Consider the following 115,343-nt stretch of genomic DNA (forward strand, 5'->3'; position numbering starts at 1 on the left):
ACATTAAAATCTATTTGTATAAATAAATAAAGCTCTCTCCGAATTTGGAGAGAGCTTTGTTCATTACTTCATCATCTGCCTGACCAGTTCTTTATTTCTCTTCTTGAATACTTCGTTATGGGAAGAAACCATGGCGAATTTATTCGCTTCAGGTTGAATGAATTGCTTGGCTCTATTGACTGCGTTGGCCGCGTCCTGGAATGCTCCTGCAATCAAGTTCACCTTTCCATCGTGTTTCAAGATGTCACCCGCTGCGTAAATGCCTTCGATCGATGATTCGCTGGTAGTCGTACCAGCTATGTAATACTGATCGATCATGTCGATATTCAATGAACTATTTTTAAGCAGGGAAGTATCTATTTCATACCCATGATTAATGATTACTTCATCAATGGGTAAATAGGAAACCTCTCCTGTCTGATGATTGGTCAGTTGCACCTTTTCAATGGTTTCGTGATCAGCGGCTGCAATCAGCTTGGTAATAGATGTGTTGAGCAGGCAGGATGCCGAGCTGTTCATGAGCTGGGCACATTGAGCTTCGTGTCCGTTCAATGCTTCCTTTCGATAGGCAACATACACTTTCTTCGCTACTGGTTCTAATTCATTTGCCCAATCGATGGCTGAGTTCCCTCCACCTGAAATGATGACCGTCTTATCTTTAAACCTTTTTAATGACTTGACAGTGTAATTTAAATTAGAAACTTCAAATCGTTCTGCCCCTTCGATATCAAGCTTCTGAGGATTGATGATTCCGCTTCCCACTGCGATGATGACCGTTTTTGAGTAGTGCTTTTCCCCAGAAGAACCTTCTAATATAAAGGTACCTTCTTCATTGCGTGTAATGGATTCAACTTTTTCGTTCAAGACGACAGACGGATCGAAAGTCAATCCTTGTTGAACAAGCTGCTCAATTAATTTCGCCCCGGGAATCGGAGTGAGTCCCCCTACATCCCAAATCATTTTCTCAGGATACACATGTATCTTTCCACCCAATGTTGGCTGAAACTCGATGATCTTTGTTTTCATTTCTCTAAGTCCACTATAGAAAGCTGAGTAAAGTCCCGCTGGACCTCCCCCAATGACTGTCACATCAAATAGTTCGTGATTATCCATTTCCGTCCACTCCTTGAGTAACCAAAATATAATTGATTATCATTCTCAATTACATCCTACATCTTTTTTTATGCTTTGACAATACAAATTTCTATTGACATTAGTAAAAAAGGATTATAGTATTTAAATTGTTCGAGATTGAGAATCATTATCACTTTACTAATCTATAAACGGAGGTCTTAAAATGGTTCGCCTCTATACAAACGAATTAAACATTGGCTACGGTGAACGCCTCATCGTGAAAAACTTAAGCGTGGACATCCCTGATAAAAAAATCACAACAATCATTGGTTCAAATGGTTGTGGAAAATCGACTTTACTGAAAGCGATTACCCGTATCATCCCCCATCATTCCGGCAACGTCCTGTTAGATGGTGAAAACATTTTTAAAGGCAACACAAAGGAATTAGCGAAGAAGATGGCGATTCTTCCGCAAACCCCTGAGAGTGCCAGTGGACTGACGGTAGGGGAATTGGTTTCATATGGCCGTTTCCCTCATCAAAAAGGAATGGGCCGTCTATCGAAGAAAGATTATGACGTCATCAACTGGGCGCTTGAGGTGACAGGGACCCTGGAGTTTAAGTACAGGGAAGTCGATGCCTTATCAGGCGGTCAGCGACAACGCGTCTGGATTGCCATGGCTCTTGCCCAGGAAACAGATATCATCTTTCTAGATGAACCGACTACATATTTAGATTTGGCTCACCAGCTGGAAGTACTGGAACTTCTACAGAAGCTGAATAGAGAACAGGAACGCACCATTGTGATGGTCCTCCATGATCTAAATCAAGCTGCACGATTTGCCGACTATATCGTTGCTTTAAAAGAAGGAGAAATCGTGAAAGCCGGAAATTGTGAGGAAGTCATCACCCATGAGGTCCTGAAAAAAGTATTTCAAATCGATGCTGAGATAGGAAGAGATCCTCGAACAAACAAGCCAATGTGTTACACATATAATCTACTAAAAGGAGAAGATCAACATGAAGAAATGGCTCATCCCGTTTACTCTGCTGTTAGTGCTGCTCGTTAGTGCCTGCGGCAACAGTTCTACGAAAGAAGAAAGCTCGGATTCAAAAGAAAAAGACACGAAGTCTTCTGATACCATCACCTATCAATCAGAAAATGGACCGGTTGAAGTACCGGCTGATCCACAGCGCGTAGTCGTACTATCCTCATTTGCCGGTAACGTCATGGCATTGGATGTGAATGTTGTAGGTGTCGACTCATGGTCAAAAATGAATCCCCGTTGGGATAAGGAATTAAAAGATGTGGAAGAAGTAACCGACGAAAGCCTGGAGAAAATCATTGAGCTTGACCCTGATCTAATCATCGGCCTATCCAATATTAAAAATGTCGATAAGTTAAATGAAATTGCCCCTACTGTTACATACACTTATGGAAAAGTAGACTATTTAACACAGCACATCGAAATTGGCAAACTACTAAATAAAGAAAAAGAAGCGACAGAATGGGTGGATGACTTCAAGAAGCGTGCCCAGACTGCAGGAGAAGACATCAAAGCGAAAATTGGAGAAGATACAACCGTTTCCGTTATTGAAAGCTTCAATAAGCAATTATACGTTTATGGAAACAACTGGGGTCGCGGTACCGAGATCCTTTATCAGGAAATGGACCTGAAGATGCCTGAAAAAGTAAAAGAACAAGCGTTGGAACCTGGATATTTCGCTCTTTCAACAGAGGTTATGCCTGAGTATGCCGGAGATTATCTGATTATAAGCAAAGACCCGAAAGCAGATAACTCATTCATGGATACAGAAACATACAAAAACATTCCTGCAGTAAAGAACAACCAAGTATATGAAGTGAACATGATGGAATTCTACTTTAATGATCCATTAACACTTGATTACCAGTTGGATTTCTTCAAAGAGAAATTTCTAGGCAATTAATTCGTAAAGGGGATTCTTATCACAAGAATTCCCTTTCTTTCTACTCCAATAAAGAAAAGATGATTGATTATGAAAACTCAAAATCAGCGAATTCCATTTTTTTATAAATTAATCGGGGCCACCTTCTTATTTGTTGCTGCATTTCTTATATCTGTGGTGTATGGGGCTGCAGAGACAACGGTGAAGGACTTATGGCTTGCACTGACTCCTGCCGGTGATGGGGATAAGGTAACCATCCTGCGGGAGATCCGCTTCCCCAGGGATGTTGCCGCCATTGTTGTTGGAGCTTCTTTAGCCGTATCGGGAGCCATCATGCAGGGCATGACGCGAAATCCCCTTGCAGACCCGGGGTTACTTGGATTGATAGCAGGAGCAAACGCAGCATTAGCCGTTGCTCTTGCCTTTTCTTCTTCCATCAGCTACTACGGCATTATGATTGCTTGCTTCATCGGCTCTGCTGTAGGGGCATTGTTGGTATTCGGCATCAGCTCAATGAAACGGGGCGGCTTCTCTCCCTTTAGAATTGTATTGGCCGGTGCTGCCGTTTCCGCCTTTTTATTTGCCATTTCTGAAGGAATCGGTCTCTATTTTAAGCTTTCCAAAGATGTGTCAATGTGGACGGCCGGTGGAATGATCGGGACAACGTGGAATCAGCTTCAAGTGATTGTTCCATTTATTTTAATCGGTATCGTGGTTTCAATCTTTTTATCCAGACAACTAACCATACTAAGTTTAAACGAGGAAGTTGCCGTCGGATTGGGTCAACGTACGGCTTTTGTGAAAACGATCCTGTTTATCGTGATAGTTCTACTTGCAGGCGCTGCCGTTGCCCTTGTCGGGAATATGGTATTCATCGGCTTGATGATCCCCCATATTGTACGGGCTGTGGTGGGGACAGATTACCGCTTGATCATCCCTATCTCCACCCTGTTTGGAGCAACATTCATGCTGCTCGCAGATACGCTCGGCCGTACAATCAACGCCCCTTACGAAACACCTGTGGCAGCGATCGTCGCGATGATGGGCTTACCTTTCTTCCTGTTTATCGTGCATAAAGGAGGAAAAGGCTTCTGATGATACATCCGGATTTGATCAAAAAACAACGATTACTTCTTATTGGACTACTGATCCTTATCGCAGCAACAACATTTATTAGTATTGGAATGGGCTATTCTTCTGTTTCATATGATCGTCTACTGCCTACTATTTTAGGTGAAGGGTCATTTAAAGAAGAATTCATCCTATTTTCCATTCGTTTACCCAGAATCATCATTACGCTTTTGGCCGGGATGGCCCTGGCCCTTTCCGGTTGCATCCTACAAAGTATCACACGTAATGACTTAGCGGATCCCGGAATTATCGGTATCAATTCCGGGGCAGGGGTTTCCATTGCCATCTTCTTTTTATTTTTTCCGATAGATGCCGGTTCATTTGCTTATCTCTTGCCTATTGTTGCATTTGCGGGAGCACTGATTACAGCTTGCTTGATCTACTTATTTTCGTATAGTAAGCGTAATGGGATTCAGCCTGTCAGATTAGTCTTAGTAGGGGTCGGATTCTCCATGGCACTGTCGGGGCTCATGATCATTCTCATCTCCAGTGCCGAACGGGCAAAAGTGGATTTCATTGCCATGTGGCTGGCGGGGAATATCTGGGGGTCAGACTGGCCGTTCATATGGGCGCTTCTACCATGGCTCGTGATTCTGATTCCATTTGCACTCTATAAATCTCAGATGTTGAATCTTCTGGGATTAAGTGAACCTGTCTCTGTAGGTGTAGGAGTTTCCATCAATCGTGAACGTTTCATCATGCTGATGGTAGCTGTGGCTTTAGCCGCATCGGCTGTTTCGGTCACAGGAGGAATCGCCTTTATCGGATTAATGGCTCCCCATATCGCCAAAGCTTTGGTCGGACCACGCAATCAAATGTTCATCCCGATTGCCATACTGCTTGGCGGATGGCTATTATTACTTGCTGACACAGTCGGTCGTAATATCCTGGAACCCGATGGCATTCCAGCAGGGATCATGATCGCTTTGATCGGGGCACCTTATTTCATGTATTTGTTATTGAAAAAATAAGAACGAAATAAAGAAAGGTACCGGACTCTCCGGTACCTTTCTCCATTTCATTACCTCACAGTGGGATTAACTTCACCTGTTACAAATTCCTCCTCCTTCCCTTCCTTCACAGGTTTCTTACTCCAAAACGTCGCAAGGATCGGCCCAGAAATATTATGCCACACGGCTGCTATCACACTTGGGAGCGCGGCAAGTGGTCCAAAGTGAGCAGTTGCAAGTGCGACTCCAAGTCCAGAGTTTTGCATCCCGACTTCAATTGAAATCGCTCTCCGCTTACTTTCATCTAATTTCATAAGGACTCCTGTGCCATATCCCAGTCCAAGTCCAAATAGATTATGCAGGATCACAGCTGTGAAAATGATCATTCCCGAGGTTGCGATATTTTCAACATTTGCTGAAACAACGGCCGATACGATGATTATGATTGCCAATACTGAAATCAACGGAATGACATTTAAACTTTTTTCCACTGTGCTCGGGAATAACTTTCGAATGACTAACCCAAGAGTGATGGGTACGATGATCACTTGAACGATGGAAAGAAACATGGCGATTGGATCGACAGGAAGCCATTGACCCGCTAATGCTAACAAAATCAGTGGAGTCGCAATCGGTGCCAATAATGTTGACAGTGATGTCATGGCCACGGATAATGCCAGATTTCCTTTTGCCAGATACACCATCACATTGGATGCCGTCCCACCGGGAACCGATCCCAGTAATACCAATCCGGCAGCTAATTCACTCGGTAGATTCAGCATGTATGCTATCAATAGGGCACCCAATGGCATAATGATGAATTGCGCCAGTACTCCGGTGATGACCGGCAACGGCTTCTTCAGAACAAGCTGAAAGTCGACGGGCTTTAATGTAAGTCCCATACCGAACATCACGACACCTAATAGAATCGTTATAAAGCCGCCCAATGGCAGAAAAGGAGCAGGAACAAAATAGGCTACCGCAGCTACGAGGATGACCCAAAAAGCAAAATATTTACCTGCCAGATTGCTGATCGTTTCGAGTAGTTTCATTTCTGTTCCTCCTTCTTTTTATGTACTAGTTTGTGAGGATTAAAGATTCCATTTGGATCTATGGCCATCTTGATTTTTTCCATGACCTTCAAAGCACCACCGTGTTCCCTCTGTTGATACTTCATCTTTCCGACCCCTACACCATGTTCACCTGTACATGTGCCATTTCGTTCAAGGGCATACTCCACAATTTGTTCGTTATATATTTCCGCTCTCTTCACCTCTTCATAGTCGTTTAAATCAATCATGAGTGATGTATGGTAATTCCCATCTCCCACATGTCCGAGGATTCCCCCTATCAAGTCTAATTCTTCCAGCCTTTTTCGTGCATGCTGCACGGCACCGGACAATTCTGAAATCGGCACACACACGTCTGTCACCATGAGCTTCCTTCCTGGATTTCCATGTACATAAGCATAGGCAAGATTATGTCTCGCTTCCCACAATCTATTCCTACCTGCAGTGTCTTCTTCAAACACAATCTCTTTACAATTATGATCAGACATTATCTCTTTGGTGAATTCTACATCTTGTTGGAGACCTGCTTCATTACCATGAAACTCAAGAAAAAGAGTAGGTATTTCTTTATAATCCGTCTCACTGAATCGATTCACTTGTATCATCGATGGTTCATCCACCAGCTCCACTCTCGCAATTGGAATGCCGGCTTGTAAAATGGACACGACCGCTTCCACAGCATCATTTATATGATTAAACGACGCGCGTGCCGCCACAATATGCTCAGGTATCCCATATACGCGGAGGGTCAGCTCCGTAATACATCCCAACGTGCCCTCTGAACCTACGAATAAACTGTTTAAGTGATAGCCGGACGATGATTTCTGAGCCATGTTTCCTGTGTGAATCACTTCTCCATCCGGAAGCACCACTTCTAAATCCCGGACCTGATCCCGCATGACTCCATATTTTACAGAAGTCGTCCCACTCGCATTCGTGGCAGCCATGCCTCCCAGGGTCGCATCAGCACCGGGATCAACTGAAAAAAAGAGACCATACTTTTTCAATTCTTTATTTAACTGTGAACGTGTGACACCAGGCTGAACCTTTACGAGGAAATCCTTCTCCCTCACCTCGAGTATTTTATTCATCCGGGAAAAATCAATGGTAATTCCTTTATCATATGGAATCACATGACCTTCAAGGCTTGTACCCAGACCAAACGGGATAATGGGTGTGTGATGAGCAGCTACCACCTTCACAATCGCGCTCACCTCCCCAACACTCTCAGGGAATACCACTATATCCGGAGAGCTCGGCCTATGATAGGATTCATCCTTCCCATGCTGCTCTAAAATCGTCTCATTCACCGTCACCCGATGACTATCTACGACTTCCCCCAGTTCATCCACCAAACGACTATCCTTCACACTCATATGCCCTCTCCCCTTCTAAAAAATGTATAATGTATCGAATTATACCTAATAATCAGAATATTTCAATAGTAAAAAAGATATTTCTTTCTCGGGAGAGGGACGGACCTCTGTTTATGTTAGAAGAATGTGATAAGGACAGGATTCTATGTTGAATAAAGGGAAAAAGAGGAGGTCCGTCCCTCAAAAAAAGTGGCACCGGACTCATCCGGTACCACAATACAATCGTTTATTTCTCTATCAACCTTTTCAATTTCTCATCCAACACCACAAATAGTTTACTCAATTCTTGTTTCGAAACGTTCTCGTATTCATCTCCTACGCTTACTTCATACGCACACACATTTTCAGTCACTTCTTTTACATATCCTGTTAAACCAATACCTGTCTCGTCATACACATCCATCAAAATCGTTTCTATTTCTTTTTGTGGATATTGAAAGAAGACATGAAACATATTGGAAACAGGCTGTTCAGGAAGAGTCGATACACCCTTGCAGGCGTTAAAAAGACCGGCAAGTTCTTTTGCTCCTTCATAATACTGTTCCATTTTGTTGATTCGTTGATCAAAGTAATGGTCTGCACTCAGTATGTATGGATAGAGGCTGATGAGATCTCCCCCATGGCGTCTTTTCCATACCTTTGATTCTTTCGTAAACTCCCCGCTCCCTGCCAGGACCGCACCTGCAATTCCACCGATCCCTTTATAGAATGAAATATAGACACTATCGAAAAGAGCACAGACTTCCTCAGCTGTTTTCCCGTAATGGGGCAGAATTTCATAAAGCCTGGCACCGTCTAAATGAAGCTTGATTCCCTTATCCCGGCAGTATTCTGAGATGGCTTCGAGAGTCTCGAAGTCTGGTAGTTGACCACCGATTTCCCTTTGAGGCAGCTCTAACAGTAAGCATGCGATGTCCGTTTCAAGTCCCATCACGTCTTCCAGTCCAATCACACGCTCCTTGTCAGACAAAAGAATCGGTTCAATTCCATGCAATTTCCTCAACCCATCTTCTTCATGAATCTCTAAATGACATAAAGGATGGTACGCCACTCTGTGCAAATCTTTTTGATCACACCAAATGCGCAGGGCGATCTGCTGAGCCATCGTTCCGCTCGGGAAGAAAACGGCACTTTCTTTTCCCAGGAAGTTTGCCATCTTCTTTTGGAAGTCCTCTATTATCCTACCCGATCCGTAAATATCACTATCCTGTTCACCATTGAGTTCTTCTAAAGCTTCTTTAAGAACATCCAGATTTCGTTTCCCATGTCCCTGAAGTTGATTAGCAGTCTGTTTATACGCTTCCAATAATGTCTTTTCTCCCATCGATTTGCCCCCTTTTATCAGTTCATCACTTCCTCAATGAACCCCTTCACTCGTTTCTTGTATTCCTCTTCTTCTACCGTAAAGCCCTCAGTGTGACCGGCACCTGGTACTATCCATAATTCTTTCATGCTATTTGATGCTTCGTAAAGACGATTGGCCATTTCGGTTGGAACGAGCTCGTCCTGATCTCCATGAATGATGAATAGAGGTAATTTGTTTTTCTTCACCTGGTCGAGTGCCGAGGCTTCACTGAACGAATAGCCTGCCCTCACCTTCGTCACCACACTCGTTATCTCCATAATCGGAAATGCCGGCAAACGGTAAAGATAGTTTAATTGGTGAGTCAGTTCTTCTTTCAATGAGGTATATCCACTGTCGGCAATGATTCCTTTCACCTCTTCTGGAAGGTCCTCACCACTTGTCATCAATACGGTTGCTGCCCCCATGGAAAAACCGTGCAAAAAAATGGATTTTTCATCTTTTTCATTGATTAAGAGATTGATCCATTCTTTATAATCCAATCGATCGTCCCAGCCATACCCGATATAATCCCCTTCACTTTTCCCATGCCCTCTCGCATCAGGTTTGAGAATATTGTATCCTTCCTCGTAATAGAATCTAGTGATTTCAGGCATCTGCTCGCTGTTCCCTTTATACCCATGGGCCAGGATAACGACTTTCCCATTCGGTGACTCATTTTCAAGGTATTGAGCTCTAAGGGTCAAACCGTCCTCTGTTTCAACCTCCACCGATTCAAAGTTCCGCTTACGTGTCCAGTTCCTTAATTCTTCTAATCTTTTCTGTTCTTCCTCCAACGCGCTGACGGCTTCAACCGCTTCTTCCGTTCCGCCATATAATTCTATTGCCTCATTACTTCTATTGATTGCAACATCATAAAAATAGTTTCCGGCTACAATTAGACCTACCATCAATAACAACAACAAACTGCTCATGATCCATGCGATACGTTTTTTCATGACACGGCCCCTTCGTACAAGTAGTTAAGTCTATTTTACTTTAAGCCGGTGCGAGTTTCATAGAATAAGGCATATTCATATGTGCTTTTTCGCTGCAGTTTTTTCACATTCACATGCGCCCAGACACCCTTGCGCCTCGTGTGAACTCTAAACCATGACGTCACTACTTTCCTTCCACCTGATCATATAAGCTTTCTCGATAAAATCCTTCCGCCCCCCGTATATCCGGATCACATCGCGGATTTCTTCCGCCATGTATTTTTCATTCCGGTTATGGGCGAGAGATTCATAGCCGGATCCTCTTTGCAAATAATCAGAGGATGCAACGGAATACCACTTCTCATCTTCGAGAGGAACATTCCCAATGTGGATTTCCGATACTCTTTTACCATCATGAGTAATCTCTGCCCCTGAAACATGGAGCCTTCCAACGAATTTCCCCCGGAATCCTGGACCTCTTCCATCAGCTAAACAAACTCCAGCATCCAGAGAATGCTGGATGGCCGTACGAATATGCTTTCCTTGAATGTCAAAAGACGTTGGGTTCAGTGGCGATGGACAGATTTCGATCAATTTTTTATTGCTGATAAAATCAAATGCACCAGCGTTCACTATTCCACTATTGATCAAGCCAAAATCGCATTTCAACATGTCCTGCAGCCCGTCGGCGATTAAATTCGTGATTGGATTCTCTTCAATCACATCATGCCATAGGGACTGGTCGAGTTTATATAATGACCTGCTTAATACGTCAATCGCTTTCTCTTTACTTTCTTTTAATATGGCAACGACCTCTTTATCGATAGGAGAAGACCCGGTTTCAATCGTTTCCCCCCGGAGTAATTTGACACCATCCTTTGTTACATCCACTTCCACAATACCAACGTATTCCCCATAACAACCGGCACTATTCATCACGGTCCCGTTTATTACTTTTGCTTGTGGATAAAGCTTGTGGTCATGAGCAGATAGGATGATGTCTACTCCATCAAGTTCATTCGCCAGCTCATCATCTGCTAGTGTCCCTACATGATTGAAAAGAATGCAAACATCATAGTTTCCACGATTACGCTTTATTTCCTCTACGATTGCATTTTTAAAATCGGTAATATGCACACCCAGACCGTAATTGAAACCTCCTAAGTCCGGAGACGAGCCTGTAATCAAGATACGTAAACCGTTTTTTTTCAGGATGACGCTTGGTTTTACCCCATTGGCCACCGTTTTATCTTTCCTATAAAGATTATTACTAATAAACGGTACGGGAGTATTACTTGCCATATGCTCAAGGGTATCGAATCCATTGAACATTTCATTGTTTCCAATTGTTAACGCATCATAGCCGACAGATTCCAACAGTTCGATAGCCGCCATTCCTCTCGTTCCTTGAAGCTCGACGCTTCTGAAATCAGCAAAGTCCCCCCCATCAAGAATAAGTGTGTTCTCGTCTTTATGCGCCTTTATCAAGGATGCTGCTCTCGAGAACGTTTCAAAATGGCTGTGTAGATCATTGGTATGAATAATTTTTAATTTCATCTTAACCTCCAAAATGTTTTTCAGAAAACTCTCTGTATTAATAGTAAAGGAAATCAAGTTTCTGTAAAGGATTTTTATGGAAATAAAAGAGCTTATCTTCCACGCAATGGGAGATAAGCTCTTCAAATTCCTTTATTCTCTTCGACCAGTTCCGTATACACAACCAATCGTTCTACGTAATTATGGATTTTCCTGTCAAAATAACCCGTGCACGTAATCAGATTAAGCATACGTTTTTCACTGGGACCAAAAATGGTTCTAAGAGGCGCGTCATCTTTTTGATAAGCGACTTTTTCCCTCACCACAAATGTCAGGATAGCTCCATCTTCATCATGTAAATGGATTTCATCCCCAGGCTCAAGTTCATTTAATTCAAAAAAAACAGCAGGTTTTTTCTCATCATCTACATGTCCCGCAAGGACGGCATTCCCTTTTTCCCCCGGTTGAAAACCCGGTTCAAACCACGCAACGTCCTTTCCGTTATCCGGAAGCTCCATATTTCCTTTCTTATCAAGGCCGAATTCCTTTATTGGTGCTTCAAGATCAAGCTTAGGAATTGATAAAGAGGATGGCTTGACACTGATTAATTCCTCATTTGATGCATGATTTACAGGGCTAACTGGTTGAACAGGTTGTTCAATGGTGGATGATTGAAACTCACTTTCCGTAACCGATTGAGGCTCTTCGGCAGCACATGCTGCCAGAAGAGCCATCAAAGGGATTGACAATAGTAGTCTTTTCATTATTTTTGCAGTTTTCTGCGTGTAACAAATAGTAGAGCCGCTCCACCCAATACCGTTGCCGCTAGCACTATAGGAAGAGTAGATGATTGTTCGGCTGCCGCTCCACCCATACCTGTTTCAGGCATGCTGCCAGGCATCAGCGTATAATCTTTCAGTACAAGTACTTCCAATTGTTCTGCTGTATTGATTGCAAACACGCTATATACTGTGTTTTCCTCAAGCATCGTACCTGAAAGATCCAACACTTGATCTCCTTCTGGTGTTCTGATTTCCAGGTCATATGTTCCTGCATCTAATTCCTGATAATCAGTAATCGCTTTGAATTCAGCTCCACTGAATAACGCATCTCCACCTACAAGACCAACATCCACAGTAGGTGCATCCGGGGAAAGATGCCCAACGCGCACCTTAGTCATACCTTCTGTTACTTCCATTGAATCTTGTGCTACGACTAATTCAAGGTTTTCAACTGTATTAGCAGCTGCTACTGTATAAGCCATTCCGGCTTCGACCGTTAAATCTTGAGAAATGACAGGATCTTCACTTCCCATTGTTCCCGCTGCATAAATTTCAACTTTATGATCCCCTGCAGGAAGATTCATATAATCTGTTGCTGCTTTAAATTCTGCACCTTCTACCACTGCATTTCCATCCACATACACATCGACAGCAGGAGCATCGGGAGAAGCATGGACAATACGCACCATCGCATCATTCTCAGCCGCAAACGCACCTCCAGCCAGTGATAACATTAACATGACAGTTGCCAAAATCGAGAAAATCTTTTTCATTTCTTCCACTCCTTTTGTATTTTGTACAAGTTTTGTAGTTTACTTGTATATAAAATGTATAACTAATGGAGAAATATATCAATTAATAAACTGTCCTGTTAGCACATTCAACTCTCTGAAGACATTTTCACACACAAAAGGAAGACTATTTTCAATAATGCACTTAAACTGATTACCATTGACACATTCCATCCGATGCAGATAAAATGTGAAATAATCATTTCAACAAATAATCTTATCCACATACTCGTATAATATTGGAAATATGGTCCAAAAGTTTCTACCAAACTACCGTAAATGGTTTGACTACGAGAGGGAGCAGGGGCAGGAGTCCCTGCTCTTCTCTCTCTATGTCAAACCCTGGGTGACTCCCGGGGTTTTTTATTTAGATAAGGAGAGGATTTCATGGGTACAAATAAAGATATATTGAAAAAAAGGATTGCAGCTGCGAATAAGGAAAGCCTCGCAGACATCGTTATAAAAAATGGAAAAATAATAGATGTGTTTAATCTTGAAATCATGGATGGAGATATCGCAATTATTGATGGAATGTTCGTTGGAATTGGAGAATTTGAAGGGAAACAGGTAATCGACGCCAAAGGGAGATATATTAGTCCATCCTTTATCGATGCCCATGTCCACATTGAATCCTCCATGGTCACACCATCCGAATTTGCAAAAGTCGTCCTTCCTCATGGGGTCACGACCGTTATTACAGACCCTCATGAAATCGGGAATGTAGCCGGAGAAGAAGGAATTGGATTCATGCTCGATGATGCAGGAAACATTCCATTAGATGTGTTTACCATGCTTCCATCCTGCGTGCCGGCAACTCCATTTGAAAATGCAGGAGCAACGCTGACAGCAAAAGAGCTGAAACCTTTCTATAAGCATGAGCGTGTCCTTGGACTCGCAGAGGTAATGGACTACCCTTCCCTCCAAAAAGGCGATGATTCCATTGTTGATAAAATCACTGTCACTTCAGAGTATAGTCACAATATGGACGGACATTTAGCAGGGCTTGATACAAATGCGGTCAATGTTTATAAATCTGCAGGTATTCGAACCGACCATGAATGCACCACAGTCCCTGAAGCATTGGAACGAATACGCCGGGGGATGTACCTTCTCATCCGTGAAGGATCCGTGGCCAAAGATTTAAAATCACTTATTGGGGTTGTTAACGAAAGAAATGCCCGTCGCTGTCTATTCTGTACAGATGATAAGCACTTGGATGACTTAATCGAGGAAGGCAGTATCGATCACAATATCCGCTTAGCAATCAATGAAGGGCTCGACCCTCTATTGGCGATTAGCATCGCCTCTTTGAATGCTGCTGAATGTTATGGGTTACACACTAAAGGAGCAATTGCACCTGGATACGATGCGGATTTTGTCTTACTCGATGATATTAAAACGGTCTCTATATCAGAGGTTTACAAAGAAGGGAAGCAGGTAGCTGTATATGGTCAGTTTGTCGGCGACTCAATCGTAAAACCGGCGCAAAAACCATCTCTTACTTCAACTGTTCATATTCCTGTACTAACTGAAAAACATCTCCAAATTAATATGGGCGTTACAAAAGAAGCACATATTATCGAAATCATCCCTAACCACCTTAGAACCAATAAACAGATTGAAAGGGTCCAAGTAGAAAATGGATTCTTTATCCCTTCTATTCAACAAGATCAACTAAAAATGGCTGTCGTTGAAAGACATAACGGGACAGGAAATATTGGGTTGGGGATTGTAAAAGGCTTCGGATTGAAAAAGGGAGCCATTGCTACCACCATTGCTCATGATTCCCATAATATTGTCGCAACTGGTACAAATGATCGTGATATCCTGCAAGCGATTGAGGCGCTTTACGAAATGAATGGCGGCCTGGTGATGGTGAGAGACGGAAATGTCATAGCCTCTCTTCCATTACCGATTGCAGGGTTGATGTCCGATCAGGGATTTGAAGAAGTGGTATCAGGGCTCCACGAGTTGGAAAATGCGTTTGTAGAGTTAGGATTTTCCGGGGACTTTAATCCATTTCTGACTCTCTCTTTTCTCACTTTGCCTGTGATCCCTGAGTTGAAGCTGACAGATTTAGGGCTGTTTGATGTTAAAAGTTCCCGGCATATTGAGGTTGGGGTAGAGGGTTGAGGGGTATGTTTGACTGTTGAATTTCAGTGTTTTTTTGACTGTTAAATATTGCAGTTTATTTGACTGCTTAATTTCTTCGGATATTTGACTGTTGAACTTTTCAAGAATTTTAACAGGTAAATTCCCCGTTGAGTTCAACTGTTAATAAGATAGACCATTCCGTTTCTGGCACTCCTTTATTGGAATCGATTAGACTACATAAGAAAAGAGATGTCTCCATTATTGAGACATCTCTTTTCTCATTATTTACTTTCTTCTTGTAACTCTTTTTCTTCAGTCGTAACAGCAACTTCCTTGTCTGCTGACTCCGAAATCGCAGGTTGATAAGGTCTCTCCTGGCTTCTGTTTGCATATGACTTCAGTAGTTCACCTACATCGATGCCAGTCATTTCCCGTAACGGTTCCTGCATGTCAAGCATCGTTCTGGTGATGCTTTTCCCAAAGGAAGGAACTCCCTGGCCATTACCGGAATCAATGATCTTAACAGAGTCAATATTGTTAAGAGGCTGGGCAATTTTCTCTGCGAAAACGGGCAGCATTTCGATTAATTTCTCGGTAATGATGACATCGCCATGTTTCTCCATTGCTTCTGCCAGCAGTTTACGGGATTCGGCTTCCGCCTTACCTCGCTCTCTGATAACATCGGCTTCGGCAGAACCTTCTTCTCTTCGGATCTTGGCTTTCGCTTCCCCGTCAATTTCAGCCTTGCGCGCTTCGGCTTCCGCTTTACGGGTGGTTTCGTAGTATTCGGCATCTGCTTTCGTTTTACGAACTTTTGATTCTTCTGCTTCAAGCTTAACGGCACGTTCACGCTCAAGGAATTGAAGGGTTAACTCTTCTTCTTTCACTTCCTTGGTAAGTTTGGCTTTTTCCAACTCATAGGACTGCTCGGACTTTGCTCTTGCCCGCTCTGTCTCTTCTTTGAAGGCGGCGTCTTTGATGTCCTTCTCTTTTTTCGATTGGGCAATGGTAATTTGACGCTTATATTCTTCCTCTTTCGCTTCCTGATCAGTTTGGGCCCGGTGAATACGGGTTTCACGCTCGGTGTTAGCTTCTGCAATTTCAGCTTGCTTGCGAACCTCGGCGATACGTGGACGACCAAGATTTTTTAAGTATCCATTTTCTTCGTCTGCATCTCTTATGTCAGTTAACCCGAGTGACGTAATTTTGAAGCCCATGAGATCCAGCTGCTTCTGGGCAATTTCTGATACGTCTGCGTTAAATTTTTCACGGTTGCTGTTAATGTCTTCAACAGTCATTTTTGAAAGGATCGCACGAAGATTACTTCCCAGTACCTCGATGATTTCATCTTCAATTTCTTTTTGATCCTTACCAAGGAACTGCTCGGCATAGTTCGCAATCCCGTTTAATGTATCGGCCACCTTCACCATCGCCACTGCGTCTGCAACGATCGGTACTCCGCCATTTGTGTATACTCTCGGTGTCGATAGCTTTAATTGGAAGGATGTAAGATTAACAGGTGTGGATGTTTGGAAACGTCTTAATCTGTACCCCCCACCTCTGATGATTTTCATTGAACGCCCTTCCTGGTCGGTGAAAATATTCGTTTCCTTCTCAGGATCCCCCAGTTTAGGTCCGGTAATGATCAGTGCCTGGTTCGATCTCGCTGTACGATAACGAAATCTCATCCAGAAATAATAGGCAATCCCTGCAATCGCTGCAATAACTAGAACAGGAATAAGGAACATGAAAAATCCGATAATACTTAATGATCCTAGCATTCTGACAACCCCTCTCGACATTTTGTTTAACCAGCATGAAATCTGATTTAATTTAAAATAAAAGTGCTAGCTACAATACTATCTACGGAAGAGTGTTAGAAAAGTTTCAATAATTTAGGTGAATCTCCTAATTTTATATAAAAAAAGCTCGAACCTTTAAAAGGTTCGAGCTTACAATCTACAACAACCATCCGTGTATGGCCCCTAACAGGGTAAATATGATGAGATGATCTCCTATCGCGATAAGAAACATCCGTTTTGTCATAAGACCAAATAAAGCATTTTTCAAGTAGACAATGGAAATAAGAATTCCAATTAGTACACCTGTCAAAGCTCCTTCGACTACTCCATTGGAACCGGTGGCTTGAACAAAAATCCCAACAAGAAGTGAGCTGATAAATGCAACAATAACAGCCACTGCATATTTAATCGGTCCAGTACTATCCTGTTCCTTCTTTCCTAGTAAAATAGAATAATAAATTCCGCCGTATACCATATACACCACAGCCCCCGCCAATATCGCGAGCAAATTCACATTTAATTCCATCCCAATTCCTCCATTAATTCGGCTCAATGGCTAAAGCGATCGCTTTAATGCTACATCCAATATCGAGTGTTCCTTTTAAACTGATCATTTCCACGAGTTCAATCGGATTCCCCAGGTATCTGTATCCGCTTTTCGGCAACCAATAGCTGTAAAGTTCAGAATAGCATTCGATTAACTTCCCTCTTTCACGGTAGTCGACAGGTTCATCGAATTCATAAACCACATGCTTACTGCCTCGAAATAGATAGAGTTCCTCACCTTCCGCATCATTTTGATTTTCAACAGCCAAGCGACACTCATACCTGCTTTTTTCAGGTGGGGTAATATAAGGGTTGCTCTTTGGAACTCCGAATATCAAAGGACTCTTCTCTATGAGGTTTCTGGCATTTCCCCATCTGTATAGATCTTGCCATGCTTCTGGAATACCTTCGATATATGACCCGATATGGAATCTATTGACGGTTGAACACTCTGGAAAATGAGCGATCTTCACTTTCGATAAATCCAGCCATTTAAACTCATTATAGGATTCTTCACCCTGGGATGCTTTCGCTTTTGCGCTGAAGAGTTTAGATATCTTGCTATTTAGATATTCTCGCGGAAAACGCTCTAAATAGGCACCTTCCCGCCAGCTTTTGGGGTTAGCTTTAAAGTAAGTATTAAAAGAATAGGTGAAATAGGATAACGATGAAAAACCACATATGAACGCAATTTGTGTGATAGGAAGCTGTGGCTCGTAAATGAGCATATGCGCTGCATTTTCCAAGCGCATCCTTTTCTGCCGGTGTTTCACCGATCAGCCCTTTAAACAACCGCTGAAAGTGATAAGGGGAATAGGTTGATACTTTGGCTAACTGTTCTAAGGATAAATCTTCGCTTAGATGTTGATCGATATACTCTACTACTTTATCGATTTGGTTTCTTTGTATTTTGTCTTGTGGCATTTTTCAGACCTCACTACCTTTTTGAAAAGCACTTGTTTATAAATTTTACCATAATCCTTCTCCTCACTCACTAAGGGTTATGATAAAATAAAAGCGTTCACAATTTAATCATTGCTCATTGGTGAAGATGACCTTTAATTCATTTTCTTAAAAGGGAAGTTGGTGAAAGTCCAACGCGGTCCCGCCACTGTAAGGCTGAGAATTCGTATGGATCCACTGTTTCGGATTGAAATGGGAAGGAATACGAAATCGTTGACGCTGAGCCAGGAGACCTGCCAAATGGGAAGAACACAGAAGTTCCTACGGGAGATAGGAGGGTGTTGCGCTAATGAGACGTCACAAGAGGAATCGTTGTACTCTGAACGTTCGCCTGGAATAGCCGCATCTTCTTTTTCAAAAGGAGATGCTTTTTTGTTTCATAATACAAACAGGGAGATGAGAAAATGGAACAAGCCTATTCAGTCGAACGTTCACGAACCATACAAACAAAATTGGTATTGCCGCCTGACACCAATCATATGCAGACCATCTTTGGAGGAAAGGTTTTATCCTATATTGATGAGATTGCGGCCCTATCCGCCATGAAACATTCCAGTTCAGTCGTCGTCACGGCATCGATTGACTCCGTCGACTTCTTATCATCCGCCACGGTCGGCGATGCTCTAAGCCTTGAGGCATACGTCACTTCCACCGGCAGAACATCAATGGAAGTGTATGTAAAGGTGTACTCTACGAATCTCGTAACGAGTGTCAAAACCTTGACGACGGAATCATTCCTGACAATGGTCGCCGTTGATGAAGATGGAAAACCGAAGCCGGTACCAAAGGTCATTCCTCAAACGGAAGAAGAAACGAGACTATTCAAAACGGCTCCTTTGCGAAAAGAGCATAGAAAGAATCGCGCGCTTATCTTATAAACAATCCCTGATTCACTGACTAACTAATATAACAAAAACACTCAGAGTTTTCTAAGCTCTGAGTGTAACTTTGGAGATTATTATCCCGCGATCCTTTCTTCCATTCCAGGAATCATCTATCCAGTTTATCGTTTTGTCGAAAGGATAGAAGTCCTGAATGAGCTGGATGCAGAAAAGAGAAAATCAGTATAGTAAAGCAGATTCCATTGGATTTGGATGTTTTTGCCTTCAGACCTCCGTCTTGTCCCCCATCTATAGAACAAACAAAGATATTTCCCTATAATGATAAATAAACTGTTCACTCGGGGTGTACTATGATCGAAGGTAAATTAATTAAATTTCATCGTGAAGATTCAGGATTGACTCAGGAACAGCTTGCTCAGGGTATCTGTTCCACCACACATCTTAGTAAAATCGAAAGAGGCATCACAGAGTATTCCAGTGAAATTACTGATTTACTTGCAAGGAAGCTTGGAATCAATATGGATGTTGAACGTTCCCGCTACCATTCCTTACAGGCTAAACTATCAGAATGGAACGATGCGATTATTATGATTCGAACCAATGACATCCATCAACTTAAAGGTGAAATTGAAAAGGAACCTTTAAGGTTTTTATCTGACTTCATCATTCAATACAACCTTTTTCTGGCAAGATATTATTTATTTTTGAACAATCATGGAAAAACCAAGGAAATCCTGGGCATGTTCGAAAATAAAAACTATTCTCTATCCCCTTTTGAACAAAATTTATTGCTTCATGTCAAAGGGATTTACTATCATTCAACAAGACAATTTAACACTTGCATACATGTATTGAAACAGATTGACGATGAATATCCCAACTCCGAATATTATTTCCATTTGGCATTAGCATATCATTCCATTCATTCAAACACCTTTGCCTATTATTATGGGCAAAAAGCTTTGCAATTTTTCCAGAAAACATTGAATATCCTTAGGGTCATCGATTCGGAAACCTTAATTTTAATCCAATTGAATGCCAAGGAACCCTTTGATATGGAAGAAACAAAACAACAGTACGATAAGCTCCTCAGAGTCTGTGAATCAGTCAATTCAAACGATCGGGCGCATAAGATACATAATAACCTTGGATTCGAATATTTTAGGAGAAAACGATATTCTGAATCAAAGGTATCCTATGAAGAAGCATTAAATCTTATCAATGACGAAACGCCGGCATCAAATTATTTAGTTACGCTCAGCGGATATATACTTGCTTGCATGAAAGGGAATCTACTATCTTCACGGGAACTCAATCACTTAGCGACAAAAGGACTGAATATGGCCACTCAGCACCGGGATCCAAGTCATGTATTCTTTGAGATTTACTTACTTACCATAAATGAGGATGAAAAAGAACTATATGAATATATTGAAAGTACAGCTCTCCCCCACTTCAAAAAAACGGGGAGCCAGTTGATGTATCAGCATTATGAAAGACAACTATTTTTATATTATGTGAAAACTGGGCAAACAGAGAAAGGATTCAGACTTGCATCCGATAAGATGTCAAATGAAATCAGTTATTATGAACTAGAGTAATACTGCTACAAATGATAAAAGGAGTTTTCCTTTTGTCATTTTTTTTTTGGCCGATCGATTGTAAAGTCACTCTAGTTGTTTGGTTCCAATTACAACCCCAACCCAACGTCATTTTTTCACAACTTTCCTCCCACCCCACTTCTCAAAATCAGAAGATAAATAATCGTTCAACTCCAATCAGTAGTTAAATAGTCCCTAAATAAACCCCCATACAAACATGAGCAAATTGAATTTACAATGAAAATTGTAATAATCTTTAGAATTATCTTACTAACCACTACAGAAAAGAGGTAGAAATGATGAATGGATCTTCCATAGCAAAGAAATCAGCTGTGATTGCATTATCCACTGGATTACTCTTATCCCCTGCATCGAGCTACTCCTCTCCAACAGCTACCGCTGCGGATTGGAAAGCAGAAACGATCTTATCTTCTTTGACTGAAAAGCAGAGACAAGCCCTGCATCAACTTGAGTTAAATAACACAGAGGGTCTCCAAGGATTTCAACCAAATGAATTGACATCCAGTGAAGAGATTTCGGTTATCGTCCAATTCCAATCTAAACCTGGGCATGTAGCTGTGCTAGAGGCTGCCGTCAAAGGGAAAACAGTAAAGAAAGAAGACGCCAGAGCAAAGGTGGAGAAAGAACATAAGATATTTAAAGAAGATGTTGCGAAACATCTATCTCCTAGTCTTGTAAAAGGGAAAAAGAAAGAGCCTAAAATCACCCAAACCTATAAAGAAGCATATAACGGTGTGGCAATGACGCTTCCTGCCAATCAAGTAGAACACCTGCTTAACTCCAAAGCCGTCAAAGCTGTATTTAAAAACCAGGCATATACTGTCGATCCGGTCAAACAGGATCTTCCTAATGATGTTGACCGTGAAATCACAACATCTGTTGAAAGCATTCCTTATTTAAAAGTGGATGAATTACATAAGGAAGGAATAACAGGTGACGGCATAAAAGTTGGCGTCATTGACACAGGTGTCGACTATAACCACCCTGATTTAAAAGAGGCCTATAAAGGCGGATATGACTTTGTTGATGATGATGCGGATCCAATGGAAGCCACGTATGAAGATTGGGAGAGTACGAGTGAACCAGAGTTCAGTTATACGGGAAATTCCTATTATACTTCTCATGGTACTCATGTATCCGGAACCATCGTAGGACAAAACGAGAATGATAGTGAAGTATCGGTAGAAGGTGTTGCTCCGGATGCAGACCTATATGTATATCGTGTCCTTGGTCCTTACGGGAGTGGTTATACTGAAGACGTCCTTGCAGGAATTGAGAAATCGGTTCAAGATGGTATGGATGTCATCAACCTATCATTGGGAGCAGGTGTCAATGATCCTTATTATCCTACAAGTACCGCCCTTAACTATGCCGTATTAAATGGTGTGACGGCAGTTGTTTCAGCAGGGAATGCAGGACCAAGTGACTTTACCCTCGGCTCTCCGGGTACAGCTGCTTTAGCGTTAACAGTAGGAGCAAGTGATGTTCCTGTCTCGCAAACCACTTTTACCGGTCAAACATCAGATGGATGGTCAGCGGAAATTGTGAGTATGGCAAGAGGTTTCGAACATTCCTTTGCCAGTTTAGAAGATCGATCATTAGAGTTGGTAGATGTCGGCCTTGGTTATGAAGAAGACTATGAGAATAAAAATGTTGAAGGAAAGATTGCCTTTGTTCAGCGAGGAAATTTCGCACTGAATGACAAAGTGAAATTTGCTAAGGAACATGGTGCCAAAGCCGTGATCATGTATAACAATGCTGAAGGGCATGTAGGTTATAATCTTGGTGAATCAGCCCACTATATCCCGGCCTTCTCGATGACAATGGCTGCCGGGGAAGAATTAAAAGCTGCGATCACCAGTGGCACATCAAGCTTCACGTTTACGAATTTAGAAGAAAGCTTTACAGATGGCGACCAGTTAGCCGATTTCAGTTCAAGAGGTCCCGTCAACAAGAGCTTGGATATGAAACCTGAAGTGGTAGCTCCCGGTGTCAGCGTTCTATCGACTTTCCCTTCTTTTATGATAGATCCTGAAAACACCGATGACTATCAGTATGCTTACTCAAGATTATCAGGAACCTCAATGGCTTCTCCTTTCACAGCGGGAGTTGCAGCTTTACTTTTAGGAGAAAATCCGGATCTCGAGCCTGCTGATATTAAAACCATTCTCATGAACTCATCTGATCCTTTGAAGGGTGATTACAGCGTATTTGAGGTTGGTGCAGGAAGAGTGGATCCTTATCAGGCCCTTCACAGTCAGACAAAGATCCAAATAAAAGATGAAACATTGCTACCTAGCGGCGAAGAACTGATTGCAATCGATAATCCAACTGGGGGATTGAGCTTTGGTAATCAGGTAGTGTCTGAAGGCGCTCACCTCCGCGTTCAAAAAAGCTTTGAGCTCACCAACAATAGCGATGAAAAGAAAACCTTTGACATAACATTTGAAGAAAATGTGCAGGAAGGAACCCTTAGCCTCAAAGAAAATGAAGTTAAACTAACTTCTGGCAAGTCCATTAAGGTAAATGGCGGCAGCAAAAAGACTTCAAATCTCTTCCTGACAATGCCTAAAACCGCTGCGAAAGGGATATACGAGGGATACCTAATCGTTACGAACCGTAATGATCATACAGAAAGTTACCGTGTGCCATTTAGTGTGAAGAGATCGGAGGAAGGTTTTAATACCCTTGAATTGTTATCCCCTACCTATTCCACTCCTCACTATACGCATGGTTATGATCCATTCCGCTATCCATGGGCACTTGTTGAATTCAACCTGAGTTCACCAATGGAAAGCATGGATGTAATCCTACAGGATGGCGAAACAGGTGAAGACCTAGGATTAATCGGAACAATTGATTTGCAGGGTGCACTGCTGGATAACAACTACTTATTAAGAGCATTCCAGGGTAGCTACTATGCATTTACCGATGATAAGAAAAATCCGGTTTCAGATGAAATGACAATCGCCGAACCTGGACACTATAAAATCAAGTATGCGATGACAGATCCAAAAGGCAAAGTAAAAACAAAAACAGAGCATTTCTATATCGATATTGAGGGTCCTACATTCAAGAGTTCCCTGGATGGTGAATCCCCGTTCCTTGAATATCAGCCAGGACAGGAAACGTATCCATTTGAAATTGAAATTACTGATCCACTTATTGAAGATATGCAAGCAGCAGGAGTCGACGCAGATCATTCCAAAAACTTTATGATTTATTATTGGAATTCACCGTTCCCTTCTTCCCCGCTTTATATGGATGAGAGCGGTAAGTTTGTCGAAGAAATTGCAATGAACGAGAACGTGGATGCCCTCAACTTTAGAATGAAGGGGTATGATATGGCCGGAAACAACACTCCTGAGAAGAACTATTTCTTTATTAAAGAAGGTACACCGAATGCCTACCTGCAAACCGATGTCGATACCGTTGTAACAGGTGAAACCGTAAAGGCAGCTTTAGTACTTGATAATGTTAAGGATGCTAAGGAAGCCACCTGGACATTTGAAGATTACTACGGAAAAAATCCGGAAGTGATCGATGCCAAACTATCCGGGGAATTTTCAGATAGAGCGTCCTTGACACTTGAAGGAAATCAAATCAAAGTGACGTTCAACGAACCTGTTCAATCATTTGATCATAGTACCATTGTTGATGTTCAAGTAAAGCTTCAAGATGAAGTGTTCACTAAACAAGACGTTCTGGACCCAACAGTAACCATTACTAATTCTAACAACGAAACAATGAACCTATTTCATGCTGGTGCTGGACTCACTGTAAATCCTGACTTTAATTCAATAAAGGGATTCATAAGCCCTGAAGGATTCGATAGCGGAAATGGCTACAATGCCAAGAAGGATTGGACAAAAGCAGGGGCCAACATAGAATTCAAAAACTCAACCGGGGACGTCTTTAATCCATCTTCTATCACGGATAATGGGGAGTACTCCATTGAGAAACTTCCATTAAACAAAGACCCTTATGAGATAACGGTATCACTTCCTGGTCACTTCTTAACTAAGGAGAATAATGAGAAAATCGGATATGAGTACAATGGAGATCTTTATGGCAAATATCATAGAGTGAGCAATATGAAACCCGTTGGAGGAGACGTCAACCAGGATAACGTCATCGACATTCATGATGCCATCGCCATTCAGGATGACTGGAATACAAATGCTCGTGCTGCCGACATCAATTTCGATGAAGTGGTAGATGCGAACGATATGAAGTTTGTTCAAGAGAACTATCTGTTACAGAATGAGCATGTTAAGGATGCCCCTGCTCCAGTTGAATCAGCCGACGGAAAAACGTTGGATTCGATTTTAGAGGAATTAGGACTGAACTAAAGATCATGCCAGAATTTAAAGGAATGAACCCTCATTTCATCAGGGTTCATTCCTTTCTGCTTTGAATAATACTACAAACCACCCATCCTACATACAAATGAATGGATACCTTAAAAAATTCATCTTGAAGGAGAGTGCTTCATGTATAGATATTATCAGCCTTATGATCGTAACCAGGGCATGAATGTAAACACTTCGTATACCACGTTGATTGATCCATTCGTCGTCAGTAGACTGCAATCGGTTATGGGGAAAATGCTCATTGTGGAGACAACGAAAGACACGATTCGAGGTGACTTGATTGAAGTTCAACCAGATCATATTTCCCTAAAAGCTGGTGACTCTATAGTTTACGTAAGGATTCAACAGATCGTCTCCATTATGCATGTGTAAATAGTCCATTTGCCCATTAGGCAACTTCGCGAATCTTGGGTTCAACTTCCCCTTCCCTCCGACATATACTACCCCTGAGAGGAGGTATGACAGAATGGATCGTTTTATTCTTTTGTTAGTAGCGAGTATTTTATCCGGGTTTGCATTGTTGAAAGCTCCTTTAGCAGGGACATTTCTAGCGAGCATTGCCCCGGTAACGGACGTCATTGGCATATTAGCAATTCTCATATTCTCTCTTTTCCTAATATATAAAGGCGTCATGGAAATACTCGGGAAGTAAAAATATTGACTCAGATTTTTTTCTGAGTCTTTTTTTATGGTTATTACTTAAACCAGATGTTAAGAATTTTTTTATAGCCCTCATGATCGATTTCCTCTTTTGTCAGCTCTCCATCCTTCCAATGTGTAAAGGACGTATCGGTTAACGTTACATTTCCGTCATCAGTCCTTCTTGTCAGCAATGGATGCTTGTTAAAAGGGGAATCTGAATGGTTGGCAATAATTGTTTGAATGTCATTCAATTGAGTCACATTCTTTATGGGATCACCCGAATCAAAAGCATATCCGGTTCTCCATTCCGAATGCTTATACTTTAATTTCATTTCAAAGATATAATCTCCATGTGGGCTGTCGAGCTCTTTAACTCTAAACTCCCCATTTGAAGAGACGACCGCTTCTCCCGATAATGGTACTGGTTTTAACGGGAGATTCCCCCCAAAACCTGTATCGATCACATATGTTGTATCTTTATGAGAGACTAAAATGACCACATGGGTTCTTCCTATCGTCTCGTACTGCTCTTTATCATGATTGTAAACAACTCCACGAACAAGAACCGCATCGAATTGATTTTCGATCAAAAATAAATAAAACAATGAATTCAGTTCATAACATAGACCACCTTCGTTCTTTACAAGCATCTTATTCACTAGATTTCTTTTGGTAAGATTTGTGAATGCATTTCCAATAACGCATAGATTTTCGAATGGGATACTTTTAGCTGTCTCTTCTAAAATCGTATCCAGTTGGTGAAATGATATTTTCCCGGTGGTTGGATAATGTATTCTTTTGCGAAATAATGTATTTAGATCGGTGATGGTGAGCCCTCCATTTCTACCTTATGCTATATCTGTATATTATTTACTCTATAAGAAAAAACAACCTGTATGCCAATGTCACAGTTTAATTCTCAACTTACCAGACTGGGCACGGGATACACAAGACAGAATCGAGCGATGGTCATTCCGTTCTTCCTCATTCAGAAAGGAATCAGCATGATCGACTTTTCCCTCTAACACTTTTAATTCACACGTCCCGCACCGGCCGGCCCGGCAGGAATAGGGTGCCTTGATCCCAGACTCGAGCAATGCCTCTAATAAAGTCTCTTTTTCTGAAACATGAACGATTTGACCATTCGTTAATTCCACTTTAAATCTTCTCCGTGTTAATGACTGTGGAGAGGTGAACCGTTCGTAATGAACACTCGATGAAGGATATCCGATTTCCAGGGCGCTTCTGGTAAACTTTTCGATAAATGAAGGGGGACCACAGAAGTAAACGTGGGTTCCCACTCTGTGTTCCCAAAGACTTGCATCCGTTAATCTCTTTTCTTTTGAAAAATAAAAGTGAGTCTGCTCAGGATAAGTTTCCGATAGAAAAGAGTAGAAAGGGCAAGCCTCTCTCGATTTCGCTGCATAATGGAGTTCGAAGGTCCGTCCCTCTTCCTTAAGTTCTGCCATCATGGACATGAAGGGGGTAATGCCGATTCCAGCGGCATAGAATACATGATGTTTTGCTTTGAAACTCAGTGGGAAATGGTTTTGTGGAAATCCCACCCGCAACGTGTCCCCCTCCTTCATCCGTTCATGCCAGTAATAAGACCCTCCCTGTGACGATTCATTTAAACGGATGGCAATTTGATAGGCTGCCGATTGACCAGGTGGATTCGTTAAGGAATACGATCTGGCAATGGTCTGCCCATCCAGCTCAACATATGTAGTGATATGGGATCCCCCGCTAAAATAAGGAAGGGCTTCGTGATGTTCATGGAAAAGCGTAAACCTCTTGATGTGAGGGGTTTCCTGATGAATGGACCTGACTTGGACGGGGATCGTTTTATTAATATTCACTTTCCATCACTCCCCGTTTCAAAGGTAGCATAACCGAGGTATGACCCCCGTAATGGAGAGTAATGGTCGGAAACGGACAGCATTAAGTGACAATGGGAACAGGTCGTCGGGAGTTCACCCAATTTTCCCCTGTCAATCTTTGTTTTCTGATGGCATTTGCAACAGAAAACATCAATCATTCTGACACCGTGACCAATAAACTGCGTTTCCTCTTCAGAAAAACCACATTCCAGAGCCAGATGCTTGAAATCTTCCAGTTTACTCCAATCCATTGCTATGTAAAGTAAAGTGCCCATCTTCTGATCTCGCAACCATAGTGTGATATCTGTTTCTTCCTTTTCACCAAGATACACCACTTCAAAAGAGACATTTTCCTTCATCACTTTTTTAATGATGGGAGTCAGTCGTTCCAATCCCTTATTATCACCACAAAATAAATACTTTCGTTTGCCCGTGACGAACGCTGGCTGCGTCCCGGTCTTCATTTCATCACCCGCTTCTTGTTCAAATACTCTATGACCACATCTTGAAATAAGGAAATCCCTTTGTAATCAGAGATATGTGAAGGAAGCTCCTGCAGGATCTGATAAAACTCTTCAGTCCATTCCGGGTTTCGAGTGAACTTTTCCAGTGAGAGGAGGTGGGTATGAATCGTGAACAGTAATCCATTCGAACCCGGTAAACGGAACAGTTTCTGTACCTCTACCCGCAAATGAACGAATTCACCCGCATTTTCTCCCGTTACCAGACTTCTGTTCTTCCCCCACTGATCAAAGGTTTCAAGTGAAGTATCCAAGCGATTTCCCGCCATTAACGACCAATTCCTCCTGACCCATGGGTCTCCTGCTTCCATACGCATTAAAAACGTCAGAATCCGCTGATCCAAGCCTTCTTCTTTAAAACCTGGAATCGGTTTATGAATCTCCTTAAAACTCATTCCAGTATTAAACGCAAGGGACCAATTAGCAGGAAAACAAAGCTGTCCCGCATCCAAGTATAAATCCCCATCCCGCTGCATCATGAAAATCAGGTCTTCTTGCACATGTCGACCGATAAAATCGAGTGGTTCCATGGATAAAGTGGATTCATCCCCTAATATAAAGGTTGTTTGTTCATTTAGAATGTGATTGTGGAACGTCCATTTCCCCTCATTTTTGTCAAGGGAAAACTGTTGAGGATAGTACGTAGTAAGATGTTGAATGACCAGCTCTGTTATCTCCCATTGAGCTTTCAAGGTATGCCGCTGGGACTGAAAGCACCGCTCGGGATGATGCGAAAGCAGATCCCGTTTAAGTTTGATTTCTTTTTGATAAGACGATGTAATCTCCACACTGCTCGGCTCCTCCAAAGGGACAGAATTATTCGAATACCGATACACCTCCCCCTTAAAGGGATAAGGAAACGAATTCACCTTTACCATACAACCACCCTTTTTTTACAGAAAATTCTTACTTTTATTTTATCGCATGGAGGGACTGACCTCAAGAGGTCCGTCCCTCAGCTATACTTTTCTTTGTACCTGCTCAGAGTGATCAATGGCCATATCCATTGATAGCTATGGTAATGGATATAAAAGTTCCCAGGCAGGCCTACTCCCGTGGGGTACGTTTTGGATGAGTCATCTGCTTCTCCGTTCATGAATTCGAGAAGCGCCATGATGCCCAGGTCAATGGCGGGAGTGGGTTTGTCTTCGATACAGATGAGAGATTCAAGTGCCCATGCGGTTTGTGAGGGTGTACTGAAGGAAAGAGGCACGTATGTCTTTTCCTGATCACTGTAACAGGATTCTCCCCAGCCCCCGTCTTTATGTTGAATGCTTTCCAGCCAAGCTTTTGCTTTTTGGATATGTTTATCAGAAGAAGGTACTCCCGTTGCTTTCATTCCCGTGATGGCCGCCCATGTTCCATAGATATAGCAGACGCCCCAGCGCCCGTACCACGATCCATCGTCCTTTTGCATCAGCTTCAGCCATTGTACCCCTCTTTTGACCTGAGGATGGTCCATGGTCAACCCTGCCCGGTTTCCTAGAAACTCCAGGGCTCTTCCTGTTAGATCAGGGGTTGATGGATCGATTGCCGCTGCCTCTGCCCCGTCCATAGGAAATGAAGTAAGGATACCTTTTGTCTTGTTTTTTTCAAAAGCCGGCCAGCCTCCATCACGGTTCTGCATACCAAGTGTCCATTCGAGCCCACGGTCCCACGATTGCCGCACAAGTGGTTTCTCAGCAGCTGAATAGGTAATGGCCCTGAGTGCAGCCGTCGTATCATCCACATCAGGGTGAATGCTGTTGCTCTTTGAAAAGCCCCAGCCCCCAGGCTTCGCTCTGCTCTCCATCGCCCAATCCCCATACCGGAAATGTTGTTTCTTAAGAAGGTACTCCACCGCTTTCTCTATGGAGTGTTCTCGTGCATCCACTCCTGCCTCCTGAAGGGCATAGCTGATCAAGGCTGTGTCCCACACGGTTGAGGGAGAATTTTGAATATGAATGCCTTTCTTCGTTTCGCTGGCCATCTCTTTTAATCCACTCATTGCCTTTACGATGATAGGGTCACTCTTTTTGTATCCCAAAGCCAGCAGGGAATAAATCATATAAAACGTTGTGCTGAAATAACTAAGATACGTCCCATCGGGTTCTATTCTTTGCAGCATATACTGCTGGGCGAATTGCCGGGCCTGTTGATGAAGATGGGTTGGAATACTTATTAAGGACTGTAAACCCTCATTGATTTTCGAGAATAATTTCAGCTCCCTTGCACTGTATCTTACTTCATGTGGTGTCCGGGACAGATGTTGTATTTGTGGAATGCTGTTTGATTTTAACGAGAACCCCTGATCCTTCAGCAACAGCAGTGGTGCCAAGTGAGCTCGTGCATAGCTGCTGAAATCCCAGAAATTCAAGGGGAATTGCTTCGGAATCATTAAAAACTCGATGGGAACCGGAAGCAAATGCCTCCAATCATATTGTCCATGAATGGCAAGCATGAATTTCGTAATCGAGTGCGCCCCGTGAATGCCACCCTTTTTCTCTATGAAACGCTGGGCTTTCTCCAGTCTCTTGTCCTCCTTCTCCACCAATCCACTAAATAAGAGGGCAAAGTATGCCTCGATCGTTGAAGACAGATTCCCTTCCTTCTCATCATCAAAAAGCTTCCATGTCCCTTCCCTGGATTGTACTTTCCAAAGTCGGTTCACCAGCCGTCCCACAAGCTCTTCCTCATCCACCTCAAGGGAACGCAGAAGAATGATCATATATGCATCGGTCATCACGCTATTTTCAAAGCAGAAGGACCAGCTTCCTTCTGCATTCTGTCTATGCTGAAGATCACTCACCTTTTTATGAATCGTGTTCTCAATCTTCTTTTTCATACATGTATCCTTCCTCCCGATATCTGCTCTGATGTAATGTATATGTGAAGAATGCGGGTACTAGTAGTGAGATACAAAGAAGAGCCTGCTCTCCGGTTGCGGGGCAGGCTCTTTCTATTGTTCTTCTTCTATTTTCTTAAAGTAGTAGCTTACAAGCTCGGGATAATTCTCAAGCTCTTTTTTTCCTTGCTCCGTTATCTGGTAAACTCCCCTTTTTACCCGCTCAAACCAGCGGTAATAATTCTTCTGAAGAATGGATGGAGTTTTCGCACCAGTCCCCAACTTGGCTAAGTTCCTCGGTGACATGGGACCGTGTTTTTCAAGGTAACAGGCAATCTGAATACAGTTTTCCTTGTAAGCCGTCATGATTTTCGTTTTATTGCTGCCGCCTACATTGTAATCTGCACTGCGCCCTTCGATTTCTTTTACAAGAGCTGCCCGTTTCCGCTTACTGTTCTTCATACTCTTATTCCGGTCAAAGGTTTCCGGATGTATGACAAAATCAAGCTTAGGCGTTTTCGTTGTAAACGATACGGTAATCAGACCGAGCTCTAATCTGCGCACCAAGTGACAGACATCGTTCCACCGCTTTGACCGGGGACGCTTTGGTTTCGGGATTGCAATGTATACAAGGTCTGTGAGTCTCTGCCGCTTTGTCGCTTGAATAAGAAGTTCGACATTCAATGAAAGCTTCAATTCTACAATCACAAGTTCATCTTCCTTAAAGGCAGTCACATCACAATCGTTCACTTCACCGTTCACCTGGTAACCCTGTTTGTGAAAATGTTTTTGGATCGGTTGATAAAGATCCGATTCTTTAAGTTTCTTCATGGTAAAAACCTTTCTGGGAAAGAATTCTATAGGTAAAGTATAGACTATTCGAGAGATTTTTGCAGTTTGGAAGAAAAAGAGACCCCAACTCCTGGTTCGGAAGTTGGGGGGAGCTATTGGAAATGGTTTATCTACCGTTTTTGGGATATACCAGCCGTTTGAGAAATATACCTGCCAAAATCAGCTTTTATCTGCCATTCTACAAAAAACGACAGGTCCCCTTTCCTTATCCTATCCTCGAATCCTCTCAATTTCATCAGCCACAAACTGCACCGACGTGCCGACAATCACTTGAATGCTATTTTCCCCAACTACATGAATGCCCGGCACCCCTGTCGCTTTGATCCTAGCTTGATCTACGGCATCCATGTCCTTCACCTCCACTCTCAATCTGGTAATGCAGTTATCTACGGAGGTTACATTTTCATCCCCACCGAGTCCTGCATAGATCTCAGATGCCATCACAGCAAACTTTTCGTCTTGAGTGAGCACCGCTGCACTCTCCCCTGCTGCTTCTTCGCTGTCTTCTTCACGCCCCGGAGTCATAAGATTGAATTTCGCGATCATGAAACGGAACAAGAAATAGTAGAGAAGGGCAAATACGACACCTTGTATGAGCAGCATGTACGGAAGATTCGCTAACGGAAGTCTTGAGCTTAGGACAAAATCGACGAACCCTGCGCTGAAGCCGAACCCTGCCGTCCACTGAAAGAAGGAGGCAATGGCCAGGGATAATCCTGTCAACACCGCATGTGCTACATAAAGGGCAGGTGCAACAAACATGAAGGCAAACTCCAGAGGCTCAGTCACTCCTGTGAAAAAGGAAGCAAAACCTGCTGCCAGCATCAGTGAAGCCACCTGCTTCTTCTTACTTGGCTTTGCAGCATGATAGATGGCGAGCCCCGCTGCAGGAAGACCAAACATCATAACCGGGAAGAACCCAGCCTGATACATACCCGTCACACCTTTTTCACCCTTACCTGACCAGAAGTTTCCGATATCATTGATACCGGCAACGTCGAACCAGAACACAGAATTTAAGGCATGATGCAAACCTGTAGGAATTAATAATCGATTAAAGAATCCATATAAACCTGCACCCGTGAAGCTTAATCCACTGATTTCCTTCCCGAATGAAACAAGAGCAGTGTAGATGACCGGCCAAACAAACAGCATCACACCTGATACAACCAGCATGGCAACAGCCGACATGATCGGAACTAATCGTTTTCCGCTAAAAAATGCAAGGGCATCCGGAAGCTTCACGTGACTGAAGCGATTGTACATAGCTGCAGCAACGATCCCTGACAAAATCCCGACAAACTGATTACCGATTTTCTCAAATGCCGGATTGACGGCTGCGGCATCCACACCTTGAAGCAGTGCAACTGAGTCCGTTGAAAGGAGTGTCGTAATCACGAGATAAGCGACCAAGCCGCTCAGTGCTGCAGAACCATCCTTTGTTTTGGCCATACCCAGTGCTACACCGACTGCAAACAGAATCGACATATTATCAATGATCGATGCGCCAGCTTTGATTAAGAAGGCTGCAATCGGACTATCCGCGCCCCAGCCAGTCGGATCGATCCAATACCCAATCCCCATCAGAATCGCAGCAGCCGGCAATACGGCAACCGGAAGCATCAACGAACGACCAATGCGCTGAAGATATTTCATCATTTTGTTTTCCCCCTATCAGTCCATTTTTCACTTTAAGATGTTTTGTCTAGTAAATAGGACAAAACCTCTCCCATAAAAAATATTCTTGTTCCACCCTGTTTAGAAGTGAATATTCAACCCCTTTTATAGGATTTTTCCAAATGTTTGACCGTCATATTGACCAACAGGATCAATAACGAATAAGCGATTACAGGGAAAAACACGATATACGGCTCCAACAACAATTCACCGTATTGACTTCCGATCAAACCCGCCCATTCATATGTCGCGCTTGAATATGCATTGAACTGATCATGCTCCTGTCCCGAAGTAATAACCGTCCCTCCTATAAATATATGAAAAATAGCTAGATGCAGCAGCAGGTTGAGAACCTGTACGAGCTGCCTGCCTGTCAAAATGATGAGTCTAGGGAAGAGGTGGAGAAAAACATGTCTTTTTGCAAGATGAAAGGATGATCCACCAAGGACACGGGCACTATCCATAAAATCAAGGCAATAAATATGCCGTACAGTTTCTCCGATCATTTTTGCAGTAGTTGGTACACCTGCCATAATGAGAACAATGAGCTGTAAAAGAAGAGATTGAGTCATTGTAAGGGGCGGTGCACTTCTCAACTCATACAGCAAAAAAGGTGACAGCCAGATGATCGCTACCAGTGACTGGGGCACGAAGGTGAATGCTTGCAGCAGTCCTTCCACCCATGATGAAGTGAACCAATTTTTAAGCCAGACACCAAGGAAAGTCGCAAGGATGATTCTACATATGGTGACCAGTAACGCAAATAACATCGTCCACTTCGCCCCGATCACCAACAAATAAAACAGATCACGGCCTTCCCGGTCTGTTCCAAGCCAATACAAGCTTGAAGGCAGATATGGAGTAGTATCCACCACTGTTCCATTTTCGTCATACAGAAATGGCTTGGCGACGGGTTCTTCTTTTACAATTGGCAAGATTACGCTCACAAGAATAATCGTAATGAGTAGATATGCTGGAAGCACGCTTGATGATTTCAACCATTCCCTCCTCCCTTCTTTCCATAAAACCGCTGCCGATAATGGATTGTTCCTTTTACCACAATAAATAGTGGTGTCATGAGGAGTATCAGCATGAATGCCCGTGATGCCGCTGGCTGATCTCCTATGATAAATCTCATGATCCCGCTACTATTAAACAGGAATTCGAGGACAACCAGATTTGTCACCAGGACTAGGATGATGACGGGTAAATGTGTCAGGCACTCCATGACCGTATTTTTAAAAATGTGATGAAACGAAATGGCAGCATTGGAGATCCCTTTTGATTTCGCAAAGAGTACATAATCCTTTTCCATCTCTTCTTTCATGAAAAGAAGGTTCATTTTAAGGAGATAAATGCACGGGACAACACTCAAGGTTAAAAGTGGTAAGAGATAAGCCGGTTTATCATCTGTGGAATAGGCTGCCGCAAGTTCGATTCCTGTTTGTTTATAAAACCACACAACAGATAATTGAATACTAAAGATAAAAAAGACGTCTGGAAGTGATTCAAGAATTCCTACTGTGGCAAGTATTATTTTCTTCAAAAATGGAGGGAAATGTATATACATCATACTCGCTATCATTACAATGAATACTGCTATAATAAAGCTTCCCAGAAGCAAAGTTAAACTATAAAAATAGGAATCTGTTATATAGGGAAACAAGTCTATTGTGACCGCCTGCTGATGGAATTCCTCGGACCTTACTTCGGGCATTCTGGCGTAGGATCGGGTCTCTGAATGTACATAGTATGAAAGTGTGTGCGGCTGCAGAATATTCTTCATGATCGTTAGAATAGTTGATGTAAAGGTATTTAAGCCTCCTATCATTGCAGGAGAAGCCAGTAAGAGAATGATGCCTATGCACGTCAATCCATATTGTCCAATTTCTTTTATGAGTTTCAACATAAACATAACCCCTTAAGTTAAATCCGACTCATAAATAAATTCTTCTAATAAAGGAAGCGAGATGAACTGACTAAGATCCGCCCGTAGTGACTCCATCCTCTCTCTGTTACCCGAATAAAAAATGTAATAGCCTTTCCGTTCACTCGTCACCAGGCCGGACTTTTGAAGAGTTTTAATATGACTGGAAATGGTCGCTTCTGCAAGGTCATGTTTTTCCGCAAGCTGTTTTGTGCTGTACGGATGCATGAAAATATCCCGTAAAATCTTTAATCTTGTTGATTCTCCCAAGGCTTTGAACATGAGAACTAAGTCCGTGGGCGGCTCATCATTTGAAGCTTCCGGCTCAGGCACTGCCACGTGCAATCCGAGGCATAGCCTGCCAGGATATACTCCGAGCATGACATGTGGGGTAATGAAGGTAGAAGGCTGCAATGTGAGATGGGAATATTCTTTTAACGAAAAACGGTACGTCTCACCCTTTTGCACCTTAATGGTTGAGCCTTTTAGCGTAACATCCGGATGAAGCTCATTCAGTGCATCGAAAGAAGACTGATCAAGCTTTTGCTGGAAAGTGGCGGATGCCCTCTTAATCCAAGGGTGTATACGGAATAATTCCCGTTGGAATATCTTTTCGTTGTATTCGTATAGGAGCTGGTGAATGCGGTCCTTCCACTGCTTCGGATGCTTCAGTAAATCTTTTTGATGATGGTTCAGGGGCGACATGCGATTATCTTTCCTCCAGCCTTGAAGCGATTCAACACTGTACTGCTCTCCCAGCATATAAAAAACGAAGGTCTCATCAGGAATTGAACAAATAAACTCGATAGCTTCCTCAGTAGAGGACTCATTAAGCTTGTATTCGTTGCGGATGTTCATGAGATACAACCACTCATAGGTCAACAGTCCAATCATGCGAATATCAGAGACCATCTCTTTTGAAAGTGATGCCTCTACCTCCATCGCCCACTTCCCGCGATAAGGATGATGAACCGGATTACACAGCACATGCAAACTCGCCACCAATTCATTAAATGGTGAAAACACAATTTCAATCCCCATAAGAACCCCACCTTTAACTGATTCGTTATTTACCTAATCAAATTCTACAAATGGATAAATTAAACATAATTTACGGTATGTGGAGATATCTGTCAAGAGTGATTTGAGGGACGGACCTTGGGGGAGAGTTTTTGTGGAAGTGGGTTTGTCGCCATTTCCATAAAATAGAAATATACGCGATTACTATTGAAAATAACGAAATTATTGAAATTATGACGCAATTACCAAGAAAACGACGCAATATACTTATAAATGACGCAATTGCATACCAAAATGAAGCAATTATCTCCAAGAACTCTATATAAAGCTTTGCCTATACCTTCTAATGGACCCATCAGACCCTTTTAATAAGGTTTAAGTGCCTTTTCAGAGCCCTACGAATGAAATTACATCATATTTACTTTACTAAAGGCTACTTCCCTCACTTTTCAACGCCCGTTCAATCCACATCCTCGCAAAAGAAACAACCATCTTCTACCGTAATTCACTACTTAAAGGATATTGAGGGACGGACCTTGGAATTCGATTGAAGAAATGGTGTGGTTATGAGGATTGGAAGTGGTCGATGGGGCTTGAGGAAGGTCCGTCCCTCTTTAAACACGCAAAAAAAAACCCCCGTCAGGTATCAAGCCCGACGGAGGTCCGTCCCTCAATTAAGGTAATTCAGTTGTACCCATGAGGTAGCGGTCGCATTCGCGGGCTGCTTCACGGCCTTCGTTGATTGCCCAGACGATAAGGCTTTGGCCCCGGCGCATGTCTCCTGCAGCGAAGACACCATCGACGTTGGTCAGGTATTTGCCGTACTCTGCTTTCACCGTTGAATTGGTGTTTGTTTCGACATCAAGCTCTTTGATTAGGTCTTGTTCCGGACCACTGAATCCGATTGCCAGAAGGACAAGATCAGCTGGCCATACTTTTTCCGTTCCGGGAATTTCATCACGGATTTTGTTTCCATCTTCGTCATAACGAAGCTTTACATTAATCGTATGAACTTCCTTGATATGACCATGCTCGTCACCGACAAACTTCTTGGTCATGACAGCATACGCGCGTGGATCTTCTCCAAGTACTTCTGCTGCTTCTTTTTGACCGTACTCCACCCGGTGAATGACCGGGTATTGCGGCCAAGGGTTGCCGACTTCATCACGCATGGCGCCCTTTTTATCATAGATATCAAACTGAGTGAGGCTTTTACAGTTATGTCTTACCGAAGTGGCCAAACAGTCTGTTCCTGTGTCCCCGCCACCGATGACGATGACGTTTTTCCCTTCAGCAGAAATATAATTTCCGTCTTCCAGGTTGGAATCCAATAAGCTTTTTGTATTCGCATGAAGGAATTCCATTGCGTAGTGAACGCCTTTCAAATCCCGCCCATCCACTTGTATGTCACGATGAACGGCGGCTCCTCCGCAAAGTATTACCGCATCAAAGTTTTCACGCAGGTTTTCGACTGTGTAGTCTTTCCCGACCTCCGTATTCGTAACGAATTCAATGCCCTCTTCTTCTAGAATATCGACTCGGCGCTTAACGACTGAATAAGGCAATTTCATTTCTGGAATGCCATACGTTAATAATCCGCCTACACGATCATTCTTTTCAAAAACGGTCACAAGATGACCTGCTTTATTCAATTGAGCAGCTGAGGCCAATCCTGCAGGACCTGATCCCACGACCGCCACCCTTTTACCGGTGCGGTATTCGGGTGGTTCCGGAATGACCCAGCCTTCTTCAAACCCCTTTTCGATGATCGAGCGTTCCACGGTTCTAATCGCAACAGGCGGCTCGTTGATTCCGAGTACGCATGCTCCCTCACATGGTGCAGGACAAGCAAAACCGGTGAATTCGGGAAAGTTGTTCATCTGATGCTCGCGCTTAAGGGCTTCTTTCCATTGTCCCTGGTACACAAGATCGTTCCATTCCGGTATTAAGTGATAAACAGGGCAACCCGTTGTTGCTCCGTTGATTTCCATTCCAGACTGACAGGTAGGAACGCCGCAATCCATACAGCGCGCCCCCTGTTTTTTGACTTCTTCTTCCGAAAGAGGAGAGGTGTAGTCGTTCCAATCCTTCGTTCGTTCAGCTGGATTTCTTTCATCCAATGTTTGTCTTTTATATTCCATGAATCCAGTTGGTTTTCCCATAATATCCCCCTCCCTCTTTATTTCGCTGGTTCTAACACTTTTTTCTCTGCTTTTGTACCTTCTTCAAATGCTGCCATTTCGGCATCGAATTTCTCTAATCCACTATTTTCAAGCTCACTGATCCGTTCTCTCATCTTGAGGTACGATTTCGGAATCACGCGTACAAATTTTGACACATAGGAATCCCAGTTCGCTAAAATCTTCTTACCGTTGTTACTGTTTGTATAATGAACGTATTTCTCGATCATGTCGTATACATCTTTCATTTCTTCCGGATCAAATAATGGTTGAACAAGTACCAGTTCCTGATTACATCTTGATCGGAAGTTTTCATCCTCATCCAGTACATAGGCGACTCCACCTGACATACCGGCTGCAAAGTTTCTGCCTGTAAGACCGAGTACAACCACTTTCCCACCTGTCATATATTCACATCCGTGATCGCCAACACTTTCAACGACTACCTGCGCTCCACTGTTTCGGACACAGAAGCGCTCGCCTGCCACTCCGTAAATATATGCTTCTCCACCTGATGCCCCGTAGAAGGAAACGTTACCGATGATCGTGTTTCGTTCAGGAATGAACGTAGCAGTCGGATCAGGATGAACGATGATTTTCCCGCCTGATAAACCTTTTCCTACGAAGTCATTTGAATCACCGACAAGTCTCAGCGTCAGACCTTTTGGAATAAAGGCACCGAAGCTTTGTCCTGCAGATCCTTTAAACGTCAAGCGGATAGTATCTTCTGGTAAGCCTTCTGCGCCGTAACGTTTTGTAATTTCGCTACCAAGCATCGTGCCGGTTACACGGTGAATGTTCCGGATCGCTGTCGTCCATTCAACCGGTTCCCCCTTTTCAATCGCTTGGCGGCAGCGGGGAATCAGCTCTTGATAATCCAGTGTTTTCTCTAGTTCGTGATCCTGTTTTCTTGTCGCATAGCGTCCCACCTTCTCAGGCACATCCGGCTGATGCAGAAGAGCAGAGAGGTCGATTCCTTTCCCTTTCCAATGATCGATTGCTTCGTTTGCTTCAAGGATATCGGTTCTACCGATCATTTCATTGATCGTTCTGAAACCAAGTTGAGCCATAAGCTCTCTTGTTTCCTGGGCAACAAAACGCATGAAATTCGCTACATGCTCAGGGTCACCTGTGTATTTTTTACGTAACTCAGGATCTTGAGTAGCAATACCGACTGGACATGTATTCATATGACAAACCCGCATCATGACACATCCAAGGACAACAAGTGGTGCAGTCGAGAATCCATACTCTTCCGCTCCTAGAAGCGATGCAACAACAACATCCCGGCCCGTCATCATTTTCCCATCAGTCTCGACGACAATCCGGTCACGAAGACGATTCAGTAACAGGGTCTGATGAGCTTCGGCAAGACCGATTTCCCATGGCAATCCTGTATGTTTCAGACTAGTTCTCGGGGCAGCACCTGTTCCTCCGTCATATCCACTGATTAACACAACATCCGCGCGGCCTTTTGCCACACCTGCAGCAATGGTTCCAACCCCCACAGCTGATACCAGCTTCACGCTGATGCGGGCTTGCGGATTTGCATTCTTCAGGTTATAAATCAGCTCGGCAAGGTCTTCAATCGAATAAATATCATGATGAGGCGGTGGTGAAATCAATTCCACTCCAGGGGTAGATCCCCGCACTTCAGCAACCCAAGGATATACTTTTTTGCCTGGGAGATGTCCACCTTCACCAGGTTTTGCTCCTTGTGCAACCTTGATTTGTATTTCGTCCGCATTTACCAGGTAATGGCTTGTTACACCGAAGCGTCCTGACGCTACTTGCTTGATTGAGCTGCGCCTTGAATCCCCATTTTCGTCCGGGGTGAAGCGGCTTGGATGTTCCCCACCTTCTCCTGAGTTGCTCCGTCCGCCTATTTTATTCATGGCAATCGCTAATGCTTCATGGGCTTCCTGACTGATGGAGCCGAATGACATGGCACCGGTCTTAAAACGGCGACAGATTTCTTCCACTGACTCTACCTCTTCAATCGGGATAGGCTTCGTTTCTTTAAACGAAAGAAGTCCGCGCAGAGATTGCAGGTTCTGCTTTTCATCTGTCAGCATGTTGGAATATTTTTTGAACAACTCATAATTATTCGTACGGCATGCATGTTGAAGAGTGTGAATCGTACTAGGATTGTACGCATGATCCTCTCCATTTTTACGATATTGGAATTCGTCTCCGGATTCTAATGTACTTTGATTGTCTTTCCGGTCATTGAATGCTTTTCTATGTCTCAAGAGCACTTCTTTTTCGATGATATCCATTCCGATTCCGCCGAGTCTTGACGCTGTACGGGTAAAATATTTATCAATTACATCTTTATGAATGCCTACCGCTTCAAATATTTGCGCTCCACGGTAGCTTTGAATCGTCGAGATTCCCATTTTAGATAAAACCTTGATGACACCGTCAGTCCCTGATTTCACGAAGCTTTGCACAGCTTTCTCGTAAGTGGTGTCCTGCAGCTCGCCTTTATCGATCAGATCACGCAAGGTTTCATAGGCTAAATACGGATTGATCGCTTCTGCACCATATCCAAGCAGCGTTGCAAAATGGTGAACCTCCCTTGGTTCCCCTGACTCTAAAAGAATGCTGACGGTCGTACGGGTTCCTTGGCGAATTAAGTGATGATGCAGTCCTGAAACGGCAAGGAGAGCTGGAATGGCTGCCTTATCCTTCACAACTCCACGGTCAGATAAAATAAGGAGTGTCGCACCGTCTTCAACAGCCTGGTCAGCTCTTTCATACAGAGCATCCAGGGTGCTTTCAAGCTGATTTCCATCATCGGTTACATCAAATAAAATCGATAAAGTAACAGCTTTGAAGCCCTCTTCGTTTTGATGACGAAGCTTTTCAAGCTCTTCCCCGGTTAGAATCGGTGTCTTTAAATGGATATGCCTGCAGCTTTCAGGACCCGGGTTAACCAGGTTACCTTCTGCTCCAATCGTTGTTCCCACAGATGTAATGATCTGTTCTCGAATCGCATCGATCGGCGGGTTTGTCACTTGAGCAAATAGTTGTTTGAAGTAGTTATAAAGAAGTTGCGGCTTTTTCGATAATACAGCAAGAGGTGAATCATATCCCATGGAACCAACCGGGTCTTTTCCATCTGTAACCATCGGCTTGATGATTTTGTTTAATTCCTCTGTTGTGTAGCCAAATGCCTGTTGCTGCATGAGAACTTCTTCTGAATCCAGTTGAACCACTTCCTGGGTCGTTTCAGGCAAATCTTCAAGCTCAAACTTATTGTTATCCAACCAATGTCTGTATGGTTGTTCGGAAGCAACCCGCAACTTGATCTCTTCGTCCGGAATGATTCTACCTTTTTCAAGGTCCACCAACAACATTTTCCCCGGTTGTAATCGGTCTTTGTACACAATATCATCGGCAAAAATATCAAGGGCCCCAACTTCAGAACCAAGAACGATCATGCCGCCCTTTGTCACGTAGTAGCGGGCAGGTCGAAGTCCATTTCGGTCCAGGCAAGCGCCAATCTGTTTTCCATCTGTAAACACAAGGGCTGCAGGTCCGTCCCATGGCTCCATCAAACAGCTATGATATTCGTAGAAGTCCTTTTTCTTAGGGTGGATCGTGTCATCATTTTCCCATGGCTCCGGTACCATCATCATAGCCGTATGGGCAAGGGATCTACCTGATAAATGAAGGAATTCAAAGCAGTTATCAAACATGGAGGAGTCACTGCCTGTCTCATCAATGACGGGTAGTATCTTTTTCAGGTCCTCTTCTTTGAAAGCACTTGAATGACAAAGCTTCTCACGGGCGCGCATCCAGTTCACATTTCCACGGAGCGTATTGAATTCTCCATTATGAATCGTATAACGGTTTGGGTGAGACCGTTGCCAGCTTGGGAAAGTGTTTGTACTAAAGCGGGAATGTACAAGGGCTAAAGCTGACCGGAACTCAGGATGGTTGAGGTCAATATAAAAAGAATCGAGTTGTTCCGGAATGAGCATCCCTTTGTATACTATGGTCGTGGAAGACAAACTGCAAAGGTAAACATCCTCTTGTCCCTCGACGGTTGCGACTTCCTGTTCAATCCGCTTCCGGATCACATATAGCTTTCGCTCGAAATCCATCCGGGATTGTATGTCTTCCGATACGCCAATGAAGACCTGGCGGATGAACGGTTTTGACTTCGATGCAACTTTCCCTACAAAGGAATCATTGAGTGGAACAGGTCTCCAGCCAAGTGTCTTCTGACCTTCTTCTTCAATGATGCGTTCGAAGATTTCTTTACTCTTCATGCGCTTCTCATAATTTTCAGGAAGGAATACCATCCCGATCCCATATTCTCCTTTTCGGGGAAGGATGATGTCTTCTTTCTCACATTGCTTTTTGAAGAAATGATGAGGGATTTGAGTAAGGATACCTGCACCGTCCCCAGTACTTGTATCTGCAGATTGTCCTCCGCGGTGCTCTAAGTTACATAAAATATTAATGGCATTTTGAACGATGTTGTGACTCTTCGTCCCATCAATATTTGCAATCATTCCAATTCCACATGCTTCATGTTCTTGCGCAGGATCATACATTCCTTGCGCTACAGGAAGATTCGTTTTCATCCAATGTCCTCCTCTACCAAACTTGTATATTTTTTGAATAATTAACCGGTTAATTAAATTTTCTTAATTTTCGTTAGTATATCATGAAATTTAGAAAAAACGAAAAATTAAGTTAATGGAAAAAGAGGTTATTTTCCAAATATATATGTAATATAATGAATAAACGTTGATATATAAATGTTTGTTTTGACTTAATATTCAGAATCTTTAAAAGCTTGATGTAATCACAAAGAAATCGCTTACAAAAAATCACTCACTGGAACATTTTTCACCAAAATCCAACATGAATTTTCATGCAAAATGTTAACTAAAAAAATTTTTTTGCTCCTTGAATTTCAGCTGCTTAAACTCTTCTTCTTTTCCCTTCAATACCAAAATCCAAACCAAAAGAAGAGGGACGGACCTCCGAAAATCCCGGAGGTCCGTCCCTCTTCTTCACTACTTATTCGCTTCTTTTAATGCTTCGCTTTCAACCAGGTTCATGAAATCAATGACGACTTTGTTGTTGTTTTTTTCCCCGCCCAGTTTTAATAAGACTTTTCCCAGGAAGTTCACTCCTCTGTTTTCGCCTTTATAGATGAATCTGGTTTGGCTGTCGTCTATTTTGTGAAGGGTGAATTCGGCTTCGATTTCGAATGCTTTGGCGAGTGTGAAACCGATTTTATTGTGTTTCTTCTCAGGGGTGTTCTCATACTCGAGGTCTTCTACAATATACGTCTCGATTCGTTTCCCCTCTTTGTATTTCTGTTGGTAAGTGGATCCTACTACGCCTTCCTTTTGTTCCAGTATCTTGTTTTCAACGACGTTCGGCATAATTCGTTGAATGTTCTCAATCTCAAACAAATGCCAAATCGTTTCTATATTGACTGGAATGATCCGTTCTTCATGCCATTTAATCATTCTTATCCTCTCCTATTCCCATCTCGAAGAAATCATCCATTTCTTCGATCACTGTTTGTATTCGCTGAATTTCCGCTTCTAAATCCCGTTTCTTCGCACGTATCAATTGTTCCAAATTCTCAAAGGACTCGTCATTTACAACGGTTAACATTTCTTGAATGGAAAAGTTAAATCTCCTTAAGTAGACCAATAATCGTCCCACTAGGTAGGATCCATTATCATAATAGCGATAGTTGTTTGCAGGATCGATATACACAGGTTCCAGCAATTTGATCTCAGCGTAATAACGCAGTGTTTCCTTACTCAGTCCTGTCATCTTGGAAAACTCGCTCACCTTGTACATTCTTTCCACCTCACACCTAAATCATAAACCATGTGGTGCACCACACGGTCAATCCCTTTCTATCAAATGATTTCCCGACCCTATCTTTGTAAACTGAGGTTTTCATGAACTGATATGCTTCCTTTGATAAATTCCTTCACTTCTTCGCATGCCTCTTCAATAGAAGACGCTTTTATCGTCACCTTTTTATCTCCAGGATACTGACTCGCAGTATGGTAGTATCTTGGATCATAATAGTATTCCAATAAAAGCTCTAAAATCCGCTTATAGTTCTTCTCTTTCAGCTCGTCCTCTATTTGATTGGCAATCGGGCTATGTATTCGTCTCTTGATACACCTAAACGCTTCTGCAAATTCATCATGATGCTCATGTAAACGGTATTCATTTAAAATATGATTGACTCTCTCTTCCATTGGCATCTCAATAAAGATATGGAAACCGCTCTCTTTTTTCTTTACTAAAAAGTCAGGGAGAAGCAGCTTTCCGATCCGTTTGCTTTCTGCTTCAAATAATATTATGGGAGATTCCTGAAGCTCCATCAGGTCTTTAAGCAGAAGGGAATCAAAGATTTTCTGATTGCGTGGTGTCAATCCGATTTGTCCAAAAATGGAGCCTCGATGGTTGGCTAACGTTTCAATATCCAAGACCGGGTACCCTTCATTTTGAAGCTGTTTCAGAATGGCTGTTTTGCCAATTCCGGTTCCACCGTTTAACACAAAGGCTTGAGGTTTCACCTCGAAAGTCACCAGTTCATTCAACACCCAGTGACGATACGCCCTGACTCCTCCTTGAATACGGGATGTTTTCACACCCATCAAATCCAGGAAGGTGGCAGCCGCTTTGCTTCGCATACCACCCCGCCAGCAGAAAACCACAATCTCACCACCCAGTTTCTTAAACTCTTGTATAAACTCCGGGAGTTTTCGTGAGAAGATTTCCAGCCCCCGTTCCGTTGCCCTCTCTTTGCTTACTTGCTTATATAGAGTCCCGACTTCTGCTCTCTCTTCATCATTGAAGACCGGTATGTTTATACTGCCTGGAATCGTCATTTCCCTGTATTCAGAAGGAGATCTCACATCTACGAATGTATAGTTATTGACATCACATCGATCTATCGTTATATCCTTGAACATTTCATCCACTCTCCTCTTCACTTCTAACTTCTATTTTACCACCACTCCAACCCGATTGTTCGCAACATTCTGTAATCATTCTTTCCCTTTCTTTTCTTTTTAGAACTATTTATCTAGTCAAATCCTCCCTCTTATCGATAGAATATTCAGTTTTTTACCTCGTTGGTACTATATACCATATTAACGCAACACTTTATAATGAAAATAGAAATATTATTTCACATTTTTTTATAATTTCGTGAAGTATAATTTCAGTAAAATGAAAACGGTTTCTTTTATAAGAAATCAGTTAATGAAAGCGGGGGATTTGTTGATGAAAGCAGTAAAGTACATGATCATGGCCGTCTTGTTGTTCTCGCTTGCTCTTCCTTTTTCTACAGGAAAAGCAAAAGCTTCGGAAACTCAGGCGCCCAAACATGAAATGCGTGCAGCATGGATTGCAACGGTTCAAAACATCGATGTGAAAGCCGGAATGGACAAGCAGGAGTATACGGATTGGGTGGAAGAGACCCTTGATGAACTGAAAGAGTTGAAGTTTAATACGGTCATCTATCAGGTGAAACCTACTGTTGATGCCTTTTATCCTTCTGAACTGGCTCCCTGGTCTCAGTACATTACAGGTGACAAACAAGGAACGGATCCGGGATATGATCCACTTCAGGTTATGATCGATGAATCTCATAAGCGCGGAATCGAGGTTCATGCATGGGTGAACCCTTATCGAATCACGATGCCAAATCAAACGATCGAGTCACTTGCAGATAATAACGTAGCCAAGCTTCATCCTGAATGGGTAGTGAAATATGGCAAACAATATTATTTAGACCCGGGTATACCTGAAGTACAGGAATACTTGATTGATACAGTTGAAGAATTAGTGAGTCATTATAATATCGAAGCCGTTCACATGGACGATTACTTTTATCCTTACCGAATTGCAGGAGAAACCTTCCCAGATCAAGATACATACGAGAAATATGGTAACTCTTTTGACGATATTGAAGATTGGAGACGAAATAACGTTGATGTACTAGTAGCTGACATCAATTCAGCCATTAAAGACATTAAAGAATGGGTACAATTCGGGATTTCCCCATTTGGAGTATGGAGAAACATTGCTGATGACCCGACTGGAAGCGATACACAAGCGGGACAAACGAATTATGACGATCTGTATGCAGACACGCGTCAATGGATCAAGGATGGAAGCATTGACTATATTACCCCTCAAATCTATTGGTCCAGGAATCTGGCTGTTGCCAACTACTCCGTTCTATTAGATTGGTGGAGTCAGGAAGTGAATGAGTATGCGTACAATCATCCTGTTAATCTTTATATAGGGATGGCTGACTATAAAGTAGGGGACAATTTTGACCAGGAATGGTTCAATCCATACGAGCTTCCAGAACAAATAATGGACAACCGTGAAAATGGAACGCCACTTGGGCAAATGCATTTCTCTCTCAAACAAATATTTGAAAACCCGCTTGGTTACGCCGATATTATACGTAACGAGGTTTACACCGAGCATGCTTTAACCCCTGCCACTCCTTGGAACAATGAAACACTTCCAAAGAAACCGAACAAGGTGAAAGCAGATAAACATAAAGAAGGTATCACGATAAAGATAGATGATAAGAAGCATACCGATGCAAGGAAATATGTCATCTATCGCTTTGATGGCGTAAAAGAAGGAGATTACGAGAATCCAGCTAACATTGTGGATGTCGTGTATTCTCAAGAAGGGCTTACAACATATGAAGATACTTCAGCTGAAGAAGCTGGAATGTACACATATGGAGTTACCTCCGTTTCTCCCACAGGTGTGGAAAGTAAGGATGCCAAAACAGTACGGGTAAGAGTACGATAATGATAGAAAGAGAGTTTCTCCGCTATGGAGAAACTCTCTTTTTTACTTCAACTGCATTTCCTTTACCTTTTGCCTGATATGGTCCGGCCACCATGCCCCACATTCTTCCGAAACCACACAGGCAGCACATTTTTCCAAGTCGTACACCATCATACCCTGAATGGGCGGAGAATAGAGATGGAGGGTCACCAGGTCTTCCCCTCTCCCTTTCTTCATTTTGTGAACACCTTTTTTCGGTGCAAAAAAGAAAGAACCTTCCCTATATTCGCGATCAAATATCTCCTGTGGAAGCTGGTTCTCTTTTACTTCAAAGATTGTATTGACTGAAGTCCCGCTCAGAACTTGGATCCATCCCCTTGAGTCCCCATGATCATGTGGAGCACATTCCATGTCGGACCAATTCATCACCAGAAGCTCTGCTACTTCATTTTGATAAAGGAGCTTTCGATAATATGGCTTACCCCCCGGAGACTGTAAGTATGGCTGTAAATCATCGAGACTTATTTGAAGAGACTGCAAGACTTCTTTAAGGTCTTTCGTGGAAGGGGTGGTCAATTCATCCAATCTATCCATTATCCGTTCCCTTAAGGTCACCGCGATTCCTCCCTGTGTTATCGTTTCCTCCATAGAAACCGATGGAAAACAGAAATCAACTGGCCGTTTACAATCACGACCCCTATTATAATTATGACTCCACCCAGTATCGTTATGAAAAAAATCTTCTCGTGCAGGAGAAGGATTGCCGCAATGAGTGTGGTAACGGGCTCTAAATAGAGAAACATCGACACCTTTGACGCATCTAATACCTCAAGTGCTCTTCCCCAGTACCAGTACGCAATACCTGATACAAATACACCGAGGAACATCAAGTGGGCCCATTCCACATTGGATAGAAGAGAAATGCCTTCCCAGCCCCGGTTTCGGATAAGAAAAGGGATGGTTAAGCTGAAACCCAGTAGACTCATATAAAAGGTGATGACGAGGGATGGCAGCTCGATACGTAGTTTTTTCAGCAACACTGAGTAAATGGCCCAATTTAAGGTACTGAGGATCATCAGGATATAACCGATGTTAACGGCAAATCCGATAGACTGCCCGCTCCTCGCTGTGGTCACCATCAGAACGCCAGTAATTGCTATAATCATTCCTAGCGCTTTTGGTACTGTCATTTTTTCATGTAAAAAAATCATGGAGAGTATTACGGTGAATACGGGAGAAAATGAAATCATCCAGCCTGCGGATGATGCATCAATTGTAAGGAGGGCCGTCGCCTGGATCACCTGATGAACGAAGACGCCAAGTACCCCCAACACTATCAGGTGAGGGATATATCTGATCGGAATGGTGAGTCGATAACTTTTTAAAAGTAAGAGCAAGAGCAGAAACAGAGCTCCGATCGCAAACCGGAGAACGAGCAGTGTATACGGGTCGAGGGTGTCCAACACTGCTTTCGTTGATACAAATGATATGCCCCAAAAGCTGATTGACATCGTGGCATATAATGAGGCGGCAATCTTTGTTTTAACTGGAATCATAGGCGTGGTATCCTTTCGGAAAAGGGTCTTTGTATCATGGTATGCTCGTCCGGGGGAAAGATGTGGGGATTGTGGTGGAATTTGGTGTGGGTTGGATGAGTTAGGCGGTCTTGAAAAATTAATTTGGGAAGGTGAAAATAAGTTGGATCCTGCCCCGCTTGAGCATCGCTTATCGATCCAAAGTCGATGATATATCCTTAAAGTCGTTAATAAACATGCCAAACGCGATAATATATCCTTAAAGTCGATAATATCTCTACCAAAATTACTTCCAACCCCCATTCTACTCGACAATCCACACAAAAAAAGTGCCCCAAATCACAATTTGAGACACTCTCCTAACTTAACTATGGCTAAATCGCTCACGAAACTGCGGTAAATACTCTTTATGTACCTCAAGCATTTCATCCAGCAGTAGCTTCGCCTTCACATCACTCGTCACCAACGGATTGATCGTCATGGCAAGCATCGCTTTCTCATAGGACCCTGTTACCGATGCTTCCGCAGCAACCCGTTCAAATGATTTAATTTGATGAACAAGTCCACTCACAGCCACCGGCAGCTCACCGACTACAATCGGCTTAGGACCAGATTTTGTAACGACGCAGTTCACTTCCACAGCAGATCCACGTGGTAGATCACTGATCGCTCCGTCATTGCGGACATTCAGGGTTTGAATGTCACAGCGATCATTATAAATGGATGAGATGAGATTACAAGCCGCATCGCTGTAATAAGCCCCTCCCCTTTGTTCAAGCTGTGGAGGCTTGATATCTAGGTTTTCATCCTTGTAAAGTTCAAAAAGTTCATTTTCTAATTGCTGAACCACTTCTGCCCTGGTGGTCCCCGTCTTGAATTCTTCTAGCTGCTTTTCTAAAATATCACTTGTTTTATAAAAATAACGGTGATAGGGACATGGGATGATTCCTAGGCTCTTACTGAACTCCGGTTCCCATGGAAGCGGCGCAATATTCCTCATGCTGACCTGCTTGTCAGGGTTACTCATCATTTCCAGAACGTCCTCTAAAACTGACTCACCGTCCACCAAAACATCCAATCCGTACACCATATGATTCAATCCTGCGAAATCGATATGGAGTCGTTCTACCTCCACATTTAGAAGCTTGGCCAGTGTCATTCTCGTATTAATGGGAAGATTACATACGCCTATGACCTTAGGATGTGACCCGTAACGCAATAAAGCCTCTGTCACCATACCTGCAGGATTCGTAAAATTGATCAACCAGGCGTCCGGGCAAAGCTCCTGCATTTCATCAGCGATTTCAAGCAGAACAGGAATCGTCCTCATTCCCTTGAACAATCCCCCGGCTCCATTCGTTTCCTGGCCGATCATCCCGTACTTGATTGGAAGCCTCTCATCTTGAATTCTCGCTTTTAGTTGTCCGACTCTCATTTGAGTCGTGACAAAATCAGCATCTGCGAGCGCTTCTTTCCGGTCCAGTGTAAGGTGAATTCCCATGGGAACCCCAGCTTTTTCTACCATTCTTTTCGCTAAATTCCCGACTATAGTAAGTTTTTCTTTCCCTGCTTCAATATCCACCAGCCACAGCTCACTCACTGGAAGCTCATCATAACGCTTGATCAGTCCTTCAACGAACTCGGGAGTATAGCTTGAACCCCCGCCGATCGTAACAACCTTGATTCCTTTTTTCATTGTGAATGCCTCCCCGAGATTACTTTGCAACAAAGGCCAAAATAAAGCTTATTAAGAAACTTACAACTACTGCTAATAAAACGCGCTTCCTTTTAACAGAAGCATCCTCAACGGGACCTTCAATTTTCAAAAGAACAAATGAAAGTCCAATCGAAGCCGAAATCCCTGTTGCTAAAAATACGCTCCAATCCTTTGCGAGTCCCGCACTCATCAAAGGTTTGGAAAGAAGTAAAAGTCCGATGGATACGGAGATTAGAAGAACAAACACACTTCTAAAACCGATTCTCTTCGGGACAACCGTTTCTGTCATTTGAATCACTCCTAATGCTAATGAAGAAGTGGGAATCCTAGGACCCCCACTTCTGCTTTTTGATATGATCGTATTTTGCTGGAGGCAAAGCCCCTCCGCTTTTCTACTTGTCCAGCTACGGGGCTTAGAGGCTCGAGGTCATAAGCTAATCCGTCAAGAAGGTTAAACTGCAACCTTCATGCCGGCTTAGCTTATGCTTGTCGCCTCTGGGCAAAGCCCCTCCGCTTTTCTACGCCGCTTGTTGCTCGTTTTCTTCCATTTTTAACATTTTTTTATCGTACATCTTTAAGAATGGGAAGTAGATTGCGAAGGAAATTCCGATATTGATCAGAACCATGACGATCGCTCTCCAGTCACCACCGGTTGCCAGGTAAGCTCCTATCGGTGCAGGAAGAGTCCATGGCGGCATGATGTAAGTTGGTGACACTAATCCGACTGTCGTTGCCACATACGAAATTGTTGCCGTTATTAAAGGGACCGTGATGAAAGGTATGATTAGTATCGGATTCAATACGATTGGAGCTCCAAAGATGATAGGCTCATTAATATTGAATACACCTGGAACTAGACATGTTTTCCCCAGTGCTTTCAAGTATTTCGAACGTGCAAAGAAGACCATAGCAAGAACCAATCCAAGAGTTGCTCCCGATCCACCAATCCAAATGAACCACTGATAGAACGTTTCTGGAGCGATATGTGGAATCGGATTGCCACTGGCAACAGCATCAGCATTGTTCACAAGGAATACTTCCCAAAGCGGACGTGCTACCGTTCCTACAACTGATACACCATGAATTCCGAATGACCAGAAGAAATCTATAAGGAATACTGGAACCAATACTCCGAAAATACTGTCACCTGCTGTAACCAATGGAGCAACAGCGACACCGACTATATGATGGAGGTCGACTCCAGCTAAAACTGTGATGGATGAAACCAAAATGATAACAATCGCTACAGGAATAAGTGCTTCAAAGCTTCTTGATACAGATGCCGGTACTTGCTCTGGCATTTTGATCGTAATGTTTTTCGTTTTACAGAACCGCAAAATTTCAACTGCCAGAATCGAGACGACCATGGCGACGAACAATCCGTGACCCCCAAGGTTCGTCATTGGCAGGACCCAGCCTTCTCCGTCCATTACTTTAGGTGTAATCGTTAGTAGAAGTGCTGCCACTGAAATTTGTGCACCGGATAATGGATCCAGGTTATAGCTTTTCGAGAGGTTGTATCCTATCCCGAAGGCTATATAGAGTGACATGATAAACATGGTCAGTCGATAAGGAATCAGGATTTCGACGATGTTGTCAGCGGCCCACTGTTTGATGTCTCCGAATATTCCGCCATCAGGAAGCGGTGGAAAAGCCAAGATCAGGAAAAATGAACCGACGATAATAAATGGCAGTGCTGAAATAACCCCATCCCGGATTGCTTGCAAATGCCTTTGTTCAGAGAGCCGGGCCATTGGACCTGACAAGTTGTTCTCTAGAAAATTCACAAACTTTTGCATGTTTGTACCCCCTTGTTTCCTATTAAATTAGTTGGTTAATTCTTTTACTGTTTTCAGTAAAGTAGGACCACCAAGTGGCGTGTACGCTTGTGGAGGAATCGGACCACAAGGAACATTCGCTTCATCAGCGGCTTTTTTCACTTGATCAAAACGGTGTCTGATTTGCGGTGCTACCATACAAACATCCCATCCCTTGGATATCTCCTCGGATACTTCACCAGTACCGATTGCATGGACTTCCATCTCAATCCCTGCTTTGTCCCCTTCTTTTTTCAGTGCATTCACGACAATTGCGCTGGACATTCCACCTGAACATACGAATAATACTCTCATTTCTACTCTTCCTCCTCTTTCATCCTTTGAACTACTTCATGTGTATGAATAATTTGCTCGTAAACGCCATGTCCTTTTTTCATGCATAAAGCGACGAATAAAGCATCAATCACAACGAGTTGAGCAATTCTTGCCGTCATGGTCCCGATTCTGATATTGTGTTCTTCCTCGGAAATCGTCAAGACGATATCAGCGAGCTTTCTTGCCGGGGATTTCCCATGCTGTGTCAATAGAACGATAGTGGCCCCTTTTTCTTGAGCTACGTTCATGAGCCTCAGTATTTCCTTTGTCTGACCCGATGTGGAGACGACGAAGAGAACGTCTCTCTCGGTTAAGTTTGCGGCCATCATCATTTGCACATGGATATCACTTGCTTGAAATGCGAGATAGTTCAGTCGTAACAGCTTTTGCGTAAAGTCCTCCGCTACTACAGCAGAACCGCCTACTCCATACAGGTATACCCTTTCAGCTTTATGGAACGCGTTCACAGCCCGATCCAGTTCATCTATGGAAAAAAGCTTTTCCGTGTTCTTGATCGCTTGATAGGTGTTCACCAGTACTTTGTTGAATACGGTTTCAATATTATCTTCAAAATGGAGGAGTGTATTGATGTCATGACTCTTTGTTTCTTCACTATTCGTGCTTTTGGCCAGTTCGATCTTCAGACCGCTGAAACTATTGATTCCGATTCGTTTGCAGAACCGGATGATGGCCGCTTCACTGCTCCCGCATGATTGTGAGAGTTGCTTTGTAGTCATTTCCATTACTTTCTCAGGAAACTCCAACACATATTGAGCAACCGCAATTTCAGACGGGGTGTAGCTCTCCATCTGACTTTTGATGTGTTTTAAAACTTGAAATTCCGTCATAGTCACCTCCAAAAAAATGATTGTCTTGAAAAGGCTTTCAGTTTAATATGATTATATGCGATAATGAAATTAAATTTCAATATTATTTTAAAATATTTAAACTTTTATTTTACTATTCTAGTAGAAACCAGTTCTAAACAGGAATGAGGAGGAATACACAATGGCAGAGGTACGCAACGTAGAAATGGAGATTTTTGAAATTATATCAAACGGCGGGAATGCCAAAAGCACCGCATATGAGGCACTGGCTAAGGCACATGAAGGTAAGTTTGATGAAGCTGAAGAGATGCTGAAAACAGCACATGCTGAACTGAACAAAGCTCACAAAACGCAAACGAGTCTCATTCAGGCTGAAATCAATGGGGAGAATTTCGAAAAATCACTTCTGATGATTCATGCCCAGGACCACTTGATGACCTCTATCAGTGAAATCTCGTTGATCGAACAAATGATTCCCTTGTTAAAAAGAATAGAAAAACTTGAAAACAACTAATTCTAAGGAGGCATATCAATGAGTAAAAGACTGGGAGTTTCAATATACCCGAACCATTCCACGACCGAAATGGATAAAGAATATCTGGCACTGGCTGCGTCTTACGGTTTTAAGCGTGTGTTCACCTGTTTATTATCAGTAGAGGGTGACAAGGTTGGGATCATCTCGAATTTTAAAGAAACGATTAAGTTTGCCCGTCAAAAAAATATGGAAGTCATCGCTGACATCAGTCCACGCATTTTCAAAGAACTGAACATCTCGTATGATGATTTATCCTTTTTTGCGGATCTCGGGGCTCACGGTATCCGCCTTGATCTCGGGTATACAGGGCATGAAGAATCGATGATGTCGTATAACCCATATGATCTGAAAATTGAACTCAATATGAGTAATGCTACGAAATATATCGACAACATCATGACGTATCAACCGAATAAGGATCAATTGCTTGGATGTCATAACTTCTATCCACATCGCTACTCCGGATTATCCTATCCATTCTTTATTGAATGCAGTAGAAAGTTTAAAGACTTCGGGATGAGAACGGCTGCGTTTGTCTCTTCTTCCGATGCAACATTCGGTCCATGGCCGGTCACGGAAGGTTTGCCTACGTTAGAAATGCACCGGAACCTTCCGATCGATGTTCAGGCGAAGCACCTTTTTGCCACAGGGTTAACTGATGATGTCATTATCAGTAACGCTTATGCATCTGAACGTGAAATGCAACTGCTTAGCGAACTGAACACATCGAAGCTTACCTTTACAGTCGAAACCCATGAAACGACAACAGACTTAGAAAAGACGATTATTTTTGAAGAACCGCACTTCTATCGTGGTGACGTATCTGATTATATGATCCGCTCGACTCAAAGCCGCGTGAAATATCGTGGAAGAGAATTTGCTCCACATAATACGGCAGACATTAAACGGGGCGATATTGTGATTGAAAACGACCTATATGCCCAGTATGCAGGAGAACTTCAGATAGCGCTTCAAGATATGGAGAACTCAGGCAAAACCAATGTGGTGGGACGGATCCGCGAAGAAGAAATCTTCTTATTGGATTACCTGAAGCCTTGGGGTAAATTTGCCTTTCAAACCAAGTAAGTGGAGGTTTCTTTAAATGACTAGAGTAATAGGAATCGATGCAGGCGGGACGAAAATACAGGGACTCGTTCTTGACTTAGAGAAGAACATCCTGTTTCAAAGCTTATCCGGGCACGGTAATCCCACGGTTTCCTTTGAAGAGGCATTAACCAATCTCTCATCCGTTATTCAACAATGCCTGGATCACACTTCTTCTGAAGAGGTGTCCCATATTGTGATCGGGATGGCAGGTGCCGAGTCTGGTAATCTGGCTCATCGAATCAAGACGGAATTACAAAGGATGACTTCCCTGCCTATAATCCTTTTAAATGATGCCACCCTTGCCTATTTCAGTCTACTCGGGAATCAGAACGGTGTAATGACCATTGCGGGAACGGGTTCGATTTGTTATGGACGAAACGGGAAACAGGAAGGAACAACCGGTGGCTGGGGACATCTTCTTGGTGACGAAGGCAGTGCCTATCATATTGCGATTGAAGCATGTAAACAGATTTCTATGGAGATGGATTCCGGTAGCCCCTTTTCCCCTCTCTCACGTGACATATTAAACGAAATCGGTGCTAGTGATGGGAAGGGTTTAAAAGGGTTTATCTATTCTTCTGCCAAAGGTGAAATTGCAAAGCTTGCGAAAGTGGTTCACAAGCAAGCTGAGGATGCTAATGAAGCCGCCTTACTTATATTAAAAAAAGCAGGGGGACAGCTTGCCCGTCAGACGATTGCCTTATTGGAGAAACTACAGGTCTCATCGAAACCGGTTATCGCCTTAAAAGGAAGTGTCCTTGAACATAATTTGGTGGTTCAATCCGTTTTTAAAGAAATGATTTCAGGGAGTTTTCCAGACGCTGCCTATATCGTCGACTCAACCTCCCCTGCCACCGGGGCAGTCGATGTGACAGAAGCCATCAGGGAAGGAAGGTTGTCATATGAGTAAGTGTTTAGCCGTCGGATTAATGTCCGGTACGTCTGTGGATGGGGTGGACGCTGCCCTTGTATCCATTGAAGGCAGCGGCAAGGATACAATAGTGGAGCTCGTTCATTATTCAACTGCTCCCTTCCCTCCACAGGTCAAAAAGAAGATCTTTGACGTGATGAGTGTAACAGAATCGTCCACTCCCCTGCTTTCCAGCTTGCATTTTGAGCTTGGAGACGTGTATGCCGATGCTGTTTTAAAGGTTTGTACGGAGGCTGGCGTTTCAGTAGAAGAGTTAAACTTTATCGGATCTCACGGGCAAACGGTCTATCACCAGCCCTTCCATACGGAAGATTCGGTTCCTTCCACTCTTCAAATCGGTGAGCCGAGCGTGATTGCGTATCGAACAAACACCAGAGTCGTCTCCAATTTCCGCTCCATGGATATGGCTGCCGGTGGTGAAGGGGCACCACTTGTACCTTATACAGAATTCCTTCTCTACCGGAAAAAAGACCGGGGTAGACTTCTTCAGAATATTGGGGGCATCGGAAATGTGACCGTACTTCCTAAAGATTGCGCTCTTCAAGAAGTATTCGCGTTTGATACTGGTCCTGGGAATATGGTTATAGATGGATTATGTGAGCGACTATTCGGTCTATCTTTTGACGAGGATGGAGCGATTGCTGCGAAAGGAACGGTCCACAAAGGCGTTGCACAGAAATGGATGGAATGGGAGAAGGATTTCTTCCTTAAAGAGCCTCCAAAGTCAACGGGGCGTGAGCTTTTTGGAGAGGTATTCGTAAATCGGATCCTTGACGAGTTTGGTAGTCTTTCAAAAGAAGACCTGATTGCGACGGCAACCTTCTTTACAGCTCTGACGATTGCGGATGCATATGAGAATTTCGTTCTTCCTGAACATTCGATAAATGAAGTGATCATCGGTGGCGGCGGAAGCTATAATGGGACGCTTCTCCGTATGATGCGGGAGCTTCTTCCAGAGTTAAGAATTCTTATTCAGGAAGATATCGGTTATTCTTCCGATGCGAAAGAAGCGATTGCCTTCGCCCTACTGGCAAACGAAACACTGCATGGCAATCCAAGCAACGTACCAGGAGCAACTGGGGCAGGTAAGTCTGTCATATTAGGCACCATCACACCACGTCCCATATAAATGAAAGGCAGGTAACAGTACAAATGGACCTTCATAAGATCCTGACGGAAACAAGAAACCCTAAAACATTGGACATAGATACAATAAGCACGGAAAATATTTTAGAAAAATCAATGGTGAAGATCAAACCGTTGCATACGCTGTGGAAAAAACCATCCCTGTTGTGGCACGTTTGGTGGATGATATCGTCTCAGGTTTAGAAAATGGCGGACGTCTTCTTTATGTAGGTGCAGGCACAAGCGGACGCCTGGGCATCCTTGATGCATCAGAGTGCCCGCCTACCTTCAGCACAGATCCCGGCCAGGTGATTGGGATCATCGCGGGTGGTGAAAGAGCCATCCAGTTTCCCTTGGAAGGTGCCGAGGATGATGAAGAAGGCGGCCGCAACGAAATCGCCATCCGTAAAGTCGGTGCAAATGATGTCGTGGTAGGCATTGCTGCAAGTGGAAGAACACCTTATACGATCGGGGCTTTGAAGGAAGCAAAATCAAGAGGTGCTGTAACGGCGTCTGTTGTGTGCTCACCTCAATCCCCTATGTGTGAAGTGGCCGATCACTCAGTCGTCGCAGAAGTCGGTCCGGAAGTCGTCACAGGCTCTACGCGCATGAAAGCAGGTACAGCACAAAAACTGATCCTGAATATGCTTACAACGGCATCCATGATAAAGCTTGGCAAAGTATACAGTAACCTCATGGTCGACGTGATGCCTTCAAACGCAAAACTGAAAATCAGAGCGCGCAACATCATCATGGAAGCAGCAGACGTCTCCGAACAACAAGCAACCGAAGCCCTTGAAACATACGGCAGCGTCAAACCTGCCATCCTATCGCTTCTGACAGGTCTCGAAGAAAAAGAAGTCTACACGCTTCTCACACTTCATAAAGGCCACCTGCGCTCGGCAATCAAAGCCGCAATTAAATAACCTTATAAGAGGGACGGACCTTGACCCATCGTCAGGTATCGTCTCTTTACTCGTTTTATACCAGATTTGAAAAACATGTTAAAAAAGGTGGAAATTAGTATGATCACTCCTGACATAAAAAAACGGTTCATCGAAATCGTCGGCGACGAAAATTACCGGGATACGCCTGCGGAAAAGCTTGTCTATTCCTATGACGCAACTCCTAACTACCAATCCATGCCTGATGGGGTCATCGTCCCCCGCTCAGCAGAGGAAGTATCAGAAATCGTGAAAATATGCAATGAGCATCGCATCCCCATCGTCCCGAGGGGGTCCGGAACGAATCTCTGTGCTGGCACTTGCCCTACTGAAGGCGGACTTGTTCTCTTATTCACCCATATGAACAAGGTTCTGGAGGTGGACGAGGAGAATCTGACGGTTACCGTCCAGCCTGGTGTTGTGACCCTGGATCTTATTCATACAGTTGAAGCAAAAGGTCTATTCTATCCTCCTGACCCAAGCTCCATGAAAATCTCAACGATCGGTGGGAACATCAATGAGAACTCCGGTGGTTTGAGAGGACTGAAATATGGGGTAACCCGCGATTATGTGCTGGCATTGGAAGCCGTCCTCCCCAATGGAGACATCATCCGTACCGGGGGGAAGCTTGCGAAAGATGTTGCTGGATATGACCTGACCCGTCTATTTGTCGGATCGGAAGGAACGCTTTGTGTCATCACCGAAGCGACTTTAAAGCTTGTTCCCATGCCCGAAACGAAGCAAACAATGCTCGCCCTATATCAGGATATTGAAGCAGCGGCCAAAAGTGTTTCCAGCATCATCGCCAATCGTATCATTCCTACTACTCTTGAATTTTTAGATCAGCCCACACTTGAGGTGGTCGAGGATTTCGCCAAAATCGGCTTGCCAACCGATGTAAAAGCGGTTCTCTTGATCGAACAGGATGGTCCACCGGAATTGGTTGCACGTGACATGAAACGAATGGAAGAAGTGTGTTTACAGAACAATGCTGTATCCGTTCAATTAGCCAAAACAGAAATAGAAGCAGACGCCCTTCGTACCGCTCGTCGTTCTGCCTTATCGGCACTGGCCCGTCTCAAACCGACGACGATTTTAGAGGACGCGACAGTTCCCCGATCTGAAATCGCCAAGATGGTGAAAGCGATCAATGATATTTCCGAGCGCTATGAGTTGAAGATTTGTACCTTTGGACATGCCGGGGACGGAAACCTTCACCCGACGGTGGCGACTGACGCCCGGGATCATGATGAAATGGAACGGGTGGAAGCGGCATTCGAAGAAATCTTTGCCCATGCCATCGAATTGGGCGGCACCATCACCGGAGAACACGGTGTCGGGATGATGAAAGCCCCTTACCTCGAATGGAAACTGGGGCCTGAAGGAATCGGGGCCATGAAAATAATCAAGCAATCATTCGATCCGAACAACATTATGAATCCGAATAAAGTATTCGCGAAAGAATCAAGAAAACGTGTGGTGATTTCAAGATGACAACCCTTCTAGAAAAGCAAAAGATACAACAGGAATTTAAAAACCGCATGGATGAAGATGAACTATTGAATTGTATGAGATGCGGTTTCTGTCTCCCTTCCTGCCCTACGTATATTGAGTCAGGATTTAAAGAATCCCACTCCCCGCGCGGTCGGATTGCCTTAATGAAGGCAGTGGTAGACGGTGTCATCGAACCCGATGAAGAAGTCGAACGAACATTGGATCTATGCTTAGGGTGCAGAGCCTGTGAACCCGTTTGTCCATCCGGTGTGAACTACGGACACCTTTTAGAAGAGGCACGTGATATCATCAATCAAAATAAAAAACACTCGCTTCCTGTACGGGTTCTTAGAAAAACCGTTTTTGAAGGATTATTCCCGCACCCTGACAGAATGAGAATGGTCACGAACCTTCTTGGAATCTACCAACGCTCAGGGTTGCAGAAAGCAGTCCATACGACGGGGGTTATGAAACTATTTCCGGGAAGCATGGCGACAATGGAACGCGTACTTCCTCAAGTTCCAAAACTGAAAGACATGAAGGGGCGCCCAACGTCTCTTTCCTCGATTGGTGACGTTCGTAAAAAAGTCGCTTTCTTCTCTGGCTGTTTAATGGATACGATGTTTCTGGAAACAAATAATGCCACTACGAAACTATTGCAGCTGGCAGGCTGTGACATCGTGATTCCGAAAACGCAAACCTGTTGCGGAGCCTTGCATGGTCATAGCGGTGAAAAGGACTTGGCAAAGGATTTGGCAAAGCGAAACATTGCGGCATTTGAAGCGGATGGGGTCGATTACATCATCACCAATGCCGGGGGATGCGGAGCCTTTCTCGTCGATTATGATCACTTACTGAAAGATGATCCCGATTGGAAAGATCGTGCGGTTCAGTTTAAAAATAAAATCAAAGACATTTCGTCCATTCTTGTAGAATTACAGTTTCATAAAAAGAAATTGAACGTTTCCTCTCAACGAATCACGTATCAGGATTCGTGTCACTTGCGAAACGTGCAGCGTACATTTTTGGAACCAAGGCTCCTCCTTCAATCAGTGGAAGGTGCTGATTACGTTGAGATGAAGCAAGCCGATCACTGCTGTGGGTCAGCCGGAATCTACAATATCATTGAATCCGAAATGTCCATGAAGATCCTCGATCACAAAATGGACAACGTCGAACAAACCCAGGCAACCACCATCATCACATCAAACCCGGGCTGCCTCCTCCAAATGAAACTCGGCATCGAACGAGAAGGCCTATCCAATAAAATGCGTGCAATCCACATCGTAGACTTTTTATTGGAAGCAATTCAGTGAGAGGGACGGACCTCTTCATTTACTCTAATTCTATAAAATCAACGTTTTGGTTTTGAGTGGGGTGATTGGAGGTCCGTCCCTTCTTTTTTTCATTTTTTGATTTTAAAAAATGAAAAATAGACGAGAAAGGATAGGATGATACCATAGGCAGCTAATAGAGTAAGGGCATTAGTCGCGTTTGATGTAAGCCAGATAGATATGGCAGCGATGAGGACTATGGGTGCGCTCATCCAGATTGTTTTGTTCATTTTGGACCTCCTTTTGATAAAAAGTGATGGATATTGATATATACGTTTTGGCGGGGGAATGGTTTCCTTATTTGTGGTTATTTTGGTGTGTACCTGGTACAATTCAGGGGTTTTGTACCAGGTACATTCTCGCTTTTCTGCACCCCTTACAAATTACAATATTTCGACTGTTGAATTCCATCGATATTTCTCCTGTTAGTTTCCAGCGTTTTTTTCACCTATTAAACCACCACCATACCAAACAAAAAAGACGAACCCAACCAAGGTCCGTCCCTCTCTCTACTCTCTCTACCGTTTTGATTAGCTGCGCAGGTGGTTGAAGGTCCGTCCCTAAACCCCAACCGCTCTCTTCGTTGTGATATCTATGGCTTCGACCATAATCTGTATCATTTTCTCAAGCTCTTCTTCGGTTGTGGCGAGTGGCGGCATGAAGACGATGGTGTCTCCGATCGGCCGGGTCAGCATACCCAATTCACGCATTTTGATGGTGGTCCGGTAGCCTACTCTTTCTTCCCACAGGAACGGTATTTTACCGGTTTTATCCTGTACCAGCTCAATGCCGCATATCATCCCAAGCTGCCTAATGCTGCTTACATGGGGATGATCCTTTAATGGAGCCAACAGGGATTCAATGATTCTCACTTTCTCTTGAACTTTCCCAATCAGATTTTCTCTTTCATAGATCTCCAGATTCGCCAATGCCGCAGCACAACCAAGCTGGTTCCCTGTATAGGAATGACCGTGGAAGAATGTTTTCAGTGATGTGTAATCATCATAGAAAGCTTCATAGATTTCTTCGGTGGTGAGGGTTGCTGCAATCGGGAGGTATCCTCCGGTGATCCCTTTTGCCACAGTCATGATGTCCGGCTGGATTTGTTCATGCTCAACAGCGAACATTTTTCCTGTACGGCCGAAGCCTGTAGCCACTTCATCGACAATCAGGAGCACCTCATATTTTCGGCAAAGCTTTTCTACCCCTTTGAAGTAGCCACTTGGCATAATATTCATGCCGCCAGCACCCTGTATCAACGACTCTACTGTCATCCCGGCAATCTCATGGTGATTCTCTTTCAGAATCCCTTCCAGTTTCTCAAGTGCACGATCTCGAATCTCTTCCTCATCTACTAAATCAGGATGATGGACCACGTCCGGGAACGGAGCAACGAGTGATTCGAACATAAGAGATTTGTAGACTCTGTGAAAAATGTCCACCTTACCGACGCTGATCGCACCGACTGTATCTCCGTGGTAAGCATTTTGGAGAGTGATAAACTTCTGCTTTTCCGGCTTCCCTTTATTTTGCCAGTATTGATAAGCCATTTTAATGGCAATCTCTACAGAGGTTGCACCGCTGTCTGAATAAAAGACTCTCGCTAATCTCTCCGGAGAAAGTTCAACCAGCTTCTCGGCTAACAAAATAGATGGAACATTGGTAGCACCGAGCAAAGTAGAGTGAGCGATTTTATCAAGCTGATCCTTGATCGCTTGATTGATTTCCTCATTGCGATGACCATGGACATTTAGCCAAAGGGAAGAATAGCCATCAAGATATTCGTTCCCGTAGATGTCCCGAAGATAAACGCCTTCCCCGCTCTCAATCACCAACGGGTTCTCATCATAATCCTTCATCTGTGTAAACGGAAGCCACATATATTGACTGCTTTTTTCAATAAGCTGTTGTTGATTCACTCTGTATATCCTCCTCTGACTCTTCAAGTTTCCAATTCTTAAATAATTCACCTACATCGACTGTTGCAAAAGAATCCTGCGATATATTAGCCAGCACACCAATTACCTTTTCACCGGTTAATGTTTCGATCATTCGTTTGTTGTCCCGCTCGATCTCCGGCATTTCATCACTGGATGTCTGATTCAGGATGATGCCTGCGATATTAATACTCCGTTGTTTCAATGCCATCACAGACAGGACCGTATGATTAATTGTGCCAAGACCAGCCCGCGCGACAAGAATGACAGGCAATGACACTCGTTCGATTAAATCAAGAATGGTTGCTTCTTCGTTTAACGGGACAATCAGTCCTCCCGCTCCTTCAATCAGTAAAAGTTCGTGAATGCCTTGTAATTTCTCCACTTGTTCTAAAATTGGCTTCAATTCAATCGAAACACCGTCTAATGCAGCTGCCAGATGAGGAGAGCTTGGCGTTTTTAATAAATATGTATTCGCATTTTTTCCAAAAGAACGATTAGTGACCTTTTCATAAAATTCAGTATCGGGGGCTACTAGTCTATCTTTTTTCAAGACAGCTCCACTTTGCACTGGCTTATAGGGGAATGCATCAATGCCCTTTTCCAAGAAGTACTTTGTTAACAATCCAGTTGTTATCGTTTTTCCGATATCCGTATCTGTGCCGGTAATGAAAAACCCTTTCATCATTTCCCTCCTTTTATGTTAACCTTATTTACAAATAGGTTAACATTTAAGATAATAACAATCATACCACAGTTTTAAGGAGGAGAAAATGGAAATGGGAAAAACTAGAGAAATGGTCTTATGTGGCCTTTTTGCTGCTTTAATGGCAGTGGGAGCGAATGTGTCTCCGTTTCTAATGATCGGAGGAGTTCCGGTCACCCTTCAGTTGATGTTTGCCATCATTGCAGGTGGAATGCTCGGAAGCAGGGTGGGAGCGAAGGCAATGACGGTATATTTAGCTCTCGGATTAGTAGGGGCACCTGTGTTTGCACAATTTAAAGGAGGACCGTCAAGCCTGCTCAGTCCTACCTTTGGATTTATTCTATCCTTTATCGCGGTTGCGTTCGCCGTGGGAATCATTTTGGAAAGGAATCGCACATTTGGAGGATATCTCACTGCTGGAATTCTGGCTTTATTGTTAAATTACATAATCGGAACGAATTTCATGTATCTTGCCCTAACATTTTGGGCGGAAGCACCTGGCGAATTCAGTTACACGGTTGCCTGGGGATGGATGGTTGCGTATCTGCCACTGGATGTAGCAGTGACGGCTGTTTCCATGGTGGTTCTTCAGCGATTGTATAAGGTGGTACCGTCGAGGAATATGAGTCCTTCTTTTCATAAATAAGAGGATGGTGCAGCAAATTTGTATAGATTGGCAGCTGAGGGATTGGATTCAGCTGCTGATTTTCACCCAATATTCAGCAGCTGATTTACAGCGTTTATTTTACAACCGAATCCCCCATAAAACCAACTCCATTCCACAAAAAAACACCCGACACCTTAAACAGGTATCAGATGTCTTCCTTCTTTATTTACTCATTGTCTCATAAATCTTCAAATTCCCATAAATCAAACGCAACTCACTCGCTTCTATCCCTTCTGATTCAGCAGCCTTCAATAAATAACCGTATAAATGATCTGCTTCTACAGAGAGACTCTTTTCCATATCCCTTTGTAAGGATGACTTCATGCTATACCCCATTTGATTGATCTTATCGTATTGAACTTCTTCTATCTTTTCAGCAAGTGGAGCTTTCAATCTTCTCATAATCGCTGCGGCTTCATAAAGGACCCCTTTGATCCTATCGGCACCCTCTGCTATTTCCCGAATCGGTCCGATCGGTGCCCGGAATAAGGATGTTACACCTGAAAGAGTGGTGATAAATAAATACTTATGCCACATATCCTGTTCGATGGTGTCCGATAATCGAAAGTTAGCCTTCGTTCCTGAAAATGCCTCATCAAGCTTCACGATTCTATCCGTCCGCTCACCGCTTCTTTCACCAAAGACGAGATCATGAATGGGACTCGATTGAATGACCTTCCCTGTTTCGCCAAGCGTGGACTCCACAAAGCATAAACCGCCTATCACTCTTTCTTCCCCGAATGCTTCTATAAGATCGTCTACGTGAGACATTCCGTTTAAAAGTGGAAGTATCATCGTATTTTCACCTACGAAGGAGTGAAGGCTCTCGATTGCTCCCATAAGATGATAGGCCTTGGTCGAAAGGATGATAGCGTCAAAAGGCTCTGCTTTTTCTCCAGATCTCACCGTTTTCGGCTCGCAGTGAAAATCACCATGTACACTTTCAATTTTCAATCCATGCTCTTTCAGCTGCTGCTCTCTTCTCTCACGGACGAGAAACGTAACATCCTCGCCTTTCTCTACCAATCTACCACCGAAGTAGCCACCAACGGCACCTGCACCAACAACTAGTATTCTCATTCCATCCGCCTCCTTTTACTTTTCACACATCATGTCACTATTCTCCGATATGAAAGCGCATAAATCAAAAATATTGGCTTTATAGAAAAATGAGGTGCCCCCAATGATAGTCAGGAGACACCCCATTCAATACATCAACCCGTACACCAAAAATCGCTCATACTCATCCTTTTCATAATCCCCTGACAAATTCACCTCTTTCCGCAAAACGAAAAGGGGGTGATTTTCTAAATAATGCACATAATCATCCGAGCTATAATACAACACGATCTCGATATCACGTGGTGATTGTTCCACTGAAAAGAGGATGTTATTGACAATCCTCATGAAAATTTGAACAGAGAACGGATTGAAAAAGTAAAAACGGTTATCCTTTGGATGGATCGTATACTCTTCTGCCAGGCAGTGATAAAAGTAGAGATTATCACTGGCTTTCGCCTTTTTTAAATAGCTTTCCCGGTTCGCCACGGCTTCTTCATAAAATTCTTCATTCATTTCAATGCCAACAACGGTGGATTGAAATAGGTGGTGAATTAAGAAATTCAATCGTCCTTTTCCACAACCGAAATCGACCACACGATCACTGCCATTCAATGTATAATGTCGGAATAATTCATCCAATGCCTGATACGGAGTCGGCTCGTACCGATGATAATGAAAAGCCCGGTGAAACCCCATCTGCAACTCACTCGTACGAACACCTAATAATTCATCATAATACTCTTCCTTCATACATACTCCTTTTTGAAGGTCCGTCCCTCTTGGACCTCAAATTTTAATAGAGGTAACCAAGCATGTCCAGTTGGCCGCTTGACCATTTTTTGGTACCTACTCGTTTGATCATGAGTTCGTTTATGGTTTCGGTGCCGATGCCCCGGGTGGTCTGATTTTGGTCGTTGATCTTCATCCACGTGCATTGGTTGGACACCGATTGGAAGCCATTTTTTTCATATAAGGATGGATCATCGGCAAACAAAAGAAGGAAATCGATGTTTCGGCCATCACAGAACCTTTCTAATTCGAAGAGAAGCTGTGATCCGATTCCCAGGGAGCGACTACCCTTTGAAACGCACAAATCGATTATCCCCAATACATTTATAGGCTCACCTTCCAATTTCATGACTCGGTAATCCACCCCGACATGCCCCACTAAACGTTGATCTTCGTTATGGACGAGATACCTGAAATGAGGAATCTGTTTAAAGTAAATTCTATCATCAGGATAGCCATCTCCAAAACATTCAGTTAATAATTCTTGTATTTCAGCTTTCATTTTTCCTTTGATATCATAATCAACTATTTGTTTCACTTGATATTCCCTTTCCACTTTCATACGTTCGCCTCCTCATAAATAATATAAGCACTTTCGTTGACAAACCTTCAAAATCCTAATACATTAATAGTAACAAGGGGAGTAGCGACCGGTAATCGGCTGATGAATCGTCATCCCGGTATGAAAATACCTGGTTCATCAGGCTTTAGCTCATTCTTCAGCACGCAAGACCTTGGTACAAAAATTTGTGCCGGGGTCTTTTTTGTATGCGCTGGCTTGGAGGAGATTATATGGTTTACATTGTTTTTTTACTAGCTGCAGCCATCGTGGTTGCGGCCGCTATTTACCTGAATCAGTTCGGAGATGTCATCAGTAAGAAGTCTTCATTAAGTGGGGCTGTCGTAGGGACATTCCTCATTGCAGGGGCAACGTCACTCCCTGAATTAACAACGAGCTTAACGGCGGTCTATATCGATAACCCTGATATTGCCGTAGGGAACATGCTCGGTAGTAATGTGTTCAATCTTTTTATCCTGGCAGTGGTCGATCTGATTTATCGTAAAAGAAGATTGTTCCAAAAGGTGAACAGGAAGGCAAATATTCCTTCTGCCCTATTTGGATTCCTGTTTCTCACGATCATTATTTTCGCCCTTTACATGCCGGGTTCCATTGAATTTTTTGGTGTTGGGCTTGAGATGTTCATCATCATTATCCTATACTTCGTTGCGATGAAATTCGTTTCCAGCGATGATACTGAAGGAGAATCCATACCTACAAAGGATTATTCCCTCAAAACAGCTGTCATCGGTTTTATCATTGCTGCCCTGGTCGTATTTGCATCAGGAAGTGTGTTATCGATTGCAGGTGACCAATTGGCAAAGGCAACGGGCTTGAACGCAAGCTTTGTTGGGAGCTTTCTCATCGCTGCCTCCACTTCCCTGCCTGAACTCGTGACGGTCCTTGCTGCTTTTAAACTGGCAAACTACAATATGGCGATCGGCTCTATTCTAGGAAGCAATCTGTTTAACATACAATTGCTCGTCCTGACCGATGTGCTTTACCGAAAAGGTGCCATACTTGAAGCAGTCGACACTTCCCATATCTTTATCGCAGGACTGGGATTATTGATGACACTCGTCATCGTATACTTGCTTTTGCGGCCAGCCAATGTTCTGAATAAGTGGAGATACATGGCTCCATCCTTTATTATAACCGTTTTGTATATTGTCGTATCGTATGTATTATTTTAAACATCAAAAGGCGTGCCCAGGCACGCCTTTACCTATTAATAAGCCTCTCTATAGTTCTCTTCCCTCATCTACGCGACCGATAGGCAGTATGTTTCAATTTTCCCAAAATTCCAACCAAAACAATATTGTTCAGGCACATCACATGATTCCCCTCTTCACTTATGATAAATTAAACATGATTGAATCAATGGATAAGGAGTGAATGTTCAATGGCTGGTAAAGAACAAGTAAAGCAAGACATTTTAGATGCTTACCATTTCAGACATGCAACAAAGGAATTCGACCCAAACAAGAAAGTATCCGATGAGGATTTCCAATTCATTATGGAAACAGGTCGTTTGTCGCCAAGCTCATTTGGCTTCGAGCCTTGGAGATTCGTCGTGATTCAAAATCCTGAACTTAGGGAAAAAATTAAAAACACAGCTTGGGGAGCATACGGAAAACTGCCTGAAGCCAGTCATTTCGTCGTGATCCTGGCCAGAACGAAAAAAGATACGAAATACGATTCACAATACTTACAGGATCATTTTAAAAACGTGAAAAACCTGCCGGAAGATCATATGGCAAAATACTTAGAAAAGATCGAGCAGTTCCAAAAGGTTGATTTCGATTTACTCGACGGCAATCGTCCCCTATACGATTGGGCCGGTAAGCAAACCTATTTAGCCCTTGGGAATATGATGACAGCAGCCGCTCAAATCGGTGTCGACTCGTGTCCAATCGAAGGCTTTGACATCGAAAAGATGAATAAGCTTTTAGATGAGGAAGAATTGTTGGAAGATGGTCGTTTCAGCATTTCCGTCATGGTTGCATTCGGTTACCGGGTGAAGGATCCGGCACCGAAAACGCGTCGGCCTTATGAGGATATCGTAAAGTTTGTTTAATGAAAAAAAGGAATCCGGATTATCTGCCGGATTCCTTTTCTTCACATTTACCCAGCATCTAGATTTAAAGATTTATGCAATTCTATATAAACCGTCGTCCCTCTATTCAATTCACTTTTCACTTGAATATTACCCTTCATAGAATGAACAATAATGTTTGCCGCCATTACCCCTAAACCAGTTCCTTCGTCTTTCGTCGTAAAAAAAGGTTCTCCAAAACGTTGGATCTGCTCCTTGGTCATCCCCAATCCTGAATCAGTTACGGCAATAATAAGGTTTTCATTCACGATCATCTCTACAGAAAGCTTCCCGCCTTGTGGCATGGATTCTATGGCGTTATTCATAATATTCCCGATACATTTCCGAAAACTATGGGCCTGGCCTTCTACATATATATCATCAATGAGTTGATGGCTGAATGAAACATGTTGAGCCAATGGCTCCACCATCTCTATTAGTTCCACAATCGAATGTTTTACATTGATACGCTCTATTTTATCAGGTGTTGAGTTGGTAAAAGTCAGATAGTCTTCTATGACGTGAGTAGCTTGATCAATTCCTTTCAAGGATAAATCAATAAACTGCTTTTGAAGTTCTTCATCTTTTTCCTCACGCACCAGCTGCAGGAATCCTTTGGAGGAAGTTAAAGGATTTCGCACCTCATGGGAAATACTGGCCGCTAATTGACTTACAACCTGAAGCTTTTCGTGTTGAGACAATGTTCTTCTCATTATGATTAGCTTTCGGATCATCTCAGCAATCATAACTGAGATAATGGTTGCGGCTAGAGGAATGAGCACAAGATATATGTATTCGTTCCTCGAGATTTCAGCTTCATAAACATATCCAAACACCAAATTGAATACAGTCATGATAAAACATATCACTACAGTGAAAAGCATTTTCACTTTTTTCTTAGCACTTAGAAACCCACTAGAAAACGCTGCCAAAATTAAAAACGTAATAAAATAATTCAGAATGACAAGGTGGATAAGTCCACTACCGATGAACAAATATCGTAATAAAATGATGACCAACATTAAAACGAAGGAAACTAGTGGACCAAAATATAAACTTGCCAAGAAAAAAGGAATCCTTCTTAAATCCACATAAACTCCGGCCGTAAGCTTGTAACTAAACAACACACATAACAGTATCGTAAAGGTTGAAAGAATTATGACGATACCTTTTGAAGGGGTCTTCTTTTTGAAATCAAAATACAATGCAAAGGCTAGTAGTCCTACGATAATAAATAAAAAGTTTAATAATAAGTTCGTTAAAGCAGAATCAATCATATGAAAACACCCCCTATCTCATTTCTATCAAAATTACCGGTCAGGAGTGAATTTTTTGACTACAATTCGTTACCTCTTCCTTTAATAATTGAGTGGAGGCAGAGCTTCCCCCAATCAATTCACCCTTCTCATTAAATAATGGATGACAAGTAACATCATACTCATAAGTACTATCTGATAGGGGAAAGGAGATTTTTTTTCTAATCGATTTACGTTGTTTGATGACCTCTTGCTTTATTCTCATTAGCTCTCTGGTTCCATCATTATCTTCTAGCTCCACATCGCTTCTGCCAATCACGAAAACAGGATCGAAATCCGGGTGGGGATTAAAAATCCAAGTATACCTGAGCTCTAGATCAAAATGGGCAACAATCATCGGGGAATCTTGCAGGGCAAAATAAAATGGACTTACCTCCAATTCGAAGATGGAAACATGAAAGTTCAGTAGATTGGCCAAGTCCTCTGCCAGCTTCCTACTTGGTACTCTCACACCATTTTCAATCTTTGAATAATAGGATCTGTCGATGTGAACTAGTTGTGCAATCTCTTCTTGGCTATATCCTTTGATTTTCCTTAATCTTTCAAGCCAATTTCTTTTCTGCTGACTCACTCGCATCCCTCCTGTAAAGCAACCTTTCTAGTTCTATTATACTGATTCTAATTTCAAAAACTATGTGACTATTTTGTCACTATTGCAAAAATACGTAAAACCGACTAAAAGGCCCATAATTAAGGAAAAATCAGAAAATATTTTCTAGTAAAATGGAAGAATGCCTCAGCACTCTAAATCTATCAAAAAAAGAACCTTGGGAATACTCCCCAGGTTCTACTATCATTTACTAAACCAATCCGCTCCCTCATCCATATGAACAAACGGAATATCTGTATCAATTTCTCCCTTAATCTGATTAAGAGAAACATTTTCTCCCCCAAGCCACTGGGAAAAATCAAACACAACCGGTTCCCGATCTCCCCCCAGGGCAAACCATGCTTTCATTTCTTTGGGAAAATAGGCCGATGTATGGATGGTGCCGGCCCAGCTTCCATATAAATCAGAAAATACGCCTTTATCCGTGTCATTCATTAAGCGGAAAGCTTCATGGGCATCGGTAGCCTGCTTATCTTGAATGATACTCAATCGGCGTTTCGAATCGACCAGATGATTGCGATTTTCTTGAGTCATCACTTCAAAATGATTCGTACACGCATTTGACTGGCGAATCTCCACGCCACGAGGAGACGTTTCAACAATAAACGTTTCACCACTTCTGTCATACACCACATAACTAAACGAGTGCCTGTGAGGAATTTCTTTCAGCATCCCAACGGCTTCCGAAACATCTCCACATGATTCCAGAATCAATCGCCCTATCATACAGCAAATGAAACCATCCCCTGGGTTTTTCCGATGCATGAAGTTATATCCAATCGCCAACCCTTTCTCATTCATACCGTCCATCCGTCCCGTTACCCTCTGACTCGGTCCGATGATACTATACCCGCCATCCATCGGTTGGAAAAACGTATACCTCCCCTCATACGTCTTCGGATGATAATCGTAATTTCTGATCAAATAATTTTCACCTGTCATAATCGAGCAGCCCGACTTCGTATATTCAACGCGGTATCCGCCAAACTCCTGCAGCACTCTCTCCACCGGCCACCCTAGCGCTTCCTGTAATCCGATAAGCTCATCCCAAACACCCGGAGCAAATCTCAGGATCGCGCGCTTCGCTTCCTCTATGTTTATAGAGAATCGGGGCTTTCTCACCATCCATTGCTTCTCTCGATTTCTCACCGTGATCGAATCCTTTATCCTTAACCCTTGCATATATCCAAAATCGTAATGAGATCCACGGAATTGAATCACATCGCTATGTATTGTTTTCATGATTGTCCCTCTTTTTTATAAGACTGTTTTCTCTAAGGATAATAGAAAGGAAGGGAAAAATAAAGAATCGGAATCCTGGCAAATCCGTCTTTCAACTTGTGAAATACCATACCCCTTAATAAGCTGGAAATGCACATCGGTTAAGGTTTGGTTTGTACCTGATACAATCACCTTTTGCCTGGCACTGCCCCTCCTCCCAAAAACATAAAAAGGAACGGTTCAACGACCGTTCCTCCTTCCATCACTTCTTTTCAATAATCTCATCAATAATCCCATATTCCTTGGCCTCATACGCACTCATGAAATAATCACGATCGGTATCAAGTGCAACTTTTTCAACAGGCCGGCCCGTTTTTTCAGCAATGATTTCGTTGATGTGCTGTCTTAATTTCAGGATCCGTTTCGCTGAAATTTCCAGGTCTGTCGCCTGCCCACGGGCACCACCTAAAGGCTGATGTATCATAATTTCACTGTTTGGAAGGGCAAAGCGCTTCCCTTTTGTTCCTGCAAGCAGCAGCATCGCTCCAAAAGAAGCCGCCATTCCGGTGCAGATCGTTCGAACGTCGGGACTTATATAGTTCATCGTATCAAAGATGGCGAACCCTGCTGAAGTGGAGCCACCCGGGCTATTGATATATAAGGAAATGTCTTTCTCCGGATCGTCTGCAGCAAGGAATAACAATTGTGCGACAATGCTGTTTGCCATCTGGTCATTCACTTCATCACTCACCATGATGATCCGGTCTTTTAACAATCGTGAGTAAATATCGTAGGATCGTTCCCCTTTGCTTGACTGTTCAATGACATAAGGTATGGTATTCATCCTTACTTCCTCCTTCATTCGTTATGCAGCTAGTGAGAGGACGCTTGAAGGAGAGCCAGACGTTCTAACAAATCGGCCTTGGGCAGGAGCGTGTGCAAGCAGGATTGGAATGTATGCCAAAAGGAGACCGGGATCCTGTGCCATTAGGCTGCGGTATAAAATCGCGTTCAACTCCTCCTGAAGAGTTTCACTCCAGTAGGTTTGAACCCCGCTTCCGTCTCCATCATCGGAGAATTTTTTCAGCTTTTCCCTCGATCGATTCAGCAAGGCTTTCACAGCGGTTTCCGTCATTCCCAGAACATCTGCCACTTCAGAAATCTTGTACTGAAACGCCTCTTTCAAAACAAAAGTGACTAACTGTTTTGGGGTCATCTTTCTCGAAAGCTTCTCCATGGTTTCAAGACTGATCCCCTCTTTAGGAAGGTCTTCAGCCTTCACTTCCGGGACTCCGCCAACCGATTCCTTACTCTGTTTGCGCACTTTATCCACCCATAGATGATAAGCGATTTTATTAAGTAAAGATGACCTCCACTGTTGAGCAGGGTAATGACTCAGTGCCTTACAGATGGCCTCTTGAGCCAAGTCTTCACCGTCCCATTTGCTCTTCGTCAGAAAATAGCAGTATCGATAGAGCTTGGCAACAAGCTCTTCCATAACTTCATCATTTGGCTGTCCTTCATTCATTTTTAAGCCAGACCTCGTTTGCATCGTCCTCACTCCTTTGAATCCTCTCATACTTATAACGGATGAATTGGTGAAAAAGATATGGGTGAAAGATATTTTTAACTATATTATATCCAACAGGACTGAAATGGGTCATAAATTGGTTTATGCAGCGTGAGTTGTGCTAAAGTTGATTCATAAAAACAGGTGACGGAAAAGAGGATTAGTGATGATTTCAATACTTGTCGTGGATGACGATCCCCATTTACGTAAGCTTATACGTGTTCATTTAGAGCAGAATGGCTTTTTGGTTACTGAAGCACAAGACGGGGACGCAGCTTCTGTCATTCTTGAAGCACAGTCGATAGACTTGGCGATTGTCGATTTGATGATGCCGAATAAGGATGGGTTTCAATTGGCGAAGGAAATCAGGGAAAACTACGATATCCCGATTATAATTTTGACCGCCAAGGACAGTCTTACCGATAAAGCAAAAGGCTATGAAGCCGGAACCGATGATTACATGGTAAAGCCCTTTGAAAAGGAAGAGCTCCTCTTTCGAGTACAAGCGATCCTGAGGAGATTTCACCTTGCCGCTCCCCAGAAAATCTGTCTCAATGAAATGATTCTTGATAAACGATCCTACGAAGTGAAGGACGGATCAAAAACAATCATTCTTCCTCTTAAGGAATTTGAATTATTATATTATTTAGCGAGCTTCCCTAACAGAACCTTTTCACGGGAAGAGATCATTCAACATGTATGGGGAATGGATTTTGAAGGAGATGACCGAACAATTGATGTCCATATTAAAAGACTTCGTGAACGTTTCCGTCATTCCGATGATTTCTTGATCACTACTGTCCGTGGAATCGGCTATAAATTGGAGGTGACCTGAATGCGCTCGCTGTATGTCCGGATTGTTGTCGTCACCCTTCTTATCATGATGGCTAGCAGTGTCATTGCTTTCATCGGTTCGAATCTTTACTATCAGCATATTTTAAAGCCTGCCAATGATGAAAAAAATACTAAAATCGCAAAAGACATCGTTGATCTATATAATGCAGCTTCAATGGATGCTCCTGCTTTTTTTCAAAAAACGGCGAAGCTCAGCTATCAATTTTATGTAACCGATGGCAAAGCTTCCGGAACATTCTACGGAGAGGACTTTCGCGATCGCAGCCTTTCTCCAGAAATTGTAGAAAGTGTTGTGAACGGATCCACTTACCATGGAATTGCGAATTATCCCTCTACCACATTTGTGACTGGATTTTTCTCCAATGAATTAACCAATAGCATCGGTGTTTCCATTGAAATCGACGGAAAACCCCATGCTCTGTTCATGAGACCCAATGTGAAACAACAGTTTAATGAAATTCATATTCTTCTATCTGTCCTGCTTCTTTTTACGATACTACTCAGCATGCTGATTGTATTCTTCAGTACCCGCTATCTTGTGAAACCGATTCGTGAACTGACGAATGCCACGAAGAAAATTGCCGGTGGTGAGTATTTGCTTCAATTGAATGAAAGTCGCAAGGACGAAATCGGCACCCTTGCCCGTTCCTTTACATCCATGAGCAGACAACTGATGCAGGTGGAGAATATGCGACAGGAGTTCGTTTCAAATGTATCCCATGAAATCCAAACGCCACTATCCTCCATGAAGGGCTATGCCAATCTGCTCCTCACCCCTACCTTGTCAGAAGAGGATCGGGAACACTATTTAAAGGTGATAGAATCAGAAAGCAACCGGCTGTCGAAGCTGAGTAAGCAGCTGCTGACCCTCGCTTCTCTCGATAAGGATAATGGATTGATTCAACATGAACCCATTAACGTGACTCAATTGCTCCATGGTCTCATGAAACAGACACGATGGCTGTGGGAAAAAAAAGACCTCGCTGTGTCCATCGTAGCCGATGATGTAACCTATAACGGACACGAAGAGTTGCTCTATCAGGCATTTGAAAACCTGTTGGCAAATAGTATCAAATACACTCCCCCAGGTGGCGAAATCAACCTGTTCCTTCACAAACACCAGAGGGGGTTCAAGTTTATTATTCAAGACAGCGGAATCGGAATTCATCCTGAGCACCAGGTAAAGATATTTCAACGTTTTTACAAAGCGGATCCTTCACGGAGTAAAGAAAAGGATAGCAGCGGCCTTGGCCTTTCCATTGTCAAAAAGATCATTACCCTTCACCAAGGTGAAATCCATGTTGAGAGCAGGACCAATAAAGGAACCACCTTTACGGTGACTCTTCCTTAATCCTATGTTCATCTTCCGTTCATACTTCTCTTTTATCATGAAGGAGAAGTAATGAAAGGGAAGGTGATTTTTTTGTTTCTAGCTTGGAAAGAAATGCGTTATGCGAAGGTAAAGTTTTTATTAATTATTGGCATCATCACATTAATCACAAGCCTAGTCCTATCAATCTCAGGACTCGCCAATGGATTATCGGTGGATAACGCTTCGGCTATAAAGAATATGCCTGCTGATACCTATGTTGTGGAAGCGGGCGACACTCATCAGCTTGAACGATCACAGTTAACAAAACAAGATATTTCTTCGATAAAAGGGGGATCTCCTCTTGGATTGAAAATGGTAGAGATCAATCTGGGAGGCAAGACCGTGAATGTAAGCCTATTTGCCGCTGACCGAGATAGTACTTTTATGCCAACGACAGAAGATCACCCGAAGCTTGCTCCCTATGAAGTTCTTGCTGATCCGGGCTTGAAGGAAGAAGGGTTGGAGATTGGGGATTCATTCACCTACGACGACAAAAAGTGGATGATCAAGGGATTTACTGAAAAACGATTCAGCTACGGCCACACGCCGGCCATTTTTACATCTTTAGAAACATGGGAAGATCTTTTTGTAGATTCGCTCACTTACCAAGCCATTCTATTTACTAATGAAGGAACGATAAACACGCCTTCAGAAATGGATACCGTGTCTAAAGAAGAGATTCTATCCAATGTGCCCGGCTATTCTGCAGAGCAAGGTTCACTGAATATGATGGTGATCTTTCTCCTCATCATATCAGCGATTGTCCTAGCCACCTTCTTTTATGTCATGACCCTGCAAAAGCTTCACCAATACGGTGTTTTAAAAGCGATCGGGACGAAAGCGGGCATTCTTCTCCGTTCACTATTCGCGCAAATTTCCACCCTTACCATCGCAGGCATCGTTGCAGGGAATGTCGTTACATATGGACTTACATTAGTGATTCCGGCAGGCATACCTTTTGAATTATCGGTCACCATGATTCTATTCAACAGTGCATTAATTCTACTGATGGCGTGGATCGGTTCCCTTTTATCCTTTAGAAGCATTGTGACTGTGGATCCATTACAAGCAATCGGGAGTGTGAAATAAGATGACAGCCATTTTAGAGTTACATGATGTGAGCAAAACATATGTACAGGGAAATGAAAAGCTGACGGTATTGGACCATGTATCCATGAGGGTAAATCCAGGTGAGTTCGGTGCCATATTAGGACCTTCCGGATCAGGAAAAAGTACGCTTCTCTCCATCATAGGAGCCTTAACCAGTCCATCCAGTGGTGAAGTGAAAATGAACGGGCGAAACGTCCACAATTTAAGTGAGAAAGAACAAACATCCCTCCGACTCAAAGAAATCGGCTTTATCTTTCAACAATCAAACCTGGTTCCTTTTTTAACGGTGGAAGAGCAATTAGTATTTGTAGGAAAGCTGAACAAACAGGGGGACGTTCTTCGGAAACGGGCAGGGGAATTATTGTCTCATCTCGGATTGGCTGAACGCAGGTCCCATTATCCTGAACAGCTGTCAGGCGGGGAGCAGCAGCGGGTTGCCATCGCCCGTGCCCTCATGAATGAACCCAGATTGATCCTTGCAGATGAACCTACTGCAAGCCTGGACCAAGCTCGCGGCAAATCCGTAGTGGAGCTTCTAGCCACGGAAACAAAGGAAAGAAATATCGCCACCATCATGGTGACACATGATGAAATGATGATCGGGCATTGTGATTGGGTGTATCGGATGACGTGACCGATGCGGAGTGCCTGGCTTTATTAAAAGTCAGGCACTTTTTTTCATGAATTCCTTACCTCCAACAATTCCTTCAACCTCTCCGGCTCATCCACCCTTAGAGCAATCTCAGAGACCTTTTGCTTTCTCCCCATAAACATCGTTGCTTCCACTGGTTCTTTCAAAAATAGAACGACTTGTGACTGAATCTCTTCAAAATCTTTTTGCATGAAAACGAGTGCTTCTTTGCCAGGTTCCCTACCCCATTCGATTTGTTCAATTTGATTAAGAGGCAAGCCTATTCGTTGCATCAATCCTTGCGTCACATAAAGATGACCAGTTTTCACTTCCAGTGGATGCAGTCTGGTAATCTGAATTTCAGCTATAAACAATAGAACGGTATAAACGTTCAGAATCAAAAGAATGAAAGACAGAATCGGCAGCTTGGAATGAAGCCACCAGTGGATACCTATCGTCTCGATCACGACGGCATGGATGAGCATGATGTTCATGGCGACGGCACTGGTCTTATGATGCATTGTTACAACACCGGCATGGACAGGCGGTTTTCGGCGCCAGCACAATAGGGCATAGTAAGCCATTAACACTTCTGAGGAAAGGATCCGAATCAGAATGTGGCTGCTCGCTTTCTTCTCTACTGCCGGCAGGAAAGAAAAGATCGGTCCTACTCCGGATGATCTCATGGCCGATCGAATCTCGGGATATTTTCGAATTGCGAGGAAGATAAGTCCCAACTCTGCTGCCAGGAATAATACTTCCAAACCTATCCCGGAATATAGAAGGATAGTGAACGGTTCAAATAATTCTTCAGGAATGATGAATCTGGCTAACACAAGGCCGAATACCATCAATCCAACGACATGTTTCTTCGACAGTTTAAATGCGGCATAGGCCAGGGCCGGGAATACAATCATTAAATCCAGCAGAGATCCTATGACTACTCCCCTCTCCAATTCTATCGATAGAAATCGTTGAACTATCGGTTGGTAAAATAAAAGATTACTAAGGAGAACGACACCTAACAGGGCGATTGCCCATTTGGCTAATTTCGTTTTGCGCAGTACCATGAAAACTCCCCTCCCCAACATTTATTCCATATACTTACATTATAGCTCTTTCAGCTTTTTTCTGAAATCCTCATCTCTCAAAATTTTCAAATTAAAACCGTTTAAATTGTTTAAGATCTTTTGACGTTCCACTTCCTCGAGATCATTGGCAAAAAAGACAATCTCCGTCGAGTTTCCATCTCTATCGGTTGCGTACGCAGCATTTGTGGCAACGAATAAAGTAGATCCGCCTTTTTGCCCAGCATGCTTTAACCATTCCTGATTCTTAGGGTTCTCCATCATTCCTTCCATCACCGCATCCAATCTTTCCTGTGTTCCTTCTGAAAAATACGTCTTTGAATTCAGTTTCCTCATGATCTCCGCATATTCGGCCGTCGTACTTTTCGTCAGTCTGTCTGACCACATTTTCTGCAGGGACTTGTTGGTGTGTATACTTTCAATATATATGTGCTTTTTGCCTTTTATCAATGAAGTGAAAATAAGATGGGAAAGCTCGATGTATTCTTCTTTAGACATGTCTCTCAGTTTGCTTTCTATCTGTTTTTCTGAATAAGCAGGAAACTTATTTTTTATATAAGTAGGGATCAGCATGGATGAACTGATTGGGAACAAAGGATCATGCTGTTCCATTTCCATCTCTTCCCGCACTTTATTGATGTTGTCAATTCCCAGAAGGTTCATCATATATTCTGTGTTAGCATTGGAGCTGAATAAAATCATCCCTTTCACGACGTTTTCCAGGGTTGATGACCCGTCTAGAATCACTCCTTCTTCTTTGGAGTAATCAATCCAGGTTTCATGTGCTCCACCGTCTGTATCAGGAATATAATACTGATCTAATTCTTTTAATGATACCTTTTTTGACGGATCTAATTTTCCTTCATCACACTGTTTGGCGTACTCAATTGCGATTATGATTTTCACCGTACTTGCTAACGGGAACATTTCATTTTCCCTGATAGCGGTTAGGGTCTGTCCGTTCCTTGATACAGTTAGGCTGCTATTATTGTGGTTCTTTAGGTATTTTAATAGATATCCTGGATCTTCTTTGGTTAAATAGTATCTCCCTGCAACGATTACACCGATTCCAATGACAAAACAGACACCAACGATAATGAAAACAATCTTCATCCCATTCACTCCTGTCACAAACTTTATAGTTTATCTACGAATAAAAAATGGAAAATGTTTCATTTCACCTCCATAAAAAAATACCCATCCACATATTGATGGATGGGTGCTTTTCGATTATGCTTCCTGCCTTTTGGCTGCTTGATTATTTTTCAAAAACATATAAAGTGAAGCAGCAAAGATTATGACGTATCCGATGATGCTTAATACGTCTGGAATCTGCCCGAATAAGAAGATGCTAATCATGGCAGAATACACGACGGTTGAATAGAAGAAAATTGATATTTCCCTTGCAGGTGCGAACTTGTAGGCCATCGTAATTCCGAACTGACCAACTGTCGCGAATACGCCGGCGGATAATAGATAAATCCACTGCTGAGCGCTCATCGGTTCATAAAAAGCGATCACGAACGGAATAAGTACGACAGTCGTAAAGAATGAAAAGTAAAAGACTACCGTATAGAATTTCTCCCTGCTTCCCAACACACGAAGGACCGTATATGCCCCTGCTGCGAAAATAGCGGAAAATACTCCTGCCAAATATGGAATAACATCAAAGGAGAACGCCGGTTTGATGATGAACAGTGTTCCGATGAATGCAATGATGATCGCCACCACTTGAAACACCTTCGTTCGTTCCTTCAGGAAAATAGCCGAGAAGATGATGGTCAGAAACGGACTGAGCTTGTTTAACATATCGGCATCGGATAACACCAGATGATCAATCGCATAGAAGAACAAGACAATCCCGACAGCACCTAAACTGGAGCGCAGCATCAGCAGCTTCTGATTTTCTTTCTTCCCGAATAAGCGCTCCTTATGATAACGGACAAAACCGAATGCGATAAATGCAGAAACGATGTTCCTGAAAAATGTTTTTTGAATCGTCGGCACATCTCCTGACAGCTTCACGAACGCCGCCATAAGGGAGAAACCAAACGCTGATAGAAGTAATAGGAGTATTCCTTTATTTCGATTTGACATGACTTCCTCCAATGATTGAACGATTTAGCAACTTAAATAGTGTAACAAATTCACTGTGATTGTTGGAGGAATTCAGCTTGAGTTTTTTTACTCCCTATACATGAGAAAATACACTCATCCCTAAATAGAGAGAGTGTCTATTGTTCGATCATTGAATTTTTTTGGCTCTTTTCGTAAAGTTTGTTGCTATTGTAGACACGAAAGTAATAGTTGATTTCCGCTACAGGATGCTCGCTTTCCGCGGGGCTGGCGGTGAGCCTCCTCGGCTGCGCCTCCGGGGTCTCACCTGACCAGCTATTCCCGCAGGAGTCGATCATCCTTCCTCTCCAATCAACTTTCTGAGCATGAATCCTTAATCAAAAACAATTTAAACAAGCTTTTTAGCAAACAATCTCATATAAGGTAAGTAGAGATTCATTGTCTTAATGAAGCAGAATTATTTTTTCTAGTTATTTTGTTTTCTGGTACACCTTGAAGCTCTGTCACAAAGATCTTATTAAAGATGGTGAGGGGAACTGCGCAGACTCCGGCGGATTTTGGGCGTGCCGAGACCCCGTTCGGCTAAGCTGAGGAGGCTCGGCCGAACGCTAGCTGCAAGCGGATCAGTTCCCCTCACCATCCAGCACACACTAATTGACAGAGCCTTGCAGAACTAATGTTAAAAACAACAATCTTTACGAAAAGAGCGATTTTTTTCCTTCTCTTAATTCTCCAGTATTTCCTTAATTCTCTTTAAATCCTTCTTATTCGCTTTTTTCATCATGGTGGACATAAGTGGAGTCATCCATTTTGAGAAACCAGTGGGATTCCCTTTGTTTTGAAGGGTCATCCTTGTCAGCTGGTCATCAATCGCTTCCCACGTATAGGTCGTTTCCATAGGGAACGGGCCGTTCGCTGTTTTCATGACAAGCTTTTCCCCTGGTGAGTACTCTTTTATTTCATATACATAGGATAGTTCCCGGCCTAAAAATTTTGCTTTAAATGCGATTTGGGAATGAATGGACAAGGGCTGATTCGTTAACCATTCGGCTGAATCAATATTGACGTACCACTCTGGTGCGTTATCAGGGTTAGCTGCATATTCTGATACCTTTTGATGTGGACAGCGAATCGTGATATCTGTAAAAACATCTACCATTTTCTTTATCTCCTTTAACTTCATAAAGCATGAGATGCCACTATATTTAATCCCTAATTATTATTTCGATTCAACATAATTTTTCAGAAGTGTGCCAAGCAGATATTTCCATCCTTCAGAATGTTTTTCTTCCCAATCGTCTTCGATGACTCCTGAAGCAGCATGGGATAATTGAAGTAAAGTGGATTCACCTTTTTCAACGAGCCTATACGTATAAGCACTATTGACTGCGCCTTGCATGCCAAGCTGCCCGTGAAGACGGATTTCTTCCGGAGCGTTTACGTAATACACCGTTCCCCACAGAGCCCCTTCATTTTCACGCCATTTCTCAATAAATTGCCCGCCAGGTACAGGATCGAATGTGAATTGTGAACTTACTCCCTCAGGAGCCAATTTAAACTCCCACCAATCCCCCGCTTGCTCGGTTAACGCTTTAAATACATGTTCCCTTGGTGCGTCTATCATCACTTCTTGCTCAATACGAAAAACTTTACTTTGTTCCATTCCTTCTTCTCCTCCTTTGTTTTCTGCCAATGCCCGTAACTTTAACAGCGAATTGGCGGTAGACTCCATATACTTTCCTACCCACCGATTGTGCATTTCCTGCATTGGAACCGCGTTAAGATAATTCCGTCTATACTTGCCTTCCCGCTTCACCACCACTAAATTTCCTTCCTCCAAGATCGTCAAATGTTTCATAATCGCATATCTTGTCACCTCGGGAAAATGCTCATTCAGTTCACCGGTTGTTTTTGCTGACTGTTTCAACAGGTCCAGGATCTCCCTTCTTATCGGGTGGCCCAGCGCCTTAAATAATGTGGAAAGTTCGTCCTTCATATTAACGATCCTTTCATTGTGTTTTACATGTGAATGATTGGTCACATGTAATATGTGACTTTATAGTAACATGATAAGCAAGAGTGGGTCAAGAGCGAATAAAAACTATGCAGCTTCTTCATACGAAAAGCCCCTTTACGTCATCCGCAAAGGGGCTGTCTAACCTTATTTCTTCATTATCGGAATCCAAATCTCACAGCGATAATTCTCGTCATTCGGGTTTCCAGGAGGGTACAATTCAAACTCCGGCCCTCCGCCATGTTCATACCCGGTAGAGGGAAACCATTCAGAGTAGATTCGCTTCCATACTCCTTGGATTGCATGTGGCATCGGACCGACAGATTCAAAGACAGCCCAGGTCGCAGCCGGAATCTCTTTTACCTCCAAAGAACGGTCTTCCTCACTCTTTTTCTCCGCCCCGATAAAATAGGTGAACTCTTCATTAGGATGGTCAAACTCCATACAGATCCCCAGCATCTCGTTATTTCCTGCTGCTTCACAAATCAACCTGTCTAAGTCAGTCGTGTTCACTTCATCCCAAAATGCAGGTATGTCTTTTAAATTCTCACCGTTACAGGTAGAAACTCTTTTTCCTTTTCCAATCACTTGAAATGCTTCTCTATCTACAATTTTATAATCCATTTCGACTTCTCCTTTAAGCTGTATTTGGAAGGATATTCGCGGAAATGCCTTCAATGATGTCCCGGCTTCCCTTACTTGGGACGGCGAAACTCCATGGGCCTTCCGAAAGGCTTTCGAGAAGGATTCCGGTGTTTCATATCCGTACTTGAAAGCAACGTCAATGACCTTTGCATTCTGGTTGATCAGTTCCTGGGCGGCTAATGTGAGCCTTCTCTTCCGGACATAATCAGCCACTGTATACCCGGTTACAAGAGAAAACAGCCTTTGAAAGTGAAACTTCGAACTGAGTGACAACCGGGCAAGTTCTTCCATCCTGACTTCCCCGTCCAAGTTGTCCTCTATATACTGAATGCAATCATTCATCCTGTGCAGCATTTCCACTCGAGTTTCTCCTTCCCGCTATCTAAATGTATCATTCTCAATTTGAGTCATCCTGTCATTCTGTGCTTTTGTGTGACCGGTGGCTATATGATGATAGGACCACCGTGTTTATCGATTAAATCTCACCTGCAAAACATATACTACAAACTACTCTAATTTTATATGCCGAGACTCTACTTCTACAAACGTCCATCTATATCCTCCTTTTTTGATTTAAACACATTGACATGAAACCATATGGTGTTATATCATAAAAAACAAAACCAATTGGTGTTACTTATTCCTAAAGAAAGCAGGAGACGTTCATGAAATCAAATCAATTAGAAGATATTAAACAAATCGTTCTATTCAACGCTCCCATCCAAAAGGTATGGGACGCAGTTTCTACGTCAGATGGGATTTCCTCTTGGCTCATGCCCAATGATTTTGAACCTGAGGTTGGACATGAATTCCATATTCAATCCCCTTTTGGACCTTCCCCTTGCAAGGTATTGGAGCTAGATCCCCCTCATAAGCTGTCTTTTTCATGGGATACAGATGGATGGGTGGTTTCTTTTCTTTTAAAAGAGGTAGGAGATCAAACAGAATTTACGCTTATCCATGGCGGTTGGAAGCATGATGATGCCGTTGTTTCAAAAGCTCATGAAAAAAGCTCTGTCATCCGCGACAGGATGTCCAACGGTTGGGTTGGCATTGTGGGTGAGAAGCTGAAAAAGGTTGTAGAAAGTTAAATGTCTGCTGTTAAACATGATGTGTTTCAAGCGATTGCTGACCCGACCCGCCGGGAAGTCCTTCGACTACTCTCTGAAAAAGAAATGCCCATTTCGGCTCTGACCTCTCACTTTCCTATGAGCCGTACCGCCATAGCGAAACATCTCACCATTCTTTCTGAAGCCGAATTGGTATATGGAAAAAAAGTGGGCAGGGAGAAGATCTATCGCCTGCAGCCTGAGCCGTTGGCAGAACTAAAGGACTGGTTAGCGTATTATGAGCAGTTTTGGACCAACAAGTTGTCCAAGCTTAAATATCTTGTCGAAGACGAAGATTGATCACAAACAGGGACGGACCTTTCTCAAGGTCCGTCCCTGTTTATTTTTTACAAGTTAGAGAATAGGAACTACATTTAAACCGTCTATTCTCATTCTCTTCAATCATATATATAAGTAGTGTGGCTTCGGCTTAAGGGGGAGAATGAAATGAGGAATAGAGCTGATAATCACAATTATGGTGATCTTTCTTATCCAGATGACATGGTATCCATCGTAAAAAATGGTTTGGCTCCCAAACAGGAACCAAAGAATGTGATCATTATTGGGGCAGGTATGGCCGGTCTTGTCGCAGGCTCCCTTTTGAAAAAAGCAGGTCATAACGTTACGATCCTCGAAGGAAATGATCGCATAGGCGGAAGGGTATATACGTTGCGGCAGCCTTTTTCAGAAGGACAATACCTCGATGTAGGTGCTATGCGATTCCCGGAAACACATGATTTAGTATTCGAATATATTCGTAAATTCAACTTACCAACAAATGAGTTTATTAATAAGAGCGATCTCTATCTCGTGAATGGAATTCAAACGACAGATTCCAATTACAACACGAACCCTGATATTTTCAATTACCCTTTACCTCCTGAAGAACAGGGGAAAACGGCCATTGAATTACTATCGTCAGCTGTAAGGCCATTTTTAGACTTGTACGAAAAAGCAAGCCCAGAAGAACAAGAACGGCTGCGAATCAAGTTTGATCATTATTCATTCGATGTCTTCTTACGATTCAATCCGATCGGAACGTCCCTTTCCCCGGAAGCCATCCGGATCGTAAAGGTCCTCTTGGGCATTGAAGGGTTCCCGGAACTAGCATTCGTTGATATTCTCCTGGACATTGTCCGTACGGTTTTCAATGATAAATTAAAGTTTTATGAAATTGATGGAGGGAATGATAAACTTCCATACTCCTTTTTGCCAGAACTCCAGCAAAACATCCTCTATTCACAAAAAGTCCATGGGATCTTTCAGAAGGATGACGGTGTTGAAGTCATAGTGAGAGACCGCACCACAAACCGTTTTCATCGTTTTCAAGGGGATTACACCATCGTTACGGTTCCATACTCTGTTTTTCAATTTATTGATGTCTACCCCCATGAATCGATCTCCTTTCAAAAATGGAAGGCGATACGGGAACTGAATTATGTGTCGTCTGTAAAGATCGGATTGGAGTTTAAATCAAAGTTCTGGGAAACCTTTAAAATTGGAAATATCATAACAGATCTTCCCATCCGGTATACGTACCGTCCTAGCCATAATATAGGAGTAGCCGGCCCGGGTGTCATGCTCGGCAGTTACAGCTGGGGACAAAATGCAAATCTGTGGAACAGCTTGCCTGAGGATGAACGGATTCGTGAAGCACTCCAGGGACTTTATAAGATATATGGCAATCAGGTTTACAAAGAATTTTCTAAAGGTGCTTCTTACAGCTGGGGAGAAAACCAGTTTTCCGCAGGTTGCTTTACCCTATTCGCTCCCAACCAGGCTTCGGACTTTTCTGACCATCTGTACTTACCAGAACACCGCATCCACTTTGCCGGTGAGCACACATCCCCTTTCCACGGCTGGGTGGAAGGGGCAATCGAATCCGCCATCCGTGCGGCCTATGAGGTCAATAACAGAACGGACTGAAGGAGGGACGGACCTTCAAATCATAGGTCCGTCCCTCCTATTTAGTAGATCTTCGCCATAATGACCATTGAGATGAATACGGTCATGATGATGAGGCTGGTCATGATATTCAGTAGATTTATTGCAGTCAGTTGGATCATGTCGAATTGCAGAACCGTCATAAAAATAAGGTGATAGAGTAGGATGGCGAAATACGAGTAAAAGATCCCCTTCTCCCTGATCACCTTCATCCGCTCATCCTTTTGCTTGAACTGTGGATATAGATAATGCATGCAAAAACTCAAAACAGTCAAGGACATGGGAGTAAGAGCAAAATATGGAAATTCTTCTGCCGTTATGCCGACAAAGAACAAGAAAGCAGTCTGTAAGGCAAGAACCCAACCTAAAATCAGATATCCTTTTGTTAGCACTATTTCTTATCCCCTTTCTCTTCATATACAAAAACCTTTTCAATTGACGTTTCAAATACATTTGCCAGCTGAAAAGCCAGAGTCAAAGAAGGGTTATACTTCCCTTTTTCAATTGAAATGATGGTTTGCCTTGATACCCCTAACTTAGCCGCCAATCTTTCCTGTGAGTATCCAAACGTCTTCCGGTATTCTACTAGTTTATTTTTCAAGAAGGATACCTCCTTATATTTCCATATCATAATGTAAAAGAAACTTTACGTCAAGTTCCCTTTACATCTTTCTAACGAAACTTTTTTACCATTCAAACGTATATCCTACTAACTAACAAAATAAGGGATGTGAACTGGATGGAAGATGTAATGAGTAAAGTGAAGGAATATAGGGAAATTTATTCAAAATTAAAGAAGCGATTGCGCTGGAAGGTATCAGATTCACGTTCTTTAATGATGGTCGCTTCATTGTACGTAACAAATGAACGAGCTTTTGACCTCGACCGTTTTGTAGAGATCAGTGATTATATTAAAAATGAAGTAGGTGCATTTTCGACGTTAAAGCATGAAATCCGATTTACTTTTGCGGCGATGCTTGATACACGCTGTGAAACGCCGGAAGCAAAATTTCATGAATTCCTTGTCTTATATGATTCTTTAGTAGAAGCTGGATTTTCAAGAGGAACGTTCACCTATATAGCAGCCATGACCCTGCTTTCGAATGATGATTACAGTACAGACCTGCCCAATCATGCAATGAAGGTTTATAAAGAAATGAGAGCACAACATTTCTTTTTAACCGGGCATAGTGATTATCCCTTTGCCACTCTGCTTGCTCAAAGAGAAGGTGATCAGAGTGAGTTGATCTATAAGATTGAAGGTTTCTATACGAAATTGAACGATTCCGGATTCAGGAAAGGGAATGATCTGCAAAGCATGAGTCACATTCTTTCCCTACACGATGAAGCGTCTCAAGATGAGCTTGTCAGCCGCTGCAACTATTTGTTTGATATCATGAAGCAAGCAGGCATCAAGACGAAGGCGATGTTCTATCCCCAAATCGCTCTACTATCTTTTGTAAATGCCGACTTGAACCTGGTGAATCAAGTAAAGGATGTCTGGGAAGAACTTAACTCTGAAAAGCACTTCAAATGGCACAAAGATCTTAATTTGATGATGGCCGTGAACCTTTTGATCAGTGATAAGATTGAGAATTCTACTGTAATGCAGGCGAGTTTATCGACAGCCATTGAGACACTCATACAAGCTCAGCAAGCAACGATGATTGCAACCATTTCGACTGTTTCCGTGACAACCGCGGGTGGAGATTCGTGATATGGATCCGATTGATCAACAAGAGAAAATAAAAGATTCACAAGTGAAATGAGAAAAAATGAGGGACGGACCTCCAAAGGTCCGTCCCTCATCCTCTATCTATTACGTATCATAATCTTCCCCTGAGCACTCAATGCATAAGCATCCTTCAGCCCTTGCTCACTCAGAGTGATAATAATTAAACACTCCTTAACAGCCAGGTCCGTGGGAAGTGAAGGTCCGTCCCTCATCACTTTAGTGTAGAATAGAGTTAACGAAGTAGCATGTTGAATGGGAGGGGATTGTGTATGAAGCTGCTTGTTTCAGATGAGGTGGATCGTGCGATTGAATTATTTTCAGAATCTGGGGTGGATGCTCTGGAGGTTGTGAATCATGAGGATGAGATTGTCGGAATTCTTACGCTTGATGATATGAATACTATTTTTCATGATGGTCATCTCGGGGAATCGATTGGTGAAATTCTCAAGAAAATAATGTTCCATCATTCTCCTCCAAAGATACGGTTGAAGAAAAATCAATATAGTGAGCTACTTGAAAGTCCTGTTTTCAATGATATAATCAATTCCCTTTATGATGGGGTCTTTATTACAGATGGAAATGGTATTACGGTCAAGGTAAACAAATCCTATGAAAGAATAGCGGACCTCAAATCCGAGCAACTTATCGGTTATCATATGGAAGAGCTCATAAAGGCTGGATATATATCCAAGTCTGCCTCCATCCAGGTCTTGAAAGAAAAAAGACCGATTACATTGATGCAGTCCATTCACAATGGAAGAAAAATTATCGTGTCCGGCACACCGATTTTCAATGATGACGATGAAATCTTATACGTTGTAAACAGTGTTCGTGATATCACCGAACTGTTAAAATTAAAACTGCAAATTGATGAGCTGCAAGAACTAAAGAACCTCCGCCAAAGTTCGAATGCTACGTTTTCTAATGAAGCAGAGAAGTCATCCATCTATTCCAGCGAAAGGATGAAGAAGGTTTTCACCACCATTAATCGAGTAGCCAAAACCGATGTAAAAGTCCTCTTGCAGGGGGAAACCGGTGTTGGGAAAACGATGATTGCAAAATACATACACGAGCATTCGAATCGGTCGACCGGTAGTTTTCTAGAGCTTAACTGTGGAGCCTTCCCTCCTAGTTTAATAGAGGCAGAATTATTCGGCTATGAATCAGGTGCTTTCACCGGTGCTTTATCTAAAGGAAAAAAAGGATTGCTGGAAGTGGCGGATAATGGCACGTTATTCCTTGATGAAATCGGTGATCTTCCTTTGGAGCTTCAAGTAAAACTATTAAAGGTCATTGAAGATCAAGCGTTCATTCCCATTGGTTCTTCAAAACTCAAACAAATTAATGTTCGCATCATCGCTGCTTCTCATAAAAACATTAAGAACTTAGTGGAAATAGGGGAATTTCGAGAAGACTTATATTACCGTTTAAACGTCGTTCCAGTTCAAATCCCTTCCCTGCGTCAGCGTCGTGAAGAAATCATACCGCTTTCTCAACACTTTTTACAAAGCTTCAATGATGAATATGGATCAAGTAAAGTGATGAGCATTGAGGCATTGGATTGTTTACATGAATACGATTGGCCTGGTAATATTCGAGAATTAAAAAATTTGATTGAGCGCTTAGTCGTTATTACTACTTTAGAAACAATCGGACGTGAAGATCTCCCAGCTGAATTAAGTGAATCCCTCAAGAAACCAGACGCATTTTATGAAGGAGAAATTCTTCCTTTAAAAGAAGCCGTGGATCGAGTAGAGAAACAATTGATCACCAATGCAATACGTAAATATAAAACAACGAGAAAAGCAGCCGAAATTCTCGAAGTCAGCCAATCCACGATTGTCCAAAAAATGAAGAAATGGGAGCTTTGATTACTTTTCGAATCAAAGCTCTCTTTTTTGATTATTTTTATAATCGGATTTGACCATTTTTTGACACCCACTAAAGCGTTCCCCCTTCTATTCCCATTTTTCAGAAAGTTGGCACAGAACTTGCATTCTTTTTTTATATACGAATCGAAAGGAGATACTTTTCATGACAATCTCAACTTTTAAAATTGCTAACAAATTGGTGACAGGAAAAGGAGCAACAGAAGTTTTACCCGACGAAATCCAGCGCCTCCAAATTCAAAACCCATTAATCGTCACAGATGAAGTCCTCCAAAAAGTCGGGGTGGTTGATCAAATCACCCCATTTTTGAAAGGGCTTACTTACGGAATATTCACAGGCGTTAAACCTGACCCTGAGCTCTCTATTGTGGAAGATTGCACGAAAGTTTTCATAGAAGGGAATCATGATGGCTTGATTGCTATCGGCGGTGGAAGTGCAATCGATATCGCAAAAAGTGTATCTGTATACGCAGGTTTTGATGGCAGCCTGTCAGAACTGCTCGGTACAGACCTTGTTCCACAAAAAGGCGCACCTATCATCACTCTACCGACAACTGCTGGAACAGGTTCAGAAGTAACGAATATATCGATCCTTTCTGACACAGAAGCTCAGCTCAAGAAAGGAATCGTGAGTGACTACTTGCTTCCTGATGTGGCGATTGTGGCACCGGAAATGACGCTGACCATGCCGCCTTCAGTCACAGCAGCAAGCGGAGTGGACGCATTGGTTCATGCCATTGAAGCATATATCTCGGTTCACGCTTCACCCATAACAGATGCCTTGGCCATTTATGCGATACGAATGATTTCAGAGAATCTGCCAAAAGCATACGCCAATCCTAACCATTTGGAAGCCCGTGAAAAAATGGCGACTGCAAGCTTAATGGCCGGTATGGCTTTTGGTAATGCTGGAGTCGGTGCCGTTCACGCACTCGCCTATCCTTTAGGCGGCCGCTATCATATTCCTCATGGAGTCAGTAATGCTCTCCTGCTACCCTATGTCATGGAATGGAATAAAATTGCCTGCATGGAGCGCTTCAGGGACATTGCGGCAGCACTAGGCGAAAACGTTCGCTCCTTATCGGACGCAGAAGCAGCAGATAAAGCCGTGAATGCCATGAAGCGATTATGTACCGCAGTCAATATCCCGACTGGATTACGCTCCTTTGATATTCCGGAAACGGCACTTTCTGATATGGCTGAAGATGCAAGCAAGATTGAAAGACTATTAAACAATAACCCACGTCAGTTAAACAAAAGTGAAATTGAACAAATCTATCAAACTGCTTATTAATATGAAGGAATTCAGTTCATTGTTATCAAAATAAGAAAAGGGGTATATAGGATGTGGAGAAATCGAAAAGATGGTGAGGAATCACCATATATTCCAATGGGACCTTTTAAATTAAGACTCCCGTTTATTCACTACAAATTTGAATGGCCGGATTATGTCCAAGGTTTGCTAATGTGTGCAGTAGATTTAGCTGCGATTCCATTAATGATTGAACTTCTGGGCATGCCTTTTGAAGTCGCATTAGCCGTTGTACTGTTGAATGGAATTCTCTATTTAACTCATCACTTACTAGGCGATCCCGTCGTTCCTGGATGGATCACACCAGCGATACCATTAATCATGGCATATGTATCAGCATTTCCCGAAGGACCGGAACGTGTGCATGCACTAGTCGCCTTCCAGCTTACACTTGGCTTACTTTCCATCCTGTTAGGGGTGACAGGATTAGCCAAAAAAGTCGTTACATTCGTTCCTCCGGCTATTAAATCCGGGGTGATCTTAGGAGCAGGATTTGCAGCAATCATTTCTGTCTTCCAGGTTGGTGGACGTTTCGAAAGCTTTCCATGGACCATTTCCATAGCAGTAGGGATCGCCTTTTATATTATATTCTCTCAACATTTCAATCAACTGAAAGCCAAAAGTGCACTATGGGGGCTTATTGGAAAACTGGGAATCTTTCCGATTATTATTCTCGCTGTTATCATCGCACCTCTCTTTGGAGAAGCACCTTGGCCAACGATTGAGTGGGGGCTCATTAATCCTGATTTCGGTACACTTTGGAGTGAATACACCATCTTTGGGCTCGGTTTCCCTCCGGCAATGCTATTTGTAACAGCCTTGCCTACTGTATTAGCCGCCTATATCGTCCTATTCGGAGACGTTTTACAAAGTAAAGCGCTTATCGAAGAAGCGGACGATGTGCGTCGTGATGAAAAGATCGATTACAATCCGAATCGTGCCCATATGGTCTTCGGTGGACGCAACACCATTATGAGTATACTTGGTCCTGATGTCACAATGGCAGGTCCACTATGGGCAGCCATGCAAGTTGTCGTAATTGAACGATTTAAAGAAGGTAAGAAAGCTATGCATTCTATATTTGGAGGTTCTGGATCCTTCAGATGGGGTACAAATACTGGACTCTTACTTCTCCCTATTGTAAGTTTAGTACAACCAATTCTAGGGATCGCCCTTGCCTTGACTTTACTGATCCAAGGTTATGTAAGCGTTCGCGTAGGGATATTAGAATCCCGCAGTCACCGTGACCTTGGCATTGCCGGAGTTATAGGGGCAGTACTCGCCACCAAAGGTGCTACTTGGGCCTTCGCAGTTGGAATTTTGTTGTGCTTTTTGATTTACGGTAAAAAATTCTTCACCGGTGAGAACGATGAAATTTTTACAAAAGATCTGGAAAATAAAGATGCCAAGAAAATATCATAAATATCAAAAGGAGGAACACTATGCAACACTACAATATGATCATCAACGGAGAACAAATAGGATCGGATCTTTCGAAAAGGGATGTGACCAATCCCGCCACTTCAGAGGTCATTGCCACTATCCCGAACGGAGGCAAAAAAGAAGCTGCCAGCGCTGTGGACGCGGCTTATGGTGCATTCAAGGACTGGTCCCAATACTCTGCATACGAACGAAGTGAACTAATTCGAAAATGGTATGATTTAATTGATGAGAATAAAGAGGACCTTGCCCGGACCATGACCATGGAGCAAGGGAAACCACTAAAGGAAGCACTTGGTGAAATCCAATATGCCAACGGCTTCATCTCCTGGTACGCCGAAGAAGGAAAGCGTGTATACGGTGAACAAATTCCGGCAACTCAGCGAAACAAGCGATTATTCGTCCATAAGCAGCCTGTCGGGGTCGTAGCCGTCATCACACCATGGAACTTCCCTGCTGCGATGATCACACGTAAGGTTGCACCGGCACTCGCCACCGGCTGTACGGTCGTGATTAAACCGGCAAACCAAACCCCTTTGACGGCTTTAAAAATGGCGGAACTTGCAGAAGAAGCCGGCATCCCTAAAGGAGTCATCAACGTGGTGACAGGTGATTCGAAATCCATCGGGGAAGCGTGGATGGAAGACACACGTGTACGGAAACTGACATTCACGGGATCAACGGAAGTCGGGAAGGTCTTGATGAAAGGTTCAGCTGACACCGTCAAGAAAATATCGTTGGAGCTCGGAGGACATGCCCCTGTGATCGTGATGGACGACTCTGATCTAGAGAAAGCCGTAGATGGGGTCATTGCCTCGAAGTTCAGAAATGCCGGTCAAACCTGCGTCTGCTCCAACCGTGTCTATGTTCATGAATCCATCGTGGATTCGTTCACGGAAAAACTTGTGGAAAAAGTGAAGGATTTAAAAGTAGGAAACGGTCTTGAAGAAGGTGTCGATATCGGCCCATTAATTGATGAAAATGCAATCGAGAAAGTCCAGAAACACGTAGAAGATGCTGTAAACAAAGGATCTTCCATTGCCTATGGCGGCAAAGGAAAAGGTGGGTTATATTTTGAACCAACTGTTCTTACTAACGTAACTGATGACATGCTTTGCATGAAAGATGAAACATTCGGTCCAGTCGCTCCCATCACCACTTTTAAAACGGAAGATGAAGCGATCGGGCGGGCTAATGATTCCATCTATGGTCTCGCTGCCTATGTATTCACAGAGAATATGACGAAGGGAATCCGGATCAGTGAGCAACTGGAATATGGAATCGTCGGATTGAATGATGGCATGCCATCCACTCCACAAGCCCCATTCGGCGGATTCAAACAAAGCGGACTTGGCCGTGAAGGCGGACATCATGGGATCGAAGAGTATTTGGAGGTCAAGTATATTTCCGTCGGGTTGTAAGAGCAAAAGGCACGCTTCATCTGCGTGCCTTTTTTTGGTGCTCAAGGTAAAAATACAATTTACAAAGTGATAATTTTCCCTCTCCCTATTACTTTTTATAAATCTCACCAGACGACATCCACTCCATAAACCTCTGATAAGGATAATAAGTCATCCCCTTCAACTCCACTTTTGGAGCCTCGGGAAATTTGTGTAGCAATTCACTGACTTCTTCTTTACTTAGGCCCACGTGCAAATGCAAATCTTTTTCTTTTACTAGAGTCGGATAATCTGAGAAGCTTGCTTTCGGGTTACCAAAGTTCTTTAACCCATCCCCAATAAAATATCCTAATGCCGCAAGCCCTGCTGCTATCCAGAAAAAGCTAATATCCATTCTAAAACTCCCCTTTTCTACGAATCTGTACCTTACATACGTTTAAACTTGATAAAAGTTCCATTTAATACATTTTTTACTGATTGAAATAATCACACAAATCTAGAAAAATAGAAATTGATATTATATTAGGAAAACTTATTGACTGCGCTTTCTTCCTATGCTAGATTGTGATTATTAATTAAATTCCACGACGAGAAAATATAACTCGTCCCTGGTCAGGGGCGGGTTTTTTTATGTGAAATAATCAGAATAATCAATAGAAGCTATCATGGTTTGGTAAGGATTTGGAGGGTTTTATTTGAGAAAGAAAGATGTGCTGGTTTCAGGTTTTATGCTATTTTCTCTATTTTTCGGAGCAGGGAATTTAATATTCCCGCCTTATCTTGGAATGGAATCTGGAGGCTACTTTGCCGCCGCAATTGCCGGGTTTATTTTAACAGCAGTGTTCCTGCCTTTTTTAACGATCATTTCCGTTTCGTTATCTACTAACGGATTATTGTCAATTGGCCAACGGGTCCATTCCGTCTTTGGACTTGTGTTCGCCATCGTGATTTATATGTCGATTGGAGCACTATACGGTATTCCAAGGGCGTCGAATGTTGCCTATGAATTAGGATTTATGCAAGTGATCAGTGTGGATGGACGGTTACCCTTATTCTTATTCTCTCTTGTCTTTTTCGGATTGACCTACTTACTCAGTATCAATCCAAAAAAGGTGATTGATCTTGTCGGACAGTTTTTAACGCCTGCCTTGCTCATTGTATTAGCGATATTATGTGTACGTGCCTTTATGATCTTTGATTATACGGACGCACAAGCAACAGAAAACTTCCAAACCGATCCGTTTCTCAAAGGGTTTCTGGAAGGTTACTTCACCATGGATGCAGTGGCAGCCCTTGCCTTTGGGATTGTCATCATCAATGGATTGAAAGATAAAGGAGCGACGGATAAAAGGGATCTGATACGAGGAACAATCAGTTCAGGTATGATTGCAGCAGTCGGCTTAATCATGGTATACCTTTCACTCGGATGGATCGGTCGTGTTGTTCCCCATGAAGAGCCACTTCAAAATGGGGCGGAAATATTGGTTCTTGCTTCTCATCAATTATTTGGATACAGCGGGAATGTGTTATTTGGTGCCATAGTGATGATTGCTTGTTTAACGACTTGTATCGGCCTCATCAATGCATGCGGACGTTTTTTTAATGAAAATTTTCCGAGGTATTCATATAAGACTTACGTAATGATTTTCATCCTCATCGGATTGGCCGTTACCAATCTTGGACTGAACTTGATATTGAAAGTCGCTACACCGTTACTCGTTCTGATTTACCCTGTAGCTATAGTGCTTGTAGTCCTCTCTCTCTTTCAGCATTTCTTTGGAGAAAGTAAGAGAATGTATGTTTATGGGGTTGGAGTCGCCACATTATTTGCCTTTTACGAAATGCTTATGACGCTAGAAATTAAAATGGAAGAAATTCATGCTATCCTGGAATTCCTTCCCCTAAGTGAAAATGGCCTGGCCTGGACCCTGCCTACCCTCGTGGCCGTCGTGGTTGGGTACGCCATAGACCTCTCCCAAGGGAAGATTACCTTTCCTTTCAAGAGAGGGACGGACCTCTAAAAAAAGCAGCAAGACATGAGTGAATTTCCCACTCATGCCTTACTGCTTTTTTTTCAGGAAGTTTGATCTGTTGCTTTTTGGTAGACATTCATGGAACCACCACTCAGTCCAATGGCTTCTGTTGTGTGAATCCATCCATATTTTTCATAATAACCTTCCAGATCCGTTGATAGGTATAGATGTTTGTAGCCTTTTTCATGGGCTTCCTGTAAAGCATGCTCCAGGAGATTCGAACCAAGTCCTTTCCCTCTGTGATCCGGGTCGATGTAGAGGCAGGCAAACCATGGAAACAGGTCTTGCCTACTATTCAGGTCGTTTCTGAGCAGCGCGTACGTCCCAATGATTTGTTCTTCCTCTAAAGCGATATAAAATCGCGGTAAGTCCTCTTCGGTTCGGCAGGAATGGAACATACAATCGTAATAGAACCTGTAATTCTCCTCACTTCCCCACTGTTCCCAGAAAGCTTTCACTGCTTCCTCAAAAATCCTTGAATTCTTATGTAGCTCCAATATTTTCATTGTTGCTTTCCTCTCTTCACTGAAATAGAAGTATCTTTATAGGATTCTTCGTTTGGAAAGGAAAACCTCTATTTCAATAAAAAAGAAAAGACACGCTCTCAATTGAACGTGCCCTTATTAATTGATCAGTAAGCCCCATCTGAATACGTTAATTCGTAGCTGTGGGAGTATATCTCAAAAATATTCCCGAATGGATCTTCAACATACACCATGCGATAAGGCTTTTCACCAGGATAATATTCCCGGATCGGCATGCGCTGTTTACCGCCGTGCTGTTTGATTTTTTCAACCATGCCTTCTACATCGGGGTCCTGGATACAGAAATGGAATAGTCCTGTTTTCCAATACTCAAAGTTATTCTCCGGCTTTTCGTTGTGCGGGAACTCAAACAACTCCACTCCGATTTTATCACCTGTAGCAAGATGAGCAATTCTGAATTTTTCCCAATCATTCCCGAATACATCACGGCACATCTGCCCGATTGCAGTATCATCATTTTCCACATCGGAAGGCTCCATGATAGTATACCATCCGAACACCTCTGTGTAGAATGCAATGGCCTCTTCGAGATTTGGGACAGATAGTCCAATATGAGAAAACGATCTTGGATATGGTAACATCGTAATAAATCCTCCTCTTTTAGATTAGTTTGATCTAACACGTCTTCATTATAAGGAGCTGAGCTTCTTAATGTAAGAATGCACTTTTTTGTGAGAAACTAACCTTATGGTAAGAAAGGACTGAAAAGAATATGGATACGCCTATAGACCAAGAAGGAAAATTGAAGTGCTCCATCGAGTACACACTGAAGAAAATCGGAGGAAAATGGAAAACGGTCATCCTATGGCATTTAGGGACAGACGGTACTCTCAGGTATAACGAATTGCGCAGGTTACTACCTGGTGTGGCCCATAAAGTACTGAGCCAGCAACTAAAAGAACTCGAAGAAGACGGCTTCATCAATCGAACCCAATACGATACCATCCCCCCAAAAGTAGAATACTCCATGACAGAATTAGGTATGACCCTAATGCCGATTCTCAAGCAGATGCATGTCTGGGGTAAGGAGCATGGTGAGTTTTAGGAGAGGGACGGACCTCTAATTCATTATATAATTGGAATTAGGGGTTCATTAGAGGATTGGAGGTCCGTCCCTCCACACACTTCTTAACAAAATCAGAAATTAAATCAAGTCAATGAGAATATACGAGCTGAATATTGTAATGATGATTCCCGCCACCCGATTGATCATTGTTAACGAGTCCGCTTCAATCCGACTGCTTAACCATCCGCCTACTAAGGCAACCGTCCCCCACCATAAAGCAGATCCGCAAAACACGCCCAAAACGACGAGCAATGCGGATACTACACTGCCATCAGAACCGGTTACCCGAAAGACACCAAAGATGGCGATAAAGGCAATGATAGTCATTGGATTCGTAAGCGTCAAAAGAAAGACTGAGAAGAACCCCTTCAATGAAGAAGTGGTTTGCGGTTCACCAGTCTTCAATGGTTCCGTCTGTGAAGTGAATGTCTTCCACCCCAATAAGAATAGAAACACCCCTCCCCATAATTGAATCCAGAATTGGTGAGCAAGAAGGAAGTCGGAAACAATCGTAAGCCCCATGACAGCGATCAAACCGTATAGTGCATCTGCAGTGGCAGCTCCCAACCCCGATACAAAACCTGTCCTTCTCCCATATGTCAATGCCCGCTGAATACAAAGGATACCGACCGGACCAACAGGAGCAGCAATGGTGACTCCTATGATGAGACTCTTTAAAAATAAAGTGGTATCAATCATGGTCCTGCCGCTATTCTAAAGGAAAATCATGAGTTTGTAGTCGCAGTGCCGAACTCACTTTGAACAAACCCATGACAATCGCAGTTTGGGTCCTGGCATTTGCCGGCATGCTCTTGATTTCATGACTGATGAGGTGATCCAGATCCTTTATATTTTTACTCCGTATTTTCAAAAGATAATCATCCTTCCCGGCGATATGGTACCATGCATGTTTTTCGTGAAAGAGGGACGGACCTTCAATTCGGATTCCCCCTTGAATACCTCGGTCAAGCTATAAAGTAGGTCATTTAATATATGCGGAGTTTCTAATCCTTTATGTACTTTTTTCCGAGAAACTAAAGATAAAAGATCTTTGCTTCATCCTTCGATTCAATTTATCCTTATAGTAAGTGAACAAGGATTGGAGGATGAGCAATGTCTATCGTTCTAAAGAGAATTTATGATGAACCTCCCCAATTAGGCGGTCATCGCATTTTGATTGACCGGGTTTGGCCACGTGGAATTTCAAAAGAGGAAGCCAACTTGGATGAGTGGATGAAGGAAATTACGCCAAGTCTACATTTAAGAAAATGGTTTAATCATGAGCAGGAAAAGTTCGAGGAATTTAAAAAAGCCTACAAAGAAGAACTCATTCAAGATGATAAACAAAAGAAGCTACGGGAACTGAAGGAAATGTCTGCTAACGAACGCTTAGTGCTTCTCTACGGTGCAAAAGATCAGCAGCACAACCATGCCGTTGTGTTAAAAGAAGTTTTAGACGATATGTGAGAGGGACGGACCTCTGAATCAGCAGAAAACCATTAGGTTAATCGCTCATCACTCATTGGAGGTACGTCCCTCTAAATTACTCTAAATTAGTCCCTCTAAGTTAAATGCTTTCTATCAGCAGATAGATTCCCGTAAACAACAGGAGTACATAGGTAACGATTTGAAAGATTTTCTGATTGATTTTGTTGAATAATGCTTGTCCCAACACTAGACCTATAGCTACCACCGGTAATGCTTGCAAGCTTGATTTCCAAACTGTTAGAGTAGTACCCGCCACTTTCACCTGGATCCCTAGGCTGACGAGATAGATGAACAAATAAAAGGCAAGGGTTGTTCCCCGAAGTTTCTCTTTTCTTGTCTCGGTGCCTGAAAAATACAGAAGCAGAGGTGGTCCTGGCATACCGATACTCGTGGTCAGTGCTCCAGACCATCCCCCTGCCAGAAAGTCCCGCATTTTGGACTGCCTGATGCGGAATTTCATGATAAGTAAAACCGTCAGCACTATGATGATCAGGCTGATTAATACCTTTAAGAGACTCATATCAATAAGAGTGAAAACCATTATACCCAGGGGTAAACCAGGTATGCTCCCGACCACAAACCTTTTTACAAGGGGAAAATCAATGTCCCTTCTAATTTTCACTATAAGTGCCAGTGAGATCACAAGGGATAAGATCAAATTAATCTGTATCGCTTCTCTAGGTGGAAACAAGAGCAATAAAAATGGTGTTGCCATTATAGAAAATCCGAAACCGGTACTAGTTTGCAATATCGATGCAAATAAAATGATAACCATAAACAAGATAAACGTACTCAAGAAACATTCCCCCTGGTGATTCTTTCGAAATGATAACTATTCGATCCCACCCATAGACCAATTTCGGTTATTAGAAATAGGAACACAATCCACGCCCAAAAATGCAAGAAGACTCTATGAAAATCGTAAAACACATTCAAATAATGAGGGTTTTCATGCATGGTGATGGTAAAGGCATAAAACATTCCAAAGGTGAAATTACGCGACCATTGACTTATATGATAAGTAAAAACCCCTTTTTTCCATCCCAGCTTCTGAATCCGTTTAACAGCTCTCACCATCTCCATTAATTCAACACTTATCAGGAGGACAAACACAATTAGCCAAAAAATCATTATAAACATTCCAGACATCAGTTGTGAAGAAACGATTGCCAGGCCTGTAATGGATAAAGCCCCGTGAATGATACAGTTTGCGCTCGTCCAATCTTCTATCATCGTCCAAGGATTTCCTCTCGCATATCGAAGCACAATCAAAGTCATACCGATCAAGTAATAAAAGATTCCAAGTGACACCACTGCAATCAGCAGTCCCGCCGGAAGAGAAGGAAAAACCTTCACCCAAAATATCACCAATGATTGGGTAGCAACGGTAGAAAGTAACACAACCCCATGAGTAGAATGCGCTGTCGGTCGTTTCATGATCTCGTTAAAGTGGTAGAAGCAGTTTACCAAAAAACATAGCCACAAAAGAGTATTAATAAGCATAATGCCCTGTACACCCACGCTCATATCAGGGAAATATTTGACGATCACATTACTTAAAACCGAAATGCCGGCAACCCACGATCCAATCACGAAAGAATGAACAGGATTCCGTATTAAAGCAATGAAAAATTGTTTAATTAACAATTGCTTAAAAAGATATTTATAAATAATCGCAGCCAACACAATCAGGGACACAGTCAGTATTTTTCCAGTAGTGTGGTTGATCCATGTAAAAGCATCAATAGCAGCATAAAGAAAGATTCCAAGAGCCATAATGACGGCACCTGAAGCCGGATTGATGATTTCTTCATTTTCTTTAGATTTCATCCTGTTGCTCAGATACCTCCCTTCTACCTTTTGAATCGCTAAGCCATCCAAGAAGATCATCATGAGGAAAATGAACCCTCGTCTCAGAAATAAGCTTTGGAAGGAACCCCCCAAGGCTATCCACTAATAATTGCAATTCCTCCAGAACATACCCGTTCTCAAACTCCTCCATGGAAACGGGTAGCTCCTCTTCATCCAGAACGGAAGCTTTTCCATCGGCAAATACGAGGACATCTATGATAAGATCTTCGAAAGATACTACTTCATTGTTTATGTTAGTATTTCTGACAATATTAAAATAGGAACCTAAATACTCACCCCGATGATCTCTCCAAATATACACATTATAAGCGCGGGCCTTCCAATAGTGCGCCAGGGTGTAGCTTCCCTCTGGGATGGTTAAGCTTGATTGGTTTGTTGTCATGGTAAAGGCATCTTTTATTCTATGAAAAAGGACCACATCCTCAACTCCCGCCTTCAAGAGCCGGCAGTGATGTTCCACCAATTTACCGTCATAACCTATCTTTCTCTCTATAATCGGGGCACCAACCTGAAGGGTACTGCCCATTGAATTCTCATTCACCATACATCCCTCCAAAACTCTGAGTAATTGCTATATAAGTTTATCATTTCCGTAAATCTGAAAGAGGGACGGACCTTTGATCAGCAAACCATCAGGTTAATCGCTCATCAGAGGTCTGTCCCTCTCACATTACTCACGCATTATATCTTTTTCACAAATTCTGATTTTAGTTTCATGGCTCCGAAGCCGTCGATTTTGCAGTCGATGTTGTGGTCTCCTTCGACGAGTCTGATGTTTTTGACTTTGGTTCCCATCTTGAGGACGGATGAGCTTCCTTTTACTTTCAGGTCTTTAATGACCGAAACGGAGTCACCATCGGCTAAGAGATTTCCGTTTGAGTCTCTGACCACATTTTCTTCATCTGCCGTTTCTGTTGCTGCATTTGTTGTCCATTCATGAGCACACTCGGGGCAGACGAACAGACTTCCATCTTCATACGTGTATTCTGAGTTGCACTTTGGGCAATTTGGCCATTCTGACATCGTGTTCATTTCCTCCAATGATTGTTTATTCATGTTCAATTTAAAAGACATCGCATTCCATTATACCTGACCCACTGTGAGTCATATATTATTTTCGTTCGTCCTTTTAGTCAAAGTGTTTTCGTCACAGCCAAACACGTTCAGAATGTTCCCTTCCCCACTCCACCAGAAACTTTTCTAATAATGGTCCAGTCAATGGACGGCTAAAGTGGTATCCCTGACCTACCTGACAGGCATTCCGTTTCAGGAACAAGACTTGATTTTCTGTTTCAATTCCCTCAGCAATAGTAGTAAAGTTCATATTTTGACTCATATCAATAATCGCTTTTACGATTGAAACTTGATTTGAATCTTCCATGATATCATCTACGAACGATTTATCTATTTTAATACTATCAATCGGTAAATGCCTTAAATTATTCAAAGAAGAGTAACCTGTTCCAAAGTCATCCATGGAAATGATGACGCCAAGCTTTTTCAGCTTATTGAGAACTTTCGTTGATTTTTCGAAGTCCTGCATGATACTCTCGGTTATTTCAAGCTCAAGCCGATCTGGGTCAAACTGGAGGTATGATAAGGTTTCTTTTACCATGTCAACAAATCCATCATCCTTTATCTGTCTGACAGATATATTAACTGCAACAGGAATGATGCCTAATCCGCTCATTTCCCACTCCTGACTTTGTCGACAAGCCTCTCGAAGAACCCACTCCCCGATCGGAATGATCAATCCCGTCTCTTCTGCCAAAGGAATAAATTCACTCGGAGGGATCATTCCAAGTTCCGGATGTTCCCAGCGTATCAAGGCTTCCACACCAATTATTTCAAGCGTTTCCAAGTCCACTTTGGGCTGATAATGGAGAGTTAATTGTTTGAGCTCCAATACCTTTCTTAATCCATTTTCAAGCTCCATATTCCTTGAAGAGGCATTTTCAAGCTCAGGAAAATAGAATTGATAGTTATTCTTACCGCGTTCCTTCGCTAAATACATGGCTGTATCGGCATGTTTGATTAAACTTTCCTGGTCCGCTCCATCCTTTGGGTACATACTGATACCGATACTTGGTGTCACAAAGAACTCCTGTTCATGAATGACGATTGGACTGTTGAAACTATGTAATACTTCACCCGTCGTTTCTTCGACCTCTTGCTCATTCAAATTGGAGAGTAAGATAATAAATTCATCTCCTCCTTGCCTAAACACAATCCCTTTGTCTTTCACCACATTCTTCAATTGGAGGGCAACCTTCTCAAGTATGATATCGCCAGTAGAGTGCCCTTTCGTATCGTTGATGACTTTAAATCGATCTAGATCCAGAAATAAGATGGCAATCGATTGATCAGGAGCTTCACGAATTGACTCATTTAAGTATTGTTTAAATTTGTTTCGATTTGGAAGCCCTGTCAGTGAATCATAATAGGCCATGGTACGGATGGTTTTCTCAGTCTCTTTACGATTCGTAATGTCTCGTCCAACCAACTGTATTGCCATCCTTCCTCCATATAAAATGGGCATCGCGGAAATCTCCAACTCTATTGAATCTCCGTTTAGGCGATAAACGGTCAGTTCAAATCGTTCCCCTGAGGTAGAATCTTTTGTCTGCTCCCTTATTTTCTCGATGTTCTCAAGACTGGTAAAATGGGAAACATCCATGTTCATGATATCCTCGGGGCATTTGGCACCAATCAATCTGCTGCCAGCTTCATTGATATAAACAAACCTTTGGTTACTATTGACCGCAATGATATCTGGAGACATTTCTACTAAACTACGGTATTGATCTTCACTTTCTTTCCGATTGGTGATATCAAACAGCACACTGGTAAAAGAAATCATTTCTCCGTTTTCATCCAAAGAGGGAATGCCTCTATCCTGAATCCAGCGAACCTTACCATCCGGCTTGATGATGCGGTATACACTCACACATGCCTGACCGGCACCCAGTTTTTCTTCCCTCGCATTTAATACCGGCAAATCCTCTGGATGTATCACTTTTTTCCAAAGAAGTGTGTCCTGATAAAAATCTTTCAAAGGATATCCATACAAATTCTCAATTCCAGGTGTGATTAAGAGAACATCGGATTTCATATCATGAGACCAAATGGCAACATCCAGCGTCTCAAAAATGTTGTTTAAATTCCTATTACTCTTCGTTAATTCCTTTGAAGCATTCCAATTCCCTTTGAATAATAGGAATAACAAATAAAGCATACAGAGCACTAAACCAATATGGAGAAATAGCGACACTCCCACATTGGATTGATCAATTGTTTTCCATGAAAAATCTGCAATCTCCAATAAGATCATTATGATAAAAAGCATGAATACTGTTTTCTTATTTTGTGTAAAATCCATTCACTACTCTCCTGAATATAAGAATTCTTTCATTAATCAAGTGTACTATTTATGGCTTTCATTCACAATATAGCTAATTATTACCTCTAATTTATAAAAAAAGAACCACCTCCTTCGACTGGAGCCGGTCCCTTTATATGATTCATTTCTAATACGACACACCTGTCCGTGTATGCGTCTTCTTAAATTCATTCATATCCGGATCAAAATAATCTTCATTGAAAGCCGGTACAAACTTACCGTCCTTTAAATAGCCTGATCCCCATGTCGGATCCAAAGTGACCCATTCCCCATCAAGATTCGCTTCCACCCAAGCATGCCTTCCAGGGAAAATCCCCCCTGCTCTTCCTTCAACGAATCGCGCCTCGATGTCACTGGCACGAAGCAGGGCAATCGCCAGGTAAGCATAGTCCTGACACACACCCGTTCTGGTTTCCAGTGTTTTTAATGCACTATCATCCCAGTTAAAGTCGTCATTTTCATATTTCTCAACGTCATAGGAAACATTTTTTGCTACATAATCATAGATCGCTTTCGACTTATCCCTGTTGCTAGTTTGCCCGGCTGTGACGGTTTTCGCCTGCTCCTTGATTTCCTGCGCATCTGACTGTACCCCACGGGAAGGAAGCAGGTCCCGCTTGTCTTCACCTGTCGATTCCACTTCAAACTTCGCAAAACCGAAAAATCTGAAATAATCGCTATTCTCCTCCTTGATTTCAGGTACGCTGAGAGTCACCTCATAAGTACCTGGTCCAAACCGGAGATAAAAGGAATCCTCAAAGGTAAAATCATCTACAGGTATAACATCCAGAGCTTCGTCCTCCCCTTTTTTCGTGGTGATATAAATATGCGTCGTTTCCGGACCGAATTCAGCTTTTGGATCGATGCTCCCTTTGATAGAGTAAACACCATCCGACTTCTCCCCGCCAAAATGAGGAGATTCCAGAGTTACGCCACGCTCACGATATTTATCAGCGTACTCAATCGGACTCATCACCCTAACAGATTCATTATCAATGATTAGAGTGGTGGCCGTCTGGTAGTAGCTTTCACGATCTTCATCCGGTACCAGTACCTCAAGCTCGTGTTTTCCTTTCCCGAAAAATAAAGGAACCTCATAACTGAATTTTCCGTTTTTAACGGGAATGACATGGGTCCAGTTTTGAGAATCCTTCTTTAACCTGAGCATGATGGTGTCTTCATCCGTGAGGTTAACCGCTTCTCCTTTCAATGGAAAGATTTCATTGCCTTTGATATAGCTTGATTCAGCACTCAAGGACAAGGCGGCATCCTGGCCAAATGGTGTGAGCGTCACATCCCTCATTATGTCAGGATTCACATTATGAACCGTGAAGGAAGCTGTATCATAGAAATAATTCTCTCGATCCTTGCTTGGCAGCTGCACAGACACACTATACTTTCCTTCTCCATTGAAAAAATGGATCTCCTGTTTGAACTTGCCGTCTTTGATGGGAGTGTAGTATTCGAGCTGATTCCCCGCAGGTCCTTCTTCGCTTGCCCTAACCTTGATCCAGGCGTAGTCCGACTTCAACTCTGAATACTGTTCAATTTCCCCATCAACGGTCACTTGCCCATTCGCCGCAAATTCCTTGTATGACGGCTCATTCATTGTGACACCGATTTCCTCGCTGTAGGAAGTTAATTGAAGTGGCTCCATTAAACCTATTTTATCTTCCATCTCTTTCTTTTCTTTTTCATACAAATCTTCTTCTTTTTTACCCGCCATCGTTTCCTCACTCTTGGCATTCGAATCACTGCATGCCGTCAACAACAAGAAACTTGCAAACAAACTCAAAAATAGAATCAAAAAGGGATATTTTTTCTCCATGTTTTCCTCCTAAAATAAATGTGCTTACTACTCATACGACCTATTTGGAGGGACGGACCTCTAATCGTTAAAAATCACCTGAATATGGATCGATTTGAGGATTTGAGGTCCGTCCCTCTAATTATTTTATTCTCACAAACTTCTAAATCTGTTTGTAGTAGATAATGGTTGCCTCTAATTCCCCAAAAGGTGAAGCTGCATAGTCGGGAATCCGGCCTCCCTGAACGAATCCAAGGGACGTATACAAATGATTAGAAGGTGCCCCTTCGACCGTATCCAGGATGAGCAAGGTCCGTACCTCTTCTTTAGCTCTTTTCTCCGCTATTTCCATGAGGGACCGGGCAATTCCTTTTTGGCGGAATTTCGGATGGACCATCATTTTTGCGATTTCGGCTCTGTTGGTACCGTTTTGTTTGGTGCATAGGTGAAGCTGCACGGTTCCTGCAATACTACCATCCACACAGGCTATATATAGAATCACATGAGGACTCAGTGCATGTCGCCAGAAGTCCCTCGCTGCTGAACGAGCCATTGGGGATAAAAAACCAATTGAAGCCCCGTCATCCACTACTTTCATCAAAAGATCAGAAAGTTCCTCAATGTGCTGCTCTATCGATGTCAATTCTACGATTTTTAGTCCTTGATTCTTCATGAACATTTTTCACTCCTTAGCATAACTTCCCGTCTTTATTAAAGTGGTCCAAGTTAGTTTTTGCAATCTATTTGTCAGTTGTGATGACAAGGTTTGGGTGTTGATTGCTTCCGTTCACTGAATTTTCTTTTTTATAATCAAATTATAACGAGCGTTCCTTCAATAATCTAACTTTTTCTGGAAAAATAGTTTTGTTCTACATAAACTAGAACAATTCTGTTATACTAAACATATAACAAACTAGGAGGTGAATCCTTGTTTATCCAAATAGAACCTCAATCAGATATACCGATATATTCTCAGGTCAAGAATGGGATCATGGAGGGAATTGTCCGCGGGGAATTAGTGCCAGGTGATATCCTCCCGTCCGTTCGCAGTCTTGCCGGTGACCTGGGTGTAAACATGCACACGGTGAATAAAAGCTATCATGAATTGGAAAGCAAGGGTGTGATCCGCATTGTTCCAAAGTCTGGGGCTGTTATTTGTCCGCCATCTGAGGGAGAAATCCCGCCATCCCGACTGGATCAGATATCAGAAGAATTGCGGCCGATTGTAGTGGAATCCATGGTATTCGGCATGAGTGAAAAAGAAATTCAAGAATTAGTTTCATCTATTATCCTAAAGGTTAAGGGGGAGTAATAAATGGAAATGGCGCTTTTATTCGTCACGGTGGGATTTTTGATGGTTCTGCAAATTACCATTCCTTTTATCGTAAAACGAACGGTGGTTTTTGGTGTAACGATACCTGTTGATGAAATACGGAACGAACAGTTGCTACATTACAAAAAACTCTACGCAATCTTAACATTTTTCATTTCAATTTTGGCATTGGCTCTCTATTTTACCTGGTCAAAAAACATTCCATCCACTGAAAATCACCTCATTTTAGCAGGCTTATTACTGCCTTTTGTCATCCTATTTATTTCGATGTCCCTTTATTTCTATTTTCATATGAAAGTGACAACACTGAAACGGGAAAAGCAATGGTTCAAGGATCGCAAACAGGTGAAAGTTTCAGAATTGAACTTAAGAACGAGAGATGAAATGCTACCCTGGATAGTATATGTAGTCCCCATGGTGATCACCGTTGGTTTAATGGTGTTTACATTAGTGAATTACAATAATTTGCCGGACCAGATCCCTACTCACTGGGGACCAGATGGCAAACCGGATTCATTTACGACCAAAACCTATCTGTCTGCTTTGACCCTGCCACTTGTATTATTGGTGATGAATGCAATGTTCCTCGGGATCAATGAACTCACAAGGAATTCCGGGATCAAGCTGAGTGCAGGGAATATAAAAGCATCACGTGTCCGACAGCTCCGTCTGCGCAAGTACACAAGCTGGCTGTTATTCTTCATCTCCATTCTGATAAGCATGCTCTTTACATTCCTGCAATTCAACACCCTGTATGAAAATAGCGTCAGCGACCTGCTGATCATCACCATGCCACTGGCCTTCTCTGCACTCGTCTTGATAGGGACGGTCCTTATGGCTATCAAGGTGGGGAAAAAGGATTCAGACTTGGACGTAGAAGTCATCGATGAAGGCACCGGCGATGTGATCAATGCAGATGACGATCAATACTGGAAAGGAGGGCTTTTCTATTTCAACCCTGAAGACCCCTCCATCTTCGTTGAAAAACGCTTCGGAGTAGGCTGGACCCTGAACTTCGCCAGACCTCTTGGATACCTCATTTTGGTGGGACCGCTGCTCGTGATAGTAATCATTACACTGATATAACTTTGAGGGACGGACCTCTCAAACTGAGCGATAAAGAAAAATCATCGTTCAGCCGAAGAGGGTCCGTCCCTTTTGTTACGCGATTTCCACCCTTCAATAATACTTGGGACGCACTTCCCTTGTGACCGTATCCGAGGTCCGTCCCTCCAACTACGCCTACTACTAAAAAAGGCTCAATCTCTGGAAATTCGACTTTTATTATGGACAGATTGTTCGGAATACTATATAAATAGTAGATGGAAACTCACAAAGAAAACGTTTACAACATGAGATGACAAGGAGGATTCTATGTTAGATGTGCTAGACAAGATTAATTCATTCTTATGGGGGACACCAAGTTTAGTACTGTTATTTGGGACAGGCCTTTTCTTGACGTTTATGCTTAGAGGGCTGCAGTTCCGAAAGCTATTGTATGCATTTAAACTTGCTTTTACAAAAGAAGAACCCTCTTCTTCTGCTGACAAATCTGAAGGAGATATCAGTAACTTCAAAACGTTGATGACTGCTTTGTCAGCGACCATCGGTAACGGAAACATTGCCGGGGTTGCTACGGCATTGACGATTGGTGGACCTGGAGCCATCTTCTGGATGTGGGTTGTCGGCCTTCTCGGAATGGCGACGAAATACGCAGAAGCGCTGCTTGCTATGAAGTACCGTGTGAAAAATAAAAACGGTGAATACTCCGGAGGACCAATGTATTACGTTGAAAAAGGTCTCGGAAGCAAGTGGAAATGGCTTGCTGTTGCCTTCGCTTTATTCGGTGCATTTGCTGCCCTTGGAATCGGAAACAGCGTACAGTCCAATACGATTGCAGACGTTATGACATCAAGCTTTCAAATTAACAATGTCGTAACAGGAATCGTTTTAGCAGTCCTGACAGGTTTGATCATCTTTGGAGGGATTCAGCGGATCAGTACCGTGGCGTCCTTCTTTGTACCGGTCATGGCATTCCTTTACATTGGCGGTTCATTGATCATCATCGTACTGAATTATGACATGATCATTCCGGCATTTGAAATGATTTTCTATTATGCGTTCAATCCTGTAGCTGCCGCTGGAGGTTTCACAGGAATCATTATCAGTGAAGCGATCCGAAGCGGGGTTTCACGTGGGATTTTCTCCAATGAAGCTGGTCTTGGTACGGCTGCATTGATTGCAGGTAACGCGAAAACCGATCATCCGGTTAAACAGGCACTTGTCGCTATGACGGGTACGTTCATTGTAACAATTGTCGTCTGTACGATGACTGGTCTGGTCCTGCTGATCACAGGCTTCTGGGATCCGACAGGCGGAGCAATATCGGGTGTCGAGCATGCGCCAAGTCTTGACGGCGGGGCACTGACGAGTGCGGCATTTGGACACGCCCTCGGTACTGTAGGGGAATACATCGTATCTTTCTCCGTCATCTTCTTCGGATTCTCGACGATCGTCGGCTGGTATATGTATGGAGAGAAATGCTTCGAGTATTTGACGAATTATCGCTTTGCTAACTCCTACAGACTCATATATATTTTAGCAACCGGACTTGGTGCCGTTGCTAACCTGGAGCTCGTTTGGGCATTCGCTGATATGTCTAACGCCTTGATGATGATTCCAAACCTGATTGCCCTTATTTTACTTTATAAGGTCATCGTTCGTGAAACGAATCATTACTTCAATGAGTACATGCCCATGATGAAAGCCCAACCAAGGAAGAAAGCCAGTTAAAAAGTAACCCGGTGTGATTTATGATCATGCCGGGTTTTATATTTATAGTATGATTTCGTATTTACTGGAAGGCCGTGGATATGGGAAATTTCTTTTAAGGGATTAGGTCCAAATCCTTTCCACTTGGTTTTTTTCAAGGGTTAGAGGGAAAATGGGTTGACCTTCTTTTTCAACAAAATAGGTCGCCCCGTTTTCGTTTGAATGGAGGACCTCTTCTTCGTTTCCATCTAAATCAATCAGTTAGCATCTCAAATTGCTTCGTCCTTTTTGTCTTTAACCAGGTGGCTGCATTCACTAACAAATCCAAAATCTTTTTTAGATCCTCATTCTTTGCCTGCGTGATTTCATTTTCTTTTCTCCTTTCCAATTTTGTAATAGTAATTTGGACAACAGCTTTGCCCATACCTTCATTTCAAAGAAAAAAATCTTCCCTATTTACACACTAAACCGTTCTGTTTTGAGGTAAGACTTTCTGAAAATATCCTATCTTTGAATTCTGAATTTAGAACATACTCAAATTCTTTTGAGTTTAAAGGAGATACAATAGATGATGTCCTACTTACTCCGTTATTGTCCCCCGATTGTTGGTAACTCAAAATTAAGGGGTTTAAATAAGGAAAACTAAAGGAATTACTATTAATACCTTTGTTAATCAACATATGTTTGTTCAAGAGCGTATAGAGGGTTGTTTGGTCATTAAATTTAAGTTATTAAGGTCACGCTAGGTTTGCTCAAAAATTCGCACCATAACTTATCTTTAGGAGGCACACGATGAAATTTGCAGGTATAGGCTTAGTTATGCTGGCCGCTATATGCTGGGGTATTAGTGGTGGGATTGCCGATGTTTTAATGAACAAGGGCTGGAATCCTATTGTGATTTCACTTTACAGGGGGGTTGTTGGATTTATATGTTTTTTGGTGTGGTTTCTTCTTCGCTTTAGACAAAATCGGGACATTTCTACCCGTTTATATTTATGGTCTTTATTTGCAGGTGTTGGTGTTGCTGGAAACTTCACTTTTTATTTTCTAAGTATCGAAGCCTCAAGCGTTGCGGTTGCCGCTACTTTAATGTACACCGCACCTGTGTTCGTCCTGTTAACCTCTTTCTTTTTACGAATAGAACATTCTACTTGGTTTAAATGGGGCTGAATTACCGGTGTTCTTTTGGGGATCATCCTGCTTACAGGTGCCTACAATACTGAATCGATTTCAGTGAGTTTTTTTGGGGTGGCAGCGGGACTTGCTGCTGGCCTTTCTTATGCTTTGTTTATATTCGGGTTTAAAAATGCCTCTTCTATCGGAAACCCACACACTACGCTAACCATTGCTTTTTTTTCATTTTGTCTTATCCTTTTTCTGTTTACGGACAAGGGTGAAGCAGCTGCTGTGTTGGCGTCAACGGATATAGGATGGTTTTTACTGTTAGGGATCCTCGGGGCTGGACTGTCCTTTATATTGTATGTGACTGGAATTCGATTGACTACTCCGACAAATGCTTCGATGGTCGCTATGGTAGAGCCCGTGACAGCCTCCTTATTTGGCGTTTTGGTTATCGGGGATCACTTGACCCGCATTCAAATTCTTGGCATGGTGGTCATCCTTGTTACGATCACCGTCCTTAGTGTGAAGCAGTCCGACTGAGAAAGTTTATCTCCTTTAAACGAATTAATTTGATCCAAATTATTTTTGTGAAACGGAATTTTCTCAGTAAAAAAACAGTTCATAGGTATAAAATAAAAAGTGGAATGACCCATGATATAGAAATAAAACGTCCTGTGCCAATTCACAGGACGTTTTTTATGTCATTTATAGGTTATGCACTCCAAAAAAGAACGGATTATTTACACACAGGGATGATTCCACCTATCAAGCATACCACTTATGCCACATATGATCATTTCTGCCTCTTACAAAGGCATCCACCCGGTTACGGCCCCAGGACACGGCTCCCGGTGAAGAACGAACGCCTCCTCTTGGTGCTCCAAGGTCTTCCCAATTACTCCAGCGGGAACCATTCCACCATTTGTGCCACATATTGTTGTTGTCTCCACGAACAAAGGTATCGATCCGGTTCGGAGCCCATGATGATGCTGCGGGAGCGCCTTCGAATCCTCTAGGTGGTGAGCCCAGGTCCTCCCAGTTACTCCAGCGGGAACCATTCCACCACTTATGCCACATCCGGTCATTGTTTCCTCTTACAAAGCAATCGATTCGATTCGGCCCCCAGGATACAGCACCTGGTGAATCCCTCAAACCTCCTCTTGGAGCTCCGAGGTTTTCCCATTGGCTCCATCGGCTTCCGTCCCACCATTTATGCCAGAGATTGTTGTCATTCCCTTGCACGAAAACATCGAGGCGATTTGCTTGCCATGATGCAACCGTAGGATCTCCCTTGAACCCACGTGGTGGTCCTCCAAGGTCTTCCCATTCATTCCATCTCGATCCATCCCACCACTTATGCCAAAGTGTATCCCGATTCCCTCTGACAAACGTATCAATACGGTTCGGTCCCCATGACACGGCAGCCGGGGAACTCCTTAAACCTCTCCTTGGTGCACCGAGATCCTCCCAATTACTCCAGCGGGAACCGTTCCACCATTTGTGATACATTCTGTCATTCTCACCTCGTACAAATGTATCCAGCCTGTTAGCCTGCCAGGAAGAAACGGCAGGTGAACCCTTCATTCCCCGTGGCGGTGCCCCAAGGTCCTCCCATTCCCTCCAGTTTGACCGCCAATCAAATGGATCTTCGTAGACAGGTTGTTCATAGAATCCTTGATAAGGATCATAATAGTTCAGCTGTTGTGGATAATAATTTAAATCACGTTGCTGCTCGTATGGTGGATAGAACTGTTGATAAGTATGTGGCAACAGACCATCTTCATAATGGTTTCTGACTTCTGGCCAATACGGATAGCATTCTTGTTGAACATCACACGGTATCACAGGATATCGTCGCGGAAAAAACATATGCATCCCTCCTCTGCATTTACTTTATGCAGGAGCCCAGATGAAGGAGCATGTACAGTTCTTGTCAATGAATAACCTCTTCTTAAACTTCGAAAAGAATTTAAAGCCTTTAGAACTCAGTTACTGAAATAGATTCTAATGAAAGAAATATCCATTCTTCCCCATAAAAAATTTAGCACCTATAACATAGGTGCTAATAATCACACTCTTTATAATCGGAAGTGGGTTTTCAAACATCCTTCTTTTTGTCTGCGATTGATACTCCGTCCGTTTTATAATGCATTTTAATATTTGTGAAAACCTCGGTTGCCCCGTGTTGTATCCCTACTTCCTGGGTCTCTTTAATGACGCTCATAATTTTATCATAATCACCTTCGACCACCGTTTCCATCGGCCCCACTTCGTATGTTAAGCCTGATTCTTTTACCACTTCGATCATTTTTGGGATAACGCCATGTGTATCCACGTCTTTTCCGTTTGGCATGGTTTGAAATCCTACAGTTAATGTTGGCATCTGCATGCTCCTTTCTCTACATTTCTATATATTTACCTCCCTCCAGAAGCAGATAAACATGTAGAGATTTATCGAGGCGTACTAGAACCCCTCCGCGTCCCCATAAAATTCTTACTGCCTTTACTTTTCCTTGTATTAGCTCTAGGCCGGGCTGCCTTATACCACTGGTAACAGAAGATAATGATCAGGATCCAATCGATCATATCTCCGCCATAGTACATAATCATCCCACCACTCTCTGCCTGTTCACGCGGGACACCGGCTGGAGGATAGGCGTATATGTATTTCGACAAAATGCCATGACCGGTCAAGGCAAGGATCAATACAGTTCCTCTGTAAATATAACTGGTTCTATGTGGAGCGGGATCAATATATATCATGGAAATTGTGAATAGATATCCAGACAGAAAAACATGGATATGTATGAACAAATAAAGGAGAATGTATTGATGCATCTCTTCGTACACACTGGTTGAGTAAAGAACCCACAGGCCTCCAATATTGAGGATGACAGCGACAATGGGGTCACTGATAATGCCCATCATACGGCTTTTCAGTATTCGTGAAAGCCTCCTGGCCAAAGTGACAGGCAGGGTCCGCAGTACAAGTGTCACCGGTGCAGCGAGTACCATGAGTAGAGGGGCCAACATTCCAAGGAGCAAATGACCAAGCATATGGGAAGTAAACTCCATATGTGCCCGCTGAACCAAGGGTCCTGATACTGCGCTTAAAGCACAGCAGACACCGACGATCCATAAGATTGTACGGGAAATTGGCCATTGTTTATGTTTGCGATTGGAAACGACCACAGCAAGCAGATACAGGACAAATATCACTGTAAATGGAATGGTTAGAAGAATCTGAGAAACCGAACCGATGCCTTGAGATGCTTGTGTAATAGAATGATCAGCGTGCATTGGCAACAGTCTCATTCTTTTTATATCCAGTATTTACAACCAATAAGAAACCTGCAAGAATCATAGCAGCCGCAATCACATTCCAGACAATATCATACACAATGACATTCTCTACATAGCGTATCTGATGAATTCCCATCAACTTATGCTGCACTGTCCCGTCATACAATTGAAATCCTCCTGCACCAAGCAAAATGCCTCCCCACCATCTCTTCATCCACAATACTTTTTTCCGGCGTAAATCA

At 42.8% G+C, this 115,343-nt stretch carries 109 protein-coding genes, 1 pseudogene and 2 riboswitches (2 of these 112 only partly in view); of the genes and pseudogenes, 41 read left to right on the plus strand and 69 right to left on the minus strand.

Features of this window, described 5'->3' with window-relative positions; translation table 11 throughout:
- Positions 1–26, plus strand: the 3' end of a protein-coding gene (locus tag RSX31_RS18610; RefSeq protein ID WP_148994352.1) for a DUF421 domain-containing protein. 679 nt of this gene lie to the left of the window's left edge; only the last 26 of its 705 coding nucleotides appear in the window; the start codon falls outside the window, past its left edge; the stop codon is at positions 24–26.
- A gap of 37 nt (positions 27–63) precedes the next feature.
- On the opposite strand, the gene RSX31_RS18615 is transcribed toward RSX31_RS18610, so the two are convergent.
- Complete coding sequence (locus tag RSX31_RS18615) at positions 64–1,113, minus strand: NAD(P)/FAD-dependent oxidoreductase (RefSeq protein WP_148994353.1); 1,050 nt, start codon at positions 1,111–1,113, stop codon at positions 64–66.
- A 184-nt stretch (positions 1,114–1,297) separates the two neighbouring features.
- Between RSX31_RS18615 and RSX31_RS18620 the strand changes: the two genes are divergently transcribed.
- From RSX31_RS18620 to RSX31_RS18635, 4 genes are all read left to right on the plus strand, one after another.
- Positions 1,298–2,143 (plus strand): ABC transporter ATP-binding protein, encoded by an 846-nt coding sequence (locus tag RSX31_RS18620; RefSeq protein WP_315635624.1) that lies wholly within the window; start codon positions 1,298–1,300, stop codon positions 2,141–2,143.
- Positions 2,094–3,023, plus strand: coding sequence for an iron-hydroxamate ABC transporter substrate-binding protein (locus RSX31_RS18625; RefSeq protein WP_315635625.1), 930 nt, complete (start codon positions 2,094–2,096; stop codon positions 3,021–3,023). Before RSX31_RS18620 ends, RSX31_RS18625 begins: the two co-directional genes overlap by 50 nt.
- A 69-nt stretch (positions 3,024–3,092) precedes the next feature.
- Positions 3,093–4,097, plus strand: coding sequence for a FecCD family ABC transporter permease (locus RSX31_RS18630; protein WP_315635626.1), 1,005 nt, complete (start codon positions 3,093–3,095; stop codon positions 4,095–4,097).
- The gene (locus tag RSX31_RS18635; RefSeq protein WP_148994357.1) at positions 4,097–5,104 is read left to right on the plus strand and encodes a FecCD family ABC transporter permease; all 1,008 of its coding nucleotides are present in this window, start codon (positions 4,097–4,099) and stop codon (positions 5,102–5,104) included. The genes RSX31_RS18630 and RSX31_RS18635 overlap by 1 nt, the downstream gene beginning before the upstream one ends.
- A 50-nt stretch (positions 5,105–5,154) precedes the next feature.
- Here the strand turns inward: RSX31_RS18635 and RSX31_RS18640 are convergent, their stop codons facing one another.
- From RSX31_RS18640 to RSX31_RS18670, 7 genes are all read right to left on the minus strand, one after another.
- Positions 5,155–6,135: a bile acid:sodium symporter family protein gene (locus tag RSX31_RS18640; RefSeq protein WP_148968070.1), complete on the minus strand. Its 981-nt coding sequence runs from the start codon at positions 6,133–6,135 to the stop codon at positions 5,155–5,157.
- Positions 6,132–7,529, minus strand: coding sequence for an FAD-binding oxidoreductase (locus RSX31_RS18645; RefSeq protein WP_315635627.1), 1,398 nt, complete (start codon positions 7,527–7,529; stop codon positions 6,132–6,134). The genes RSX31_RS18640 and RSX31_RS18645 overlap by 4 nt, the downstream gene beginning before the upstream one ends.
- Positions 7,530–7,755: 226 nt before the next feature.
- Entirely contained in the window at positions 7,756–8,853 is a 1,098-nt protein-coding gene (locus tag RSX31_RS18650; RefSeq protein ID WP_315635628.1) for a threonine aldolase family protein, read from the minus strand.
- A gap of 17 nt (positions 8,854–8,870) precedes the next feature.
- A complete protein-coding gene (locus RSX31_RS18655; protein WP_315635629.1) occupies positions 8,871–9,830 on the minus strand; it encodes an alpha/beta hydrolase in 960 nt (319 codons plus the stop codon).
- 147 nt (positions 9,831–9,977) lie between these two features.
- Positions 9,978–11,366 carry a bifunctional metallophosphatase/5'-nucleotidase gene (locus tag RSX31_RS18660; RefSeq protein ID WP_315635630.1) on the minus strand — a complete coding sequence of 463 codons (1,389 nt, stop codon included), beginning with the start codon at positions 11,364–11,366 and terminating at the stop codon, positions 9,978–9,980.
- 122 nt (positions 11,367–11,488) lie between these two features.
- Positions 11,489–12,094 (minus strand): class F sortase, encoded by a 606-nt coding sequence (locus RSX31_RS18665; protein ID WP_315635631.1) that lies wholly within the window; start codon positions 12,092–12,094, stop codon positions 11,489–11,491.
- Between the two features lie 14 nt (positions 12,095–12,108).
- Positions 12,109–12,900: a DUF4397 domain-containing protein gene (locus RSX31_RS18670; protein WP_315635632.1), complete on the minus strand. Its 792-nt coding sequence runs from the start codon at positions 12,898–12,900 to the stop codon at positions 12,109–12,111.
- Between the two features lie 227 nt (positions 12,901–13,127).
- Positions 13,128–13,229: riboswitch (purine riboswitch) on the plus strand.
- Positions 13,230–13,305: 76 nt separating this feature from the next.
- On the opposite strand from RSX31_RS18670, the gene ade reads away from it, so the two are divergent.
- Positions 13,306–15,051 carry an adenine deaminase gene (gene ade, locus RSX31_RS18675; RefSeq protein ID WP_315635633.1) on the plus strand — a complete coding sequence of 582 codons (1,746 nt, stop codon included), beginning with the start codon at positions 13,306–13,308 and terminating at the stop codon, positions 15,049–15,051.
- A gap of 242 nt (positions 15,052–15,293) precedes the next feature.
- On the opposite strand, the gene RSX31_RS18680 is transcribed toward ade, so the two are convergent.
- From RSX31_RS18680 to RSX31_RS18695, 4 genes are all read right to left on the minus strand, one after another.
- The gene (locus RSX31_RS18680; RefSeq protein WP_148994365.1) at positions 15,294–16,793 is read right to left on the minus strand and encodes a flotillin family protein; all 1,500 of its coding nucleotides are present in this window, start codon (positions 16,791–16,793) and stop codon (positions 15,294–15,296) included.
- 178 nt (positions 16,794–16,971) lie between these two features.
- On the minus strand, positions 16,972–17,340 hold the full coding sequence (locus tag RSX31_RS18685) for a DUF1761 domain-containing protein (RefSeq protein WP_315635634.1): 369 nt from the start codon (positions 17,338–17,340) through the stop codon (positions 16,972–16,974).
- Between the two features lie 13 nt (positions 17,341–17,353).
- Positions 17,354–18,112 carry an AraC family transcriptional regulator gene (locus RSX31_RS18690; protein WP_315635826.1) on the minus strand — a complete coding sequence of 253 codons (759 nt, stop codon included), beginning with the start codon at positions 18,110–18,112 and terminating at the stop codon, positions 17,354–17,356.
- Positions 18,000–18,284, minus strand: coding sequence for an AraC family transcriptional regulator (locus RSX31_RS18695; RefSeq protein ID WP_315635839.1), 285 nt, complete (start codon positions 18,282–18,284; stop codon positions 18,000–18,002). The genes RSX31_RS18690 and RSX31_RS18695 overlap by 113 nt, the downstream gene beginning before the upstream one ends.
- A 103-nt stretch (positions 18,285–18,387) precedes the next feature.
- Positions 18,388–18,578, plus strand: a riboswitch (cobalamin riboswitch).
- A 149-nt stretch (positions 18,579–18,727) separates the two neighbouring features.
- Between RSX31_RS18695 and RSX31_RS18700 the strand changes: the two genes are divergently transcribed.
- The 5 genes from RSX31_RS18700 (at position 18,728) to RSX31_RS18720 (ending at position 25,812) form a co-directional block, all read left to right on the plus strand.
- On the plus strand, positions 18,728–19,201 hold the full coding sequence (locus RSX31_RS18700) for an acyl-CoA thioesterase (RefSeq protein WP_148994368.1): 474 nt from the start codon (positions 18,728–18,730) through the stop codon (positions 19,199–19,201).
- Positions 19,202–19,515: 314 nt separating this feature from the next.
- Complete coding sequence (locus RSX31_RS18705) at positions 19,516–20,766, plus strand: helix-turn-helix domain-containing protein (RefSeq protein WP_315635635.1); 1,251 nt, start codon at positions 19,516–19,518, stop codon at positions 20,764–20,766.
- Positions 20,767–21,062: 296 nt separating this feature from the next.
- Positions 21,063–25,139, plus strand: a complete 4,077-nt coding sequence (locus tag RSX31_RS18710) for a S8 family serine peptidase (RefSeq protein WP_315635636.1) — start codon at positions 21,063–21,065, stop codon at positions 25,137–25,139.
- Between the two features lie 141 nt (positions 25,140–25,280).
- Entirely contained in the window at positions 25,281–25,532 is a 252-nt protein-coding gene (locus RSX31_RS18715) for a DUF2642 domain-containing protein (RefSeq protein ID WP_315635637.1), read from the plus strand.
- 94 nt (positions 25,533–25,626) lie between these two features.
- Positions 25,627–25,812, plus strand: coding sequence for a hypothetical protein (locus RSX31_RS18720; RefSeq protein WP_315635638.1), 186 nt, complete (start codon positions 25,627–25,629; stop codon positions 25,810–25,812).
- A gap of 43 nt (positions 25,813–25,855) precedes the next feature.
- Here the strand turns inward: RSX31_RS18720 and RSX31_RS18725 are convergent, their stop codons facing one another.
- The 15 genes from RSX31_RS18725 to mnmH all read right to left on the minus strand — a co-directional run bounded on the left by RSX31_RS18725 (position 25,856) and on the right by mnmH (position 45,657).
- Positions 25,856–26,629, minus strand: coding sequence for an arylamine N-acetyltransferase family protein (locus RSX31_RS18725; RefSeq protein WP_315635827.1), 774 nt, complete (start codon positions 26,627–26,629; stop codon positions 25,856–25,858).
- 78 nt (positions 26,630–26,707) lie between these two features.
- Positions 26,708–27,661: a PDR/VanB family oxidoreductase gene (locus RSX31_RS18730; protein ID WP_315635639.1), complete on the minus strand. Its 954-nt coding sequence runs from the start codon at positions 27,659–27,661 to the stop codon at positions 26,708–26,710.
- Positions 27,658–28,146 carry a dimethylamine monooxygenase subunit DmmA family protein gene (locus RSX31_RS18735; RefSeq protein WP_148968054.1) on the minus strand — a complete coding sequence of 163 codons (489 nt, stop codon included), beginning with the start codon at positions 28,144–28,146 and terminating at the stop codon, positions 27,658–27,660. Before RSX31_RS18735 ends, RSX31_RS18730 begins: the two co-directional genes overlap by 4 nt.
- Entirely contained in the window at positions 28,143–28,991 is an 849-nt protein-coding gene (locus RSX31_RS18740; protein ID WP_315635640.1) for a heme-dependent oxidative N-demethylase family protein, read from the minus strand. Before RSX31_RS18740 ends, RSX31_RS18735 begins: the two co-directional genes overlap by 4 nt.
- Positions 28,992–29,158: 167 nt before the next feature.
- A complete protein-coding gene (gene shc, locus RSX31_RS18745; protein ID WP_315635641.1) occupies positions 29,159–31,027 on the minus strand; it encodes a squalene--hopene cyclase in 1,869 nt (622 codons plus the stop codon).
- 114 nt (positions 31,028–31,141) lie between these two features.
- Positions 31,142–31,858 (minus strand): DUF2161 domain-containing phosphodiesterase, encoded by a 717-nt coding sequence (locus RSX31_RS18750; RefSeq protein WP_148968051.1) that lies wholly within the window; start codon positions 31,856–31,858, stop codon positions 31,142–31,144.
- A 231-nt stretch (positions 31,859–32,089) separates the two neighbouring features.
- On the minus strand, positions 32,090–33,538 hold the full coding sequence (gene nagE / locus RSX31_RS18755) for an N-acetylglucosamine-specific PTS transporter subunit IIBC (RefSeq protein WP_148994373.1): 1,449 nt from the start codon (positions 33,536–33,538) through the stop codon (positions 32,090–32,092).
- Between the two features lie 113 nt (positions 33,539–33,651).
- Positions 33,652–34,554, minus strand: a complete 903-nt coding sequence (locus RSX31_RS18760; RefSeq protein ID WP_315635642.1) for an ABC transporter permease subunit — start codon at positions 34,552–34,554, stop codon at positions 33,652–33,654.
- A complete protein-coding gene (locus RSX31_RS18765) occupies positions 34,551–35,465 on the minus strand; it encodes an ABC transporter permease subunit (protein ID WP_315635643.1) in 915 nt (304 codons plus the stop codon). Before RSX31_RS18765 ends, RSX31_RS18760 begins: the two co-directional genes overlap by 4 nt.
- A gap of 12 nt (positions 35,466–35,477) precedes the next feature.
- Entirely contained in the window at positions 35,478–36,524 is a 1,047-nt protein-coding gene (locus RSX31_RS18770) for an ArsR/SmtB family transcription factor (RefSeq protein WP_148994376.1), read from the minus strand.
- 653 nt (positions 36,525–37,177) lie between these two features.
- Positions 37,178–38,665: a glutamate synthase subunit beta gene (locus RSX31_RS18775; RefSeq protein ID WP_148968049.1), complete on the minus strand. Its 1,488-nt coding sequence runs from the start codon at positions 38,663–38,665 to the stop codon at positions 37,178–37,180.
- 17 nt (positions 38,666–38,682) lie between these two features.
- Positions 38,683–43,281: a glutamate synthase large subunit gene (gltB, locus tag RSX31_RS18780; RefSeq protein WP_315635644.1), complete on the minus strand. Its 4,599-nt coding sequence runs from the start codon at positions 43,279–43,281 to the stop codon at positions 38,683–38,685.
- Positions 43,282–43,719: 438 nt separating this feature from the next.
- Entirely contained in the window at positions 43,720–44,181 is a 462-nt protein-coding gene (locus RSX31_RS18785) for an SRPBCC family protein (RefSeq protein ID WP_315635645.1), read from the minus strand.
- Entirely contained in the window at positions 44,174–44,524 is a 351-nt protein-coding gene (locus tag RSX31_RS18790; protein ID WP_148968046.1) for a MerR family DNA-binding transcriptional regulator, read from the minus strand. Before RSX31_RS18790 ends, RSX31_RS18785 begins: the two co-directional genes overlap by 8 nt.
- A gap of 80 nt (positions 44,525–44,604) precedes the next feature.
- The gene (mnmH, locus tag RSX31_RS18795) at positions 44,605–45,657 is read right to left on the minus strand and encodes a tRNA 2-selenouridine(34) synthase MnmH (protein WP_148968045.1); all 1,053 of its coding nucleotides are present in this window, start codon (positions 45,655–45,657) and stop codon (positions 44,605–44,607) included.
- A gap of 313 nt (positions 45,658–45,970) precedes the next feature.
- Between mnmH and RSX31_RS18800 the strand changes: the two genes are divergently transcribed.
- Entirely contained in the window at positions 45,971–47,527 is a 1,557-nt protein-coding gene (locus RSX31_RS18800) for a glycoside hydrolase family 10 protein (RefSeq protein ID WP_315635646.1), read from the plus strand.
- A 42-nt stretch (positions 47,528–47,569) separates the two neighbouring features.
- On the opposite strand, the gene RSX31_RS18805 is transcribed toward RSX31_RS18800, so the two are convergent.
- The 7 genes from RSX31_RS18805 to RSX31_RS18835 all read right to left on the minus strand — a co-directional run bounded on the left by RSX31_RS18805 (position 47,570) and on the right by RSX31_RS18835 (position 53,759).
- Entirely contained in the window at positions 47,570–48,100 is a 531-nt protein-coding gene (locus RSX31_RS18805; protein ID WP_262372405.1) for a cysteine dioxygenase, read from the minus strand.
- A 38-nt stretch (positions 48,101–48,138) separates the two neighbouring features.
- The gene (locus tag RSX31_RS18810; protein WP_148968042.1) at positions 48,139–49,062 is read right to left on the minus strand and encodes a DMT family transporter; all 924 of its coding nucleotides are present in this window, start codon (positions 49,060–49,062) and stop codon (positions 48,139–48,141) included.
- 343 nt (positions 49,063–49,405) lie between these two features.
- Positions 49,406–50,737 (minus strand): 6-phospho-beta-glucosidase, encoded by a 1,332-nt coding sequence (locus tag RSX31_RS18815; protein ID WP_315635647.1) that lies wholly within the window; start codon positions 50,735–50,737, stop codon positions 49,406–49,408.
- Between the two features lie 19 nt (positions 50,738–50,756).
- Positions 50,757–51,047, minus strand: coding sequence for a hypothetical protein (locus tag RSX31_RS18820; RefSeq protein WP_148968039.1), 291 nt, complete (start codon positions 51,045–51,047; stop codon positions 50,757–50,759).
- A gap of 229 nt (positions 51,048–51,276) precedes the next feature.
- Positions 51,277–52,557 carry a PTS sugar transporter subunit IIC gene (locus RSX31_RS18825; protein ID WP_315635648.1) on the minus strand — a complete coding sequence of 427 codons (1,281 nt, stop codon included), beginning with the start codon at positions 52,555–52,557 and terminating at the stop codon, positions 51,277–51,279.
- 27 nt (positions 52,558–52,584) lie between these two features.
- Positions 52,585–52,890 (minus strand): PTS sugar transporter subunit IIB, encoded by a 306-nt coding sequence (locus RSX31_RS18830; RefSeq protein WP_044339788.1) that lies wholly within the window; start codon positions 52,888–52,890, stop codon positions 52,585–52,587.
- Between the two features lie 2 nt (positions 52,891–52,892).
- Positions 52,893–53,759 carry a MurR/RpiR family transcriptional regulator gene (locus RSX31_RS18835; RefSeq protein ID WP_315635649.1) on the minus strand — a complete coding sequence of 289 codons (867 nt, stop codon included), beginning with the start codon at positions 53,757–53,759 and terminating at the stop codon, positions 52,893–52,895.
- A gap of 160 nt (positions 53,760–53,919) precedes the next feature.
- On the opposite strand from RSX31_RS18835, the gene RSX31_RS18840 reads away from it, so the two are divergent.
- The 7 genes from RSX31_RS18840 to RSX31_RS18870 all read left to right on the plus strand — a co-directional run bounded on the left by RSX31_RS18840 (position 53,920) and on the right by RSX31_RS18870 (position 61,190).
- Positions 53,920–54,252, plus strand: a complete 333-nt coding sequence (locus tag RSX31_RS18840) for a PTS lactose/cellobiose transporter subunit IIA (RefSeq protein WP_315635650.1) — start codon at positions 53,920–53,922, stop codon at positions 54,250–54,252.
- Between the two features lie 18 nt (positions 54,253–54,270).
- On the plus strand, positions 54,271–55,359 hold the full coding sequence (locus RSX31_RS18845) for a DUF871 domain-containing protein (protein WP_315635651.1): 1,089 nt from the start codon (positions 54,271–54,273) through the stop codon (positions 55,357–55,359).
- 16 nt (positions 55,360–55,375) lie between these two features.
- A complete protein-coding gene (locus RSX31_RS18850; protein ID WP_315635652.1) occupies positions 55,376–56,290 on the plus strand; it encodes a BadF/BadG/BcrA/BcrD ATPase family protein in 915 nt (304 codons plus the stop codon).
- Positions 56,283–57,440, plus strand: a complete 1,158-nt coding sequence (anmK, locus tag RSX31_RS18855) for an anhydro-N-acetylmuramic acid kinase AnmK (RefSeq protein WP_315635653.1) — start codon at positions 56,283–56,285, stop codon at positions 57,438–57,440. The genes RSX31_RS18850 and anmK overlap by 8 nt, the downstream gene beginning before the upstream one ends.
- A 142-nt stretch (positions 57,441–57,582) precedes the next feature.
- A complete protein-coding gene (murQ, locus tag RSX31_RS18860; protein ID WP_315635654.1) occupies positions 57,583–58,362 on the plus strand; it encodes an N-acetylmuramic acid 6-phosphate etherase in 780 nt (259 codons plus the stop codon).
- 99 nt (positions 58,363–58,461) lie between these two features.
- Positions 58,462–59,874 carry a glycolate oxidase subunit GlcD gene (gene glcD, locus RSX31_RS18865; protein WP_315635655.1) on the plus strand — a complete coding sequence of 471 codons (1,413 nt, stop codon included), beginning with the start codon at positions 58,462–58,464 and terminating at the stop codon, positions 59,872–59,874.
- Positions 59,871–61,190, plus strand: a complete 1,320-nt coding sequence (locus tag RSX31_RS18870) for a (Fe-S)-binding protein (protein WP_315635656.1) — start codon at positions 59,871–59,873, stop codon at positions 61,188–61,190. Before glcD ends, RSX31_RS18870 begins: the two co-directional genes overlap by 4 nt.
- Before the next feature lie 89 nt (positions 61,191–61,279).
- On the opposite strand, the gene RSX31_RS18875 is transcribed toward RSX31_RS18870, so the two are convergent.
- From RSX31_RS18875 to bioD, 3 genes are all read right to left on the minus strand, one after another.
- The gene (locus tag RSX31_RS18875) at positions 61,280–61,438 is read right to left on the minus strand and encodes a hypothetical protein (protein ID WP_315635657.1); all 159 of its coding nucleotides are present in this window, start codon (positions 61,436–61,438) and stop codon (positions 61,280–61,282) included.
- A 330-nt stretch (positions 61,439–61,768) separates the two neighbouring features.
- Positions 61,769–63,088: an adenosylmethionine--8-amino-7-oxononanoate transaminase gene (bioA, locus tag RSX31_RS18880; protein ID WP_315635828.1), complete on the minus strand. Its 1,320-nt coding sequence runs from the start codon at positions 63,086–63,088 to the stop codon at positions 61,769–61,771.
- Between the two features lie 16 nt (positions 63,089–63,104).
- Complete coding sequence (bioD, locus tag RSX31_RS18885; protein WP_315635658.1) at positions 63,105–63,830, minus strand: dethiobiotin synthase; 726 nt, start codon at positions 63,828–63,830, stop codon at positions 63,105–63,107.
- Between the two features lie 94 nt (positions 63,831–63,924).
- Between bioD and RSX31_RS18890 the strand changes: the two genes are divergently transcribed.
- A complete protein-coding gene (locus tag RSX31_RS18890; RefSeq protein ID WP_397548110.1) occupies positions 63,925–64,497 on the plus strand; it encodes a biotin transporter BioY in 573 nt (190 codons plus the stop codon).
- 183 nt (positions 64,498–64,680) lie between these two features.
- On the opposite strand, the gene RSX31_RS18895 is transcribed toward RSX31_RS18890, so the two are convergent.
- The 3 genes from RSX31_RS18895 to RSX31_RS18905 form a co-directional block, all read right to left on the minus strand.
- Positions 64,681–65,598 (minus strand): ketopantoate reductase family protein, encoded by a 918-nt coding sequence (locus RSX31_RS18895; RefSeq protein WP_315635660.1) that lies wholly within the window; start codon positions 65,596–65,598, stop codon positions 64,681–64,683.
- Positions 65,599–65,724: 126 nt separating this feature from the next.
- Complete coding sequence (locus RSX31_RS18900; RefSeq protein ID WP_315635661.1) at positions 65,725–66,330, minus strand: methyltransferase; 606 nt, start codon at positions 66,328–66,330, stop codon at positions 65,725–65,727.
- Positions 66,331–66,373: 43 nt separating this feature from the next.
- On the minus strand, positions 66,374–66,931 hold the full coding sequence (locus RSX31_RS18905; RefSeq protein ID WP_148994393.1) for a GNAT family N-acetyltransferase: 558 nt from the start codon (positions 66,929–66,931) through the stop codon (positions 66,374–66,376).
- Between the two features lie 230 nt (positions 66,932–67,161).
- On the opposite strand from RSX31_RS18905, the gene RSX31_RS18910 reads away from it, so the two are divergent.
- Positions 67,162–68,121 carry a sodium:calcium antiporter gene (locus tag RSX31_RS18910; protein WP_148994394.1) on the plus strand — a complete coding sequence of 320 codons (960 nt, stop codon included), beginning with the start codon at positions 67,162–67,164 and terminating at the stop codon, positions 68,119–68,121.
- A 209-nt stretch (positions 68,122–68,330) separates the two neighbouring features.
- Positions 68,331–69,005, plus strand: coding sequence for an NAD(P)H-dependent oxidoreductase (locus RSX31_RS18915; RefSeq protein WP_148968023.1), 675 nt, complete (start codon positions 68,331–68,333; stop codon positions 69,003–69,005).
- 47 nt (positions 69,006–69,052) lie between these two features.
- Here the strand turns inward: RSX31_RS18915 and RSX31_RS18920 are convergent, their stop codons facing one another.
- The 5 genes from RSX31_RS18920 to RSX31_RS18940 all read right to left on the minus strand — a co-directional run bounded on the left by RSX31_RS18920 (position 69,053) and on the right by RSX31_RS18940 (position 73,722).
- Positions 69,053–70,300, minus strand: coding sequence for an ATP-binding protein (locus tag RSX31_RS18920; protein ID WP_148994396.1), 1,248 nt, complete (start codon positions 70,298–70,300; stop codon positions 69,053–69,055).
- 40 nt (positions 70,301–70,340) lie between these two features.
- On the minus strand, positions 70,341–70,910 hold the full coding sequence (locus tag RSX31_RS18925) for a helix-turn-helix domain-containing protein (RefSeq protein ID WP_397541176.1): 570 nt from the start codon (positions 70,908–70,910) through the stop codon (positions 70,341–70,343).
- Positions 70,911–71,132: 222 nt separating this feature from the next.
- A complete protein-coding gene (locus RSX31_RS18930; protein ID WP_315635662.1) occupies positions 71,133–72,191 on the minus strand; it encodes a C45 family peptidase in 1,059 nt (352 codons plus the stop codon).
- Between the two features lie 241 nt (positions 72,192–72,432).
- The gene (gene clpP / locus RSX31_RS18935; protein WP_315635663.1) at positions 72,433–73,032 is read right to left on the minus strand and encodes an ATP-dependent Clp endopeptidase proteolytic subunit ClpP; all 600 of its coding nucleotides are present in this window, start codon (positions 73,030–73,032) and stop codon (positions 72,433–72,435) included.
- Positions 73,033–73,035: 3 nt separating this feature from the next.
- Positions 73,036–73,722 (minus strand): sigma factor-like helix-turn-helix DNA-binding protein, encoded by a 687-nt coding sequence (locus RSX31_RS18940; RefSeq protein ID WP_315635664.1) that lies wholly within the window; start codon positions 73,720–73,722, stop codon positions 73,036–73,038.
- 184 nt (positions 73,723–73,906) lie between these two features.
- Between RSX31_RS18940 and RSX31_RS18945 the strand changes: the two genes are divergently transcribed.
- From RSX31_RS18945 to RSX31_RS18960, 4 genes are all read left to right on the plus strand, one after another.
- The gene (locus tag RSX31_RS18945; protein WP_315635665.1) at positions 73,907–74,575 is read left to right on the plus strand and encodes a response regulator transcription factor; all 669 of its coding nucleotides are present in this window, start codon (positions 73,907–73,909) and stop codon (positions 74,573–74,575) included.
- A complete protein-coding gene (locus RSX31_RS18950) occupies positions 74,576–75,946 on the plus strand; it encodes a sensor histidine kinase (protein WP_315635666.1) in 1,371 nt (456 codons plus the stop codon).
- A 72-nt stretch (positions 75,947–76,018) separates the two neighbouring features.
- Positions 76,019–77,056, plus strand: coding sequence for an ABC transporter permease (locus RSX31_RS18955; RefSeq protein ID WP_315635667.1), 1,038 nt, complete (start codon positions 76,019–76,021; stop codon positions 77,054–77,056).
- Between the two features lies 1 nt (position 77,057).
- A complete protein-coding gene (locus RSX31_RS18960; protein ID WP_148968014.1) occupies positions 77,058–77,711 on the plus strand; it encodes an ABC transporter ATP-binding protein in 654 nt (217 codons plus the stop codon).
- Between the two features lie 44 nt (positions 77,712–77,755).
- Here the strand turns inward: RSX31_RS18960 and RSX31_RS18965 are convergent, their stop codons facing one another.
- The 6 genes from RSX31_RS18965 to RSX31_RS18990 all read right to left on the minus strand — a co-directional run bounded on the left by RSX31_RS18965 (position 77,756) and on the right by RSX31_RS18990 (position 83,885).
- The gene (locus RSX31_RS18965) at positions 77,756–78,778 is read right to left on the minus strand and encodes a hypothetical protein (protein WP_315635668.1); all 1,023 of its coding nucleotides are present in this window, start codon (positions 78,776–78,778) and stop codon (positions 77,756–77,758) included.
- A 39-nt stretch (positions 78,779–78,817) separates the two neighbouring features.
- Positions 78,818–79,909, minus strand: a complete 1,092-nt coding sequence (locus RSX31_RS18970; protein ID WP_315635669.1) for a serine hydrolase — start codon at positions 79,907–79,909, stop codon at positions 78,818–78,820.
- A 117-nt stretch (positions 79,910–80,026) separates the two neighbouring features.
- A complete protein-coding gene (locus RSX31_RS18975; protein WP_315635670.1) occupies positions 80,027–80,893 on the minus strand; it encodes a DMT family transporter in 867 nt (288 codons plus the stop codon).
- Between the two features lie 703 nt (positions 80,894–81,596).
- Positions 81,597–82,031, minus strand: coding sequence for an SRPBCC family protein (locus tag RSX31_RS18980; protein WP_315635671.1), 435 nt, complete (start codon positions 82,029–82,031; stop codon positions 81,597–81,599).
- Between the two features lie 60 nt (positions 82,032–82,091).
- Positions 82,092–82,868 carry an SRPBCC domain-containing protein gene (locus tag RSX31_RS18985; protein ID WP_315635672.1) on the minus strand — a complete coding sequence of 259 codons (777 nt, stop codon included), beginning with the start codon at positions 82,866–82,868 and terminating at the stop codon, positions 82,092–82,094.
- Positions 82,869–83,033: 165 nt separating this feature from the next.
- Positions 83,034–83,885, minus strand: a complete 852-nt coding sequence (locus RSX31_RS18990) for an AraC family transcriptional regulator (RefSeq protein ID WP_315635829.1) — start codon at positions 83,883–83,885, stop codon at positions 83,034–83,036.
- A gap of 311 nt (positions 83,886–84,196) precedes the next feature.
- Here RSX31_RS18990 and RSX31_RS18995 point away from each other — a divergent pair, with 311 nt between their 5' ends.
- From RSX31_RS18995 to RSX31_RS19005, 3 genes are all read left to right on the plus strand, one after another.
- A complete protein-coding gene (locus RSX31_RS18995; protein WP_315635673.1) occupies positions 84,197–84,622 on the plus strand; it encodes an SRPBCC family protein in 426 nt (141 codons plus the stop codon).
- Positions 84,623–84,940 carry an ArsR/SmtB family transcription factor gene (locus RSX31_RS19000; protein ID WP_315635674.1) on the plus strand — a complete coding sequence of 106 codons (318 nt, stop codon included), beginning with the start codon at positions 84,623–84,625 and terminating at the stop codon, positions 84,938–84,940.
- A 147-nt stretch (positions 84,941–85,087) separates the two neighbouring features.
- Positions 85,088–86,566 (plus strand): flavin monoamine oxidase family protein, encoded by a 1,479-nt coding sequence (locus tag RSX31_RS19005; protein ID WP_148994412.1) that lies wholly within the window; start codon positions 85,088–85,090, stop codon positions 86,564–86,566.
- A gap of 41 nt (positions 86,567–86,607) precedes the next feature.
- On the opposite strand, the gene RSX31_RS19010 is transcribed toward RSX31_RS19005, so the two are convergent.
- Both RSX31_RS19010 and RSX31_RS19015 read right to left on the minus strand, forming a co-directional pair.
- A complete protein-coding gene (locus RSX31_RS19010; RefSeq protein ID WP_262371798.1) occupies positions 86,608–86,976 on the minus strand; it encodes a permease in 369 nt (122 codons plus the stop codon).
- Positions 86,976–87,185, minus strand: a complete 210-nt coding sequence (locus RSX31_RS19015; protein ID WP_315635675.1) for a helix-turn-helix transcriptional regulator — start codon at positions 87,183–87,185, stop codon at positions 86,976–86,978. The genes RSX31_RS19010 and RSX31_RS19015 overlap by 1 nt, the downstream gene beginning before the upstream one ends.
- A 138-nt stretch (positions 87,186–87,323) precedes the next feature.
- Here RSX31_RS19015 and RSX31_RS19020 point away from each other — a divergent pair, with 138 nt between their 5' ends.
- From RSX31_RS19020 to RSX31_RS19040, 5 genes are all read left to right on the plus strand, one after another.
- Positions 87,324–88,301 (plus strand): DUF4003 family protein, encoded by a 978-nt coding sequence (locus RSX31_RS19020; protein ID WP_315635676.1) that lies wholly within the window; start codon positions 87,324–87,326, stop codon positions 88,299–88,301.
- A 287-nt stretch (positions 88,302–88,588) separates the two neighbouring features.
- The gene (locus tag RSX31_RS19025) at positions 88,589–90,190 is read left to right on the plus strand and encodes a sigma 54-interacting transcriptional regulator (protein ID WP_315635677.1); all 1,602 of its coding nucleotides are present in this window, start codon (positions 88,589–88,591) and stop codon (positions 90,188–90,190) included.
- 163 nt (positions 90,191–90,353) lie between these two features.
- Positions 90,354–91,502, plus strand: a complete 1,149-nt coding sequence (locus RSX31_RS19030) for an iron-containing alcohol dehydrogenase (RefSeq protein ID WP_315635678.1) — start codon at positions 90,354–90,356, stop codon at positions 91,500–91,502.
- Positions 91,503–91,553: 51 nt separating this feature from the next.
- A complete protein-coding gene (locus tag RSX31_RS19035; RefSeq protein ID WP_315635679.1) occupies positions 91,554–92,942 on the plus strand; it encodes a hypothetical protein in 1,389 nt (462 codons plus the stop codon).
- 20 nt (positions 92,943–92,962) lie between these two features.
- Complete coding sequence (locus tag RSX31_RS19040) at positions 92,963–94,381, plus strand: NAD-dependent succinate-semialdehyde dehydrogenase (RefSeq protein WP_315635680.1); 1,419 nt, start codon at positions 92,963–92,965, stop codon at positions 94,379–94,381.
- A gap of 88 nt (positions 94,382–94,469) precedes the next feature.
- On the opposite strand, the gene RSX31_RS19045 is transcribed toward RSX31_RS19040, so the two are convergent.
- Positions 94,470–94,754: a DNA-binding protein gene (locus RSX31_RS19045; RefSeq protein WP_315635681.1), complete on the minus strand. Its 285-nt coding sequence runs from the start codon at positions 94,752–94,754 to the stop codon at positions 94,470–94,472.
- A gap of 301 nt (positions 94,755–95,055) precedes the next feature.
- Here RSX31_RS19045 and brnQ point away from each other — a divergent pair, with 301 nt between their 5' ends.
- Positions 95,056–96,381 (plus strand): branched-chain amino acid transport system II carrier protein, encoded by a 1,326-nt coding sequence (gene brnQ, locus RSX31_RS19050; RefSeq protein WP_315635682.1) that lies wholly within the window; start codon positions 95,056–95,058, stop codon positions 96,379–96,381.
- Between the two features lie 53 nt (positions 96,382–96,434).
- Here brnQ and RSX31_RS19055 read toward each other — a convergent pair whose 3' ends face one another.
- Together RSX31_RS19055 and RSX31_RS19060 are read right to left on the minus strand one after the other, a co-directional pair.
- Positions 96,435–96,899 (minus strand): GNAT family N-acetyltransferase, encoded by a 465-nt coding sequence (locus tag RSX31_RS19055; RefSeq protein ID WP_315635683.1) that lies wholly within the window; start codon positions 96,897–96,899, stop codon positions 96,435–96,437.
- Between the two features lie 125 nt (positions 96,900–97,024).
- Positions 97,025–97,519 (minus strand): lactoylglutathione lyase family protein, encoded by a 495-nt coding sequence (locus RSX31_RS19060; RefSeq protein WP_148968000.1) that lies wholly within the window; start codon positions 97,517–97,519, stop codon positions 97,025–97,027.
- 131 nt (positions 97,520–97,650) lie between these two features.
- On the opposite strand from RSX31_RS19060, the gene RSX31_RS19065 reads away from it, so the two are divergent.
- On the plus strand, positions 97,651–97,983 hold the full coding sequence (locus RSX31_RS19065) for a winged helix-turn-helix transcriptional regulator (RefSeq protein WP_148967999.1): 333 nt from the start codon (positions 97,651–97,653) through the stop codon (positions 97,981–97,983).
- Positions 97,984–98,082: 99 nt separating this feature from the next.
- On the opposite strand, the gene RSX31_RS19070 is transcribed toward RSX31_RS19065, so the two are convergent.
- Both RSX31_RS19070 and RSX31_RS19075 read right to left on the minus strand, forming a co-directional pair.
- Positions 98,083–98,703 (minus strand): LysE family translocator, encoded by a 621-nt coding sequence (locus RSX31_RS19070; RefSeq protein WP_315635684.1) that lies wholly within the window; start codon positions 98,701–98,703, stop codon positions 98,083–98,085.
- 10 nt (positions 98,704–98,713) lie between these two features.
- Positions 98,714–98,962, minus strand: a complete 249-nt coding sequence (locus RSX31_RS19075) for an Lrp/AsnC ligand binding domain-containing protein (RefSeq protein WP_315635830.1) — start codon at positions 98,960–98,962, stop codon at positions 98,714–98,716.
- A 155-nt stretch (positions 98,963–99,117) separates the two neighbouring features.
- Between RSX31_RS19075 and RSX31_RS19080 the strand changes: the two genes are divergently transcribed.
- Positions 99,118–99,471 carry a DUF488 domain-containing protein gene (locus RSX31_RS19080; protein WP_148994422.1) on the plus strand — a complete coding sequence of 118 codons (354 nt, stop codon included), beginning with the start codon at positions 99,118–99,120 and terminating at the stop codon, positions 99,469–99,471.
- 100 nt (positions 99,472–99,571) lie between these two features.
- Here RSX31_RS19080 and RSX31_RS19085 read toward each other — a convergent pair whose 3' ends face one another.
- The 7 genes from RSX31_RS19085 to RSX31_RS19115 all read right to left on the minus strand — a co-directional run bounded on the left by RSX31_RS19085 (position 99,572) and on the right by RSX31_RS19115 (position 107,244).
- Positions 99,572–100,288, minus strand: a complete 717-nt coding sequence (locus tag RSX31_RS19085; RefSeq protein ID WP_315635685.1) for a sulfite exporter TauE/SafE family protein — start codon at positions 100,286–100,288, stop codon at positions 99,572–99,574.
- Complete coding sequence (locus RSX31_RS19090) at positions 100,285–101,385, minus strand: TDT family transporter (RefSeq protein ID WP_315635686.1); 1,101 nt, start codon at positions 101,383–101,385, stop codon at positions 100,285–100,287. Before RSX31_RS19090 ends, RSX31_RS19085 begins: the two co-directional genes overlap by 4 nt.
- Complete coding sequence (locus tag RSX31_RS19095; RefSeq protein ID WP_315635831.1) at positions 101,312–101,890, minus strand: DUF402 domain-containing protein; 579 nt, start codon at positions 101,888–101,890, stop codon at positions 101,312–101,314. Before RSX31_RS19095 ends, RSX31_RS19090 begins: the two co-directional genes overlap by 74 nt.
- Positions 101,891–102,045: 155 nt before the next feature.
- A complete protein-coding gene (locus RSX31_RS19100) occupies positions 102,046–102,387 on the minus strand; it encodes a zinc ribbon domain-containing protein YjdM (protein WP_315635687.1) in 342 nt (113 codons plus the stop codon).
- A 124-nt stretch (positions 102,388–102,511) separates the two neighbouring features.
- Entirely contained in the window at positions 102,512–104,743 is a 2,232-nt protein-coding gene (locus RSX31_RS19105) for a sensor domain-containing protein (protein WP_315635688.1), read from the minus strand.
- A gap of 148 nt (positions 104,744–104,891) precedes the next feature.
- Positions 104,892–106,592: a transglutaminase domain-containing protein gene (locus tag RSX31_RS19110; RefSeq protein ID WP_315635689.1), complete on the minus strand. Its 1,701-nt coding sequence runs from the start codon at positions 106,590–106,592 to the stop codon at positions 104,892–104,894.
- Positions 106,593–106,734: 142 nt separating this feature from the next.
- Positions 106,735–107,244, minus strand: a complete 510-nt coding sequence (locus tag RSX31_RS19115; protein WP_315635690.1) for a GNAT family N-acetyltransferase — start codon at positions 107,242–107,244, stop codon at positions 106,735–106,737.
- A gap of 255 nt (positions 107,245–107,499) precedes the next feature.
- On the opposite strand from RSX31_RS19115, the gene RSX31_RS19120 reads away from it, so the two are divergent.
- The 4 genes and pseudogenes from RSX31_RS19120 to RSX31_RS19135 all read left to right on the plus strand — a co-directional run bounded on the left by RSX31_RS19120 (position 107,500) and on the right by RSX31_RS19135 (position 112,338).
- A complete protein-coding gene (locus RSX31_RS19120) occupies positions 107,500–107,883 on the plus strand; it encodes a GntR family transcriptional regulator (RefSeq protein ID WP_148994428.1) in 384 nt (127 codons plus the stop codon).
- Between the two features lie 3 nt (positions 107,884–107,886).
- Complete coding sequence (locus RSX31_RS19125) at positions 107,887–108,990, plus strand: DUF1648 domain-containing protein (protein WP_315635691.1); 1,104 nt, start codon at positions 107,887–107,889, stop codon at positions 108,988–108,990.
- A gap of 288 nt (positions 108,991–109,278) precedes the next feature.
- Complete coding sequence (locus RSX31_RS19130) at positions 109,279–110,697, plus strand: alanine/glycine:cation symporter family protein (RefSeq protein ID WP_148994430.1); 1,419 nt, start codon at positions 109,279–109,281, stop codon at positions 110,695–110,697.
- 771 nt (positions 110,698–111,468) lie between these two features.
- A pseudogene (locus tag RSX31_RS19135) lies at positions 111,469–112,338 on the plus strand (DMT family transporter).
- Between the two features lie 225 nt (positions 112,339–112,563).
- Here the strand turns inward: RSX31_RS19135 and RSX31_RS19140 are convergent.
- The 4 genes from RSX31_RS19140 to RSX31_RS19155 form a co-directional block, all read right to left on the minus strand.
- Complete coding sequence (locus RSX31_RS19140; RefSeq protein ID WP_315635692.1) at positions 112,564–113,667, minus strand: carbohydrate-binding protein; 1,104 nt, start codon at positions 113,665–113,667, stop codon at positions 112,564–112,566.
- A 229-nt stretch (positions 113,668–113,896) separates the two neighbouring features.
- Positions 113,897–114,181, minus strand: a complete 285-nt coding sequence (locus tag RSX31_RS19145; protein ID WP_148967989.1) for a thiamine-binding protein — start codon at positions 114,179–114,181, stop codon at positions 113,897–113,899.
- 68 nt (positions 114,182–114,249) lie between these two features.
- The gene (locus tag RSX31_RS19150; RefSeq protein WP_315635693.1) at positions 114,250–115,098 is read right to left on the minus strand and encodes a cytochrome c oxidase assembly protein; all 849 of its coding nucleotides are present in this window, start codon (positions 115,096–115,098) and stop codon (positions 114,250–114,252) included.
- On the minus strand, positions 115,088–115,343 hold the 3' portion of the coding sequence (locus RSX31_RS19155) for a DUF2243 domain-containing protein (protein ID WP_148994434.1). The gene runs 221 nt beyond the window's last position; only the last 256 of its 477 coding nucleotides appear in the window; the start codon falls outside the window, past its right edge — the gene reads right to left on this strand; the stop codon is at positions 115,088–115,090. Before RSX31_RS19155 ends, RSX31_RS19150 begins: the two co-directional genes overlap by 11 nt.

The sequence above is a fragment of the Rossellomorea yichunensis genome (genome assembly GCF_032337515.1).
Lineage (GTDB): Bacteria > Bacillota > Bacilli > Bacillales > Bacillaceae_B > Rossellomorea > Rossellomorea yichunensis.

What these genes read in the sequence shown, in the direction of transcription:
- RSX31_RS18970 (WP_315635669.1), bottom strand. Translation starts at nt 79,909, where the DNA reads ATGAAGATTGTTTTCATTATCGTTGGTGTCTGTTTTGTCATTGGAATC.
- RSX31_RS18990 (WP_315635829.1), bottom strand. Translation starts at nt 83,885, where the DNA reads ATGCTGCACAGGATGAATGATTGCATTCAGTATATAGAGGACAACTTG.
- RSX31_RS18720 (WP_315635638.1), top strand. Translation starts at nt 25,627, where the DNA reads ATGGATCGTTTTATTCTTTTGTTAGTAGCGAGTATTTTATCCGGGTTT.
- RSX31_RS19080 (WP_148994422.1), top strand. Translation starts at nt 99,118, where the DNA reads ATGTCTATCGTTCTAAAGAGAATTTATGATGAACCTCCCCAATTAGGC.
- RSX31_RS18750 (WP_148968051.1), bottom strand. Translation starts at nt 31,858, where the DNA reads ATGAAGAAACTTAAAGAATCGGATCTTTATCAACCGATCCAAAAACAT.
- RSX31_RS18830 (WP_044339788.1), bottom strand. Translation starts at nt 52,890, where the DNA reads ATGAGAGTATTATTCGTATGTTCAGGTGGAATGTCCAGCGCAATTGTC.
- RSX31_RS18840 (WP_315635650.1), top strand. Translation starts at nt 53,920, where the DNA reads ATGGCAGAGGTACGCAACGTAGAAATGGAGATTTTTGAAATTATATCA.
- RSX31_RS18640 (WP_148968070.1), bottom strand. Translation starts at nt 6,135, where the DNA reads ATGAAACTACTCGAAACGATCAGCAATCTGGCAGGTAAATATTTTGCT.
- RSX31_RS18615 (WP_148994353.1), bottom strand. Translation starts at nt 1,113, where the DNA reads ATGGATAATCACGAACTATTTGATGTGACAGTCATTGGGGGAGGTCCA.
- RSX31_RS18825 (WP_315635648.1), bottom strand. Translation starts at nt 52,557, where the DNA reads ATGCAAAAGTTTGTGAATTTTCTAGAGAACAACTTGTCAGGTCCAATG.
- RSX31_RS19070 (WP_315635684.1), bottom strand. Translation starts at nt 98,703, where the DNA reads ATGATTGATACCACTTTATTTTTAAAGAGTCTCATCATAGGAGTCACC.
- RSX31_RS18790 (WP_148968046.1), bottom strand. Translation starts at nt 44,524, where the DNA reads ATGTACAAGGTGAGCGAGTTTTCCAAGATGACAGGACTGAGTAAGGAA.
- RSX31_RS19110 (WP_315635689.1), bottom strand. Translation starts at nt 106,592, where the DNA reads ATGGAGAAAAAATATCCCTTTTTGATTCTATTTTTGAGTTTGTTTGCA.
- RSX31_RS18890 (WP_397548110.1), top strand. Translation starts at nt 63,925, where the DNA reads ATGGGAAAAACTAGAGAAATGGTCTTATGTGGCCTTTTTGCTGCTTTA.
- RSX31_RS19090 (WP_315635686.1), bottom strand. Translation starts at nt 101,385, where the DNA reads ATGATGATCTTCTTGGATGGCTTAGCGATTCAAAAGGTAGAAGGGAGG.
- RSX31_RS18815 (WP_315635647.1), bottom strand. Translation starts at nt 50,737, where the DNA reads ATGAAAAAAGGAATCAAGGTTGTTACGATCGGCGGGGGTTCAAGCTAT.
- glcD (WP_315635655.1), top strand. Translation starts at nt 58,462, where the DNA reads ATGATCACTCCTGACATAAAAAAACGGTTCATCGAAATCGTCGGCGAC.
- RSX31_RS18785 (WP_315635645.1), bottom strand. Translation starts at nt 44,181, where the DNA reads ATGATTAAATGGCATGAAGAACGGATCATTCCAGTCAATATAGAAACG.
- RSX31_RS18710 (WP_315635636.1), top strand. Translation starts at nt 21,063, where the DNA reads ATGATGAATGGATCTTCCATAGCAAAGAAATCAGCTGTGATTGCATTA.
- RSX31_RS18810 (WP_148968042.1), bottom strand. Translation starts at nt 49,062, where the DNA reads ATGATTCCAGTTAAAACAAAGATTGCCGCCTCATTATATGCCACGATG.
- ade (WP_315635633.1), top strand. Translation starts at nt 13,306, where the DNA reads ATGGGTACAAATAAAGATATATTGAAAAAAAGGATTGCAGCTGCGAAT.
- RSX31_RS18695 (WP_315635839.1), bottom strand. Translation starts at nt 18,284, where the DNA reads ATGCCACAAGACAAAATACAAAGAAACCAAATCGATAAAGTAGTAGAG.
- RSX31_RS18705 (WP_315635635.1), top strand. Translation starts at nt 19,516, where the DNA reads ATGATCGAAGGTAAATTAATTAAATTTCATCGTGAAGATTCAGGATTG.
- RSX31_RS18875 (WP_315635657.1), bottom strand. Translation starts at nt 61,438, where the DNA reads ATGAACAAAACAATCTGGATGAGCGCACCCATAGTCCTCATCGCTGCC.
- RSX31_RS18805 (WP_262372405.1), bottom strand. Translation starts at nt 48,100, where the DNA reads ATGGATAGATTGGATGAATTGACCACCCCTTCCACGAAAGACCTTAAA.
- RSX31_RS18975 (WP_315635670.1), bottom strand. Translation starts at nt 80,893, where the DNA reads ATGTCAAATCGAAATAAAGGAATACTCCTATTACTTCTATCAGCGTTT.
- RSX31_RS18940 (WP_315635664.1), bottom strand. Translation starts at nt 73,722, where the DNA reads ATGCAAACGAGGTCTGGCTTAAAAATGAATGAAGGACAGCCAAATGAT.
- RSX31_RS18775 (WP_148968049.1), bottom strand. Translation starts at nt 38,665, where the DNA reads ATGGGAAAACCAACTGGATTCATGGAATATAAAAGACAAACATTGGAT.
- RSX31_RS18905 (WP_148994393.1), bottom strand. Translation starts at nt 66,931, where the DNA reads ATGAAAGTGGAAAGGGAATATCAAGTGAAACAAATAGTTGATTATGAT.
- RSX31_RS18800 (WP_315635646.1), top strand. Translation starts at nt 45,971, where the DNA reads ATGAAAGCAGTAAAGTACATGATCATGGCCGTCTTGTTGTTCTCGCTT.
- RSX31_RS18945 (WP_315635665.1), top strand. Translation starts at nt 73,907, where the DNA reads ATGATTTCAATACTTGTCGTGGATGACGATCCCCATTTACGTAAGCTT.
- RSX31_RS18930 (WP_315635662.1), bottom strand. Translation starts at nt 72,191, where the DNA reads ATGAAAACAATACATAGCGATGTGATTCAATTCCGTGGATCTCATTAC.
- RSX31_RS19100 (WP_315635687.1), bottom strand. Translation starts at nt 102,387, where the DNA reads ATGTCAGAATGGCCAAATTGCCCAAAGTGCAACTCAGAATACACGTAT.
- RSX31_RS18950 (WP_315635666.1), top strand. Translation starts at nt 74,576, where the DNA reads ATGCGCTCGCTGTATGTCCGGATTGTTGTCGTCACCCTTCTTATCATG.
- mnmH (WP_148968045.1), bottom strand. Translation starts at nt 45,657, where the DNA reads ATGTTCAAGGATATAACGATAGATCGATGTGATGTCAATAACTATACA.
- RSX31_RS19030 (WP_315635678.1), top strand. Translation starts at nt 90,354, where the DNA reads ATGACAATCTCAACTTTTAAAATTGCTAACAAATTGGTGACAGGAAAA.
- RSX31_RS19130 (WP_148994430.1), top strand. Translation starts at nt 109,279, where the DNA reads ATGTTAGATGTGCTAGACAAGATTAATTCATTCTTATGGGGGACACCA.
- RSX31_RS18660 (WP_315635630.1), bottom strand. Translation starts at nt 11,366, where the DNA reads ATGAAATTAAAAATTATTCATACCAATGATCTACACAGCCATTTTGAA.
- RSX31_RS19045 (WP_315635681.1), bottom strand. Translation starts at nt 94,754, where the DNA reads ATGGATATTAGCTTTTTCTGGATAGCAGCAGGGCTTGCGGCATTAGGA.
- RSX31_RS19115 (WP_315635690.1), bottom strand. Translation starts at nt 107,244, where the DNA reads ATGAAGAATCAAGGACTAAAAATCGTAGAATTGACATCGATAGAGCAG.
- RSX31_RS19065 (WP_148967999.1), top strand. Translation starts at nt 97,651, where the DNA reads ATGGATACGCCTATAGACCAAGAAGGAAAATTGAAGTGCTCCATCGAG.
- RSX31_RS19105 (WP_315635688.1), bottom strand. Translation starts at nt 104,743, where the DNA reads ATGGATTTTACACAAAATAAGAAAACAGTATTCATGCTTTTTATCATA.
- RSX31_RS18765 (WP_315635643.1), bottom strand. Translation starts at nt 35,465, where the DNA reads ATGTTGAAACTCATAAAAGAAATTGGACAATATGGATTGACGTGCATA.
- RSX31_RS18635 (WP_148994357.1), top strand. Translation starts at nt 4,097, where the DNA reads ATGATACATCCGGATTTGATCAAAAAACAACGATTACTTCTTATTGGA.
- nagE (WP_148994373.1), bottom strand. Translation starts at nt 33,538, where the DNA reads ATGATGAAATATCTTCAGCGCATTGGTCGTTCGTTGATGCTTCCGGTT.
- RSX31_RS18845 (WP_315635651.1), top strand. Translation starts at nt 54,271, where the DNA reads ATGAGTAAAAGACTGGGAGTTTCAATATACCCGAACCATTCCACGACC.
- shc (WP_315635641.1), bottom strand. Translation starts at nt 31,027, where the DNA reads ATGAAAAAGAAGATTGAGAACACGATTCATAAAAAGGTGAGTGATCTT.
- RSX31_RS19145 (WP_148967989.1), bottom strand. Translation starts at nt 114,181, where the DNA reads ATGCCAACATTAACTGTAGGATTTCAAACCATGCCAAACGGAAAAGAC.
- RSX31_RS18680 (WP_148994365.1), bottom strand. Translation starts at nt 16,793, where the DNA reads ATGCTAGGATCATTAAGTATTATCGGATTTTTCATGTTCCTTATTCCT.
- RSX31_RS18700 (WP_148994368.1), top strand. Translation starts at nt 18,728, where the DNA reads ATGGAACAAGCCTATTCAGTCGAACGTTCACGAACCATACAAACAAAA.
- RSX31_RS18670 (WP_315635632.1), bottom strand. Translation starts at nt 12,900, where the DNA reads ATGAAAAAGATTTTCTCGATTTTGGCAACTGTCATGTTAATGTTATCA.
- gltB (WP_315635644.1), bottom strand. Translation starts at nt 43,281, where the DNA reads ATGAAAACGAATCTTCCTGTAGCGCAAGGAATGTATGATCCTGCGCAA.
- RSX31_RS18820 (WP_148968039.1), bottom strand. Translation starts at nt 51,047, where the DNA reads ATGACAGAAACGGTTGTCCCGAAGAGAATCGGTTTTAGAAGTGTGTTT.
- RSX31_RS18965 (WP_315635668.1), bottom strand. Translation starts at nt 78,778, where the DNA reads ATGGTACTGCGCAAAACGAAATTAGCCAAATGGGCAATCGCCCTGTTA.
- bioD (WP_315635658.1), bottom strand. Translation starts at nt 63,830, where the DNA reads ATGAAAGGGTTTTTCATTACCGGCACAGATACGGATATCGGAAAAACG.
- RSX31_RS18685 (WP_315635634.1), bottom strand. Translation starts at nt 17,340, where the DNA reads ATGGAATTAAATGTGAATTTGCTCGCGATATTGGCGGGGGCTGTGGTG.
- RSX31_RS18850 (WP_315635652.1), top strand. Translation starts at nt 55,376, where the DNA reads ATGACTAGAGTAATAGGAATCGATGCAGGCGGGACGAAAATACAGGGA.
- RSX31_RS18980 (WP_315635671.1), bottom strand. Translation starts at nt 82,031, where the DNA reads ATGGTAGATGTTTTTACAGATATCACGATTCGCTGTCCACATCAAAAG.
- RSX31_RS18835 (WP_315635649.1), bottom strand. Translation starts at nt 53,759, where the DNA reads ATGACGGAATTTCAAGTTTTAAAACACATCAAAAGTCAGATGGAGAGC.
- RSX31_RS19140 (WP_315635692.1), bottom strand. Translation starts at nt 113,667, where the DNA reads ATGTTTTTTCCGCGACGATATCCTGTGATACCGTGTGATGTTCAACAA.
- RSX31_RS18735 (WP_148968054.1), bottom strand. Translation starts at nt 28,146, where the DNA reads ATGAAGACCGGGACGCAGCCAGCGTTCGTCACGGGCAAACGAAAGTAT.
- RSX31_RS19020 (WP_315635676.1), top strand. Translation starts at nt 87,324, where the DNA reads ATGGAAGATGTAATGAGTAAAGTGAAGGAATATAGGGAAATTTATTCA.
- RSX31_RS19150 (WP_315635693.1), bottom strand. Translation starts at nt 115,098, where the DNA reads ATGCACGCTGATCATTCTATTACACAAGCATCTCAAGGCATCGGTTCG.
- RSX31_RS19095 (WP_315635831.1), bottom strand. Translation starts at nt 101,890, where the DNA reads ATGGGCAGTACCCTTCAGGTTGGTGCCCCGATTATAGAGAGAAAGATA.
- RSX31_RS18650 (WP_315635628.1), bottom strand. Translation starts at nt 8,853, where the DNA reads ATGGGAGAAAAGACATTATTGGAAGCGTATAAACAGACTGCTAATCAA.
- RSX31_RS18870 (WP_315635656.1), top strand. Translation starts at nt 59,871, where the DNA reads ATGACAACCCTTCTAGAAAAGCAAAAGATACAACAGGAATTTAAAAAC.
- clpP (WP_315635663.1), bottom strand. Translation starts at nt 73,032, where the DNA reads ATGAAGGAGGAAGTAAGGATGAATACCATACCTTATGTCATTGAACAG.
- RSX31_RS18895 (WP_315635660.1), bottom strand. Translation starts at nt 65,598, where the DNA reads ATGAGAATACTAGTTGTTGGTGCAGGTGCCGTTGGTGGCTACTTCGGT.
- RSX31_RS18620 (WP_315635624.1), top strand. Translation starts at nt 1,298, where the DNA reads ATGGTTCGCCTCTATACAAACGAATTAAACATTGGCTACGGTGAACGC.
- RSX31_RS19040 (WP_315635680.1), top strand. Translation starts at nt 92,963, where the DNA reads ATGCAACACTACAATATGATCATCAACGGAGAACAAATAGGATCGGAT.
- RSX31_RS18715 (WP_315635637.1), top strand. Translation starts at nt 25,281, where the DNA reads ATGTATAGATATTATCAGCCTTATGATCGTAACCAGGGCATGAATGTA.
- RSX31_RS19055 (WP_315635683.1), bottom strand. Translation starts at nt 96,899, where the DNA reads ATGAAAATATTGGAGCTACATAAGAATTCAAGGATTTTTGAGGAAGCA.
- RSX31_RS19005 (WP_148994412.1), top strand. Translation starts at nt 85,088, where the DNA reads ATGAGGAATAGAGCTGATAATCACAATTATGGTGATCTTTCTTATCCA.
- RSX31_RS18985 (WP_315635672.1), bottom strand. Translation starts at nt 82,868, where the DNA reads ATGAAGGACGAACTTTCCACATTATTTAAGGCGCTGGGCCACCCGATA.
- RSX31_RS19060 (WP_148968000.1), bottom strand. Translation starts at nt 97,519, where the DNA reads ATGTTACCATATCCAAGATCGTTTTCTCATATTGGACTATCTGTCCCA.
- RSX31_RS18645 (WP_315635627.1), bottom strand. Translation starts at nt 7,529, where the DNA reads ATGAGTGTGAAGGATAGTCGTTTGGTGGATGAACTGGGGGAAGTCGTA.
- RSX31_RS18910 (WP_148994394.1), top strand. Translation starts at nt 67,162, where the DNA reads ATGGTTTACATTGTTTTTTTACTAGCTGCAGCCATCGTGGTTGCGGCC.
- RSX31_RS18690 (WP_315635826.1), bottom strand. Translation starts at nt 18,112, where the DNA reads ATGCGCTTGGAAAATGCAGCGCATATGCTCATTTACGAGCCACAGCTT.
- RSX31_RS18995 (WP_315635673.1), top strand. Translation starts at nt 84,197, where the DNA reads ATGAAATCAAATCAATTAGAAGATATTAAACAAATCGTTCTATTCAAC.
- RSX31_RS18960 (WP_148968014.1), top strand. Translation starts at nt 77,058, where the DNA reads ATGACAGCCATTTTAGAGTTACATGATGTGAGCAAAACATATGTACAG.
- RSX31_RS18915 (WP_148968023.1), top strand. Translation starts at nt 68,331, where the DNA reads ATGGCTGGTAAAGAACAAGTAAAGCAAGACATTTTAGATGCTTACCAT.
- RSX31_RS19000 (WP_315635674.1), top strand. Translation starts at nt 84,623, where the DNA reads ATGTCTGCTGTTAAACATGATGTGTTTCAAGCGATTGCTGACCCGACC.
- RSX31_RS19035 (WP_315635679.1), top strand. Translation starts at nt 91,554, where the DNA reads ATGTGGAGAAATCGAAAAGATGGTGAGGAATCACCATATATTCCAATG.
- RSX31_RS19125 (WP_315635691.1), top strand. Translation starts at nt 107,887, where the DNA reads ATGGAAATGGCGCTTTTATTCGTCACGGTGGGATTTTTGATGGTTCTG.
- RSX31_RS18920 (WP_148994396.1), bottom strand. Translation starts at nt 70,300, where the DNA reads ATGATTGATTCTGCTTTAACGAACTTATTATTAAACTTTTTATTTATT.
- RSX31_RS18770 (WP_148994376.1), bottom strand. Translation starts at nt 36,524, where the DNA reads ATGGGGATTGAAATTGTGTTTTCACCATTTAATGAATTGGTGGCGAGT.
- RSX31_RS19025 (WP_315635677.1), top strand. Translation starts at nt 88,589, where the DNA reads ATGAAGCTGCTTGTTTCAGATGAGGTGGATCGTGCGATTGAATTATTT.
- RSX31_RS18655 (WP_315635629.1), bottom strand. Translation starts at nt 9,830, where the DNA reads ATGAAAAAACGTATCGCATGGATCATGAGCAGTTTGTTGTTGTTATTG.
- RSX31_RS18630 (WP_315635626.1), top strand. Translation starts at nt 3,093, where the DNA reads ATGAAAACTCAAAATCAGCGAATTCCATTTTTTTATAAATTAATCGGG.
- anmK (WP_315635653.1), top strand. Translation starts at nt 56,283, where the DNA reads ATGAGTAAGTGTTTAGCCGTCGGATTAATGTCCGGTACGTCTGTGGAT.
- bioA (WP_315635828.1), bottom strand. Translation starts at nt 63,088, where the DNA reads ATGTGGCTTCCGTTTACACAGATGAAGGATTATGATGAGAACCCGTTG.
- RSX31_RS18625 (WP_315635625.1), top strand. Translation starts at nt 2,094, where the DNA reads ATGAAGAAATGGCTCATCCCGTTTACTCTGCTGTTAGTGCTGCTCGTT.
- RSX31_RS18900 (WP_315635661.1), bottom strand. Translation starts at nt 66,330, where the DNA reads ATGAAGGAAGAGTATTATGATGAATTATTAGGTGTTCGTACGAGTGAG.